We start from the raw sequence: 115,343 nt of genomic DNA on the forward strand, positions 1-115,343 counted from the left end.
TTGCTCGTCCCACTGCCATGCGCTGCCTCCAAAAATCGATTGTTGGTCATCTGGTGCACTACCGTCTGGCTTTGCATCACGCCAGATGTAGTAGTCACGGTACGGATTGTCTTTTGAAGAGCGAGCCTGTTCGAACCAACGATGTTCATCAGACGTGTGGTTAACCACAAGATCCATGACAATCTTAATATCACGTTTCTTCGCTTCATCCATCAAACGCTTCATGTCTTCCATGCTACCGAACTCTTCAGCGATCGCTTGGTAGTCTGAAATGTCATAACCGTTATCATCCATTGGAGATTGATAAACTGGTGATAACCAAATGACATTAATACCAAGTAGTTTCAGGTAATCCAGTTTACTGATGATGCCGTTTAGGTCACCAATACCGTCGTTGTTCGAGTCTAAAAAGCTGCGAGGGTAGATTTGGTAGACTACCGCGTCATGCCACCATTTTTGTTCCATTGTACGATCTCACTTATTCATTTCACTTTCGCCACTATAGAGATTTCGCTCGCCTGTGGGAAATAGTGAGAATAGTGCTCTCTATAGAAAAATCCTATATCATTAACATTTGAGGCGTGATCCAGTCTTAGGGCATTAAAACTGTTGAATTTCTAACCTCGCATTTTGTGATCCGATGCAAATTAAGAGAAGACGATGAACAAACTCTACCGATATTTTTTGATGGTGGCACATACAGGCAGCATTAAAGGCGCTGCGGAAAAGCTTAATATCAGTCAACCGTCACTCACCGCTGCGATCAAGAAACTTGAGAATGATATCGGTGTGCCAATCTTTATTCGAAAGTCAAAAGGGGTCGAGCTTACCGAGTACGGGTTACTTTTCCGTGAACACGCGCAAGAGCAACAAGAGAAGCACCTTTCGTTAATGCACCGCTTTACCGATATGCAGCAGCGCCAACTCGGTAAGTTAAAGTTGGGAACAGGTGAGGCCTGGTGGGAACAGTTTGTTCGAGATGCAGTGGCAACCTACAAAGAGCAAGAGCCATCGGGTTCACTTCATCTTGAGTTCGGCAATAACCTCTCTTTGATGCATCACTTGGTGCAAGGCGATATCGATCTGTTTGTTGGACACGAAATCTATGGTTTGCATGAACGATGCAAGGTGACCTTTTACCCGCTATTTAGAGACAAAGAAGCGATGTTTGTCAGAGCGGGTCATCCGTTGTTGGCGCGCAAGAAGTTGAACTTTGATGCTTTAGAAAAAGAGTCTGAAAACTACCCTATTTTGAGGGTAACCCCAGACCATTCAAGGCATAATTCTGTGTTAAGTGATCATATTAATTCTCAAATCATGACCAAAGAGAGCGAACATTTGGGGCGAGATATTTACGATGTGGACTCTCTATCGGCCAGTATCGATCTGTTGAAAATGACCGATGCGGTTATGCCATACAGCCACACTATGTGCCAGTGGATGGAACAGCAGGGTGTTGAAACTCTGTTGGTGAACAACGAACGTCTTGGTAATGTTGGGTTGTATGCTAAGCAGGGCGTGAAAGATAAAAAGATCGAAGCGTTTATCGAGATTCTACAGCAACACTCTTACTCATGAATCTGAGTTTCAATGAACCTGAGCTTCGAATCCTGTTCTTAAACGAGTAGAAAAAGAAAACGCTGACCTAAGTCAGCGTTTTTTGTTGGTTCTCAGCGAGCGGTTATTTAGCCGCTGCGAGAGTTACCTGTTTAGAGATGATATCGAATGTCACTGTGTAGGTACCTTCATTTGCAGGCGTAAAGGCAAGGTTGCCACCATTGTTAGTAACGGCAAGTGAACCTTCCGCAACCACGATATCGCTGTAGCCGTGTTCACACTGTCCCCAATCGCCACAAGTAAACTTGAACTGAAGCTCTTGGTTTGCAGCCAGCTCTGCAGTGGTGAAGCTCACCATTGTTGCGTCTTGCGCATCCGTGGTCATCTTCTGTGCATCGTCGTGGCCCCAGTTACCTGATAGGGTACCTGGAATGTACCAAGTTTTTCCTTTGTAGCTTTCGGATAGCTTAGCATCAACAATCACTGGTTTTTCTACATCTGAGGCATCTAGTGAAAACTCATACATACCCATATCAGTGAAGTTTGAAGGGCAGTTTTCACCTCCACAACTAATTTGAGAGTCCCAGTCACCATGTGTGAATTTGTAACCAGTATCAGAAGCTAAACCTAACTCGATAGTGTACAAACCACTGTTGGTGTATGGCACTTCAATAGCTGCAGGATCCCAGCTTGCTTGCTCGAAGCCGCCAGCAATGTACACCTTAGTTTTACCAAACGGTGGTAAGTCTGCTTTCTTCTCTGCAACTGGAAGACCTAAGCCACGTTCAGAACCTCGTGGTTGAACGAATACCGCGGTAGACCAAGCTGGTACTGAGAACTTGCCTTCGGTGAATGATGCATTGCCAGCAATACCGTTATCTGCGTGTGCAGCACTCAGTTCAAAGCCTGACAGAACAATTGGTTTACTCTCGTGGTCAACGAAATCACCGACTGTTTGTGTCTCTGGGGTTGCATTGATGATCACGACAATTGCATCCACTGAGCTGTCGATATCGGCGGTTTGGGTACTGCCGTTATCGATGGTCATTGCAATTACACCCGTTGTTTGGCCTTTACCCGTATTGCGGAAGTCAACACGGTTGATGATCTCTTGCGCACTTGGCAGCGTCATTAAATCCGAAGCCGAACGAAGCGTTAACAACTCTTTGTAATTGTTGTACATGCGCTCCATATGCTGAGCTTGAGGCTGAGAGTTTACATCGGCCGTTGCGCGATCGATCTGGTCGTAGTTACCTGCGTCTTTGTCTTTTGCTGGCAGACCTTTGTTCCAGTTACTGTCAGTAAGAGTGAAGTCAACAAGGTTGTACCAATCACCGTAGTCGTACGAGTCACGCTGCATCGATTTCGAACGCAGTAGCTCGCCACCCATATGATTGAATGGCATCGCCTGACCGAGTAGTACAGTTGACATACCAATGGTCTGCATTTGAACACGTACATCTACGCTAGCATCTTCCGATACCTTGTACATGTTGATGTCCCAGAACGTTTGGTTATCGTGTTTTGATACGTAGTTCTGTACTTCCCATGGTTGCTCTGCGTAACCCGCTTCTTGACCGTTATAGTCGATTGAAGAACCCACTTGCGTGTTGCCTTCGAAGTCGACCATCTTGAAGTCTTTCAAGTTACCCGCCATGCCCAAGCGAGTCAGATCGATTTGGTGCAGTGCGCGTTCTAACTCAACATCAGAAACATTGCCTTCATCATCGGCCATCAGCTCATTTGGCAGTGTTGCCGCCCCCGTTGCGAAGCCTTGGGTTTTACGAATCGCGTCACCACCATCGAATGGACTACCACCACGTACTGCATCACGTAGTCGGTCCGAGAACGAGCCAATACCTGTGCCACCAAGGTTAGGTTGTGTCGCTTGAACAAAGCGGCGGTTGTTTTCAACTTCACCAAAGTTCCAACCTTCGCCGTAGAAGTAAACCTCAGGGTTCACCTCACGAGCGGCTGCAAGTGTCTGTTGCATTTGAGACAGTGGGTGGTGGCCCATTAAGTCCCAACGGAATGCATCAATCTTGTATGCTTCAACCCAAGTTTGAATCGAGTCATCGATTAATTTGGCAAACATTGCATGTTCAGGTGCGGTGTTCTCACAACATGTTGATGTTTCGACTAAACCTGAATCTGGAACCAAACGCTGGTAGTAGAGTGGAACGACTTTATCGAGAACGGATTTGTCGTTCATGCCAGAAGCGTTGGTGTGGTTGTATACAACGTCCACTACGACATTCATACCCACATCTTCTTTCACAGATTTCACCATTTCACGGAACTCAAGGATACGTGTGGTGCCTTCTGCATCGGTTGCATACGAGCCTTCAGGAACTGTGTAATGGAATGGGTCGTAGCCCCAGTTGTATGAATCGACAGAACGTACATACTCGTTCAGCCCTTCAATAACTGCATTGTCTTTGGTGTCCGTCGCTTTTAGGTCTTCGAACGCTTCTGCAATTGTTCCACCACTTGTGCAGTAATCACTGTAACGTTTGTCGTTTTTGATCGATTCGTTCAATGAACACAACTTGCTAAATGGTTCGTCGATGTTGGCGACTTGGTCTGGATCTTCGTTGATGGTTGCGATGTCAAACACAGGCATTAAGTGTAGGTGAGTCATGCCCGCATCACTAAGCTCTTTGAGGTGATTCACTGGCGCTGAGTTTTGCTCAGTGAAGGCTAAGTATTTGCCTTTGTTGTCAGTGCTTTTATCGCGAGCTGAGAAGTCACGAACGTGTGATTCGTAGATCACCATATTCGCCAGATCACCGTTATCAGGATCTTGTGAGTGAGGGGTTTCTAAACCATCCCAACCTGCTGGTTTCAGTTCATCGGAATCAAGATCGACGGCTTGGCTGTAGAAAGAGTTCATCGACAAGCTAACAGAGTAAGGGTCTGTTACTTCATAGCTGTAACCTTTCTGCTCTCTTGGTTGGAACACCTTCATCGCGTAGCGGTAGAATTTGTTATCAACCGTGTCTGTTTCGACTTCAACACTCCAACTACCTGACGCTGCGTCTTCTGTCATAGTGTGGCGCGCTGCCTCAGATTTATCGCTGTTGTAAACAACAAGCTCAACTTCAGATGCCGTTGGTGCCCATAAGCGGAATGTTACACCATCATCACCATAGATTGGGCCATAGTCGAGTTCAGTAGCGGATTCAGCAAAAATAGCATCAAGAGCACCTGCATACTGCACGGCGGTAGACGAACGAAGTGCTGCGGCTTCTCCCTCTGCACCATCAGATGATGCGAGTGCGATTAAACTGCCTTTCATAAGAGAGGCTAATGATAGGTCTGTAGGCAGTTGTGGCAGTTCAAATGCTGGGTAGTCAGCTAAGTGAGGGAACTTGGTTTTTTGCTCGTCAGTGAGTGTAGTTGTAGTCAGTTTGATTGATGCACCGCTAACAACACCCTCTTCAGATACTTGATATTCGCCGTTTGAGCTGAACATGATCTGAACTTGGTCAGCGCCTTTACCAGCACTCCACACCAGCGTCTTATCGTCAATTAGAATTGCACCGACACTATCGATAGTGAATTCTGAAGATGGGCCTGCAACCTCAAAGGCTTCGCCTCGTGTCGCGTACGCTTTCGCACTACCCGGCATGTAAGTCACTGCTGGGTTATTTGCTTGGCCAGAAATGTCGATAACTAGGTCAGCACCAATCAATTTATCTTTGTTGGCGTTACGGAAAATGAGATTGAAACATTGGCTAGCGTCATCGGTAACTGGAACGTACCAAACTGGGCCAAATTCATCGGAGTCATCCGGCGTTACGCTAGTGTCTTCCCAATCTTCGTTGAAGTAATCTGGATTACCCGCTGCACATTTTGAATCATTCCAAATGTGTAGGTTTAGGTTACCGTAGCCATTCTTATCTGCACCTTCTTCTTTTTTATCGCCTAGAGGATCATAAAGATGAACAGCGAAATGGTCAGCTGGTGGTGTAGGCAGTTCACCTGGCGGCTTAGCTTCCGGGAGTTTTACGTCGGTGCCTGTTTGGTCAAGCCCGTGGCCTTTAAGCATAGTATCTTGACGTGACCCAGACACTTTGTCGCCTTCGTGGGTGACACCGACAGACTTACCTGCGTCTGCAGCATCTAAGCTGATGCTGGCTTGCTCTGATGTGCCATCCGTGATTTTGCAACTTCCTGTTGCTTCACTTGCAGCAACAAGCCACATAGGACCAAATTTGTCAGACGAGGTTGCGGTGAAAGATTTGTCACCACAAACAAGAGTCCATTGGCTAAAGTCTGCCGTGTTATTGGACATTCTCGCAATGTTCGATGTGGTATCGGCAATATAGCTTAAGGAGATCTGGTCTGCACTTGGAGTCGGTGCTGCGCTTGGTAGGTCGACACTCGGTGCAAGCTCGACTTCACCCGGTACTGACGTTCCCGGTGTTGGTGCAGTGTAGTTACTTTCGTCGTCATCTCCACAAGCACTTAAAGCACCAGCAGCCAGGATTGGCAACATAGCTTTTGCAAGGGTAGAGAGTTTAAAGTTTTTTGTATTCACGTGTGATATCCATATTAGTTTTATTCTCGATGAATATCCTAATGTTGAATATGGTGATCTATTTGTGAGCCTTATAAATAAAGTTATTTAAAATGCGGAAATTAAAAATAATTAGTGTAAGAATCACATTTTGTATTAGGTCAAACGATAATTAATTGGATCGACAACACATAAAACTAGTGATTATTTAAAAAGGGCGTAGAGGGGAGGATGAGTAAATAGGATGAGAACTCAGCCTAATTATTGTGAGATTACCAGCGCTTTATTTGTTACTTAATAATCATTAAAAAAAAAGAGCCGTTTGGCTCTTTTATAATGGGTCATAAATATAAAGTTATTTGAGCTTCAAGACCCAAGCTAATGCGTCCAGTGGCTGCAACTCACAACTGAAATAGCCAATACCATTATCGACGGTGAGAGATTGTGTTTTTAAACCTTCAATTTTCTCTTCCAAAGAGTAAGTCCCATCGGCTAAATTCATCGCTGAGATATGCTCTGCAGGAATGGTCACTTTAATCGACTCACCGCCTTGTGCTGCAAAACGACTGGTCGCGATAATTAGCTCACTCGCGTCATATCTTAAAAAGGCGTGGCTAGCGTCAGAGAGCTCACCGTTGGCAAACAGATCGACGTACTCGCCGGTTAGTGAAGAATGCTCTAATGTGAAGTTCATGACGCGCTTATAGAAATGACGTAATGCGGTTTCGTTCTCATTCAAGAGCCCGCCATCAAATTTGCCGCTGTTCATCCATTTCTGGTGTTGCGGAACGCCGATGTAATCGAAGATCGAAGTGCGTGATGGTTGTCCAAACCCTGCGTTCTCTGCTCCAGCTTCACCGACTTCTTGACCGAAATAAAGCATAGTAGGAGAGCTACTGATTAGAGCACTCACTAACATTGCTGGCCTTGCTTTGTCTGGATTGCCAGCAAACTCGGGAGAGGCGATTCGCTGCTCATCATGGTTGTCCAAGAAGTGCAGCATATGATGCTCAATATCCTGCATCTTGCTTTGGATATCATGGATGATCGTAGTTGAGGCTTTGCCCTGCATGATCGCTTTTAGGCCGTCATAGAGGTCGACTTTGTCGTAGAGATAATCCATTTTTCCGAGGCGAATGTAATCACGATATAGATCCGGTTGGTAGACTTCTGCCATCAGGAATGCATCGGATTTACGCATTTTAATTGACGAGTTCAGGTAGCTCCAAAACTCGACAGGTACCATCTCCGCCATATCGTAGCGAAAGCCGTCAACCCCTTTTGCAATCCAATAAAGTGCGATATCACGGAACTTAACCCAAGAGCTAGGTACATCAAATTGCTGCCAGTAATGATAGTGTTCGATGTAGTCTTTATCTTCGTAGCCTTGCGGAAGTTCAGGGAAGTCTTTGCTACCGTCTGGCTTAATGCCGTAGTTAATTTTTACTGTTTCATACCAGTCGTCGAAGTTCGGTTTAGCCAAGCGCGAACCATTTCCCGTCCATTTAGCAGGCTTTTCTATGAATGGTGTCTCTAGGCTAGGGTGCGCTTCTCCACCGAGTGGCGTGAAGGCTGGGTCGATGTCTGGGAGCTCAAATTGTGAGTCAGGGATATAGTAGAAGTTATTCTCTCGGTGGTATTCAACACTGGTGTCGTCATTGGCACCGAAGTCTTCCACACCTACTGGATTATGACTACCGCGATATTGGCGTGCGACGTGGTTTGGTACGATATCAATGATAACTTGCAACCCATTGTCGTGGCTGCGTTTAATAAGAGCTTCAAACTCTTCGACACGTTTCTCTGGGTCATCAGCCAAGTCTGGGTTGACGGAGTAGTAGTCCTTTACTGCATAAGGAGAGCCCGCTCGACCTTTTACTACGCTTGGGTGATCTGGGGTAATTCCCGCTTCTTGGTAGTCGTTGATCACCGCATGATGCGGAACGCCGGTATACCAAATGTGGGTAATGCCAAGGTCTTTAATTTCAGAGAGTGCTTTATCGGTGAAATCACTGAATTTGCCGACACCGTTCTCTTCGATCGTGCCCCAAGGTTTATTATTGGTGTTTTGGTTGCCAAACAGACGTGTAAAGACTTGATAGATGGTATGTTTTTTATTGTACATGGTTATAATTCCTTAACTTCCATCATGTTATGTAGGGATGAGGCAAGTAGGCTAGCGCAAATAACTGCCCAATTACTCATCCTTTTAATAAGAATTCAGGGCGTAGTTATTAAGCTTCGTGAGCTGCTGCGCAAAAGGGGATAACCTTGTCATCATCATTGAAAATCGTCTTTACTTATCTCTTTGTTGTAAGCCTATCGAGCGCATTTTATTCAAGCTCAAAGCTGATGCTTCTAAGTTATATATTGATGAGCATTATTACTTATTTAACTTACGCAAAAGATAAGCGTGCGGCAATAAAAGGGGAGTGGCGCGTACCGGAAAATACACTACATTTTCTGGAATTATGTGGTGGTTGGTTAGGTGCGTTGATAGCCCAACAGCAGTTTCGACATAAGACTCAAAAACAGCCTTTTAAAACGGTGTTTATCATCTGCAGTGGCCTTAATGTTTTGGGGTTTGTGTGGACATTAACGCCTCACGGACAGTCTATTCTGGGACCGCTTCAAGAGGCGCTATCGAGGTTGTTTTAGGTTAGGTTTGGAATAATTTAGAGAAATCTGCGCTTAGATCATTGGTACGGTCGAAACCAACAGCAACAGAGCCATCGCGTAATTGAAGCCTTTAATGCGCAAAGGGGTCGTTAACCAATGCTGTAGCTGTTTCCCTGCTGCGGTCCAAAATGTCACCGATGGCAGGTTCGCAAGTGTAAAGATGGCAGCGATGATCGCGAGCTCAACCCAAGAGCTTCCAGTGCTATAAACGGAAATCGCCGTTAATGCCATCGACCAACCTTTCGGATTAACCCACTGAAAGCTTGCCGCCGCTAAAAAGGACATCGGTTTGTAGCTCTCTTTCTCTTCTGCTTTGCCGCTGTTTGCAATCTTAATCGCCAAATAAACAAGATAAGCCAAGCTTAGGTATTTCAATACTTGATGAATAACAGGGAAGCTGTGGAACAAACCCATTAAACCAAAGCCGACCAACAATAGCATAATGGCAAAGCCGAGGGCGATACCGAGCATATGGGGAATGGTTTTGGTGAATCCCACGTTTGCCCCCGAAGTCATCAACATGATGTTGTTTGGTCCAGGTGTGAAGGTCGAGACAAACGCAAATAACGCGAGTGCGGTAAGTTGTTCAAAAGGCATGGCGTTGTTCCTAAATAGTGAAAATTACAGTTGTGTCTGACCGGTCACGATTCATACTAAGTGGAAAGTCGGGCAATTATGTGCTTTTATTCGAGTTAAATTCATTAAATGCACAATTAAATTCAGCTATGGATAGATTTGACGAAAGGATATTGCTTGAGCTTAAAGCGGACGGCAGAGTCTCCAATATTGAGCTTTCTGAACGCATCGGTTTGTCTCCGTCTGCGACTCTGCGTCGCGTTCAGGAATTAGAGAAACAAGGTGTCATTCAGGGCTATCGTGCAGTGCTTGATAACACTTTGATGGGCGTTGGCTTTATCGCGTATGTGTCGATTGGATTATCAAGCCACAGTAAAGCAGCGCAGCAAGAGTTTGAAGATCACGTCAGCTTAGAAAAAGAGGTAGTCGAATGCCACAACATTACTGGTGCGAACGAGTACCTTTTGCGGGTGGAAACTCAAGATCTGCCAAGTTATAAGAAGTTTCACGCTGACGTGCTAGGTGAGTGCCCTCAAGTACAGTCCATTACAACCATGGTGGTGATGGATACGCCGAAAGATGAACGATAACCGAATCTATTTTCTAGAGAGAGCCATGTGTTAAATACTAACCAATTACTTCTATTCCTCGATGTCGTTCAGCAAGGATCGTTTACCAAAGCGGCAACGTTGCATGATATGGACAACTCGTCACTGTCGAAGCAGATTAAGCGTTTGGAAGCTGATCTCGGTGTACAGTTGCTCAATCGATCGACACGATCATTTTCTTTAACCTCGGCAGGTGAAGAGATCTTGGCGCAAGCCCGTGTTTTGCAAGATACCTTGAATCAGATTCAGGGGATTGCTGATTCGTATCAGTCAGAACCCAAAGGGGTGCTGCGAATTACCTCACCAATCTATTTCGGGCAGCAGTATTTGCAGCCGATCGTGACTCAGTTTATGCGTCGCTATCCTGATGTTCAGATTGTGCTCTCTTTGGACGATAAGATTGCCAATATCATCGCGGGTAAGATCGATATCGCTTTTCGTTTCAGTAAGTTGGTTGAATCGAACCTTATCGCCAAGAAAATCGCGGACAGTCATTTTATGCTGGTGGCATCTCATGACTTTGTTGCTGAGCATGGTGAACCGCAAACACCTCAGGATCTATTGTCGCTGCCGGCGATTATTTATACCAATGGTGATATGACGCTCGATCAACTGCGCATAAGTGAACAGCCCAATGGTGAAACCTTCCAAGTGCTTTCACTGCAGGGCAATTACAAAGTGAGTGATGTACGTACGATCGTGTCCGGTGTGAGTGACGGTCTAGGCTATGGGCTGTTGGATCAGTCCAATCTGCACGCACCAATGAAAGAGCTTGGACTCGTCCAGTTACTGCCTGAGTATCGGATTTCAACGGAAGAGACCGCCATTTATGCCGTTTATCCACATAGAAAGCAGACAAAGTTGGTCAAGGAGTTCATCAGTAGTGTTCAAGAGTACATAGGCTCACCGACGATCTGGGAAAGAATGCAGAGCGAATAGCCACAATGTTGCTGAAACGATCAATTTGAGCGGTTCGAGGGATAGGCTTCGAGCCGCTTTTTTGATTTGCCGTTTATGAGTGGTTTTGAGGTGTCGATTTACAATGTAAAACTGAGCAAAAATGAGGTGTAATCAGACGAATGAAGACGACGTAGTCAACTGCTGAGTTACAGTGTCACTTATGGGCGTTGGTGCTATCGAATAAAACTAGCAGATTGCCGATAAGCGAAACGATAGCGCAGTAACACTTTCGTGAAGCTAAATAGGGAAAAGTGCCGGGAGTGGGTATGATGGATGAAATCAACCAACGGTAGTGTGGTTATTTTGAGTGGCTTTACCTAGCCAACAATTTACAATGGAATCAATATCACACCATCTAACAGCATTTCATTCTTAAAGAATCGGTTTAGCTTCTTATGGCATAAGAATCTTGAGATACTAAACTCACTATGGCTAATGAATAGATACGTTTTTTTAGTCCGCCAACCTTCATTTATCGGCTAGGATCGAAATTAAAATAAACACTAGTTGAACAACAAACAGTTGAGACGTTATGAGCACAATGGGCATCGCTATCGGTGCAACCGCACTTTCTCTGATTTTGGTCGTCATTTGGCTGATCTCTTTATCTTTGAGAAAGCAGCGACTAGAGCAGGAGCGCAAGGCTAGAGAAGTCGCTTATCGAAAGGCGATAGAGAAGGCGCGCCTGCAAGAGAAGAAAGATCGTCTTTTTAAAGCCGAGACTGGTCATATTCCTTCAATTCTTTATCTCGCTAAAGAGGCAGAACGCACCAATATTAAAGAAGCTCTCTATTGGTATGAGAAAGCGGCTCAGCAAGACAACGTCAACGGTATGTATGGCATCGTAAGACTGAGCATGAAGCGCAAGGAAGACCTGATCTTAAGAGAGCAGGCAAACTTTTGGCAGTTAGCGATAGCTGCGCTAGATAACGATTCCGACGCCAAATTCAATATGGGGCAAGCTCTGATTCACGGCCGTGGCACCACTAAGAATATCCCCAAAGGTTACGCTCTTATTGAGGAGGCAGCCACAAGTGGACATACCGACGCCATGTTGTTCATGGGCGATTGGTGCCTAGACCAAGATAATGCTGATTACTCTCCAGAGAATGCGGTGGAGTGGTTTCGAATGGCCGCGGATAAGCACGATCTCAATGGTAAAATTAAGCTAGGTTTGAGCTATTTGAACGGCTTGGGCGTGGAGAAAAACCACGGGCAAGGCTGCTATTGGTTAGAGAGAGCAGCAGAGAAGAATAATACTGAAGCTATGTTCCATGCTGGTGAAGCTTGGATAGATCATGGAGAGCACGGCAATGCGATCGCTTATATCTGGTTGTTCCTGTCTGCTCACTTTGGCTATGAGCCTGCAAAAGCGTTGCGCGACAAAGTAGGCGCGAACCTTGGTGTTGACTCAATAGTTGGATTGCAGTCGTTAACTAAGCCTATTATGACCAAGTTGTCTCAAGAAGCGGTAACTAAGCATTCGGTGATCAAGGCGCTTAATAAGCTCTATAAACGCAAAGTACCAGTGCCTAAGAAAACCGAAGAGGGCGTTGAGGTTATGCCAGAAGAGGTTATCGAAGAAAGCTCTGCGTCAGAGTCAAAACGAACAACAGATGCGGGGGATTACACGCAAGTTCCGTTTGATGCTTCAACCAGTAAGCCGAGTGATAGCGCTGCTAGCCTTGATTTCAGTCAGTCGACTGTCCAACCCAATTGGAAAAGTTAACTCAAGCATCAAATGACAGGCGACGGAGTCATCAATTAGAAAATCAGCGTTGTGAGTTTGAAAATGAAAGGGGTAGCCATTGGCTACCCCTTTTTGATCTTAACTTAGGAACTTGTGTTTAAACGGATATGAGTACCTGCTTGAAATTCAGATGCACGTCACACCTAGTTAGATAATATGTATCGAAAACTACCATTAATTGACGTGAATTACCTGATTATCCCATGGCAGGCGAGGTCGGTATATCTTGTTTTGGTCTTAATTTACGAGAGTAAGAGCAATGAGTTTAATCAGTATTCCTTATGTAGAGACCACTGCAGATACCGCTTTGCATATAGCAGCGGCTATCGTGCTGATCAGCACCATCGCTGCTGGTCTGTATGGCTTCTGGAAGCTTCATGAGATCCCTATCCAAAAGGCTCACCAGACCGACCACCATCAAATAGGATTGATTACCGCACTAACCTGGATTGGTTTTATTTGGCACTGGGTGTGGGTGCTCGCCATTATCATCGCTTTTGTAGATTTTGAAAAAGCCATTATCCGATTACGTGATTTATGGAACTCTCCGACTCAAGTTAACAAATCAGAGGATGTCTAGATGTTAGAAGGTTTAGCGGTTTGGTGTTTATTCATCTATCTATTAAGGCTTGTTGGTATGCCTTGGAATGCGGGCACTAAAGCATTCGCATATCTAGGAGGTAGTGGTTGGTTGTTGTTTGTTTGGGTCGGGCTCATCAACTATACACCGATGGATTTGTCTGGTGGTTCTGTGGTTCAGTCTCCTCATATTCAGCTCCGCCCAACGTCTACTAATGTGTCGGGCAAGGTTGACCAGATTTATATCACCCCAAATCAACGTATTGAGAAAGGGCAGTTAATCTATGAGATTGAAGACGAGCCTTATCAAATTGCTTATGAGCAAGCGAAGATTTCTCGTAACTCTGCCGGTGTCGCGGTGAGCACTGCGACAGAAGAAGTAAAAATTGCTGAATCGAGCTATCAAGCGGCGTTGCATGATTTCGAAATGACGCAGAGTGAGCTCCTGACGGCACAGTCTAATCGAGACTTACAGAAGAGAACGTTGAAGCGTTATCTTGAACAAAATCGAGTCGTGCGTAACACGATCACGGAAAGTATGATTGATAATCAGCAAACGGTAGTTGATTCTGCGGTACATACTGTGGCCAAGCTTGAATCACAGCTTAGCAAGAAGAAATCTGATGTAGAGAAAGCTAAGCTGCAAATAACCAAAGCGGAACTCTTGGTTGAGTCTCGTCAATCGGACTATAGCGAAGCTCTGCAGAGAGTGAATAAGGCGAAATGGGATCTTGATAGCACCAAGATCTATGCACCGACAGACGGCTTTGTGACTAACTTTATTCTTCGCGAAGGGCAGCTTGTTTCTAAAGTTCCACGTTTGCAGATGTACACCAATGAAAAGTACGTGTTGATGCGTGTGAATCACCAAGCTATTAGAAATGTTAAACCGGGTCAATTGGCTGAATTTACTACTCCAGTTTACCCGGGGAAAGTGTTCACAGCTGAGGTTGAAGGTATTGTTGAAGCAACAGGTGAAGCGCAAAGTAACTTGCTTGGCTTTGACCAGAATGTTCGTTCTACCACAGGTAAGAACCTACAAAACAAACATCACTTTGTTAGGTTGAAAGTCGTTGAGCCAGAAGGCTACGACGTACCAGTTGGTTCGGTTGGTCTAGCTTGGATAAGTGGAGAAAAGCCAACAGAGCTGATGGCGTTTCTTGATGTAATACGTGGAATTATTTTACGCATGAAGTCGCAGCTCTACTACTTCTACTCTTTCTAACAGAGAGTTGGACTCAGAACCTGCGATCTCGTTTAGTGTTACCCAAATTACCGTAATGCAACGCCGACGGCAGCTCTCGCAATCGTGTTGTTAAGATGACGATTAAAGATAACGAAATCAGCTAGGTTAACTTTCACATCCGCAAAGTGGCAACACTCTGCGGATGTTTTATTTTATTCCAATGAATTGAGATATTGTTTCGGTGTCATGCCTCGATGCTTCTTAAACATATGCGTAAAGCTATCGAGATGGTTATACCCTAAACTGCTTGCCACTTCTTCGACGGGTATTGATTGGCTTAGCATTTTGACCGCTTTGTTACTTAAGACAAAACCACACATTTCGGTAAAGTTGTGGCCATACTTATGGAATCTACGTTGAAACTGCTGAATTGATAGGCCTAACAGGCTCGATACTCTTTCGAGTGTCGGTAAACCAAAATGACATGAGTAGTTGATGGCTTCATAAACTAGCTTAGTGTCATCGCTTGGATCGGGCATGTCTAAACATCGGTCCAAATCTTCAAAATTCAGCGAAAAGGTTTGCTTGGTATCTTGATTATCAGCCAAGTTTGCCAAGCGTAAACTGGAATGAAACCAGATCTCTGTTTGATGATGATTCCACGCGACATCACAGCCAAAATAGTCTTGATATAGCTTCTCATCCGCACGCTCTCCTGAAAGCAGTACGCGCATTGGCGCAAAATCTGCTCCTAGGTATTTTTTCAATATTTTTGACATCAAAACAGCAACTCTAATGCTGTCATGAACATCTAAGTGCTTCGCATTGTATTGATTGTTGTAAGTCCATTTGATGATAGAACCTGCAGGCGCGGCAACCCAAAAAGCACCCGATTGAATGCTCCCCATACCGTAGTTTACTTTTCTGATCGTCGACATTAAGTCATGACCAGAGAGCATCCACTGTCCTAATCCACCCAAATCTTCGACCCGAAAATGACGTATAGCCTCGAGCATAAAGTTGGGATTTTTTGTATAGCACTCGAGTTCTTCATAAAGCTTAAAGACCTCAGAAATGGGCAACAGATTCATGGTGTGATTAAACGCGGATCGGGGAATTGCCTGGGGAGAAGTTTGATCTGAATAATATTGACTACATACGTTGTAATACAAGTTCATCAGGCTGTTTACTCTAATAAAGTAAGTCTTGTTGATCGTCATTTTTCATTCAAACCTATGTAGATTAGGTCATAAAAATAGCATAAATGACGTAATTTAACGAGTTGGGACGGCGCTCACTATGTTTGCTAAACGTCTCAATTGGCAAACTTGTGAGTTAATATTGGGTAATAGCAGTGTTTAAAGACAGTGACCATTTGGGGTATCAAGATAGGCATCAAGAATTTCAGGAATGGTGAGATATTGGATAACGATGACGGAGAGCTCGTCAAATGTCTGAGCAAGTATGATTGGAATGGGAGAGAGGGAAAGTTCATACTCAGTAAAAGTACTGGCTAAGCGATTAACCGCTTGGTCTTATTGCGATTGATTTGCCTTCTTCCTTGAAGGCATAGGCTTTCCTATCGTTTAACTGGCTGAGTAGGGCTTAGGGAAACAATCACTTAGACGTCTTCATTCATCTATACGAAGGGTATTGCTGAAACATTTCAGCGATTTCTTCGTGAATCAGTTCGTTACGTTCCTCAGAACTCATTGACTGAGTTAGTTTTCGGCTTGAGTTCGCAGTCCATACAACAATGTTTGTTCTATCATCGATTAGCTCGACAACTAGGTGGCCATAGGTTTGTTTCTGATAACTTTGTGGCGTAGCCATCATCCCATGGAAATTGTTTCGACTATAGCCAATACCAAAGGAAGAGCCAGATGAAATAACTTCCGACTCTTGCAGAAGTTGATAGCGAACATATAGGTCACCGCCGTCTTCGACAAGTTCTACGTCAGTCCGATCCATTTCCTGGACAATCGCATTTTCAATTCTGATTGAGTCGATACTAATTGGCGTTTTGTTCTTTGCTTCATTCGTTATTTTAAGTGAACCAAAATCATAGGTTTTATATTGAGAGAAATCGGTTTGGCTATCAAAGTCGGTATTTATTGTAGAGCAGGCTGCTAGAGGGATCGTCAGTAGTATGGTTGTTAGACGAAGCATTTTCTATCTCCTAAGAAGGTGGTTTGAAATGAATATCTCTTCTTAAGGTGAGTATACTTGTCTGGTATTTGAGGCTTCTTTTTCGCTATATTCAGTCAGTTTTCTTATAAAAGTGACGTGATTCATCGGATTTTATTTTTTGATGTAGAGGAAATGACATTGGACGGGATAGTTCTGCAGTTACCAGAATGGTAGAAAGGTTGTTGTGTTTGAAGTCTTATTGAAAGGTAGCTCGACAGAGGATTCTGTTTCCAATAAAAAAGGGTAGCGCGTGGCTACCCTTTCCTGCATTTGCAAATCAGATTATGCGTCTGATTTTTGCTGTTCAGCTTTACATACAGCGGCAGTGAATACCACGTCTGTAGAGCTGTTAAGCGCTGTCTCAGCTGAATCTTGAATCACACCGATGATAAAGCCTACCGCTACAACTTGCATCGCTACGTCGTTTGAGATGCCAAATAGGCCACATGCTAGTGGAATCAGTAGTAGTGAACCACCCGCAACACCAGAAGCACCACATGCAGATACTGCAGCAACAAGGCTTAGCAGGATTGCAGTAAAGATATCGATTTGGATACCCATAGTGTGCACTGCAGCTAGCGTTAGAACAGTAATCGTGATTGCTGCACCAGCCATGTTGATGGTTGCACCTAGTGGGATAGATACAGAGTAAGTATCTTCGTCTAGGTTAAGCTTCTTACATAGGTTCATGTTTACAGGGATGTTTGCTGCACTTGAACGAGTGAAGAATGCCGTAACACCAGATTCACGTAGACACTGAAGAACAAGCGGGTAAGGGTTCTGCTTAGTCTTAACAAATACGATGATTGGGTTGATAACCAGCGCGATGATCAGCATAGAGCTTAGTAGTACAGCCAGCAGTTGACCGTAGCTTGCTAGCGCTTCGAAACCCGTTGTTGCAAACGTTGCAGATACCAGACCGAAAATACCGAAAGGTGCTAGACGAATAATGAAGCGAACGATGTGTGAAACACTGTGGCTTAGGTCTTCGAATACCGCTTTGGTTGTCGCTGAAGCGTGATGTAGAGCAAGACCCAGACCGATCGCCCATGCAAGGATACCGATGTAGTTTGCGTTCATCAGTGCGTTTACTGGGTTATCAACCAGTTTGAATAGCAGTGTTTGTAGAACTTCTGTGATGCCTTGAGGTGGGTTAGCACCCTCAGCACCGGCAACTAGCGTAAGCGTTGTTGGGAACATAAAGCTCAGAACAACCGCTGTTAGCGCAGCAGAGAAAGTACCAATCAAGTAAAGCACGATGATTGGACGCATATGAGTATGCTGACCTTTCTTTTGGTTAGCGATAGAAGCTGCAACAAGAATGAATACTAAAATTGGGGCTACAGCTTTTAACGCACCTACGAACAGACTACCTAGTAGACCTGCATCTTGAGCCGCCGAAGGCGAGAACATGGCGAGAACGACACCGAATACAATACCTGCAAGGATCTGTAGAACAAGATTTCCACGAGCGATGCGGGCGAACATGTTGTGATTTTGCATAAATTACCTGCAATTGTTAACTTATTATAGTGATATTTCTTTTATAAAATGGAACCATTTCGAACTATACACTAGTCGAATGGGCGGTCATATTAGCTTGATTAATCTCAGTGTCTAGGATTAGTTTCATTTTGGTGTAATTGTTTGCGCTGTGTGGGTGTTTTGGCTCTAATTGTTAAATTAATGTATGCTATATAAGATATAAATCTTTACAAATATTGATATGTAGTTGATGTGTCTGCGCTCGTAATTAGCAAGGAATGGTTATGCAAACTATGTATGCAGAATTGATATCTTGGATGTAAAAATGCTGCCGAATGATCGCTCACCGGCAGCATATATTGCTTAGTCTTGCCTATTGATTTAATGAATAAATATACCTATTAATCATCAAACTGTTTTCGATAACGACCCTCGTTTTGCACACTGCGATACATCTTAGTCAGTTGCTTATAGCTCGCTCGTTTCTCTGCCAACGTCGCGCTATTTCTAGCTTGCTCTCGAAGTAGTTTTTGGTAGTTGTTAAACCGACGCTCAGTTAACTCTCCACTCTTCAATGCGCGTTGGATCTCGCATCCAGGCTCTGATTGATGTTGGCAATCTGAGAAACGACAATTCATGGCAAGCTCTTCGATGTCAGCGAAGGTTTCACTAACGCCTTCAGCGCACTCAGAGAGTTGTATCTCTCGCATTCCCGGAGTGTCGATCAACAAGCCACCATCTTTCAGAAGATGAAGCGAACGTGATGTGGTTGTGTGTCGACCTTTACTGTCGTCTTCACGAATCCCGCCTGTTGCTTGAGCTTGTTCAGCCATTAAAGAGTTGACGATTGTCGACTTGCCTACACCTGAAGAGCCCATTAGAGCGACTGTCGCACCAGAGGTACACCATGGCGCTAGAACTTGAACTGATTCCAAATCAAGGCCGTTGACTGTTTCAATCATGAGTAACGGATCTAGGCTTTGAACTTGGCTCACTTTTGTTTCTGCATCATCACACAAATCTTTTTTGGTTAAGACGACGACAGGTTCAACCTTTGCTTCATTGGCGAGCGCTAGATAACGCTCAATGCGGCTTAGGTTAAAATCGTGATTCAAAGAAACGACGATGAACACAGTTGTCACGTTGGCCGAGATCAATTGCTCTGCGACTCGAGTCCCTGATGCTTTGCGGCTGAATAGTGATTGGCGCTCCAATAGTCGCTCAAACTGTTGATTTGGCTTGAGGATCACCCAGTCGCCAACCGTCATAGCGGGTAGGGCATGGTGAATCGCTAGGTGGATCTCTCCCTGCTCAGAAGCAAGGGTATAGCCACTCCGGTGATGTGCGATCACTCGTGCTGCGAAGTTTTCTTGCTCGTAATCTTCAAGTGTTAGTTGTTGTTGAAAAATAGGTTTCCATCCAAGTTGTGCGATTGAGATTGGATCGGAAAATGCGTTTTTAGAATTCATTGCTATACCTCGACATACAATTCGCGGCTGTTGGCGTTATTGCGATGTCAAAAAATGAGAATATGGGTCGAATTCAATAGATAGGACCCCGGGTATTGTGCTTGTCTGTAGCGCAAACCGGGTAAAAGAAGGTGGTAATAGATTTTTCAGCCTAGTGCGAATGATGTTTACACTGTGCTGGATAACAAGTTACAGGTACAGATGAAGTAACTTATTGGGTCGTAAGGGAAGTAAGTAGTTGTTGCCTTACGAGTAGTACGCTTCTTTTACTACGGGCGCTAGTGGGTTCATTACAATCATCGATGTTCTCCTTGGTGAGTTATTGATTGCCGTGAGTACAACGTTACGTTATACCAATCGACTTTTATTTGCTTGGCGACTTTAACAAAAAACCATGACAACGAGAAGCTGTCATGGTTAATTATTATGCGAAATTGAACTGAAATTCTAATTTAATGATGAGAGTGGTCCATTTTCTTCATGCCATTCATCACTTTTTTGACTGGGACTTCTACGGTTTGAGCCTCGCCATTCGCGTAGTTGAGAGTCAGAGCGATGCTTTGCCCTTCTTCAAGACGAGAAGCTAAATCAAATAACATGATGTGTAAGCTTCCCGGCTTAAGCTCTGTGCTGCCCTGCGCCGGTATTTGAATACTTTTAACCTGACGCATTTTCATGACCTCACCTTCCATGATTACATCATGAAGTTCTACTTTCCCAGCTGCCGGTGTAGAGGCGGAAATCAGCGTGCGAGTTTCATCGCTGTGATTCATCAGAGTAGTAAAAATGGCACTATTTACAGCGGAAGGTGGCATTGCGCGTGCGTAGGCGTCATGAATCATAACGTCACTGGCTTGAGCGACAGAACAAAGCAGAATACCTGCTAATGCGAGGGCTCTTAGTTTCATTATTATTGGTTCCCTAAACAATCTATTTGAATATGGTTAACGGCTATTGCTAGGTGTTATAGCTTTTTGATGGCATCAACAATCGGTGCTGGCGTAAGTGTATGTGGAACCTTGGTTATTAAAGTGCCATCAGGCTTTAAAAAATAGAAGTAAGAGCTGTGATCGAGCGTGTACTCAAGCTCTGAGCCTTCTAATTCTGATTTACGGAAAATCACACCATAGTTGTGAGCCAATGCAGTTGTAATATCAAGTGGACCGCTTAAGCCTTCCATATTCGGATGGAAGTATTGTGCGTATTCATAAGACGCTTCTGCAGCGTCACGCTCTGGGTCTAGAGAGATAAACATCGGACGAACGCTCGAGACTTCTTCTTCGGAAAGTTGATTGAGCGCGCCAGCAAGCATGGCTAATGACGTCGGACAAACATCAGGGCAGCGTGTAAAACCAAAGTACACAATTCGAACTCGAGTATCGCTTTCGTCGAAGATTTCCACAGGTTTGTTATCTTTACCAAACAGGGTGGTCGCTGAGATTTGCTGCTCTTTTTCTAGCTGCATCTGAGCTTTATTTTGTTCATCGAGATAGGTTTTAACTCCGAACCCTAGTACGAACGCCACGACTAGTGCGAGTGACCAGTTTTTACTCATCTTTCCATCCTTATTGCTGGGTGTACCGTATTATTCCCGTCGGTTAATTCACCGAGCCACGTCATTTTATCCATGGTGCATACAGGTAAAATTACGTCACCTTGGAAGGTATTCCCTTCGGTGCGTGTTAATTGAAATCTTGCTGTTCCCATCTCCATTTCTAAACCACTGAGTGACAACTGAAGTTGGTCGGAACTAGTGCCATCCCAAGTGACAGTTAGGGTAGCAGGGACCAGAGGCTGAGCCGTATCGTGCTCAAACACCATGGTGACAGAATCTTGATCGCACTCCTGTGTGCTCAACATGCAGTATTGACTGATGTCACGCTCGGTGTGCGTATCTAAAGTGTGGTTTATTTGTTCGAGTAGTTGTGGGCCAAAGAAGCCGGCAAGCAGTGCTGCGCTTACCATCGCAACCTTTAGTGCTGGGTGCATAGGGGCTCTCATCATTCCATTTTATTGATAAGCGATGGTATCACAAAGCTCAGTACGTGCTTGTATCAAAAAACAATTTTGTGCGGAGGGTAGAAGCTTTGCCTGGCTCGAATTTGCGGCTAGGTGAATGAACTTTGTCTATTTATCGAATACAAAAAAGCGAAGCTGGACACTTCGCTTTTGGTGATTAGGTTACATGCTAACTTAAGCTCTATTAGTGACCGCTGCGCTCTGCAAATTTCTCTAGACCGAGTACTAAAGCAATTGCAGCAAGCATCATAATAACAGCCAGAACAAGCTGTGACGGTTGCGATGTTACCGCTTCGAAATCAAATGGCGACAAGTTTTCTTGAATCAGTGGTACCTGTTCACCTTTAGAGTTGGTGCGCCAACTGATGGTCTCTTTCCAAGGCCAGATCTTAGGTAGCGTGCCAATCATTAAGCCTGTTAGGAACACTAAGGTTACATCTCTGAATGAGCGTAACAGCCAAGAAAGAACATGAGAGAAGCTCAAAAGACCAATCACACATCCAGAAAGAAACAGCAGCAGGATGTCGATTTGGAACCCTTTTACCGCAGCAAGCACAGGTGTGTACATGCCGATGAGTAGCAAAATGAAACTGCCCGAGATGCCAGGTAGGATCATGGCACAGATTGCAATTGCACCGGCTAGCATGACATTAATGCTGGTTGGTTCCATGTGTAGTGGTTTAAGTACAGTGATGCTGTAGGCAAACGCAACACCAAGTAATAGGAATAAACCACGTATTACGTCGCGCTTTTCAACTTGCTTGAGAATATGGAACACAGAGACCAATATCAGACCGAAGAAGAAAGACCAAAGTGGTACAGGGTGAGCGACCAGTAACCAAGAGATGAGTTTCGCTAAGGTTGCAATGCTGGTGAACACACCACCAAATAGAGCGATTAAGAAGAAGCCATTAATATGATTGAATGCAGCTTTAAAGCCATCGCGTTTCCAAATGCCTAAAACGCTCGGGTTGATTCGACGAATGCTTTCTAAAAGCGTGTCATAAATGCCAGTAATAAAGGCAATGGTGCCACCCGATACACCAGGTACAACGTCTGCTGCACCCATCGCCATGCCTTTAAAAAAAGTACTTAAGTAGTTCATTTGTCTCTGAGAGTTAATAATGGTTTGCTGCAGTATACAAACTTTGGTGTAAAAAAAGTATGAATATGCAATCAGGGACGTCACTTTAATTATTTGGTCATTTAACAAAGGTAGGCTGTGTCATCAAATTCATTCTGGGAATCGAATTTATAGGCTTATCCACTGATGTTGAATCGCAATATTACGTAATTAAATGAAATTGATTTCTTATGCGGATTGCGTTGCTTTGCATTATGCAATTGCAATTTGCACATTTAGAATCGTTTATGGTGCTTTTTTTGCGATATCATCCCAAAAAATCGACCTTTTAAAGTTGGCACGCATCCTGCTTAATACTAAGTGACCCTTCTTAAGCCGAGGGTCACCTAGCCAACTGACGTTGTTAGTGAACCTGATTTTTGTTCACACATATATAGAGCCAATCGCGTATATTGCGGTTGGCTATTTTTTTGTCTGTAAGTCAGTATTGTTTGTTTTATAAGCAAAAAAAAAGCTAGCCACCATAGGCGACTAGCTGTTCCTTTCCTTCGAAATCTCGAATCTTCTTTAGTATCCCATTAACTGTAATAAGTTCTCAGCGGTACTGATCGCCTCTTTACGGTTAGCGATATTTAATTTCTGATACAAGTTACGAATGTGGGTCTTGATGGTTGTACCCGCCACATCGAGCTCTTGTGCAATTTGCTCGTTGCTAAAGCCCGAGTAGATAAGCCCGAGTACTTGCCATTCACGCTGTGTGAGTGGGCTGGTGCGTACAAGCTCAGGAATGTTAGGGTGATTGACCAAGTTCTCTACAAAGTCTTCATCGAAGTGTACAGAGCGGCTTCGCTGTGTGGTTGAGATGTCTTTCATGATTTGTTGAGCACGGTGTCGCTCTAGATCGCCTAGACCTGGTTTGTTGCTCAGCTTATCAAGAATATGACCAATCGTTGATCCATCAACAAGGAAGTTACCGACCATACCCGTTTGGTTCGTCATGTGCAGTGCTTCCTCAAGCAGCACACGTGCGCTCTCTTCGTCGTTGGTTTGAATACGAAGTACAGCTTCAACGATTAGGTTACGGTTGGTATCTGTCACCAGGTGAGAGCGTTTTGCTTCGCTCTTCAAGAATACTAATGCTTCTTCCGCCTCTTCAAACTGCTCCAACATAATGTGCGCACGTACTATGTTGCGCCATTGCAGCTGGCAGAAGTGGTTGCTAGCTGATTCAGGACGAACTGCAACGTTTAACCAATCTTGAATCGAATCTTTATCGCCTTTTACCTGCCAGAATAGCAGCAGAGAAAGAGAGGCATTGGCTGTCCAATCTACGTGGTACGTGGATTGACGAAGTAGGTGTTGAATCTGATCGATAAACTTCGCCGCTTTGTCGATTTCACCACGGCTTAATGCAATGCGAGCAAGCATCGAGTAGCTGTGAAGATGCTTACTTGGTGAGTGGTGACCTAGAATATCTAAGCCTTTGTAACAGCACTCTTCAGCTTCGTCTAAACGGTTCCAACACCAACAGATCTGAGCACGGACGCGTAATAGGAATTCGTGTAGTGGTACGTACTGCAGCTGGTGCTCTTCGATAAGCTTGAAGGCACTGTCTTGCAGTTCGAATGCTGCTTGAACATAACCTTGCGCAATCAAGATCTCGCTCTGTTGCAAGATTGCCCAGAGTGCTTGATGGTAAACCTGATACTGGCGCGCCAGTTTTTCGGTTTGCTGCATCATAGGCAATGCACGGCTTAGGTTACCCATTACGTGGTTAACTTCACCAACAACAGAAGTCGCAACAATACGGCTGCGATAGACGGTGGTATTGAGTTGACTCAGTGCTAACTCTGCGAGTTCTAGTGCTTTTTCAGGCTCATTGCTGTTGATCGCTACCTGCGCTCGTAGCGCGTTGTATTGACCTTGCTGTTGAGTGTCGAGCTCAATATTACGTGCTTGATATTGAGACTCCGCTTCTTCTAACAGCGTACCAACTTGATCATAGCGGTGTTGGCTTTGTGCCAACCAAGCTCGTAGCATTGAGAGCTTAGGATCGCTGTAAAGCTGATCCGGTGTCAGTTGTTTGATCGCCATTTCCAATGAAGACAGTTCACCTTGGTTGAACATCTGCCAACCGTGAGTGCCTAGGATCTGTACAATCAGCTCCGCATTATTGGCTCTTTGTGCATGGCGAAGAGCTTGGTGAGGCGTGTTCTGCTTGAGCCAAGCATGAGCTGCGGCGTTGTGCAGTTCAGCCTCTTGTTGTGGTATGCGTGCTTGACGCTCGTGCGCCAAAAACTCACCGAATAGATTGTGGAAGCGATACCAGTTTTTCTCGCCCTCTAGTGGGTAGATAAACAACCCAAATCGGTTGAGTGATTCAATCATACCTAGAGCATCTTCACGCTGCGTGAGCGCACAAACTAACTCGTCATTGAAGTGATCCAGCACCGAGCACTGCATTAAGAAATGGCGAGTCTCTTTGTCTAATAGATCAAATACTTCTTCTACTAAATAGTCCCAAAGGTGAGCATGATTAAAATGAGAAACCGACTCTGCCGATTGGGCGAGGGTGCGTTTTTGATGTTGCGCTTGCAGGGCAATTAGCTGAAGTGCAGAAGGCCAGCCCTCTACATAGGCACAGATACTGCCTGCCGTAGTGTCATCGACACCGTCAGTAACACGTTGATTAAAGAAGCGGGTGGTTTCTTCAGTATCGAAAGCCAATGAATCGTTACCTAATTCAATCATTAGGTCGCGCACACGTAGGTTTGCTGTACCGAGTGGTGGCGTACCGCGGCTTGTCACAACAAGCGTTAGGTTATCTGGCATGTGTTTTAAGAAGAAGCGCATGGCTTCATGCACATCGTCATTATTAACGAGATGATAGTCATCAAGTACAAGGAAGCACTCATGGTGAAAGTTTGCCATCTCTGCGAATACTTCGCTCAATAAGGAGTGAAGCGATGAGAATTGACGCTTTTCCGCTAACTTCTGGGCGTTAGGGCAAGCATTTTGTGTCGCCTTGTTGAGAGACTGAAGCAGGTAGTTGATGAAACGGAAGGCATCATTGTCGCTGTCGTCAATGCTGTACCAACCTACATTGGGTTTATCAACTAGCCACTGAGCCGCCATGGTAGTTTTTCCATAGCCAGCAGGGGAGCGGAATAATACGAGCTTATAGCAGTCGGCATTTTGCAGCAGATCTAATACGCGTGGTCTTAAGATTGCGTTGTGTAATCGCCCTGGGCGAGTCAGTTTAGACGGGATCCACATGTCGAAGGTTACCTATTCCATGGCCCTTGTCTTTATAAGAAGAGTCGATTGCGTCTAACCGACCATCAAAACAAAAGCCGTCATGAATTAATTCTGAAGCTATGTTACGTGAAGAAAAATGGCCCAGACCATGATCAGCCTCAGAAACCTTGCACTGTGGCATATTTTGACCCAACTACGCCCTTTAATTGTGACTTTAATCACTAAATGGGGTGGTTTGTGATCGTGATGTTGCTCGTTTCTACACATGAATTTGTGAAAAAGATGAGAACGTGAAAAATATTTCGTGATCTAAATATCAGAACTCGCAAGAAAGTGAAAATAGGTAAACAAAAAATTCATCATTCAAAGTTAAGTTATGGAACGGGGGCTTGTGATCATAATCACTCCAATTTTTTATTCTGGAGCTGAACATGAGATTTGGATCACTAACCCAACGTCAGTACGCCCCCTACGCCCTTTCATCTACTCCTAGTCATCCGTTAGACCGGGATGATGTTTAGTTAATTGTGACCATGCACGATATGTCACAGATGAATTAGAACAAATAAAAGCGAGATTTCTGAAATGAAAGCAACTCAGCAAAAAACTTTTGATAAAGTGTCGTTCCAAGAAAGTGTTAAGAAACACCTATCTGCAACCTACGCTACTACAGTAGAAACAGCGGATAGCCGCGCATGGTACCTAGCAATGGGTCGTGCTTTAGCAGAACTTACTACATTTGATCTGCTTGCTACTGAAAACGATGAGAAGATTAAGAACGCTAAGAGCGTTAACTACCTATCTCTAGAGTTCCTGATTGGTCGTCTAACAGGTAACAACCTGATTAGCATGGGTCTTTACGAGCAAATCACTCACGCAATGGAAGAGCTAGGTCAAAACCTAACTGACCTTCTAGAAGAAGAGCGTGACCCATCACTAGGTAACGGTGGTCTAGGTCGTCTAGCTGCATGTTTCATGGACTCTTGTGCAGCACAAGAATTCCCAACAGTAGGTTACGGCCTACACTACGAGTACGGTCTATTTAAGCAATCTTTCGAAGATGGCCGTCAAAAAGAAGCACCAGACGCATGGCGTGGTGTTGAAGGCTACCCATGGGAAGTAGCTCGTCCAGAGCTTGCACAACACATCGGTTTCTACGGTCACGTTGAAGTGGAATATGTAGACGGTCGCGAAGTACGTACTTGGGTTCCAGGTATGGAAGTAAAAGCAATGCCTTGGGATCTCCCTATCGTAGGTTACGAGTCAGACACGGTTTACCCACTGCGTCTTTGGGAATGTCAGGCTATTGCACCATTCTCACTAGCAAGCTTCAACAACGGTGACTACTTCGAAGCACAACACGCGCTAATCGATGCTGGTAACATCACTAAGGTTCTATACCCGAACGACAACCACGAAAAAGGTAAGACTCTTCGTCTAATGCAGCAGTACTTCCACTCTGCAGCGTCTGTTCGCGATATCCTACGTCGTCACGAAGCAGCAGGTTTTGCTCTAGCCGATCTACCTAAGCAAGAGACTATCCAGCTTAACGATACGCACCCAACAATCGCTATCCCTGAGCTAATGCGCATTCTTATCGATGAGAAAGGTCTAGATTGGGATACTGCTTGGGACATCAGTGCAAACACGTTCGCATACACGAACCACACACTACTTCCTGAAGCTCTAGAGACTTGGTCTGAGTCGCTAATCCAGCGCCTACTTCCACGTCACATGGAGATCATTTTCGAAATCAACCACCGCTTCCTACAAGAAGTTCGTAAGATGTGGCCTGGTGACGGTGAGAAGCAAGCGAAGCTTTCTATCATCCAAGAAGGTTTCCACCGCATGGTTCGCATGGCAAACCTATGTGTAATCGGCTCTTACAAAGTAAACGGTGTAGCAGCGCTTCACTCACAGCTAGTTAAGAAAGACCTATTCCCTGAGTTCAACGAGATCTTCCCAGGTAAACTGACTAACGTGACAAACGGTATCACGCCACGTCGTTGGTTGAAGTTCTGTAACCCAGGTCTATCTAAGCTTATTACAGACAAGATTGGTTCTGAGTGGCCAGCGAAACTAGAGCAGCTTGAAGGCATCGCTCAGTACGCAACAGACGCGAAATTCCAAAAAGAATTCATGGCTGTTAAGAAAGAAAACAAACAGCGTCTTGCTGATTGGGTTCAAGAGAACATGGGTATCGAGCTAGATACTAACGCTATCTTCGACGTACAGATCAAGCGTCTGCACGAGTACAAGCGTCAGCACCTAGACTTGCTGCACATCCTATCTCTATACCACCGTATCCTGAACGAACCTGGTTTTGAGTGTGAGCCACGTGTATGTTTCTTCGCAGCGAAAGCAGCTCCGGGTTACCACCTAGCGAAAGAAATCATCTTCGCGGTGAACAAGATTGCAGAGAAGATCAACAACGATCCTCGTATCGGTAACAAGCTGAAAGTGGTATTCATCCCTGACTACCGTGTAAGCATGGCGGAAATCATCATCCCAGCAGCAGACGTTTCTCAACAAATCTCGCTAGCGGGTAAAGAAGCTTCTGGTACAGGTAACATGAAGATGGCTCTAAACGGTGCTCTAACTATCGGTACGATGGATGGTGCAAACGTAGAGATTCGTGAAGAAGTTGGCGAAGAAAACATCTACATCTTCGGCCTAGACGTTGATGGTGTTCAAGCGGTGAAAGCGCAAGGTTACAACCCTTACGACTACTACCACGCAGACCCACTACTGAAAGCGTCACTTGACCTACTAACGGGTGAAGAGTTCACTCCAGGTCAACCAGGTCTACTACGTGCAACGTTTGATAGCCTACTAGATGGCGGTGACCCATACCTATGTCTGGCGGACTTCGCATCTTACGTGAAAGCACATGAAGACATGGACAAGCAATACAAAGACCAAGCGGGCTGGGCTAAGAAAGCCATCCTAAACACCGCGTTGGTTGGTAAGTTCACATCAGACCGCTCAATCCGCGACTACGTGAACAACATTTGGAAACTAGAAGCGGTTAAACGTTAATAGAACCCAAAAAAGCCAAGGCAGTTTCTGCCTTGGCTCAATTAGTTGGCTCAAAGCTAAATTGAAATAAATAAACTTAGATAAATAACCCTACAAAATTGAAAGCGTTAGCGCGTTTTCGGAGATAGCGATGAAAGAACAAAGCGTATTAAAACAAGTCGCAGAAATGGCAAACCTTGCCGACAGTTACGTAAGTGCGTGGGGCGATGAAGCACAAGTATCTGACGAAACATTAACTCGTCTATTGGCTTCATTGGGCTACGACATAAGCAGCGACGACGCTCTGCTTAAATCTGCAGAGAAAAAACACAAGAAAGATGTATTAGACCCAGTTCTTGTCTTGCGCGATGGTGAGCCTGTAGAGGTTGCACTAAATCTAGGTGTGAGTGCTCGTGAAAGTGAGTTCAGCTGGCGTTTAGAGACAGAGCAAGGAGAGGTACTTGAAGGCTATCTTCAATCTCAAGTTGTACGAGACGAACGTGCAGAGGGTGGCCCTTTAGTGTTTGCATTGCCAAACGATTTGGCATGGGGTTATCACAAACTAGTCGTTAGCCGTAAGCGTCGTAAAAAGCCTTATGAGATGACGCTTATCATCACACCAAAAGCGTGTTACAAGCAGAATCCAATCGAAGAAGGTAAGAAGCTTTGGGGCCCAAGTGTCCAGCTTTACACACTTCGTACTCAGCACAACTGGGGTATTGGTGACTTCGGTGACTTAAAGCAACTTGTCGCTGATATCGCTTCACGTGGTGGTGACTTCGTAGGTCTTAACCCAATTCACTCTCTGTTCCCTGCAAACCCAGAAGGTGCGAGCCCATACAGCCCATCTTCACGCCGTTGGTTGAACATCCTATACATCGACGTGAGCTCAGTGCCTGAATTCGCGTTGAGCGCAGAAGCACAACAAACGGTAGGCAGCGCAGAGTTCCAACAGCGCCTACAGAAAGCACGCGACGCGCATTGGGTAAACTACACAGAAGTGTCTGAGCTGAAGATGAGCATTCTTCCGCTGCTATTCACTGAATTCAAACATCGTCACCTAGATAAAAACAGCGACCGCGCACAAGCATTCCTAGCGTTCGTTGAAGAGGGCGGTGATAGCCTAATGCATCAAGCAGCATTCGATGCACTGCACGCAGAGCTTCACGCAGAAGACTCAAACATGTGGGGCTGGCCTGTATTCCCAGAGAAATACCGTACATTTGAAAGCCCAGCGACCCAAAAGTTCATCAAAGACAATATTGAGAAAGTACATCTATACATGTACCTGCAATGGCTAGCGGATTGTCAGATCAATGATGCACAATCTTTGGCAGAAGAGAAAGGCATGGCTGTTGGCCTTTACCGTGACCTTGCGGTAGGTGTTGCAGACTCTGGTAGCGAAACGTGGGCGGATGAAGGCAACCTAGTGATGGATGCGAGCATTGGTGCTCCACCAGATATTCTAGGTCCACTTGGTCAAAACTGGGGTCTACCACCACTAAACCCAGAAGTACTTCAAGCAACGGGCTACGATGCATACATCAAACTACTGCGCGCTAACATGAAGCACTGTGGTGCACTGCGTATTGACCACGTATTAGGTCTATTGCGTCTGTGGTGGATTCCAAAAGGTGAAGACGCAACGCAAGGCGCGTACATCTACTACCCTGTGCAAGATATGCTAGCAATTCTAGCGCTTGAATCTCACCGCTATCAGTGTTCTGTGATTGGTGAAGACTTGGGTACTGTGCCTGATGAGATCGTAGACATTCTTGCCGATGCAGGCGTTCACTCATACAAGGTATTCTTCTTCGAAACATCTGAAGAAGATGGTGGCTTCATCTCACCAAAACATTACGCATCACAATCTATGGCGGCACTATGTACGCATGACATGCCGACGCTACGTGGCTTCTGGCACTGTGATGACCTGAAGATGGGACAAGAGATTGGTCTATATCCAAATCAAGAGCAGCTGAATGGCTTGTTTGATGACCGTCTAGAGTGCAAGCAAGGTATCCTAGACTCTGTGGCATGGCATGGTTTCCTACCAGAAGGTGTAGGCCGTGACGCAAGCCAAGTACCAATGGATTCTTACTTAGCTGAGGCACTGCAACTGCACGTTGCGGCAGGCTCTTCAACACTACTGAGTGTTCAGCTTGAAGACTGGCTAGAGATGGATCAGCCTGTAAACATTCCAGGTACGGTTGATGAGTACCCGAACTGGCGTCGTAAGTTGTCGATGAACCTTGATGAGATTTTTGCTCATGATGGTGTTAATCGTATTGCTTCTCGCCTGACTGAAGTTCGTGAGAAAGCGGGTAACTAATATGCTTGAGTGGCCCGAGAATACTGAGATTTTTGCTTGTTGCATAAGAAACTATAATCTTGGTCACTCAAACGTTTTCGTACGTCAGGTACAATAGATCGTCGTTATATTGCCCGCATCCATAGCGGGCATTTTTATTTTATATTTTTTGGATGTTTGGTTAGGGAGAAAGGTTTTGGAAATGAGTTCAATTTCAAAGCAAGAACAAATATATACCCAACTATCACAGGCTTCGTTTGCAGACCCATTCTCATGTTTAGGTCCATATATTCCTTCTGATGAAGGTGCATTGCGTGTATGGATTCCGGGAGCAGATAAAGTTGAGCTGATTGTTGGCGACGAACCTCGCGTTGAATTAGTGCGAGAGGGCGACAGTGGCTTTGTCCTAGAGCTAGAGCGCGATTTGCGTTTCACACACTACAAATTGGCTGTTGATTGGGCTGGCGTAGAACAGATCTTAGATGACCCTTATCAATACCATGAGCTGTATGCGAGCTACGAAGTGCTGCATACACCTAAAGACATGTACCATCATATGGGTGCTCAGTTTATTACGTTAGAGCGTGATGGTGACTCAATCTCTGGTACACGATTCCTAGTTTACGCACCTCACGCTTCAGCGGTTAGCTTGGTGGGTAACTTCAACTCTTGGGATGGCCGACGTCACCCAATGCAGCGTCTTGATTATGGTATTTGGGGTCTATTCATCCCTGAACTAGAAGAGGGCGCACAGTACAAATTCGAGTTGAAAGGTCCAAATGGCGAAGGTCTACCGCATAAAGCAGACCCTTGGGGCTTCTATTCTGAGCAGTACCCATCGTTCTCTTCGGTGACTTACGATCACGCGCGTTATGAGTGGCAAGATGCGAAATGGCAAAGCCGCCCAGTAACCGAAAAACGCAAAGAAGCATTGTCGTTCTACGAACTGCATGCGGGTTCTTGGAAGCGTGATGCGAATGGTGATTTCTTAAACTACCGTGACCTCGCAAAAGAACTGATTCCATACCTAACTGATCTTGGTTACACCCACGTTGAATTGATGCCTGTATCAGAGCACCCGTTCTACGGTTCTTGGGGCTATCAACCAGTGGGTCTATTTGCGCCAACGAGCCGTTTTGGTTCTCCGGATGATTTCAAATACTTTGTTGATCAGTGTCACCAAGCTGGCCTAGGCGTGGTGTTGGATTGGGTTCCTGCCCATTTCCCAAGTGATGATCACGGACTAGCCAACTTCGATGGTACGCCTCTGTTCCACGATCCAGATCCACGCCGTGGCTGGCACCAAGACTGGAACTCTTACATTTACGATCTTGGTCGTGAGCATGTACGTCGTTTCCTAGTTTCTAATGCGCTGTATTGGTTTGAGCAATTCCACATTGACGGTATTCGTGTGGACGCTGTCGCGTCGATGCTTTACTTAGATTACTCACGTAGTCATGACCAATGGGTGCCAAATGTTGACGGTGGCAATGAGAACTACGATGCCATCGCGACATTGAAGTGGATGAACGAAGAGGTGTACAAACACTTCCCGAACGCAATGACGATTGCGGAAGAGTCCACCGCATTCCCAGGTGTATCTGCTCCGACATTCATGGGCGGGTTAGGCTTTGGCTTTAAGTGGAACATGGGTTGGATGCATGACAGCTTGTCTTACATTCAAGAAGATCCAATCAACCGTAAGTATCACCACGATACGATTACTTTCCCACTCGTTTATGCGCACAGCGAAAACTACGTGTTATCACTGTCTCATGATGAAGTCGTTTACGGTAAAGGCTCTATCCACAACAAGATGCCAGGTGATGAATGGCAGCAAACGGCTAACCTGCGCGCTTACATGGGCTACATGTATGCACAACCGGGCAAGAAGCTTAACTTCATGGGTGCTGAGTTTGGTCAGACTGCGGAATGGAATCACGACGACCAACTGCAATGGTTCTTATTGGACTACGAGCGTCACCAAGGCGTTCAACAGCTAACTAAAGACCTTAATCATCTATACCGTGATGAAGCGGCGATGCACGATTTGGACTTTGATCCTCGTGGCTTCGAGTGGCGTCTTCAAGACTCTGCAGAGGCAAGCATTTTAGCTCATGAACGTATCAGTGAATCTGGTGAACGCGTATTGGTGGTTTCAAACTTTACGCCAGTACCGCACGAGCACTTCCGCCTTGGTGTACCTGTTCAGGGTCAATACCGCCTGTTATTGAATACCGATGACGCTAAATACAACGGTAGTGGTTTTGAAGTGAAAGAGGTTGCGGAAATCGAAGCCGTTCAGAGTGAAGGGCTGGATACCTCGATTGAGCTGAGACTTCCACCACTAGCGACGGTTTTCTATAAGTTGAGCTAGTGTCTGAAGATCTCTAACTAAGATTGAAAGCAAAATGGGAGCCTCGAGGCTCCCATTTTTATGTCTACTTAACTCGCTTTAGCTTGGTCTAAAGTTGGTCATTTTCAGTAGAGAACGACCAATTACCGTCTCAATTACTTGTCTTGCATTACTTCCAAAGCTCTCGACTGCTTTCTGGCGTAGTTCTCCGTCCGCTTGTAAGTTGAAACCCTCAGGTTGCTCTGTTTGCGAGGCGTGAAAGAAGATCAGTTTCATGACACTTTGAAATTGTGGTTCTTCTAAGGCTTTATCCCATGACTCGTAAAAGGCATTCTCGCTCGAAAAATTAAGGGGCTGCAAAAGAATAGGCAGAATATGCCCATGCAGAGCTGCTCTAATAGCGCGAGTTGATGGAAAGTAGCCTTGCAGGGTAGTGAGGCTTACACCAATCTCTTTAGCAATACGAGCATATGTGAGAGATTCATGCCCTTCTGCCAAGAATAGCTCTAGAACGATTTTATTGTATTTTTTCTGGTTTTCGAGTTTCTGTTGTTGTGTTATACGTGCCATACGGTATTGGGATACTGTTCTGAATTTAGAGTATGGTAATCTGATAACGCAATTATCGCAATTATGAAACAAATAATTCATATTAATTTTCATAAAAAAATAAGTTTCGAAAATAGTGTAATAAAAAAGCCGCTTGATGAAAGCGGCTTTGCAAATGCGATTTAGAACGGATACCAGAATAATTGGGGTTCCAATATTCGCTTAGTGATGGCGAGAGCAACAATCAATACGATGACAACCAGCGTAATGAAGTCCACTCTTTTTAGCGGTGCTGAGCTATACCAAGTACGTGACTTATGGCGTCCGAAGCCACGTAGAGTCATCGCGTTAGAAATCTCATCAGCACGGTCCAAACTTGAGAAGATAAGCGGCCCTAAGATCTTAGCAACGTTTTTAATACGAGCGACAAGTGGCGCTTTCTTTGACAATTCAACGCCTCGTGCTTGTTGTGCGTGCATGATATTAACGAAGTCTTTTTTCACTTCTGGTAAATAACGAAGTGTAAGACTGACTGCGTAAGCAATCTTGTATGGCACCCCAATTCGGTTGAGACTTGCTGCAAACTCGGTAGGGTGAGTTGTAAATACAAAGATCAACGCAATCGGAAACATACTCATATATTTCAGAGTGACTGTGATGAGATAAAACAGTGTCTCTTGGCTTAGAGAGTAGTTACCTGGCAAAGTAAGCAGAATATGCTCACTGCCGATTAGCTCGGTACCTTGCTGAGGTGCAAGCAAGTACATGAACAGCGCATTCAAACTCAACACACTGACAGTACCAATCAACAGTGGCTTATAAACGCTCACAGGTACGCGCGTCATTTTAAGCAGCAGTAAACCGGTTGTAATCAGCGCTACGATTAAGCGCAGATCAAACGTTGTCAATACAACGGTTACCCATGCTAAAAACAGAGCAAACTTGGTGATGCCATTCAGTGCGTGCAGCGGTGATTTGGTATCAATGTAGTTAATACCAAATTTTATCTTCGAGGCATTCATAGTGCGCTTCTCTCGTAGTCGATGAAGTACTGCATAAATGCGTTGGTGTCTTCGATTTTCATCATTGTTGCGAGTTCGTAAATGCTGGTGGTACACAAGTTAGCACGGTCTAATAACGAAGGCTGGCTAAAGACTTCAGTCATAGGTGCATTGGCAATAAGCTTGCTATCCGCAATAACAATAGAGCGAGTGGTGTACTCAAGCACAAGATGCATATCGTGAGATATGATCACCACGGTAATACCTAGCTCTTTGTTTAACTTTTGGATAAACGCCAACATAGAAGTGTAGTTACGATAATCTTGGCCAGCTGTTGGCTCATCAAGAATCAACAATTCTGGCTCCAGCACAAGAATGGCAGCGATAGTGACACGCTTTTTCTGACCGTAGCTCAGGGCTTCGATTGGCCAATGGCGGAACTTACTCAGCCCGCAAAGCTCAAGTACTGATTCAACTTTCTCTTTTATGGTTGCTTCATCAATACCACGATTACGCAGGCCAAAAGCGACTTCATCGAAAATCATATGATGTGAAATCATATGATTTGGGTTTTGCATTACGACGCCGACTTTCTGGCTACGCTCGAAAATAGAGAGCGTACTCAGGTCTTCGCCATTAAGGTAGGCAGAACCAGAATCAGCCTCAATCACACCCATGATCAACTTGGTAATGGTCGACTTACCAGAGCCGTTCTTACCTAAGATCGAAACAAACTCGCCTTGACCGATTTTAAAGCTTACATCCTCAAGCGCGTTTTTTTCGCCATCGTATGAGTACGTTAGGCCATGCACTTCAAGTAACGGTGTGTATTGTTTTTCAGCTTGTGCTGGTGGACGCTGGTTAAACCAACCCTGCACGGTTGGTCTAAACGCTTTGTAATTCAAAGATTTTAAGTTCGAAAGCGTGTCTTTGGCTGAAAGCGGTACTTGAGCAGCTTTTAGCGCTGAAAGATACAGCGGCTCACGAATGCCGTGCTTTTCAAGCAGACCGGATGCAAGCAGCTCATCAGGTGTTGAGTCAGAAATGATCTCACCTTGGTCCATTAAGATGACGCGATCAACATGGCGATGCAGCACATCTTCAAGACGATGCTCGATAATTATGACGGTTTTGTTCGTTTCACGATGCAGTTGGTCGATGATCTCAATAGTCGCTTTACCCGTTTTAGGGTCTAGGCTCGCTAGAGGTTCATCAAAAAGCAGCGTGTCGACTTCATCAATTAAAATTCCAGCCAATGAAACACGTTGTTTCTGACCACCAGACAAATCATGAGGTGAGCGAGCAAGCATGTCCGCTAGATCAACCATCTTAGCGGTTGATTTCACTAACGGGTACATGTCGATGCTCGACATCAGTTGGTTCTCTAATGCAAAGGCAATGTCTTCACCAATGCTTAGGCCAACGAACTGGCTGTCTGTATCTTGAAGTACTGTACCAACTTGTTCGGTAAAGTCGTGCATGGAAAAGCTCGCACTGTCTTGGCCAGCGATCTCTAGTTTACCGGTGGTTTCGCCTTTAATTGCGTGTGGGATTAAGCCATTTAAACATTGACCAAGGGTAGATTTGCCACTACCACTTGGTCCAATAATGACGATTTTCTCTCCTTTCTCTATCCTTAGATTGATATTCTTTAGCGTCGGCTTATCCAGCGACTCATATCTAAAAGAGAAGTTCGAAAATTCGATAGTCATTAAACGCTTATGCCTCTGTTAGGTTACGGCTTTGCTTATTGCGCTTTGCAACAGATTTTAGAATTAGGAAGCCTACAACAGCGATAAGTACAGTGTTACCTGCTGCAATGATAGAGAGTTGCGTAAAGACTTTAGTGAACGGTTCTGCGTAAAGAATCGTGTCTAAGAATGCTGAACAGCCGTAGCCTACAACGTTACCGGCTAAGGCTAAAATGACGAAAAGAGCGAAATCTTTCATTGGAAGTTCGCCTTGCGCAAGGCGGTTTTTAGTCATTGCTGGGAACAGGCCAATGACCATCCCCACGATACCTGAGCCCAATACCCAAGTCAGCCAAACGCCCCAACCAGCGAAAAGGTCAGTAACCCAGTGACCGATAAAGCCGACAAGGAAGCCTACGATAGGGCCAAATAGAACAGAGAACAGCGCAAGCACTGCCATTGCTGGCTTTAGAGTGGTGTTTGCAAAGACAGGCACACCAAACATAGGTAGACCACCAATACCATATAGGGCAGCGCCGATGGCAATGACGACGACAGTTTTCGCTGAAAAGTTCATAGATAACCTCAAATGAAAAAATTTGCTTTATAAAGAGCGTGTATTCGCCATTGAATTATAAGTTGTCTTAGAGACGATTTTTTAGGCAAATATAAAAAATAAGGCGCGCATTATACAGTAGAAATACTCTATAAGGAAAGATAAGTGTCTGGATGTCTAAACAAGTTAAGCAGCTTGGTTAAAGAGTGATTAATATGCGCTGAATTTAGACCCAATACGAAAAAAGCCAGACAGTGTCTGGCTTTTGCATTCGCGATGATTGGATGTGGGAACTACCGCTTAGATTAATGATCTAGGTAGAGGTAGTTCTGCCAGCTCTTCATTCGAATGAGCACCTTACGCATCACCGAAACATGAGTGAAACTGTCGGAATACACCGCAACTTCAACCGCCGTACCCATTGGAAGGTGGTACTCCGACAGATCGTCGGTAATCGTCATTTTGGCAAACACACGTCCAGAGGTTCTTACTGCATTTGTACCCAGTAATGTGCCTCGAGCTTGTATTTGGCTTTCTCCTATTGCAGGAATAACTTCATCAATACGTCCTTTAAATATCTTCCCTGGTAGCGCTCTGAATAAGAACTCAGCCTCAAACCCCGGATGCAGTCGTTGCAAAGAGTTTTGGCGAAATGCAGCTATGTAATATTTGTCTTCGGTATGAATAAACGTCATCACTGGTGATAGAGGTAGTGGAACGGCCATAACACCTGGACGCAGCGCAACTTGAGTAACATAACCGTCTGTTGGTGCTCTTACTACGGTCTGTTCTAAGTCAAATTGAGCCTTACGTAAATCGGCCAATAGCCCCGCAACAGCCGTATTCTCACCACCAATCTCTGAATTTAGTGCGATTTGAGCTTGCTGCTGGTTGGCTTCAGCAACTTTTAGGGTCGCCTCAGCTGCTTTGTAAGCCTGACGTTTAGTATCCAATTGTTGCTCAGTAAAGGCACCGCTTTTATAGCCTCTTTCGTAACGAGAAAACTCTCGTTGGGCTTTGTCTCTTTCAGCGATGGCTTTGATTTTTGCCGCTTCAGATTCTGCGAGTTGGGATTCAAGCCCTAAAGCGCCTTGGCTCGCTTCTTTTACTTTCGCTTCTAGCTTAGCAACTTCAGCTTCAAATGGGACAGGGTCTATCTTGAAAAGAATATCGCCTTGTTTAAGAGGAGTGTTAGGTTTTACTGGAACCTCAATCACTTTTCCTCGTACACCAGACACAATAGGTGTTGTTGAATAAACCTGATTACCGAGCTGTGTGAAAGGGTGGTTGTAGTTCATTAATAGAATCAATGTACCTACGATGACAACACCACCAAGAACAGCCGTGGGTACCGTCCATTTGTTTAGAGGGATATTGAACACTTTGAAAATCGTGATACAAAGTGCTGCATAGGTCATTATCAGTAGTAAATCCATTACTTAACCTCCTGAACTTGAGACTTATCTTGGTTTGAAACTTCAGGTGATGCTTGCGTGCCAACGGCTTCTTTTAGTGCAGTGACTTCTTTTTGAAGAGCGGCGACTTGATCGATTAACGTATCGACGCGGTGGTGAGTATCGTGCTGTTCTTCTTCTAATTTAGCGAAGCCCCAACCACGGTCTGTGCGCCACAAGGTTGCCCAAATCCAAAGAAATGGCCAAATGGTGTGAAGTGTGAATAGACTAACCCAACCGGAAACGTGAATGGCATCTTGATGAGGGTGATTACGCTCTTTAGCGATTTCATAAGGGATATCATGAATCACAATGATTCCGTAAAAAATGACTAGTGCAACAAAAATTAATAAGCCGAGTGCGAAATAGTCTAAAAACATAACAGGTCCTTGTAATGTTATTAATGAGTTATCAGTATAGTACGCTATCGCACAAGTAATTGTTATAAAAATGATTTGTTTGTATATGATTTTTAGAACGGACACCGATAAAACATAGATTCTCACTATCAATTTCACTTGTTAGTGTTTACTTACTTTCTGGAGGCGAAGAAGAGCCAATGAGCTATATAGGTGAAGTAGCTGCGATTGGAGCGGCCATTGTTTGGGCTGGCGCGACGTGGATTTATAGTCAATTCAGTCACCGTTTTTCAGCGATGCAGCTCAACATAGTCAAAGGTGTACTCGCTTCGGTGATGATGATGCTTGTTATCCCTTTAATGCCTATGCCCGAACTTAACATAGAGACGAATCATATATTGGTGTTAGCGATATCAGGGGTTATTGGTATCGCGATAGGCGACAGCGCTTATTTTGCTGCACTTAAGAGAATAGGGGCGAATAAGACGTTACTGCTAGAGTCGCTCGCACCTCCCCTGTCTGGCGTATTGGCTTTAATGTTACTCGGTGCTGCGCTATCAATGCAGAGCTGGCTCGGAGTGATTATCACCACGCTGGCCGTGGCCTTTGTTGTGTTTCAACCTAGCCGACAAGAAGAGCAGGTTGATTGGAGTGGCGTTGGCTACGGTTTATTGGCAAGTGTTTGTCAGGCGTCTGGCGTGGTTATTTCACACTATGCGTTAGTCGCTGGTGATATTCCGCCGTTAGTTGGGGCGTTGATCCGATTAGCGGTTGGGGTTTTTGCGGTGATAGTAATGATTCGATTTTTCGAACCCAAACCATTTTCTAGTATGCTCAAGCATTTGAAAAAGATGGCCAAGAAAGACAAAGCTTGGTTATTGGGAGCGATTTTTGTGGGGACGTTTCTTGCGCTTTGGCTTCAACAAGTCGCGCTTAAACATGCCAATCCAGCGATTGCTCAAACGTTGATTGCGACCAGTCCAGTATTTATTCTGGTGATCTACGCCTTTAAAGGGGAATCAATATCCAAGCAGAGTTTGGTTGGAACATTGGCTGCTGTGGGGGGCATATCTCTGTTCTTTCTCTAGGGTTGAGACAAAAATAGAGAGGCAGCGACCTCTCTATTTTTATGACAATAACGGCAAAGCGAGCGTGTTGAAAAAGGCTATTCAGTACAGACTTGGTTTCGTCCATTTGCTTTTGCTCTGTAGAGCGCCTTATCCGCACGATAGAAGGTACGTTGCGTGTTTTCACCATCACGATGCAAGGTAATACCTACGCTGACGGTTAAACCGCGTTCACCCAGTATTTCATGCCAGCCAAATTGGAAGATACGCTCTCGATAATTCTCTGCGTGCATCGCAGCTTGTGCCTGAGTGGCGTTTTCCAGAATAACTAAGAATTCTTCGCCGCCAAATCGAACACAAGACGCGCCACGGAATTTAAAGTAGCCAGCTAATTCCTGAGCCACGCTGACGATCGCTTTATCGCCAACTAGGTGACTCAGCTCGTCGTTGATCGATTTAAAGTGGTCGATATCGACAACCAAGAGAGCAAACGACGTATTGTGGATAAGCAGGTCTTTAAGTTTTACATCCAACCAACGGCGGTTGTGTAAACCTGTGAGTGGATCGGTAAACACGTCTTGTTGTAGTTGAGCTACGGTATTTTTATGTTGCTCAGTCGTTTCTTTAAGCTCTTTATTCTCTTGCTCAGACAAGATGAGTTTGAGTTGCAGTTCAAAGCGCGATAAACGACGAAGTTGGCTTGCACCGAGTTCACTGATTGGGATCTGTTTCATCAAATCTGTTTCGATGCGATAGCCTTTCTTTTCATGTTCTAGTGCTTCTTTGTAGTGCCCTTGACGCATACAAACTTCACTCATTGAATCATAAAAGCGTTTAGCGAGTACAGGCGATGAGTAGCTTTTCACTCTTTTGCTTGTGCTTTCAAGAATCATACTCGCGTAGTCTTGCTTATTGATGATGGTTAAGCAGTGTGCAAGCTCCAAGCGGATCATGGTGGCTAACCAACTTGCTTGGGTATTAGTTGCAGTGTGTTGTACAGAAGAAATACAGCGCAGGGCTTCGTGGTATTTTTTCTGAGCTCGATAGACTTTGGCTTGATAGAGCGAAATTTGTGCCGTCAGCAGTTTATTGCTCACCAGTATGCTGAGCTCTTCACATTCGCGAAGGAGATCACTGGCTGCTGTGATTCGGTTGAGATGAAGAAAACTTGCAACCATGTGAAGCTTAAACTTTAGGCGGAGTAGGCGACTGCTAATGGCATGATCTATACTGCTGATCTTTTGGTAGTAACGAAGCGCACGGTTATGATCTCCATAGGCATCACATAGATTACCCATGCCTAAAATTGCCATGACATATTCGTCGATGTGCCCATGTTCAACGGCAATGTTAGAAGAGCTAATAAACTCATTCAGCGCCGCAGTGTAATCTCCGGTTTCGACCAAGCGATTACTGAGACTGGTTTTGACTGTTAGTATGTCTTCAACATCATTGGGCAAGGTTAGCAAGTTAAGCGCTTCGCGCAGCTCATCAATACTGATTTGATTCTGTTGCAGCTCTGCACGGTATTCAGAGCTAATAATGTAGCAGTGTGCTTGTTCTTGTTGTGTAGTCGCGATGTGCTGGCGAATGTGGTTCCAGAAAATGATCGCCTCTTCACCAGAAACTGAAGAGGGGTCCAAGCCTGCGTCCGTGATCTTATTTAATAACGTTTCCATCAGTCTCTTTCTCAGCTTCGTCTTCTTCTAACTGTTCTAAGGTGAACGGGAAGGTCAAGATGTCATGAAGTGTGACAACAGGAGGAGCGCCTTTCAGTCCCTTTCTGTGCCAAGGGTAGATGTTGAGCATGGTCGTGATCTTGTCAAAGATCGCTTGTGCTGCACTCCCTTTTTCGGCCAGCATCAGCGCAACTCGTTCACCGCTCAAACGCGAGATAAAATCTTCTTGGTTACAGAAGGTATGAGCAAGCTCGGTACACACTTCGAGATAGTTAGGGTCATCATGCTGGAACATAATGATGCTATGGTTCGAGCGTTTAAGCTCAGTCTTAAATAACACCAATTGTTCCCACCAAAAAGTCTCTGAAACAACGTGAGAAAACTGTTTCTCAGGGTCGTATTCGTATTGACCGCGAATTCGGTTAATCAGTTTACGAGCTCGTTGCTCTAATTGGCGTTTTGAACTGCGCGCTTTGTCTAAGCCAACTCGGGTGGTTTGCTCGCGAAGCATATTGGTCGAATATTGGCGATATTTTTTAAAGGCAATCAGTGCTGCTTGATAATCTTGATTCTCTTCTGCGACCAGAGATTGTTGGTAGCAGATTTGGCTTAGCAGCTCACCGTTATCGAATTCGTTGGCCGACTGTTCTGCGTGAGTTAACAATTCAGACGCTTGGTGTGGTCTCTTTCTTAATAACTCTAAACGGGCACGGCTAATGAAAGAGTGTGCTTTCATCCAAACTAGGTTGTGCTCAACCGCGAGCTTGTGAGCCTTAGCGGTTGCTTGTTCCGCATCATCGAGACGCTCAAGTCCAAGTAAGGCTAATCCTCTAAAATCCCATACCTCGGCATGCCAGGTGTTATCTGGATGATCTTTCAGTGCTTCTTCTGCACCGTCGAGCACTGAGAGCATCTCAACATAATTGTTGAGTAGGTAGTAATCCCAAGCAAGTAAGATCCTCGCCTTGCCTTCAAGCCAGCCAATTCGGCTATTATTTGCCACCTTAACTGCAAGCTGGTGGGTAGAACGTGCGAGCTTGTACTCATGCGTGATACGCCAGATATTACCAAGTCCAATCAGACATTCGATTTGAATTTCGAGTTCATCGACCAACGCAGACTGTTCGAGTGCGTTAATCCAGTATTGTTGAGCAGAGTAGTATTTGGCTTGCCCCCAGAATTGGAGCGCATGAAGATGGAGAATTTCAGGAAGAAAGAGATCAGTATCGAGTCGATTTTGGCGCTTATAAGCCTCTTTTATGTACTTTAGGCCTTTGCGGTAATCCATAAGATTCCAGCAGCAGCGAGACATCAGCATCAGTGACTGAATCGCCCCTTCTTCAAACAAAACCTGTTCAGCTCTCACCAGGCATTGCTCAGCCACCTCAAAGACGACGGCGGGTTCTGAGTCTATACGCTTTTTGAGTTTTTCAAGCTCTGTTTCAATTAGATACTGGTTTTTGTCCAAGGCATAAGTCCATTATTATCGAACATACTGATAACACCATCATTATAAGTGTGTGATTTAGGATAAGCACTAATTATCTAACGAAGAGGTGATACCAAGTAATGATCTTTTCGATTAATGAGTACTACCTCATGTTATTACTTGGTATTCAACTACTTCTAGCATATTCAGCTAGATGACTATCTTCGCCTTACGACAGTAGCTGCTTCAAGGTGAGAGGTTGTTCAGCGACGCCTAAGCGTTGTGCCGCGGTTAGCCCCTCTTTATCTTGATAGCACAAATTATGCCAAGCTCTGAAAATATCGAGCAGAGGAAGGATACCACCGGGACGCAGTTTACGTCTTGGTTCATTAATGAAACCGTCAAACAGGACTTGGAATCGCTGTTGGTAAAATTTGGTTTGCTTAAGAGATGCGTGCTCAAACCAATGTTCTGGTTGAGTTTGGTTACCAGCCAAATAACAGATCCCTTTTTGCTTGTCACCTTGACTGGCGATCGCCCAACGGTCTCGCCACCAACTCATGTGAACAATGTCGATCTTCTCAAATCCTAAACTATCGTCCCATGCTGCATCTTCCTCAACATACATCAAGTCGACGTTGTTGTTTTGGATTCGTGGCAAGCAGACGCTCAATGCCGCTGATCGTAATAGCGGATCTTGAGGTAGGTAAATAGATACACGTTTGCTCTCATCACACATGTCTAATACGTGAAGGAAATGAGCATAAGAGGTATAAGGTGGGCGAACTAAAGCCCCTTTAGACGGATAGCTAAAAGAGGTGAGGTTACCCATTGGATCTTCGACGTTACCACGAGCAAGAATCACTTGGTATTGCTGCTCAATGCGTTTTTTTAGATCGTCAGACGAGGTTGGTAACTCTAAGTTAGCCTCAGACGAGTGTTCTTTGGAAACGAATCGAGCGACGGAGTCGTAAGGGTTATGATCAATATTGCCAACAGGCTCTTCATTTTGAGAGTAGTTGACGTGTTGACAAAGAATATAGCCGGAATGCGCTTCGCCCGTAGCAATCCACACCACGCCATTATTACTGTGTGGCTGTAGTCGCTGATAATGGGAAGCAAATTGGTAATCCTTTGCATGATTAACCCAACGCGCGTCGATCATTGCAAGCTTGCGACGGCAGCGGCTAGCAATATGATCCACGTGATCGTAGAAAGTTTTTGGGTTGATCTCTAGTTTTCTACAGATTTCACGTACGGAATAGCCCATGAACAATAAGCCCATGAGGTTTTCTTGAAACTGGAGTTTTTTGTTGGATCCTGACCACTTATCAACAAACGTCGATTGGCAATCTTTACAGCGATAGCGTTGTCTATCTCCGCTGTAACCAAAAGCGTGATACAGATGTTTATGAGTGTGAACAGAAAGCCCAAAGTTGTCGCAGTCATCATTGCGACACGCAGGAAGGCCGTCACTATGGAGGTGACGAAGCCGATGAAGTTCATTCAAAACTTCATGGTTATTAAGTAAGGGGGGGAAAGCTCCACATTCACGACAAACCATCGCTGGACGCTTTGGGTTTGCATGTTGCAAAACATATCGTTTTGCATCGCTCAAGCCAAAGTTGTCACACGCCAATGTTTTACAAAAGTTGAGTTGTAAACCGTCCGCGTCTTTTGGCAGCTCGTCGTTGGACACGATCGCCCCCTCGGGATTATTTGGGCAGCCAAGCGAACCTGGCTGCGGGGTATTGCTTTTCAATGTATCGTTTATCAAGGATTAGATGTTGATAGCTGTCTCTAGAGCTACTTTCATCATATCGTTGAACGATTTTTGACGCTCTTCAGAGCTTAGTTTTTCACCACGGATAATGTGGTCAGAAACTGTTAGGATAGTCAGTGCTTTTGCGCCTAGGTCAGCAGCAACGCCGTAGATACCAGCAGCTTCCATATCAACACCTAGGATGCCTAGTTTTTCCATCTTCTCAAAGATGTCAGCTTCAGGAGTGTAGAATAGGTCTGCAGAGAATACGTTACCTACTTTTACTGGTACTTCTTGAGCACGCGCTTGGTTTACAGCTTCTTCTAGAAGACCGAAATCAGCGATTGCTGCGAAGTCGTGGTCGTTAAAACGAATGCGGTTAACTTTAGAGTCAGTTGATGCACCCATACCGATAACAACGTCCATTAGTTTAACGTCGTCGCGTACTGCGCCACAGCTACCAACACGGATAACATTTTTTACACCGTACTCAGCAATAAGTTCGTGAACGTAGATGCAGCATGAAGGGATACCCATACCGTGGCCCATTACAGAAACTTTCTTACCTTTGTAAGTGCCTGTGTAGCCGAACATGTTACGAACATCACAAACTTGCTTCACGTCATCAAGGAATGTTTCAGCGATGTATTTTGCGCGAAGTGGGTCACCCGGCATCAGTACAGTTTCAGCGAAATCACCAGCTTGTGCGTTAATATGAGGTGTAGCCATTGTCGTTCTCCAAATTTATAGCGGTAATTATAGGAACAGAATTTTTAATTACCGTTTCTGTTGAATTGAATTCGTTTCGATGAGGCAATATTAGCGAGTTAAAATGGGATTCCTTGAGAGGCGGGTCACAAAAAGAGGCGTTTACAACAATTGTTCGATCATTGATAACTAAATTTGTTGAAACCGCAAAGGCAATCGATTTTGCCAAGCTGATATCTGTTGAATTAAAGAGGGAAGCATCAACTATGGTGCGATTCGTACGCGAAACAGAGTTTAAGAGCATTGTCGAGACAAGGATTCAGCATTAATCTAAAATGATAATAATAAAAAATAGGGTTATTTATGTTGTACCGCTCAAGCTCAACGCTTCTTAACGTAGTAAAAAAACGAATAATTAAAAAACGCATTGCCGTTGCTTCGTTGCTGGCGACTAGCCTTTATTCTGCCTTTAGTTTTGGCGCAACGTTTGAATTGCCGCCGAGTGACAGCCGTGTTGTTGGTCGGATTCAACATCATGAAGTGGTGGCAGGAGAAACATTAGCTCTGATTGCTAAGCAGTATGATATTGGCTTTTTGTCCCTGATGGCGGCAAATAAAGGGGTCGATCCATTTCTGCCAGCAGAAGGCTATGTGCTGAGCATTCCGAGTCGCTTTATTCTCCCTGACACTCCACGCCAAGGGGTTGTTATCAATTTAGCCGAATTAAGACTTTACTATTTTGAGCCCGAGAAGAACCTTGTTCATGTGTTCCCCGTTGGCATTGGGCGAGTAGGACGAGACACGCCAGAAATGGTCACAACGATTAGCCAAAAACGACCAAACCCGACGTGGACGCCACCTAAATCTATTCGTGAAGAATACTTGAGCAAAGGCATTGAGCTGCCACCTGTCGTACCAGCAGGGCCAGAGAACCCTTTAGGTGATTACGCTTTGAGGCTGGCTTATGGCGCTGGAGATTACCTTATCCATGGCACTAATAAAGACTTTGGGATTGGCCTTCGTGTCAGCTCGGGTTGTATTCGAATGGAGCCGAAAGACATTGAATGGTTGTTTGATAAGGTGAATAAAGGTGAGAAGGTCACCATCATCAACGAACCTATTAAGGTGGCATTAGAGCCAGATAGGAGTGTGTTTGTAGAAGCGCATGAGCCTTTGACACGCAGTGATGGTTCTAAAAAGCCGTTAACGATTCCCATTGAACTAAAGTGGTGGCTAGACGAAGCCGATGTATCTAATTCGAAAGCTAAATCTGTAATTTTCGCTCAGAATGGTGTGCCTGTAGAGATAGCCCCTCCCACCCAGCAGTGGTAGCGCTAGGCACTGTTATCTGAATTTGAATGAACACATTTAGTTTGTTTGCTGCAATATGTTCGACACAAACAAAAGCGCCACTGCAAAAGCAGTGGCGCACAACTCATTGGTACATAAATTATTTAGTGTACGAGCTTGCGATATTGTCGATACGCTCATTAGCACGCATCGCTTCTTCTTTCGCTGCCATCGCCGCGTCGTTAGCTTCTTGAGCTTTCATTTCTGCGTCTGATTTTTCATTCTTAAGTGCTTCAACTTCACTGCTTAGTTGAGCTACTTGGTTTGATAGCTGTTCCATCTCCGACATTGCCGCCTCTTCTGGATCTGAAGAACAACCTGCCAATACGAACACAGAGGCTGCAGCTGCGATTAACACCTTATTCATAAGAACTCCTTGCTTATTGATCATCAAAAGATGCGCTATACATTCTTAATCATATAGTCGCTTCAACATTGATTGTAGCGACTAATTACTTAAGCGCAAAAGTGATCCTACGAAAAATTGCCAAATTATTGAGGTAATTAGCAAGGTGTCACACTGATTCTCAAAAGTGAGAACGATAAAACCCTCGAAGATAAGAGGTTGATATCTGTATGATGCTTCACACTAATTTACCGCATGTATACTCGAAGACTCAGTAAAAAGCCGGATAAATTTTATGTGATCTCTATCCTTGTAAAGGGGTTTCGCGGTATCATGTCGCGTTAAAATATTTTTATTCAATACCATCAAGACTGGAGAGTCCTTTGCACTTTAAAGATTTAGGCTTAGATAACCGCTTACTGAAGAACTTAAAACATTACGACTTTAAGAAAGCGACAGAGATCCAATCAAAAGCGATCCCTGTTGCTATTGCCGGTAAGGATCTATTGGCTTCATCAAAAACGGGATCAGGTAAAACATTGGCATTTGTACTGCCGATGATTCACAAGGCATTAAAAACAAAAGCGTTTTCTGCTCGTGATCCTCGTGGTGTAATCTTGGCTCCTACTCGTGAACTTGCTAAGCAGGTGTATGGCGAATTACGCAGTATGCTTGGTGGTTTATCTTACGAGGCGACACTGATCTTAGGTGGTGAAAACTTTAACGACCAAGTTAAAGCACTTCGTAAATACCCTCGCTTTATTGTTGCGACTCCTGGCCGTTTAGCAGACCACCTAGAACACCGCTCGTTGTTCCTAGATGGTGTTGAAACGCTGATCCTTGATGAAGCTGACCGTATGCTTGATTTAGGTTTCGCTCCAGAATTGCGCCGTATCGCTAATGCAGCGAAACACCGCCGTCGTCAAACCTTGATGTTCTCTGCAACACTTGATCACGCCGAAGTGAACGACATTGCAAATGAGATGCTAGACGCACCTAAGCGTATTGCGATCGGTGTTTCAAATGAGCAGCATCTTGATATCACACAGAAGTTCTACCTATGTGACCACCTAGACCATAAAGAGGCGATTCTAGATCGCGTTTTGGAAGAGGCTGAATACCGTCAGGTTATGATCTTCACGGCAACTCGTGCTGATACTGATCGTCTAACAGAAAAGCTAAACGAGAAGAAACTAAAAGCTGTCGCATTGAGTGGTAATCTAAACCAAACTCAACGTAATGCCATCATGAGCCAGTTCGAGCGTGCGGTTTACAAGATTCTGGTCACTACAGATGTGGCTTCTCGTGGTATTGATATTCCAAACGTGAGCCACGTAATTAACTTTGATATGCCTAAGCACACGGAAGAGTATGTTCACCGTGTTGGTCGTACCGGCCGTGCAGGTAATAAAGGTGATGCGATCTCTTTGGTTGGTCCAAAAGATTGGGACAGCTTCAAGCGTGTTGAGCTTTATCTACAGCAAGATCTTAACTTCTCAGTTCTTGAAGGACTAAAAGGTAAGTTCAAAGGCATCAAGCCTCGCAAACCTGCTTTCAAGAAGGGCGGTCCTGCTAAAAAAACGGGTAAACCTCAAGCGAAGAAGACAGCGAAGAAACCAGTTAAACGCGATAAGAGCTTCCACCAGAATGTGGCTGTGGGTGATTCAGTCTTCATCCCTAAAAAGAAAGTCGCACCTAAAGTCGACGACGAATAAATATGAAAACCGCCGGAATGGCGGTTTTCTTTTATTTGCACTGTCGGATATCTTTAAAAGTCGAAGGTCGACATTGAATTCATCAGTATATGCGTTGCGATGTATTTATGAGTTGCTGTGGTTGGGTGTGTCACGCCCCAAAATACATAGCTATCAGAACCATAAGTTGCACAGTCGTTGGTTAGACTATGGCTGTATAGGTAGTCTTGAGATGCACTACGATTAATATCTAGGCAGGCATCTTTTGCGTTTCTGAATCCGTGTTTTTGTGGGTTGCTGGTGATGCTAGAGAATAGAGCGTGCGCATCAAATAGGATCACGTTGTCACCTTTGCTTTGATAGTACTCTGCTTGTTCTTTGATGAACTGGTTGAACGCCAGAATCTTGCCGCGAACGGTCTCGATTTCTTGGGCCGTTGAGTACTTAAACTGAGGGGCTTTGGTCGCATCTGGTAGGGTGAACAACAGAATGTTTTTTGCGCCAGCGTCGGTCAGGCGAATCAGTGCGCTACTAAAGTCAGCTTTTACATCAGCCACTTCACGTCCGTAATTCATAAAGTCATTCAATCCAAACTCTAATGTGAATAGCGTGTTCTCTGGGCGATAATTTTTCGCCATCTTCATGTAAGTCAGGTACGAAGTGACCTGATCATAGACACCAGTTAGAGCGACATATTGGTTGGTTCCTGCTGCGCCACCCACAGCCCAGTTATAGAGTGGAACGCCCTTATCGTTAGCCAAGTATTCAGTCCAAACAAAGCCGTTAGAGAAGTGACCCAAGAACCAAGAATTAGGGTTAGGGAAAATCCATTGTGACCCATTAAATAGGTTGCCCGTGTCTGAAAGACTATCGCCAAAAGCAACAACTCGGTTGATTTGATTCGCTTGAAAGCCGTGATCGTTAGTCCAGATAGAATGGTTGTAAGAGAAGCGGTTGTCAGCGGCAAAGTAGGTGATGTCGGCTTTGTCGTGCTGAACATCCAAGGTGTCTACACAACGCTGCTTGATCTCTTGTTGCGGAGTCTCGCTATAGAACATATTTTTAAAGGAGATCGATGACCACCAGTAACCGTCAATGGTGTAATAGTCTCCGTTTTCCTTTCTAGCCCACTCCCAGTCGGTCGCTGGTGAATCATGGCTTGCATCCGTTCGATACCAACACCTAACGTAGGTATAGGTGGAGGCTGATTGTGTTTGTGCGACTTGAGCTGATGTGATTGCTTCTGGAGTCATACTATTGTCTTGTGCGGAGGCGGCACCAAATGGCATCAATAGAGCCAAAACTAACGTTGTCTTTTTCATATATAGGTTCTTTCAATCGATTGTAAGAAGTTGAATAGACCAGTTATCAGTATCAGTTATTGAAAACTGGTCAGACCTATATCTCTTAGTGATGTGTTTTGGTCAATCCATTTGATTTTATAATTTTCTTTATCTGGTACTAAGATCCATTTTTCAACGTAAAACCGCTCAAAATTTGTCCTTTGTTTGTTCTCGAAAACTTCATCTCAATCACTCAAGTTTTTCCATACTTCGCCTAAATCAATTAAAAACAACAAGTTAAATGGGTGGCGTTTATTAAGCTAAGACAGCAGATAGAGATTTGATCATAACGATTTGTGGCTGTGTGAATGTATTGTTGATGTTTAATTTAGATGTTGAATGGTGGCTATTGCTCACGATTTCTAATTTATAAATTTCTACTTTTTGAATTCCTCTCCTAGCTTTTCAACTCATCCGAGGTCTAATTAGTTAAGGAGAAAGACGTTGAAAAAGATGATGCTGATGGCAGCTCTGTGCATGGGAAGTGCCACTGTGAACGCTGGAACGAGTACCGCACCACTGGAACATTCAGGGTACACACAAACTCAGTACCCAATTGTGTTGGTGCATGGGTTATTTGGTTTCGATACCTTGGCCGGTGTGGACTACTTTTACGGTATTCCTGAATCGCTAGCCAAAGATGGAGCTAACGTTTACGTCGCACAGGTGTCTGCGACAAACAGTTCTGAAGTGAGAGGCGAGCAGCTTCTTGCTCAAGTAGAAACCATTATCGCGGTTACTGGCGCAGAGAAGGTTAATTTGGTTGGTCATAGCCATGGCGGCCCGACTGCAAGGTATGTTGGCTCCGTGAGGCCAGATCTCGTGGCGTCAGTGACCAGTGTCGGTGGGGTTCATAAAGGCTCTAAAGTCGCTGATTTGGTGAGAGGGAATGTTGCCGAGGGATCGATAACCGAGTCGATTGCCGTCAAATTGGCTGGTGGCCTTACAACATTGATTAACTTACTGTCAGGCGGGAGCGATCTTGAGCAAGATGGGCTCGCTTCATTAGAAGCTCTGACCACAGAAGGTTCTCTAGCATTTAACCAGCATTATCCAGAGGGTGTCCCTACATCAGCGTGTGGAGACGGAGAGTGGCAAGCTAGCAATGGTGTCTATTACTACTCTTGGACTGGATCGTCGACCTTCACCAATCTACTTGACCCAACCGATGGGGCGATGACGATTTTAGGCTTGGCGTTTGATGGCCCTAGTGATGGTTTGGTTGGGACTTGCAGTGCGCATTTAGGTCGAGTGATTGGTGACAATTACAAAATGAATCACTTGGATGAAATCAATGGGACGCTAGGGATCCACCACCTTTTTGAAACAGACCCTGTCACTCTCTATCGTCAACACGCCAATCGTCTCAAGCTTGCCGGCTTATAAAGCCAGTTAGTATTAAAGGAGTTACTCAATGAAAAAGACCACACTGTTACTGATATCAATGATCGCTGTAGGAAGTTTCAGTGCGGTCTTTTACCAAGACCAGTCGCGAGCGCAAGTCGTATCGGCAAAGCAACTCAAGAGTGAGTCTCAAAGTGATACCGAAATCGACCAAAGTTCCGCCAAAGATACGATGGACTATTTCATGGCGGCAATGGTTGATGTTGACCTCAACCAAGTCATAGAAAATGTCTCAGATTTCAATAATATCGAACCTAATAGCGTGATAGATGACCAATTATTCGAAAAATATTTGGAGTATAAATCGGCGCTAGAGAAGATAGATTTTTCGAATAATTATTCTAATTTAAGCATTGAAGATCTCACCGAGTTACACGAGTTGTTGATGGAGCAGCAAGCTTATTACTTCACAGCGAGTGAACAAGAGTTACTGTTTGCACATGAAAATAGAATGCGTGAACTCGCTATTGAAAAGCTGAAATTGCGACAGGAATATACTGACCCTATTGAATTTGAAAAGCAGTGGCTAGAGGCGCTGAGTCTTCAACCTGAGTATGTTCAACAAACGCAGAAAAACACCCTAATCTTAACTCAGCTCACGCATACAAATGGTTTGGATAATCAGCAAAAATACCTTAATCGAGTCGAGATTGTCGGCGAAACTGCCGCACAGCGGTTAACTGCGTTAGACGCTGAGCGTGCGCAATTTGATAACGACTTTAAACAGTTTATCAATCAAAGAGAGACGATACTTGATAATCCCAATTTGAGTGCTGATCAGCAGGCACAGGAAGTTGCTTTGTTGAGAAACGACCTATTTACTGAACAACAGATAAAACGCGTGGAAGCGCTAGAGCGAATTCATGACAGTGGAAAAAACTGAGATGGTCGTCTAAGTCTCTGAAAATGAATAGTTAGACAGTACAATAAACCAATAAGTCACTCGCTATGAGAATAATAATTGAGACCAATATCACTAAACCATGAAAATGATAATTGATCTCATTATCGTTTGAGTGCAGTATACGCGAAATTTATTAAATTGGCGTATGGATTTGTTGGGTTTATGAAAAGGTGTTGCCTGCTTGTTTTAGCAACTTTAATTTCAGGAAGTGTGATTGCTGAGGATCGGTTCTCTTGGTTGAGAGACGATTCTAGAAGCAATGAGCGCGTCTTAGATTATCTCGAGAAACAGAACGAGACGACTGACGCGTTTCAGAAGACCCTACAACATGAAATCGACTCGCTACAATCTATGTGGCGTGAAAACCGTCCGCAACGCTCCGAGAAGCCTTGGCGGGAAATCCATGGTGTCGAGTATGTGTGGAATGATTACACACTGTTGTCGCGAGCTCAGGGTAGTGTTAATTCTACGCCTATTTTTGATGCCACAGTCCATGCAGCACAATATGAGTTTTATCAAATTGGTGGCTGGAAACTAAGCCCTGACAATACCTTACTCGCTATTGCAGAAGATCTTGATGGTTCTGAACAGTATCAGATCAGCATTGTTGAGTTAGCGACTAATAAAATCACGCCTCTTGTTACTGGTGTTGAGCCATCTATCGCTTGGTCGAACGATGGGGAATCTTTGTATTTGGTAAAACAAGAACCAAATACACAGCGGCCGCATGTATTGTTCAACAAGTCGTTGAAAGGTGGAACTGAGAAGCTGCTGTTCCAAGAGCATGAAAGTGCATGGCTGCTTTCAACGTATCTTGCAAGTGATCCAAGCTTCGCCATTGTTCAAAGCAACAGTGAAAATAGCAGCGAACAACGTTTTCTCGATCTCAATACGGGTGAGTTATCTCAACCAATTCAAACGCGCCAAGAGGGCATTGAGTACTATGCCGACCGTTTTGCCGATCGCGTGTATATCAATAGCAATCATCAACGCAAAAATTTCCAGATCTATCGAGTGATTAGCTCTGATTTTATGAATATTGAGGCTTGGCATGATTTTGGTGATTTTAAAGCGGATGAATCTATCAACAACTTTCATTTATTCCGTTCAGGTGTCGTGGTTCAAACCAATCTGCAAGGTAAGCAAAAACTGCATGTTTTTGATGAAAGCGACAAGCTGATAAAGATTGAAAACGTGGCTCGTGAAGGTGGCGTCGCTTGGGTTAGCCAAGTTGGAGACTATCAGAGTAATCAGTTACATATTCGCAGCATGTCTATGGTCCAACCTGGACTTTGGGAACGCTTCAATACGCTAACGGCAACTCGTGAATCGATAGGACAAGATATCTATCCAAACTATCAAGCAGACATGTATGTTACCCAAACTCTGAATATTGAGAATGACGGACATGCTGTCCCAGTGACGCTCGCTTACCGAAAAGATCTTCTGAATAAGCAGAATCCGGTAGTCCTATACGGGTATGGCGCTTATGGGGTCACAATGAAACCCTACTTTATGCCACAGATAATCAGTTTACTTGATCGTGGTGTTATCTACGCTATCGCTCATGTAAGAGGTGGTGGTTTTAAAGGTGAGCATTGGTATCAAGATGGCAAAGGTATCAACAAGCCCACGAGTATTGCTGATTTTGTAGCTGCCGCTCGAACCCTTCAACATTTTCAACAAGGTGAGCGAGCAATATTAGCCATGGGATCCAGTGCTGGAGGCACTTTAGTAGCTGGAGCTTTAAATGAAGCTCCCGAAGTATTTGCTGGCGCCTCTCTTAAGGTCCCATTTGTGGATGTGATCAGCAGTATGTCGGATGAAACATTACCGTTAACTGCTCAGCAGTATGCTGAGTGGGGTGACCCTCATAAAGAGTCTGAACTTTCAGCCATGAAAGCCTATGACCCTTATCTCAATCTTTCCAAAGCCGATTATCCACCTGTTTTGATCAGTGTTGGCCTCAATGATCGACGGGTTCCTTATTGGGAAGGCGCTAAGTATCACGCCAAGTTGCAATCTTTGACGACAGGAAATGGCCCTTATTTGCTGTCGACCAACTTTAGCCAAGGTCATTCGAGTGACAGGCGGCAGTCTTTATCACAACAAGCGTTTGAATACGCATTTCTATTATCACTTACGCATAAAAATACTAAAGCGGAGCAGTAAATGAAGCTTTCCCCCCTATCAGCGGCAGTACTGAGTGTACTTGCTGCCAACGTCGTGCACGCCGAATCTGAGGTTTTTCAGTTTGAAGAGGTGGTCGTCACCGCAAATAAAATCGAACAACCCCTATCTGAAGTGGCTGGTTCAGTGGCTGTTATCGATGGCGAACAGATCGAAAAAGCGGGCGCGACCGAGCTTTACGACGCAATCAGAAATGAGCCGGGTGTCAGCGTGAGTGGTGGGGCAGGCCGACCTCAGAACATTACTATCCGTGGTATGTCAGGCAACCGTATTGCGATTGTGAAAGATGGCATTAGAGCGTCAGACGGCTTTGGTGCGAATGCCCTAAACGACAAGGTAGGGCGTAACTCATTTGATATGTCTGATCTCGATAGCATTGAAATTGTTAAAGGCGCGAGCTCATCTATTTATGGTTCTGGTGCGATCGGTGGTGTGGTTGTGTTCAAGACCAAGCAACCAGGCGATTACCTAAAAGACAAAGACTTTTATAGCGATGTGTCAGGTACTTATACCGGTATAAGCAATAAATATCGAGGTGCAACGAAACTTGCTTTTCGCTCGGGAAATGTTGAGAGCTTAGTTAGCCTAGCCTATTGGGAAGGTGAAGAAACACGTAATTTCGATCAAGACTTAAATAACCGTGAAATCGACGGAGTAAGCGGTGCTTACACACTGAACTACTGGGTGGAAGATGACTTAATGCTGAAAGGTCGAGTCGAGTACTACAAAGATAATCAGAGCAGGTTGGAAGGACTCGCTAAGATTCAAAAAGATGGTAGTTGGGTTACTCAGAGCTTCAACCAGCAGACATATACCGAAACGGTAACTGCGTATGTGGGGGCTGAGTATTTGCCTTTGAATTCTTGGTTTGAAGAGCTTGATACTAAGTTGTACTGGCGCGAGATGGTGGCCGATGAAGCCTTAAATGTGCTGATCTCGCAAGATCAGAACAACGTGCCTGTGCAACGCAGATTGATTGATGATCGCCATTTCACAGACCAATTAATTGGTTTAAATGCGGACTTTATCTCTTCATTTCAACAAGGGAATGCAAGCCACAGCTTAGCGTATGGCGCGAGTTTAGAAAGTACACTCTATGAACGCCCTAGCTCAAGTTCGACAATCGATTGGAATGGCTTGAAAGTCGAAAACAAGAAGCCTTTTTCACCTGCTCGTACTTACAATTTTGCGGCACATGTTCGAGATGTTATGGAGATAGACAAATGGACACTGACGACCGGCGTACGATTTGACTTAGAGCAGATAACCCCTGAATCGGAAAATCAGATTCAAGGTTATGAAGTGAAAGATAGAACTAGCAGCGCTGTATCACCAAGTCTATCTGTGGCTTATCAATTGACGGATTCATTGAACACGTACTTGTCATACAACCGTGGTTTCAGAGCGCCTAGCTATGACAAGATTTACGGTTTTCAAAATCATGACTTTGTGCCAATCACGCCCTTCGTAATCATACCTAACGAAGATCTTGAAGCTGAGACGAGTGATTCATTCGAGCTAGGCAGTAAGTTTGACAATGGAAGCACTCTTTTATACGCGTCTGTTTTTTATCAGAAGTTTAAGAACTTCATTGATGTCAAACAGATCTCGTTCGCTCCTGATCCAAGCAACAATGGAAACTACTACAAGCAATATCAGAATGTGAGCGGTGTTGAAACATACGGTTTTGAAGCATCGGTAGGACAGCGTTTAAGCGAGTTTTGGAGTGTAACTGCGCAGGTTGGCTTTGTTGATGGTGAAGACAATAACGGTGAAAAAGTGCGTACGTTAACCCCTTGGGAGGGTAGCGCTCAGCTACGTTACGACAACCAAGCGTTATCCGCTTATACCATGTTGAATTGGGCACAAGCGATGGATAAGGTGCCGGAGTGCGAAACAGATATTGGCCTTGCAACGGATTGTGCGACAACAGCAGGTTGGGCGACCGTAGATATGGGGGTGAGCTATTCGTGGAACTTTGGCTTAGACCTTTCTGCTAATGTCATCAACTTATTCGATAAGGAATACATCCGTTACCAAGATGTCGCAGGCATTATGGACGAAAACAAGCACTACTCTACAGAGCCAGGGCGTTACTTCACTGTAAATGCTCGATACGAGTTTTAAGGCGGATTTATGAAAAAGAGATCGCTTTACCTCGCAATGTTACTGGCATCTACTCCGAGCTTAGCTGCGGAGTGGGACTACCCTGTAGGTAACGTTTCAGTTTCTAATTCTCAAGAAGCACTGGCGTACTTGGAGCAAGCATACCCAGAGGCTGGCTCGTTAAGATTTAGGTACCAAAAACAGTCTAAGCTTGGTCATCACTACAATTTTGATGTCCTGGTTATGGGGGAGTACAAACAGCAGCGTACGATAGTACTGTCCACTAACAGTGACGATCAGGTTTCTAGAATATTCAGAAGCTTGGAAGATACGGTGCTACTTAGTGGTCAACCGACGACGGCCGCTGAACTTGAAGCTCCACGACAGTTAAAAGCAGAACGTGCGCCAGAACTGAGCAGCGGCCAACTTGTGCCAGCTAAGGTCAAGGTATTTAGCCCAGATTTAAGAACGATGGATCGCAGCGCGCCTCCCGAAACACTGCTTACTGATATCACTCAGTATCAGAATGCGCCGCAATACGTTGAAGCTAACGTTGAGGTTCTCGACCACGCTGATGGCATCTATTTAAGTAACTCTCGTGTATCTCAGGTCGATGCAATCGCTTTAGTGGCTTATGGCCCTGGCTCGGGTGAGGTCGTGTCACGTGACACATCGGGCTTTCTTACACCTGAAGGTATTACAAGATTCGATAAAATCGAAGATCTTCAGCATGTAGGATGGCAAGACAATCGTTTCCCACAGTTGATGGCGTTTACTCACCTCGACCAATCACTTCGCTACATCGAAGGGCTTGGCTTTTCTGTATTTGAACAACCACTAGAGTTCGATGGGCGTGGGTTATCCGCTGATAACTCTACTTATTACTACGGTCCAAAAGCCACTCTGTTTGGGATTGCGGGCGGTTCACCAGATGCCCTTGATGCAGATGTGATTTTGCATGAGCTTGGTCATGGAATCCATTATCAGATTGTTCGCGACTGGGCTTATGGTCATACCGGAGCAATTGGTGAAGGATTTGGTGACTACTGGGCGGGGTCGTTTAGCTTCAGAGCGCAGTATGAAGATGCCCAAACTCAAGGACAAGAGTTTGAAATCGATACTGTCTTCAATTGGGATGGTTACTTTGGTGTAAGAAAGACGACGCGTAGCCTTTGGAATCAAAGAGCGCGCTACTTTAGACAAGCTGAGTATCGTGCGCACGAAAGTGTCGCAGGTGAATTGGGCGATGAACTGTGGTCAACACCCTTGTTTCAGGCTCTAAAAGTCGGTGTAGAGCGTTACGGGCACGCTGCGTTTCAAGAGTTCGATTCTATCGTTCTTGAATCAATGTACGGTGTTGGTCGTGGCGTCAAGATGCATGACCTAGCAGAGAGCATGTTGTTTGTTGCTGAAGCGCTTTATCCAGCGCGTGACTATGCGCAAATTTTGAAAGAAAAATTTGATGTGCATAACTTGATCATTGAGCCATTCTCGGTCGAGACGAAGGGCCGATACGCTCACCCAGAGCAATCCTTAGATATCGAGCTACATCCAACATTGCGTCAGCCTCAATGGAGTGGACATATTGATATCGACGGTCTGAGTCAGCCTTTTGATAGTGCCACAACTGCAAGTCTCGCCATTCAAGCAACGTTGCCTACAGGTAAAGTGTGCGGAACTGCTATTCCTTTAAATACAACCATCGACTACCAGTACTCAGCTTCGCTGAAACAGCAGAATTGGCAGCATGATATGACGATCGTTTATGGCTTGCCTTCTTTCTCCACGCCAATTAAAGAGGTGAATGGTTACTTACCGGACAGCCGTCAGAGTTCGAACAATCAGCCTATTGTTGGTTTCAAAACTTTTAACTTCACGGTAGAAGGCTCTGGGCAAACCGTTGGTGAGAATTTTGGCCTGTATCTGGATATTGACCACTCAAGGTTGAGTGACTTGGTAATTAGTCTTGTCTCTCCACGAGGAACAAAGGTCGATTTAATCAATCACCAATCAACAACGTTCGACGGTTTTGATGGGTATTTCACGTTTAAACACGACTCGGTCTTAGGTGAGTTTAAAAATGAACCCATGAATGGTACGTGGCGACTTGAAGTGGGTGATTACGTTGAAAGTGAAACAGGGCAACTTAATCGCTGGGTAATCGGCAATATCTCTCATTACGAATGTGGTGACGCTGCAGCTAAGGAACAAGGTTCATCCAGCAGTTCTGGTGGCTCGATATCACCATTCATTCTCTTATTTGCAGCTCTGCTCTCGTTCGGCAGGGCTGTGAACATGCGTACTTTGTCTCTTCTGACAATGCTCTTTAAAAACAAAACAAGAAGATAACTCTATGAAACCACAATTGACTATTTTGGCCATCTCTTTGGCTCTTGCGGGCTGTGGTGGCTCAAGTGGCGATACCTCTGCGCCAACCTATACAACAGCAGGAAAGATCACGGCACAGAATGTGAACCTTGAAAGTAAGGTTTGTTCTGACTTAAACCAAAGCTTTACTTGTGATGCTGGTGAGCCGACTGTTACGGCTGATAGTAACGGCGAATTTAGTTTGACGAGTACGCAGAAATCCATTCTTTCTTTACCCCTTTTGGTTGAAGTCGATACCGGTGTCGCAGCAACAAGGTCGGATGGTAGCTCATCATCAGTGGCCTATATCGCCGCACCTGGTATTCAAAAAGCGTCAGGCAATGAAATTAATGGTATCAGCTCCTTGATTGCGGGCTATATGGGCGATGGTTTCACGTTGGATCAAGCTAATGCGAAATTGAAAGCTCAACTAGCGACAAAAGGGATAACCATTAATGGGGCACTTGAAGACCAACTGTCGGCGACGGAGCTTGCTAGTTTGGAACAAAATGTTGTCTCAACTTTAAAGCTGTTCGATAGCAGTAATCGCGCGTACATGTTAGCTCAGTTTAGCGCTAGCTTTGACGATGCTTCCGCTGATTATGTGGCGGGTGTATTAGATGCAAATACAGTGTCTACTTTTGTACAAAATCTTGAAGATGAAGTGAAAGCAGGTACAACACTGAATGATACGGGCGCAACCCTTTATTTTTCAGATACTGATAACATACAAGATGTTCAAGATAGACCTGACTCCTTTCCTGGACAAGATGCTGAGTACGGCTTTGATAAGACCGAAGTAAATACGAATACAGGTAACGGCTTTAAATTCGTAAAGCTTGATTTAAAAGGTGTGGCACTTGCAGATGATGCGACTGAATGGTCATGTGTACTCGATGAGCGCAGCGGCTTGATTTGGGAATCTAAGACAGAAGATGCCAAATCCCTACAATTTAAAGACCGACAACTGGCACTGGAAATTCCAGGGGTAGTGACGCCTTACGAATTGGATATCGCTGAAGCAACCTGTCAAACCCAGGGTGACAGCATATGTACCACGCAGGATTATGTTGAGCACATCAACTCAATCAGCCTCTGTGGTAAAACAGATTGGCGTTTACCGACGTTTCACGAGTTCTATAACTTACTGGACTTTGGCGAGACAGAGAAAAATGAAAAGGGCGCGGTGTATGGCCTGACTTACAAGTATTTCCCACATCAAACATCTGGTGGTAACTACACATCCATAGGTGCGGTATGGAATCAATCCATCGTTTACAACCAATACAGCCCTAGTGCTGTTGAAGGTGGTTTTTACTACAACGAGATCGGAACATTAGGAGGGGAGCGTGGCTACATCAGTGCGTTAGAGATCTACTCTGGAGATGTTGATTCTTCTGAAAATTCTGATTCTTACTTATTCCCTGCTCGTCTCGTTTCAGTTCAAGGTAAATAGCGATGAAAAAACTAATCACAACTGCCCTAATTGGTCTATTTTCAGCGGGTGCGTTCGCACAGGAGTGTAGCCTCGATATCACTAAGACAGCTGCTAACAGTCGTTATGTCACCAACAGTAACGGCACTTTTACTGATCAGCTTACAGGCTTGACGTGGATGCGTTGCCAAGTAGGTAAAACTTGGAATAGTTCTTCTAGCTCTTGTACTGGCACTGCAGAAAGGTATTTCTGGCAAAGTGCATTAACAATGGTTGAGTCAGTCAATGACGTAAACGGAAACCATGCACTGCATAAGTTTGCGGGTCAAGATAAATGGCGCATGCCAAACATTAAAGAGTTAGTGTCGCTTAAAGAGGTAGCGTGTCACTCGCCAGCAGTTAGCACTAAGGTTTTTGGAGACTCTATGAGTTATGAAGTCGGTGACTTGGCAGCATATATCTGGAGCGCGACTTCTGCTGGAAATGGGGAGAGCATCATGGCGTTTGAAACCTTCAATGGAGAAGTCTTACCATACAATGCAGCTCAGTTTGAATATAGTGTTCTTCTAGTTGCAGAATAGTTGACAGCTAGACACCTTCGCCAATAGAAACGAAGAGGCCGTGGTAGATACCACGGCCTCTTTTTAGATTTTGTCAGCGATCTTTAACGTATTGATTAGGAAGTTCACTGACTTCTCAAATCTATAAAGTATCTACACCTTAAAGTAGTTCAACGCTTGCTTCTGCCTCTCTGACAGCCCAGACAGCTCATGAGCTGCGGCAGCTGATTGAGTAATACCGGTTACATTTTGGCTTACCAATTCGTAAATGGTGCTCAAGTTGGTGTTGATATCGGCCGTTACTTGTTTTTGCTCTTCAGATGCCGTCGCAACTTGCGTATTGATGCTGTTTAGATCAGCAATCGCGTTGCTGATGTCGCTTAGAGAGCCGCTCACCTTAGTGGCAAGCGCTTGGTTATCTTCAAGCATAGCTAGGCTGGAGTGCATGCTCTCATTCGCTTGACCCGATTGAGTCTGCAGTTCTTCAATAATCACTTGGATCTCTTTGGTCGACTCTTGAGTACGAGCGGCAAGCATACGAACCTCATCTGCAACTACTGCAAAGCCACGCCCACTTTCACCGGCACGTGCTGCTTCGATGGCTGCGTTGAGTGCCAATAGATTAGTTTGCTCAGAGATGCTTTCGATTACTTCGATCACTTTACCAATCTGCTCTGATTGATCCTTCAAAGAAGTAACAACGTCGGCCGCTTTGTTTAATTGGTCTGCCATCTTTTCGCTTGCACGCGTGCTCTCTTCAAACATGCTCAAGCTTTGGCTTGTTAGCTGGCTAGCTTGGCTTGAAGCACTGTCGGCATCTTGCGCGTTGCTCGATACCTCTGCCGCTGTTGATTCTAATTGGTTAACCGCAGAAGCGACCTGTTCGACTTCTTGCTTCTCTTGATCTGAGTTAACGCTCGATTGTGTCATTACGGCAGCAAGCTCGGTCGATGCTGAAGCGACCTCGATACTGATTCGAGATAACGAACCTACTGTTTCACGAAGTTGATCTACAGTTTGGTTAACATCTTGAGCTAGGTGAGTGATTTCATTATTGCCCTCAGCCTTTGCTTTCACTAACAGGTTGCCTTTAGCCACTTCACGCATGGTTTCTTGTAGCTCGCGAATTGGTTTCACAATCACACCAGCTAGAGTCCAGCTAATGATAAGTGCAATTGAGAGAATGACAATAAGGCCGATTTTCGCTGAAGTTAGGGTGGTGTCGTGTTTTGCACCATTGTTCTCGACTTCTTGCAAAGCGATGTGGTTCAGCTTTTTAGATAGGGCATTAATGGCTTTTACCATTTCATTGCCAGCGTGGCGATATTGATCAGTCGCTACCTGATACTGAGTATCAAAGTCGGCTGGTGGGAAGCCATTACTGTGTTTAAGTTGCAGAAGCGGCAGCATTGTTGTTCGTGAAAAGTCGACATAGTGGCCCATGGCCTTACGCATTGCCGCAACTTCATCTTGTAGGCCTGGCACGGTATTAAGAGAGTTAAGCAATTGCGTATTATCGTCACGTTTTTGATTCAATGTATCGATAAGAGTACGTACATCGTCAGGGTTAAACAGGCTGTAAATCGCTTTGATACGCATACCGTAACTATTGTCGACGATGTCACTAAGTTCTTCTTTATGAACAATCAGATTGTCTGTGGCTTTTGATACGTCCTGGAAAGCTTCCTCAAGCTTTTCTCCACCAATAATGACACCGGCAAGTAGTAGAACGACGGAGAAAAGTACGGGTAGTAGAACTTGCATTTTAATGGATAAGCCACTGAGTAACTGGCGCATGAATAGGTCCTCTTGGTAATGCGTAATTGAGAATTGTTCTTATTTGTTATTGTTGAGATTGAATTCTAACTAATGAGACTGATACTTCAATCAATAAAAGATTACATTTTGTTATGTGCGAGCCATGTTGAATTACATTTGGTAATTAATGTGCTGATTATTCACTCACTTATGGTGTGGTTTTTTGTGAGCTGTGCGACATGTTACAGAAGAGCTTTCAAGAATTGTAGGTTTAATTGATCGAGTTGTTAATAAAGTAATGTTTTTAGAACAATGAGTTAGAAGAGAGGAGGGGAAGATTAAGGATAAGAAAAATCAGAAAATTGCAGTTGTCATATAGGCTTCAATTTACTGAAACACAACTGTCATATTCGAAACTTAAAGTGAGCACCGTTCAAGTAAAACACAACGGCAATAACGCCACTTAAGGAAATTGTGATGAAAAAGACAGTTATCGGTGCAATGGCACTACTAGGCGCACTAACAGTGAATACGGCTTCAGCTAAAGAAACTATCTCTGTAGTTGGCTCTAACAGTGCTTCTCCACTGGTTGAAGTTTTTGCAGAAACATACATGAATAAAGGTGAAGAAGTCTTCATCGAAATTCAAGCTCCTGGTTCATCTGCAGGCATCAAAGCAGCAAAAAATGGAAGTGCTGACCTAGGTATCTCTTCTCGTGACCTAAAAGCTGAAGAAAAAACAGCAGACCTAAAAGAGCTAGTTATTGCTCGTGACGGTATCGCGGTTGTAGTTAACCCAAGCAACGAAGTATCTGCACTAACTGCAGACCAAATTACAGCAATCTACAAAGGCGAAATCTCTAACTGGAAAGACGTTGGCGGTGCTGACAAGCCTATCGTAGCAATCACTCGTGATACAGCTTCTGGTACACGTGGTGCATTTGAAGACATCCTAAAACTTAAGAAGAAGATTGGTGACAAGAAAGTATCAGCAATCTCTCAACGTGCTCAAGTTGCTAACGGTAACGGTGCTCTTAAAGTATCTGTAGCAAGCAACCCATACGCAATCGGCTACATCTCTCTAGGTACAGTAGACAACTCTGTTCAAGCTCTAACTATCGACGGCGCAGCAGCAACTGTTGATAACGTTAAGAACGGTTCTTACAAAGTAGCTCGTCCTTTCCTAGTGCTTTACAAAGATGGTGCTCCATCTGCTGAAACTCAGAAGTTCCTAGACTGGATGGTAGCTGACGAAGCTCAAGCTATCTCAGCTAAGAAAGGTTACATCACTGTAAACTAATCTGAATTTAATCAAGACTTTAATTATTGCTCAGCCTGCCTTTAGGCTGAGCCTTTTCTTTCAGCTTTGTTGTCCACAGAGCATGAGATTTTAAATATGACCATCGCACATAGTGAAAAGCTTATGAATACTGAAGCTACACAAGTTAATAAGCCGAGCCTACGTACTAAAAAGCGTATCGACTGGAAAGAACGTATCTTCCACGGTTTATTCTTAACGAGTGCTGTAATCGGCATCGTTTCACTGGCAGTAATCGCTTATTTTATCGTTGCAGAGAGTATTCCTGCATTCCAAGAGGCAGGCGTCTCTGGCATCGTTCTCGGTGTAGATTGGCTACCACCAGCGCTATTCGGTGTTGCAACCATGATTGTTGCTTCTATCGTTTCAACATTAGGCGCGGTAGTGGTTGGTGTACCAGTCGGTGTTTTGACCGCTATCTTTATCGCTGAAATCGCACCAAAACGCTTGGCTGATATTATCCGTCCAGCGGTTGAGCTTTTAGCAGGTATTCCTTCAGTGGTATACGGCTTTTTTGGCCTTGTCATTATCGTTCCAATGATTCAGAACATCTTCTCAGTACCAGCGGGTAACACTATCCTAGCGGGTATCATTGTTCTGGGTATCATGATTCTACCAACCGTTATCACAGTATCGGAGACGTCAATTCGCGCGGTACCTCGTACCTACAAAGAAGGCTCTCTTGCGCTTGGTGCTTCTAAGATCTTTACCATCTTCAAACTTCTCGTTCCTGCCGCTCGCTCGGGCATCATGACGGGTGTGATTCTGGGTATCGGTCGTGCACTTGGTGAAACCATGGCGATCATCATGGTTATGGGTAACGCCCCAGCGATGCCAGAAGGCATTTTAGACTCTGCTCGTACACTAACAGCAAACATCGCGATTGAAATGTCATACGCAAGTGGTGTTCATGCTAATGCTCTGTACGCAACGGGTGTGGTACTTCTAGTGTTCATCATGATGCTAAATGGTGCTCTACTTTATCTAAACCGCGAAAAAGCTAAGTAAGCGGAAGGTGGAAAAAATGGATCGTGTAAAATTAAAACAGTCTCGCCAGAATAAAGACAACATCTTAAATGCCTTTATTTGGGGAGCGGCGGCTGTCACAGTCGGTTTCCTATTTTGGATCATTTGGTACATCCTTTCTAACGGCCTACAGCACGTAGATTGGAACTTCATCACGGATAACTACACACGTACAGGTACTGAACACGGTATCTTCCCAATGATCGTTGCAACTATTTATATGGTTATCGCATCGATTGCGGTGGCAGCGCCACTGGGCATCATGACGGCAATCTATCTGACAGAATATGCGAAAGTGGGTAGCCGTTTAGTGAAAGTTATTCGATTCTGTACAGAGTCACTAGCGGGTATTCCATCGATCATCTTTGGTCTATTTGGTATGACTTTCTTCGTATCGATTCTTGGTCTTGGCTTCTCGATTCTATCAGGTGCTCTGACACTAAGTATCCTGATTCTTCCTGTAATCATCCGTACTACAGAAGAAGCATTGATGGCGGTACCACAAACATACCGCGAAGGCTCATACGGCCTTGGCGCTTCGAAAATCTACACTATCTGGCGCTTAATCTTGCCTAGCGCGATGCCAGGTATCTTAACTTCGGTCATTCTTAGTATTGGTCGTGTAATCGGTGAATCTGCACCTGTTTTCTTAACAGCTGGTATGGTGGCACGTATTCCAGAATCTCTAATGGATTCAGGTCGTACCCTAACGGTTCACTTATATAAGCTAACTACCGAGCTGTTCACTATTGATGAGTGGAACCAAGCTTACGGTACAGCGACAGTCCTGATTGTGCTTGTTCTTCTGATCAACATGGTCACAAAACTAATTGCAAGACGCTTTAACACAGCAACGTACTAACGATTCCGGGCATTGAGCAAAGAGACGCCCTAGTACAGGGCTCCAAGGTGAGCCCATTGATAAAGCATCAAGTTAGACACGAATTTAAGAATTTAGAGATTAAGAACATGAACAAATTTGATATTGAAAACCTAGATCTGTTTTACGGTGAAAACCAAGCACTTAAATCTATCAACCTGCCAATCCCAACGCGCCAAGTAACAGCTCTGATTGGTCCATCGGGTTGTGGTAAATCAACACTGCTACGCTGCCTGAATCGCATGAATGACCTTATCGAAGGCGTGACGATTAAGGGTAAGTTGGATATGGATGGTACGAACATCTATGGTGACATCGACGTTGCAGACCTACGTATCCGTGTTGGTATGGTTTTCCAAAAGCCGAACCCATTCCCAATGAGCATCTACGAGAACGTGGCATACGGCCTACGCGCTCAAGGTATTAAAGATAAGAAGCACATTGATGAAGTAGTAGAGCGTTCACTGCGTGGTGCAGCACTTTGGGATGAAGTGAAAGATCGTTTGAAGTCTCACGCATTTGGTCTGTCTGGTGGTCAGCAACAACGTCTATGTATTGCTCGTACTATCGCAATGGAACCTGATGTGATTCTTATGGACGAACCAACGTCAGCACTTGATCCAATTGCCACACACAAGATCGAAGAGTTGATGGAAGATCTGAAGAAGAACTACACCATTGTTATCGTAACGCACTCGATGCAACAAGCTCGTCGTATCTCTGACCGCACCGCATTCTTCCTTATGGGTGAACTGGTTGAACACGATGACACTCAAGTTATTTTCAGTGACCCGAAAGACGATCGTACTAAGGGTTATGTAAATGGTGACTTCGGTTAATTGTAACCATTGCCATCACCGCGCTTAATTTACTGGCATATCACTACAATAATAAGCGATGGACTTTTGCCCCACATTTGTGGGGCTTTTTTGTATTACGAAGAAAGTGAATTTGTCGATGAATTTTTGGGCACAAAATCCCATTTTTGTAGCGCTTCTCAAGCTTGTGATAAAGGAAAATAGGAAATTGCGAGCCGCTTAACATCTCATTTTCACTTGCATTGATTGCATATTAAGGCTTAGGTATTTTTGCTACACTCTTACAACCATTGGATGGAAAGTCGTGCCAGTAAAAGCCTTTGCAAAACAAATATCTTCCACTCGCGACCACCGTCTTTTGGCTGACTCTTTGTTCGAATATCTGTCTCATTTATTAGACCCTCAAGGCATTGGGATTTTTGTCGAACCTGCATCCACCTCTACTCGCACACCTATGTACCAGTGCGGTGATCTTTCTTGCCTAAATAGCTACCCCACAACTTTTTGGTCTTGGGTTTCTCAGTTCGATACTGCTGACGGAGTACTTCCGATGGCCATCAACACCTGTAATTGGGACCACTTCGATGTGCTGGGCGGCGAATCCTTCATACTTATGCTAGACAACTGTCCGAGTTGTCGAACGTATCTGATCATTCAAAACTGTGCCGCTGAAAAGGTTAATCAAACCTTCAGCGATGGCTTCGATGTGTTGCAACTGGCTGCGGCAAGGTGGCAGTGCATACGTGCGGAAAAGAATGCCACCATAGAGATTAAGAACCGAGACACGCGTGAAGCGCAATATCTCGACGAAATTAAGTTAAGAGAGCAGTTCGTAGAAAACATGAAGTTGGTGCATCAAGTTGCACTAGACCTCTCTAACCCAGACTCATTAGATGCTCTTTATAAGGCGTCTGTGGAAGCGGTGAGAGATCGTTTGGGCTTTGACCGAGCAATCTTCATGTTGTTAGATATGAAAAAGCGCTGCTTTAGTGGCACTTATGGTACCGATGAGAACGGCAAAACCAACAGTGAGCACCATACTCAGTACGACCTTCATCAACTAGAAAGCGAATACATTGAAGCGCTTTCTGACGACCACACCAACCTAGTGATCATCGAGCAGGCACCGCTTTATACCGCAGGACAAGTGGTTGGACAGGGGTGGAATGGCATGTTGATCCTCAGAGAAGGGGACAAACCTGTCGGCTGGATTGCTATGGATAACTATATCAATCGTGCGCCGATAACGGGTTATCAAAAGCAGATGCTGGAATCTTTTGGCTCGTTACTTTCACAGATTTACATTCGTAAACGCCAAGAGCAGAATATTCGCATGTTGCACTCGAGCATGGTGGAACTCTCTCGTTGCGACAACGTTAGTGCCGTCTGTAAATCTGCGGTGAGCTTCGCTATCAAGCATCTTGGCATTGACCGTTTAGCTGTTTTCTTGACCGACAAAGAGTGCTCCTACATGCAGGGCACCTGGGGTACCGATATTCAGGGTAACATTGTCGACGAATCTTACTATCACTCTGATCTTGTTGAGCGTGACATTGTCGCGGCAGCACGTTCACGCCCTAATGAAGTTGCTTTTGAAGAGTCTGTACCTATCTACCATGACTACAATATCGTTGGAGTAGGTTGGACGGCGATGACACTGCTAACCAGCAATACTGGTGTACCAATTGCCTTTATTGCAGCCGACAACTTGTTAACGCGTAGTTCATTGACCTCTCAGCTTCGAGAAGTGATTCGTATCTTTGCGTCTAGTTTAGCGGAAGTGCTGCAACGAACCATGGCGCAGGAAGAGTTGAAAGAGCTGAATGAGCGGCTAGAGGAAGAGGTGAAAAAGCGCACCTTAGAGTTGCAGTTGGCTAATGAGCAGTTAGATGTCATATCTAAATTGGATCCATTAACACGCTTAGGCAATCGTCGTATGCTGGCGCAGGTATTAGACAACTTAAACTCAACTCACTTTGAACCAAGCAGACCAAACGAGAAGGTGGTGTTTGGATTGATTCTACTCGACCTAGATCATTTCGGTTTATACAACAGTGTTTATGGCCATACAGAAGGGGATTCAGCGCTGCGCTCGGTCGGAAAGATTTTAAGTGACCATATACTGCACGAGAACGACACTTTCTGTCGTATCGGTGGCGAAGAGTTCATGTTGTTGATGGTTGATACCAGTGACAGTGAAACCAAGCAGCGTGCCGACAGTATCAGACGCTGTATTGAGGAGGCGCAGATCCCTCATAGTGAAAGTTCAACCAGTGATTTCCTGACCGCCTCAGTGGGGTTCGCCTCTTTGAGTGCCAGCTTGGATTGTCTTGACTTCGACTTACTCTATGACATGGCTGATAAGGCGCTGTATCAAGCCAAAGACCGAGGGCGAAACCGTGTGGTATCGGCATTTGAGAACAGCCAGATTGAGGCGACATTTTATTAACCAAGCACCGTGTCTCTGTAGACTGTGATTCTAAACAAAAGCCCCTGAGTTCCTTTCGAACTCAGGGGCTTCGTCTTGTCAGGGCTCCGTTGTATAGAGTCTGAGTTTAAGCTTGGGACAAGGGCTTACAGTGGTGCAAGTTGTTCACTCGCCTTTTTAACTCGGCTCTGATTAGCAGCGTTGATGGCCTCAATGGCACCCTTTGACGACCAACCAGTTCCCCCATCTGCTTGTGGACCAAAGAGGTGTTGGTTGAGCTGGTCGATTTCTTTTCTCACAGTATTAAGGTGCTGCTGCGGAAGATCGGGATTCTCTTTGTGCCATTGGCTTAGCTTGGCATTTGCCATTAGCGCATCCTTTCTCTGAATCGCGTCGATTAGCTCAGCTTGCGTATCTTCTTTGTTGATGACCTTTGGTGTTACTGTCTTCGTCGTATCTCGTTTGCGCCACAAAGTCAGAGCAATCACAGAGGTGATTAGCCATAAAGCGGCAAAAAACGCCGTTAGGTAAGGCCAGATACCCGGTTCTTGAGTCGTTGTAACTTCGAGGTTATTTGGCTTATCTGTTGATACTGGAGCTTGTGCTGGCGCAACGTTGTTACCAGTGACGTTTAAGGTTAACCCGTTAATCTGGCTGGTAGCTTTCTCTTTGGTTTCGGTATTAAACCAAGTTTGTTCTAATCCTGGAAGCTCGACTGTTCCTGAGGATTTTGGAATCAATACTTGTTTGTAGACAACAAGATTGTCTCCTGCGTCTGTTTTACCAAACTGAGGTTTTTCTTCATAAACGCGGACACTGTTTGGGTATTCGATATTCACGCTCGGTAACTGGTGAGCTTTGATGCCTTTAGCGCTGACAGTAATGGTGCGAGTTAGTGCATCGCCCGCTTCAAGCTCTAGCTGTTCAGGAGAGCGCGTAAGCCTGGTATCGTTGATGCTCCAAACTTGGTTGATACTTAAATCAGCTGTTGGTAGCCAATTCCCTTGAGCATCACCCGGAATCGATAGTACCTCTACCGGTAGCGTTTGAACGGGAGTATCGAGTTGGAATAAACGCGTTTTGTTCGAGTTATTGGCTGAGTAAACTACGGCACCTGTTAGTTTTGGCCCGCGCAGCTCAAATGTGCCCGCTGTATCGGACGATATCTCAAAGCTCTGCTGAACAACCGTTACTTCTTTGCCGTGGTAGACATCTTGGTACTGCTTTGACTCACCAATAGGTTCAACTTTTAGGCTCGAAGAGCTTGGTGGATCAATTCGCGGATCCTGTAAGCGTCTCGGGTCGGCCTTGATGATCAATTTTACGTCCAAAATTGCCACTTCACCGACATAGAGAGAGTCTCTATTTAGGTCGAGCTTGAACTCAGCCATCTGATCTTGTGTCGGTGCGGCTTTGTTCTGCGCAACATTGATCTGAATCGGTTGAGTCTGTGCCCCTTCGATATCAAAGGCTGGAATGGTGAGCTTGCCCAATCGCAATGGTGCCAATGTGATGGTCCACTCACTTGAAACGGTGCGACTGCCGTTAATGATGCGAATCGAAGAGCCAAAGTTAGGTCTGCCGATGTAAAAATCGCTTTCGAGGGCGCTTAAGTCTAGAGCGTCTGAACTGACTTTTTCATTGGTTGAAACTCTTAATAGAAATACTTCGTCTCTGGTGACTTGATTCTCGCTAACACTTGCAACCGCTGTTGCTGCGTAGGCGGTATGGCTACTGACAATACTGATGAGTAGGGTGAACAGTAGCGTCAAAAATGGTGTATGAATACGTTGCATGGTTACCACTTTTTCGATGGGTTATTCGGAGCGCCTTGTTCTTGCGCTTGTAACATCATTTGAGCTCGAAGCAGACGACTTGGGTCGCGAACGCTCTCCACTTGTTCTAGCTTCCTACGGTCTGGATCTTGTGAAGCATCTGACGGCTGAGCTTGTGCCATTTGAGGCGAGCCTTCGGAGTCTGAATCTTGCTGCTGGGCAGACGTTGGTGTTGTTGGCGTGCCTGATCCTTGTTCTTCATCCCCTTCACCTGCTTTAGGTTGGCTAGCATGGTTATTGCTCGGTTGAGCTGATGCCTGTTCAGATGGTGAAGGTGTTTGGCTGTCACCAGTATTTTTAGGTGCTTGCTCATTTTGGCCAGATGATTGCTGAGATTGTTCACGAGTAGAATCAGATTGTTGCTCTGATTGACCTGATGAGCTTGACGAGTTCTCGCTATTCTGGCCACTTTGACCTTGCTGACCTTGCTGACCTTGCTGACCTTGCTGACCTTGCTGACCTTGCTGACCTTGCTGACCTTGCTGACCTTGCTGACCTTGCTGACCTTGCTGACCTTGCTGACCTTGCTGATTTGCTTGATCTTGTGATTGGTCCTGAGCATCATCTTGCTGTTGCTGTTGCTGTTGCTGTTGCTGTTGCTGTTGCTGTTGCTGTTGCTGTTGCTGTTGCTGTTGCTGTTGCTGTTGCTGTTGCTGTTGCTCCAGAAGTTCAAGATTACTCTTCGCAAAGGCGTGGTCAGGGTTCTGTTCAAGAATGCGCTTGTATTCTTCGATTGCGGGTTCGAATTTACCTTGTTGCGCTAGAGCATTGGCGTGGTTGTAGCGCGCACGCTCTGTATCTAAAGTAGATAGCGTGTTTTCCGCATCTTGGTACTGTCCCGCTTGATATTGAGCGACACCTTTCCATTCAGGATCAATAAACAGCTCTGCTGCTTGCTCAAAGTCGCCCTGTTCATAGTATTGGTGGGCTATCTGATCATCTGTACGCCAAGGGTTAGCGAATGCTGGATTTGGTTGAGTAGCCAATAACGCAAAGCCTATTACGCTCCAAATTACGCCCGGTCGGAACAGACCTAAAGCAGGGAATAAAATCAACGGTAGTAGCCAAAACCCTTGATTGACTCTGCTTGTCACCCCTTGCGTCGTCTTCTCAACTTCAGCGGCTAGACTATGAGATTCAATAAACTGAGTGATTGTCTCTATGTCTGAGTTGTCAGCTTGCACCAAAGCAAACGCACCTTGGTTAGATTGGCTGATTGAACGCATGTTGCCGATGTCGCTTTTCGCGATTACGGTTTGACCCGAATCTTGAGTGAGCATGGAACCATTGCTCATCGTAATCGGTGAACCTGCTTGGCTACCAACGGCTAAAACCGACAAACGCCAAGGCGTATCAGAGAGAAGTTCATTAATCGCACGTTTATCATTGTTATCAATGTCGTCAGCGATCAAGATCAGGTCACCCTGAGAGACGTTGGCACGTTGCAGCATCTCAATACTTCGCTCGATCGCCTTGGCGGCATCAGCGCCTTGATAAGGCATAATATCTGGAGATAGGTTAGGAACCAGGTTTGCGATGGTCGCGCTGTCGGTGGTGAGAGGGCTAACTGTATAAGCGTCACCCGCGTATGCTATCATGCCGGTCACACCTTCACGCCATTGTGAAAGCATATCCAACGCCTTGTAACGCGCTTGGGTTAAGCGGTTAGGTTTCACGTCGGTGGCGTACATAGACATCGACATATCCATGATCAAAATTCGCGCTTGAGTCTTCTCAAAACTAGGGCGCTCACTAGTACTGAAGCTTGGTCCAGCAAGTGCGATGATGGTAATCATCCACCAGACAGAGAAAAGCGACAATTTACTGCGTGAGTTAACGGATTTCGCTGGGTCGAGGTACTGCGCGATATGTGGCGCGAGCAATCCCTGTTTTTGATTGCGACGCACTAGGAATACAATCACGGGCAGCGCAAACAAAGCAAATAACCAAGCGGGATAGATGAAGGTAAAGTTAGACATTGTTTCTCCTAATGACTAACAAAAGCAGGGATAAAGTGACGGCAATGGAAAGGGGCCAATGGAACCATTCCTGCTGTGGTCGCCAAACTTTAGTCGCCCCTGATATCGGCTCTAGACTATTAATGGTATCGTAAATGGTCGCGAGATCTTGGCTGTCACGGGCGCGGAAATACTGTCCTCCGGTGCGCTCGGCAATTGCCATTAACGTTTTCTCATCAAGGTCTTCTGCGGTGTTTACTTTACGCGACATAAAGAACTCTTTAACAACCATCTCACCGGCACCTACGCCGACAGTGTAAATCGTGGTGTCGAATTTTTTCGCAATATCAGCGGCTTCAAGAGGGGCAAGAACCCCTGCTGTATTGCTGCCATCACTCAACAGAATCATCACTCGTTGTGGCGCATCACTATCGACAAATGTTTTAGTGGCAAGTCCGATGCCATCACCAATCGCCGTTTGGGTGCCAATCAACCTTAAAACTGCTTGATTAAGCTGTTGGCTGAGTGTGCTTCTGTCGAGTGTGAGAGGTGTTTGCAAGTAGGCGTGATCAGCAAACAGCACTAGCCCAACACGATCTCCTTTGCGTTTATCAATGAAGTCACTCAGTACATGTTTTACGGCCGATAAACGATCGATGTACTCGCCATTAAACGCCATATCTTCTTTACTCATTGAGTAAGAGAGGTCGACAACCAGCATCAAGTCGCGGTGCTTAGGCTGAAACTCTACCGGTTCACCGAACCAAACCGGCCTTGCGCTCGCCGTGATTAAGAGAACCCATATAAGTGTGGCTAGAATCTTAGGTAGCCGAGTACTCGGTGCTTTACCGCTCGTGTCACTGGGTAAAAAAGGCAGAGTCAGTGTGTCTGTCGGCTTAGCGGCAGGCGCCAAACGATGAACAATCAGCGGTATCGGCAGCAGCAAAAACATCCACCACCACACAAATTCAATATTCAATAAACCACTCATAATTGAACTCTCTTCGGTGGCAATGCATGGCGAACCCAATAGGCGCAGTCATCGACTAGAGCCTTACGAGTAGACGGGTCAATGGCTGTGCTTTCACTCTGGTACAGAGATTGTTGCCAAGCATCGCTATGGTCGATAAAGCGTGGCGATTTTAATTGCGAATCGAGAAACTGATACCACTGCTCACCTTGCATAGAAGCGACCGTCTCTCTTGGAAAGTAGCTGATGGCTGCTTGGCGAACCGTTGCAAGTGCTTCAGCTGGCGAAATATCCGGATTGTTAGTCAATTTCGCGAGTGCAATTTTCTGAATCACTCGATCTTGCTGATGTTTCTGGTAGAGCTTTACAGCGACGATAAGGATCGCAATAACAACCACGATAAGGCACCACCAGCCCCATGCGAGCGGCCACCAATGTGGAGCGTCAGGTGTAATAACAGGGCTGAGTTCTAATTTAGGCGTCATTCTTACCCCCTGAAATTTGACTCATTAAGGGCTCAGAGCTGGTGATAGAACTGCGAGGGATTGCAAGGCGTAAGCAAAGATCTTTGATCTGCTGCTGGTGCTCCTCAAAAGCGCTTTTTAGTTTGTTCTTCTCTGCTTTGGAAGAGAAGTTAAACCATTGAGTTCGCTGTCCATCACTCACATGTTTCATGCCTTTAAATAGGGTATCCCCTTGCTCTAAAGGGTCGTAGAAATGAACGAAGCGTATCCGGTTATGCTGACGCATTTGATTCAATAGTGAGTAGTCACTATCTTTGTATCGACTGAAATCACTTAAGAAAATGATGTCGCTGCCTTTAGGGCTGAGCCTGTTCAATGATTTGAGCGCCATTGAAAAATCGGTCTGACAAGCAGATTTGGACGATTGTACAGATTGGTTATTGGTGGCAATCAGCTGTTGCAAGATACGCAGTGGGGCATGATGGCTAGAGCTCGGCTTTATTTCTGTCAGTTTCTGACCATCATCGATAACTGCACCTATACGGTCTTTACTGGCAATAGTAAGCCAGCAGAGTTGACTCGCTAAGTGTGCAAGTTGCACCGATTTCAAGAGCAGCGTAGAACCAAACATCATGCTATTCGACATATCCAAATAGAGAATTACTGGTTGCTCGCGCTCTTCTGAGAAAATCTTGGTGTGCGTTTTACCCGTACGAGCCGTGACTCGCCAATCAATGCTACGAATGTCATCACCCGCTTGGTATTGACGGACCTCTGAAAAGTTCATACCTCGGCCTTTGCTGCGACTTTCATGTTGTCCATTGAGCTGTGACCAAAGGCTCTTTGCGGGAGGTAGCCAGCGAACCGTTTGAGCTTTGTATTGCAAAAGCTCATCTAGGTTGAGTAACACACCGTTACTGTGCTGAGGGAGTTGCTGATTCATGTTAAAACTACGCGCTACCAACAAGAGAGATAAGGTGGGTAATCACCTGATTTGGTGTGATGCCTTCAGCTTGCGCATGGTAACTGCGCAATAGGCGATGGCGAAGTACTGGGAAAGCCATCGTCTGCACATCTTCTGGTGTTACGTAGTCACGACCTGATAACCAAGCATGAGCTCGCGCGCAGCGGTCGAGTGCAATAGTCGCTCGAGGGCTGACACCCATTTCTAGCCACTGGGCTAACTGTGGGCTGTACTTCTCTGGTTGGCGTGTTGCCATCACCAGTCGCACAATATATTGCTCAATGCTTTCAGCCATGTGTACATTGAGTACTTCTTGTCGTGCTTCGAACACCGATTGTTGCGGTAAAGGTTCTGGCTGAACGGGGGCTTGCCCCTGCGCTTCTCCGCGATTCAATCGAAGGATCGCCAGCTCACTCTCCATATCTGGATACTCTACATCCAAATGCAGTAAGAATCGGTCTAGCTGCGCTTCAGGAAGTGGATAAGTTCCCTCTTGTTCAATCGGGTTCTGTGTTGCCATCACCAAAAAAAGCTCTGGCAATGGGTAGGTTTTACGCCCCGCTGTGACCTGTTTTTCCGCCATTGCTTCAAGCATTGCGGCTTGCACTTTGGCGGGAGCACGGTTGATCTCATCGGCAAGAATCAGTGAATTGAAGATCGGCCCAGCTTGGAACGTAAAGTCGCCAGTCTCTGGACGAAAAATATCCGTTCCCGTTAAATCAGCAGGTAACAGGTCTGGGGTGAATTGAATTCGGTGGAAATCGCCTTCAACGCAGTCGGCCAGTGACTTCACCGCGCGAGTCTTTGCTAGTCCTGGGGGGCCTTCAACCAATATATGACCGTCCGCGAGTAGGGCGACCATGAGCTGCTTAACCAGCTCTTGCTGGCCTATGATCTGAGACTCTAAATATGTTTTAAGGGTAGTGAAGGCATTTGAGTGCATGACGTTGTCTCGAGGTATCTTCTAAAAGTTGAAATTTTCTGTTCAGTGACAGTGTATTAGCTACTTGGTTCGGAAATCTAGCCAAAAGTTCCGTTGAATTTTTAGATCTAAGTTTGATGGTATTTAATTGTCTATTTTGCGTGCAGTTTTGTTCGGCGATTGAAGGCGGTTATTTGAGTCGGTGCAAAAAATTAGAAATTTATTATTAAATGAGTAATTAATTTTACTGCTTATATCGAGGCATTTGACGGCTTTTTTAAAGATTTTTGTGCTTTTTTATCAAAGAGAATCGTTTGCGGTCATACTATTCGTCGTATCAATAGTGGCCTTAGCAATGGTTAAAGTATTTGATACTGTGGTCGATATAGAAGCGTTACAGTTTTCCGGCCAATTTAGGGGCACAAACATGTTCAAATTAAATTCAATGAGTATTAAGCAAAAAGTGGTTGCAGGGATCACCTTTGCAGTACTAGCGTCAACCGTGATTGTTGGAGCAATGGCACAGCGCCAAGCTAGAGATGTATTAAGTCATCGATTGATTGATATCGAACTACCGGGCTTGCTCGAGCGTATCAATGGCGAAGTTGACCGAGAAGTGTCGCAGCTTTTATTGGCGGCGGAGCAGGTAGCATCTAATGAATTCATTGCCGACGCGATTGCAACAACCGATCGCGACCCAAGCATTGAAGCAAAACTCGTTAAACAACTGAATAACGTTCGTAATCAATATCAATTAAACGACGCGTCTGTCGCCAACCGAGATACAGCTTACTACTGGAACCAGAACGGATTCCTGCGTCAGCTAAACCAACAACAAGACGGTTGGTTCTTTGGCTTTACTCAATCGGGTCAGCCGACCATGGTGAGCATGTTCCAAGAAGCGAATGGTGAAGTGAAGATGTTCGCCAACTATCAGCAGCCTAATGGCACAGCAATGTCTGGTTTGTCGAAATCCATGGATGACATGGTGAGCTTGTTGAACAGCTTCAAAATTGAAAACACCGGTTTTGTCTTTTTAACTGACAGCCAGGGTGATGTACAAATTCACCGTGACAGAGCGCGCAGCGATTCATCTTTACAGCAGTTATATGGTGCACAAGCGAGCCAACTGTTGAATAAGTCTGGCTTTAACTTGATTACTACAGAATACCAAGGTCAAGAACTGTTTGTGGCGAGTCTTTATGTTTCGTCAATGGATTGGTTCGTTATTGGTGTGGTGCCAACGTCAGAAGTGTTTGCTGAGCTTGATGCAACGGCACAGAAGATGCTGATCATGACAGTCGTTGTCGCTCTAGCATTTATCTTTATGGGCTTCTTGCTAGCCAATAGCATCACCAAACCAATCAAGCTTCTTTCTGAGCGTTTCACTGATCTGGGTAAGGGCGATGGTGACCTATCACAACGTATTGAAGTGAAAGGTAACGACGAGATTGCACAACTGTCGGCAGGTTTTAATGGTTTCATTGAGAAGATTCACTTGTCGATGAAAGAGGTGTGTGAAACCAGTCAAGCGCTTCAAGTTGCGGCTGAAAGCGTATCAAGTAAAGCGCACATCACACATGACAACAGCCAAGAGCAGCGTGACCAAACCATTCAAGTGGTAGCAGCCATCAACCAGATGGGTATGACCATCAGTGAGATCGCTTCTAACGCAGCAACAGCAGCAGAAACAGCAACACACGCGTCTGATAACACTGAAGTTGGTCGTGAAGTGGTTAACAAAGCGAAAGATGCGATCAGCCGATTGGCACAAGACATCGAGAGCACTGGTCAAGTGATTGAACAGCTAGCGTCAACCACACAAGATATCGGTTCTATTCTGGGTGTGATTCGTGACATCTCTGAGCAGACTAACCTACTGGCACTTAATGCAGCGATTGAAGCGGCGCGTGCTGGTGAACAAGGTCGTGGTTTTGCGGTAGTAGCGGACGAGGTTCGTAACCTAGCAAGCCGTACTGCAGATTCAACGGAAGAGATTCAAAAGATGATCAACCAACTGCAGAGCGATGCTAAAGATGCGGTGACTGCAATGAGCGCTGGTAAGATCATTACGATGGAAGGCGTGACAGCTTCTGATGAAGCGGTTGAAGTGCTAGGCGGTATCTCAGATCGAATCTTAGACATCACAGACCGCAATACTCAGGTAGCTACCGCGACTGAAGAGCAGTCAACCGTGGTTCACACCATCAACCAGAATATTGAAGAGATTAACGCGATCAACGAAGTGACGACTGGAACGGCAGAGCAACTGGCTGATGCTAGCCAAGAATTGCGTTCGCTCTCTTCTCGTCTCGATAAGATGGTTGGCTCATTTAAGCTTTAAGCTTTTAGTTTTAAAATAACTATTTGCGTATCGGCCTTGCCTTGGTTTTCCAGGGCAGGGCCAAAGCACCTAGCATCATTGCCTAGAAATGAGTAAAATTGTCTGAGTATTAATGTTTAGGTAAGAAAAAATCATGAGCGATTTTGAAAAAGAACTTGAGCTAATGTCTCAAGAGATGGGCGACGAGCCAGAAGTGAAACTACCGTCATTAGAAGAGCAAAAGGCTGTTGTTGCGGAGCTTAAGCGTCTAGAAGCGGAAGGTAAACTAACACCAGAAGTACTAGAAGAGCACTTCGGTAAGTTCAACCAAAAGAACACACCAATCCACTAATCTGGTCGGTGCCGGGGCAACTCCTATAAGAATGACAAAGGTCTAGCGAATGCTGGGCCTTTTTTGTATGCGCTGACAGGGCTTTTAGATGGTTTGGAGAAGGGGAGTAGAAGCGCCTTGTAGGTGACTCATTTTGGCCATCTCGCTGGTTTCAATTTAGGCTTGCCTTTAAGACAGAAAAAATCCCTCACGAGGAGGGATTTTGACAGGGCAATTTATTCTTAGAAACAGAGCTCGAATCTATAGTCGAGGCTTACTCTGTACCTTTCTCTACGTACAGACGACGACATGCTTTACCGTCGCTGTGGAATAGGTGACAACGGTGCGCTGGGATACCGATAGCAAGCTTGTCGCCTACTTCAACGTCTAATGTATCTGGTTGACGGAAGATAACGTCAGCATCAGCACTCTCTAGGTTTAGGTAAACTTGAGTTTCGTTACCTAGCTTCTCAACAATCATCACTTCGCCTTCGATGGTTGCATCGCCGTTCTCAGCAGACAGCAAGTGCTCAGGGCGAACACCCAGTGACATACGGTCGCCAACATTGACCGTTGTGCCATCTACAGGAACCCAGAAAGTCATGCCGTTTGAAAGTTGAACCATCACACGCTCAGACTCTACAGCTTCAATGTGTACAGACATGAAGTTCATCTTAGGTGAACCGATGAAGCCTGCAACGAAGCGGTTTTGAGGGTAGTGGTATAGGTCAAGAGGCTTACCTACTTGAGATACGTAACCGCCATCAAGAACAACGATTTTGTCTGCCATCGTCATTGCTTCTACTTGGTCGTGCGTTACGTAAATCATGGTACAACCAAGCTGACGTTGTAGCTTCGTGATTTGAGAACGCATTTGAACACGTAGCGCCGCATCTAGGTTAGATAGAGGCTCATCCAGTAGGAATACGTTTGGTTGAGAAACCAGAGTACGACCGATAGCAACACGCTGACGTTGACCACCAGAAAGCGCTTTTGGTTGACGCTCTAGTAGGTGACCTAGCTGAAGGATTTCAGCGGCATGCTCAACACGTTTGTCGATCTCAGCCTTGTCTGCTTTCGCTAGCTTAAGACCAAAAGACATGTTGTCGTATAGGTTAAGGTGAGGATATAGAGCGTATGATTGGAATACCATGCCCACGCCGCGCTTAGATGGCTCAACGTCGTTCATACGTTCGTCGCCAATGTATAAATCACCTGAAGTGATATCTTCTAGACCTGCGATACAGCGTAATAGTGTCGATTTACCACAACCTGATGGTCCAACGAATACTACAAACTCACCTTCGTTGATCTCTAAGTTTACGTCCTTAGAAATCTGTACATCACCATATGATTTATAAACGTTTTTTAACGTGACACTCGCCATCTAGCTCGTCCTCGATCGATCAAATTTTAAAATTTACTGCTTATCATTATAAGAGATTATTGGGTCAGCAGTAACTGTAGGAATTGGTAAGTATTGAGTGTGTAAGAAAAAACGGGTGTGTTTGGTGGCTTCAACAAATTGTCAATCCAACCAAACACACCCTCATAGCCAAGCAGATGTCTCTTTCCCCCACATCCAGCTAAACCTCCCCCGTGATTCCATCACTGGTTTAGCTTGATGCTTAATTTAAGACAAAAGCGGGCAATGCAAGCCAACAAGTATGTTCGGTCTTTATAAGAGCAACAAACAATTGCCGGTAAAGGGTTCTTACTATCCACTCTTGGATGACTGCAGTTTCGGTGAATCCAAGAAAGAGTACATCCTCCTAATGCAAAATTAACTAGGGGGAGTAGGAGGGGAGGAGTAGATATAAAGGGTGAAAGGGAATAAGCGATCCACTTCAAATAAATTCATTGGATAACGGTGATATTGATCACGGTGCTTACGCGTTTTGTGATTTTGCTCTCTAATCCGACCCGATGGCGATCACGAATTTAAGCCATAATAGCTGGGGCGTAGTGGCTAGGATGATGAGCTTAAGACGGTTTTTTCAGATCATATCTATCGAAAACTGGCTCGTCTTAAATGAATGCGCCCTACGTATAAATATAAAAAGGATATTAACATGAAAAACGCTCTAAGCGCTGTAGCTCTAGGTACAATAGTTGCTCTGGGTTCTTTCGGTGCAAACGCTGCTATCGAAGAAGGTCAACTAACTATCTGGGTAGGTGGTGATAAAGCTTACGAAGGCATGGCAGAAGTAGGTAAACGCTTTGAAGAAGATACAGGCGTAAAAGTTACTGTTGCTTTCCCTGACAAACTAGAAGAGAAGTTCTCTCAAGTTGCAGCTGCAGGTGACGGCCCAGACATGATTTTCTACGCACACGACCGTTTCGGTGGTTTTGCAGAAGCAGGTCTTCTTGTGGATATCAAACCTTCTAAAGAAACAAAAGAAGGCATCGTAGACTTCGCATGGGACGCAGTGTCTTACGAAGGTAAAACAATTGCATACCCAGTAGCGGTTGAGTCAGTTTCTCTAATATACAACAAAGCACTTATCAAAACGCCACCTAAGTCTTGGGAAGAGATCCCAGCACTTAACGCTGAGCTACAAAAAGACGGCAAGAAAGCGATCATGTGGCCTCTACGTGGCGGCGCATACTTCACATGGCCTCTACTTGCTGCTGACGGCGGTTACGCATTCAAGCAAGGCGCTGAAGGCTACGACATCAAAGACGCTGGTGTAGCAACAAAAGGCGTTCAAAAGTCTCTTGGCTTCATCGAGAAGATGGTTAAAGACAAAGTGATCTCTGCTGACATGGACTACTCTGTAGCAGAATCTGAGTTCGTTGCAGGTAACGTTGCAATGACAATCAACGGTCCTTGGGGCTGGGCAAACATCGAGAAATCTGGCGTAGATTACGGTGTTGCAACTCTACCTAAGTTCAACGGTAAAGCATCTAAACCTTTCGTTGGTGTATGGGCTGGTGGTATCAGCACTGCGTCTCCAAACCGTGACCTAGCGGTTGAGTTCATGGAGAACTACCTACTGACTGACGAAGGTCTTAAGAGCCTAAACGACGACAAACCACTAGGTGCTGTAGCGCTTAACTCTTTCCAACGTCAACTAGACAGCGACACTCGTATCGCAGCGACAATGGACAACGCGATGAACGGCGAAATCATGCCTAACATCCCTCAGTTCACAACGTTCTGGTACAGCATGGAAGAGGCAATTGGTAACGTAGTTGACGGTCGTCAAACGGTAGACCAAGCTCTTAAAGCTGCTGAAACACGCATGACTAAATAATATCGACGAAACACCCTTTTAAGGAGGGGGCAACCCCTCCTTACTTTTCTATTTTTATATATCGCTAGCAGGTTCCTCTATGCAGTCAGTTCAAGGTACAGATGCTATTCCAGCACCAACAAGCCTTCCAGGAAGTAAAAGCGTCTTCATTAAGTGGGGATTGCTTGGTAGCGTCGGCTTAATCAATGGCTACGCTACAATCCTAATGTATTCTCGCGGTGAGCTCGCATTCGCGTTGCTTACAGTGATCCTAACGGCTTTAGCTCTTTACGTTTTCGGTAGCAAGAAAACTTACGCACACCGTTACATCTACCCTGGTATTGCCGGAATGATTCTTTTCATTCTCTTCCCTTTGGCATATACCGTCGGTCTTGCGTTCACTAACTACAGTGCAAAAAACCAACTTTCGCTTGAGCGTACTCAAACCGTCCTAATGGACCGTACGTTCCAAAGCGGTGACAGCTTCCCATTCACTCTGTACAAAACAGATAACGGCCACCAAATCGTGGTTAAAGATGGTGAGCAACTTCTCGCGACTGAAGAGTTCTCGTTAGACGGCCTGAACGTCAGCGATATGGATCTGAAAGCGATCGACTCTGCTCAAGGCGAAAAAGAGAAGATCAAAACCATCATCCAAAATCGTACTGCAATCAGTGCTGTAGATTTCCACCTACCATCAGGTGAAGACATCCGCATGAGCGGCCTACGTAAGTTTGCTGCTGTGGTTCCGCTATACACAATGCAAGACGATGGTGAAACGCTATACAACAACGAAACGGGTGAAACTCTAAAGCCAAATATGGAAGTGGGTTTCTACCAGCCAGTTGATGAAAACGGTGCATTCGTTGGTAACACCATCTCTCCGGGCTTCGTAGTTGAAATCGGTACGGCTAACTTTGAGCGTGTTTGGAAAGACGAAGGCATCAAAGAACCGTTTATCAGTATCTTTATTTGGACGGTTGTATTCTCGATTTGTACTGTAGCCTTCACTCTGGCGATTGGTTTGATTCTTGCGAACATCGTACAGTGGGAAGAGCTGAAAGGCCGTGCAGTTTACCGTGTTCTACTGATTCTGCCTTACGCAGTACCAGCGTTTATCTCAATCCTTATCTTTAAAGGTTTGTTCAACCAGAGCTTTGGTGAAATCAACATGGTGCTAGAGAGCATCTTCGGTCTGAAGCCGAACTGGTTCTCTGATCCAATCCTAGCGAAGACGATGGTGCTTATCGTAAACACATGGCTAGGTTTCCCTTACATGATGATCCTATGTATGGGTCTATTGAAGGCGATTCCTGATGACCTATACGAAGCGTCTGCGATTGATGGTGCGAACTTCATCGATAACTTCAAGCGCATTACCTTCCCGTTGATGATTAAGCCACTAACACCGCTACTGATTGCAGCATTCGCATTTAACTTCAACAACTTCGTAATGATTCAGCTGTTGACGAACGGTGGTCCAAACATGATTGGTACTTCTGAACCAGCGGGTTACACAGACTTGCTTGTAAGCTACACGTACCGAATCGCGTTTGAAGGCGGCGGCGGTCAAGACTTCGGTCTAGCAAGTGCAATCGCAACGCTTATCTTCCTACTAGTAGGTGCCCTAGCGTTACTAAACCTTCGTTTCACTAAACTGTCTCAAGATTAAGGAGCACGACAATGGCTATGGTACAAGGTAAAAGCCTAAAATACCGAGTGTGGGCAACGCATATTGCGCTGTGGTGCTTCCTAGCACTGATTATCTTCCCACTATTGATGATCATCGCGATCTCATTCCGTGAAGGTAACTTTGCAACAGGTAGCTTGATTCCAGAGAACCCATCACTGGAACACTGGAAACTGGCACTGGGTATCCCAGTAACGAATGCCGATGGTTCGGTAACACCGCCTCCATTCCCAGTACTAACTTGGTTATGGAATTCAGTAAAAGTTGCTGGTATCACATCAATCTTGATTGTGGCACTGTCTACAACATCGGCTTACGCATTTGCTCGTATGCGCTTTAAAGGCAAAGAGACAATTCTAAAAGCGATGATGATTTTCCAGATGTTCCCAGCAGTATTGGCACTGGTTGCAATCTACGCGCTATTCGACAAACTGGGTCAGTACATTCCTTTCCTAGGCTTGAATACGCACGGCGGTCTTATCTTCTCTTACCTAGGGGGTATCGCACTGCACGTTTGGACAATCAAAGGTTACTTTGAAACGATTGATAACTCTCTAGAGGAAGCGGCAGCACTAGACGGTGCAACGCCATGGCAAGCATTCCGATTGGTACTACTACCACTGTCTGTGCCAATTCTAGCGGTAGTATTTATCCTATCGTTCATCGGGGTTGTTGGTGAGGTTCCGGTTGCGTCTATCCTGCTTTCAGATGTGAACTCTTATACACTAGCGGTTGGCATGCAGCAGTACCTATACCCACAAAACTACCTATGGGGTGACTTTGCGGCAGCAGCAGTACTATCAGCTCTTCCAATTACAATTGTCTTCCTACTAGCACAACGTTGGTTAGTTGGTGGTTTGACGGCAGGTGGTGTAAAAGGATAAGCTAGAGCTTATAAGAAAGACAAAGAGCGACCGCAAGGTCGCTCTATATTGGCATTTTTATTACATCATTTGGTTTGGCCGCCGATCAGTAATAAAAATAACCCTCAGGTTACGCATAGCTGGCTACTAATCAGGTTCCTTACGCTATTCAATGATTAGTGGTTTTTGTAACTCTAACCCAAGTATTTACTTGGGTTTTTTTATACCTGTTAGAAATCACATCTCTAATGACTAGTCACATCCTCTGTAGCGAGTCACAGAGTCAGTATAAGTAGGGAAAAGGGAATTGATACTTTGGTCAAAGCCTGCTGCGTGAGACTTCAATGAAAGTAATGCAACAATGATTCGTGTTGCATAAAAACTGTATGGCAAGGCAGTTTGGAGATACAGCGAGCTAGAGGAATAGGCGCTTATCAATAGTTCGCTATTTATAACTTGCTGAAATGTATTGGGTTATAGTTCTCTATTGGAAGGAGCGCAACCTAGGTGTTGTAGTAATACGTAGATACTCTCTTGGTCTAATGCGACGCGTCTGAAGAGGTCTGCGAAGGTGTTATCACCGCCAAAACACGCTTGGATATAATGGTTGATCTCTTCGTTGTTATAGCCTTCTACATACAGGGTCCTGACCCATTGATACTCAACCGCTTTTAGGTTGTTAAGGGTTGATTCACTCAAAGTAGTGCGCGTGACGCTCAAGAGTTGCTCCAGAAATACGTTGGTGTCCATGTAAGATGGCAGTATTTAAGCAGAGCTAAATGACGACTTTATTACAGTTATAATATTTTACAGCTTGGCTAGTTATGGAAGATGTAAGTTGAGGAAGGGGAGTCACGCACTTAAGAGTAAAGTGCGTAACCTTAAGAATTACTTCAAGTATTTAACGTGCGCTTCCATCTCTTCACCGATTTCTTTGCGCATGTTCATTAAGCGAACAGCAGAGTCTCGCAGTTCGATGTCTTCTTGAGTCTCTGGTACCCATTCTGGCACTTTGGTTGGTAAGCCATTCTCATCAACTGCAACCATGATAACAATACAGTGAGTCGTGAGACGGTTGTTGAGTTCTTTAGGATCACTTGCTTGAACATCAATAGCGATATGCATTGATGAAGACCCCGTATAGATGACTTTTGCGCTAACTTCGACCAAGTTACCCACGTGAATTGGCGCTACAAATCGGATACCACCTGCGTAAGCAGTGATACAGTATTTGCCACTCCAACCTGCTGAACACGCATAGGCCGCTAAGTCGATCCATTTCATCACGGCACCACCGTGAACTTTACCACCAAAATTGACATCTCCGGGCTCAGCTAAAAAGCGCAAAGTTACGTCGCGTTTTCCATTTTGACTACTGCTCATCTCTAGTCCTTTTAATTATTATCTTGGGCTGCAACAACTATGTTACTAACCAATAACATATACTTTAGTCGTAGGAATTAAAAGTAGAGTTTGCGGGTTGAGCGGGGAAATATTGGGGAGATAGGTATTGTTAGAATTAACTGATACAGATATGAAAAAACACCGAGTTTTGAGCTCGGTGTTTTTCATATTGGGGCTAATATCCTAGCCTCTCGTTTTATATGCCAACTGACCGTTGAGTATTTGGTCAATTAAAGCCTATATTATATCGAATGGTGTGTTATTACTAGCCATCTATTGGTTATTTTTCGACAAAATATAGGTCTTTCGCGTAGATGTTTCCTTTAGGATTATTAACCGGTAGACCTTTCAAAGAGTTACGTACCAAACGAGTGTGGTTGTAGTGATAAAGAGGAATGACTACAGCTGAATCGTTGAGTAACTCCTCAGCTTGTTGGTATACCTTGAAACGCTCATCTTGCTGGGTAATCTGGCTCGCTTGCTGCATCAGTTTATCGAATTCTGGGTTACAGAATCCGCTTTCATTAGAGGTGTGACCGCAAGTAAAGCCTTCAAGCAACGCAGAGGGCTCTGGATAATCACCAAACGCCCATGAGCGTGCTAATTGGTAGTCACCAGAACTTTTTGCCGCTACATAGGCTTTCCATTCCATGTTTTCTAGTTCGACCTTCACCCCTAAAGGCTTCCACATTGAGGCGATAGCAAGCGCGATCTTCTTGTGGTTCTCGCTAGTGTTGTAAGTCAACGTAAACTCAAGTGGATTATCTTCGGTATATCCGGCTTCTTGTAGAAGTTGTTTGGCTTTGCTCAACCTTTGGTTTGCGTCTAACTGCTTAAAATCTGCTTTTGGTGCTTGGTAGTTTGGAATGTTGCTTGGTGTCACGCTGTACGCTTCTGGCTCACCTTGCCCTGTGATCTTATCAACTAAGATCTCGCGGTTCACCGCCATGCTTAATGCTTGACGAACTTTTACATTATCGAAAGGAGCTTGGCGCGTGTTAAACGAATACACATAGGAGCCGAGCAGAGCTTGGGCCTTGATTTGCTCTGGACTCTCTTTAATCAGCTTCTGGTAATACTCAAGCTGGACACGGTTGGTCATATCAATTTCGCCGGATTGATAACGAATTAACTCTGCATTTTGAGACGATAAACCAAGATAAGTTACGCCGTTGATCACGGTCGAACTGTTGTCCCAGTACTTAGGATTACGCTCGACTTTAACATACTCGTTTGGTACCCATTCTGAGAGCGTATAGGCCCCATTCGTTGCGATATTTTCTGCACGTGTCCAACGATCACCTTTCTCTTTAACCAGTTCACTTGGAACGGGGAAGAAGGTTTTAATACTCATTAAGCTCATGAAGTAGGGAGTAGGTTTACTTAAGCTGATTTCGACAGTCAGTGGGCTGAGAGCTTTAATTCCCAGTTCTGAAGGGGCTTTGTCGCCAGCGATGATCTCCTCTGCATTAACCACATTAGCTGTCTTGAACACAAAGCTAGTGTTATTGCCTGTTTTTGGGTTGACTGCACGTTGCCACGCAAATACGAAGTCATTCGCTGTAACGGGTGAACCGTTTGACCACTGAAGTCCTTTTTTCAGAGTAAAGGTGACGGTTTTACCATCATTGCTGAAATGCCAATCTTGAGCTTGTCCTGGGATAATTTGTCCGTCGCGATTCTCAATCACGAAGCCTTCGAACATGTCATTGACGATAATATCCCCTGGCATGCCTGAGTTAACAAACGTTGGATCTAATGTGTTGGGCTCTGCACCATTACCGCGAACAAAATATTGCTCATCGGCTAGTAAGGCTTCTGATGGAACCTGTGCAGCGATAGCAGAAGTAGAACCTAAAGCTAATAGAGTAGGGAGGACGATAGATAAGGGTGATTTAGTCATTGTAATTCCTTTACGACTTAAACAGAACTTTATGCATTAAAAAGGAATAATTACAATATTGCAACAAATAGTAGGGTTATTAATCATTGATAACAGTATGGAGTTCTTGGCTAAATCAGAGAGAAAAAGCGAAACAAACGCTGCGGTTCATTTCGCTTCTGAAGGTAAGTATATTGGAGCTACATTTACCTCAACTTGAAGCCTGAGTGTTGAATGCTAACCCTGCTGAGGAATAGCCGCTTTGACCACTTGCTTCCTTTTGATTTGCGCCATGATCACCCCAGAGATAACCATGATGCCGCCCATGAAGTGGTAGTCATGTACTGTCTCGCCAAGCCAAGTTGCTGCGAGAACGACGGCAACAACTGGTAGTAGGTTCATAAACATAGCACTAGAGTCGGCTCCAATTGCGTCGATAGCTTTTACCCACATCCAAGGTGCCAATACCGACGCAGCGATTGCGGCATAAGCGATGAGTGGCAGTGACGCTTGAGAAGGCATCAGTTGCTCACTGGTCAACCATAATGGTGTTAACATCGCGACTGCAAATAGGCCCTGCATGTAGATCACTACCCAGTTGCTTACAGGCATCTTCCAACGTTTAAGTAGTACGCAGTAAGAGGCGTAGACGCAGGCTGCAATCAACATATAGCCATCACCTTGGGTAAGTTCTTGGTGCAAGAAAAACAGTGGGTCGCCTTTACCTAGCATGAAGGCTAAGCCAGACAACGACAGCACACCACCGACAATACTCAGCCCTGAAATCGACTTGTGTAGCAGTGGAACACTTAAAAATACGCTGATCAACGGTACCAATGAGGTGATCAATGCCATGTTTGACGCGCTGGTGGTGAGGCCAGCGTAGTAACCGAGAGATTGGTTCAACACCATTCCCAATAAAGCCAGAAAGGCTAGCTTAGCGAGGTTAGGCTTAATCGCCGGCCACTGTTTAATGGCGCTCGGCAGACAAAAAGGTGTAAGAAGGAGCATGGCGACAAACCAACGGAAAAAACTCATTGCACTAGGTTCGATAACACTCGCCGCCATCTTATTCACAATGGCATTGGCACCCCAAATACAAACAGTAAAAAATGGCAGAAGATATGACATGTGAATTCCATCGCAAAATGAGTTGATGTGCATAGTTTGACAGGTCGTTACACTAACAGATATCTTTAAAAAGACATCGAACGCGATAGGAAGACAAGTTTGAAAAAACACACAAGAAACCTTCATCCGTCCTTATCAATTGATAAGGCACCATCCAACGTATTTATGAATTTCGAAGCGTTTCTCTCTAATACTGAAACCCGAGTCCATAGCCACCCTTGGGGACAGGTACAGCTAATCAGTGGCGGAATTCTGGAAATGGAAGCCGAAGGAACACGTTTCTTAGCGCCACCTCACCTCGCCATTTGGGTGCCTGCTGGCGTAATGCACTGCAGTTACAATCGCAAACCATTAGATTACTGCTCACTGAATATCGCACCAGAGCTAACACAACATCTGCCAGAAAAGACCAGCCTGATAAAGATCACGCCGATCGTGTCGTCGATCATTGATGATTTTCGCGAGAGAAGTATCAATGTGGCTGAGAGCGAACCAGACAAACGGCTAGTTCAAGTATTGCTTGATCAACTAGCAGAGCGACAAGTCGAACATCACTTCTTGCCGTCCACTGATAACAAATACCTAGCTCCAATCCTAGCGGCGATTGAGGAGAATCCAACCGATGAGATTTCTCTCAAAGATTGGGCGGAGCGCGTCCACACTACAGAGCGTACTTTGTCACGCCATTGCCAAAGTGAGCTGGGGATGAGTTTCACCGAATGGCGATTGCGGGTTCGTTATCTCTATTCGATGGACTTGCTCCGTAATGGCCAATCAGTGAAAGAGGTCGCTCTGACTTTAGGTTATAACCAAGCTAGTCCTTTCATTTCTATGTTTAAGAAGTACTCAGGACAAACACCAGAGCAGTATAAGAATCGACTGCTGTAGGTAACTAATTAAACCAAGCTTCGCACAATAAATGTCAGCTCGTATAGCGTGATCTAGCCCCGATTTTTATTACTTTGGCAGCGCTTAGGACATATGTCCTATTTGCTCTATCAATGACTTTTTATCATTGGCTCCAGATTAAATAGGAGTCGATGTATGAGCGCAGTCACAGGGTGCCACGTAATGGCAAAGCCAAGCAGTTCAAAGTGCAATATTGATTGCACGTACTGCTTCTATTTAGAAAAACAGCACCTATACCCTGATCAGGGCAAAACGGCTTATATGAGTGACGAGACACTGTCGCGTTATATGCAGCAGCAGATTGAAGCGCAACCTACAGAGCAAGTCGTCTTCGCTTGGCAGGGAGGCGAGCCCACTCTGCTAGGGCTATCTTTTTTTGAGAGAGCAATAGAGCTACAGCGTCTCTATGGCGCGGGGAAAAAGATAGTCAACACACTCCAAACCAATGGCTTATTGCTTGATGAGCAATGGTGTCAGTTTTTTCATAAGCATCAATTCTTAATCGGAATCTCGATTGATGGCCCTCAAGCAATCCATGATAGATATCGACGCACCCGTAGTGATAAGCCAACCCATCACTTGGTTGAAAAAGCGGTTGCTCTACTAAAGCAGCACCAAGTTGAATTTAATACTCTGACCGTAGTGAACCACGAGAGTGTCGAGCATCCCGAAGTTATTTATGACTACCTGAAAAGCTTAGGCAGTCAGCACATGCAATTTATTCCTCTTGTCGAGCGCAAAGCCACAGAAACAACCAGCGACGGCCTCACCCTCTTGCACCCCGGAAGAGCGGAGTCGAGTCAAGTGACCGATTGGAGTGTTGATGGTGAAAAGTTTGGGCTGTTTATGTCGACCATCTTTCATCACTGGGTAAGAAAAGATATTGGCACGATTTGGATACAGTGGTTTGAAAATACATTTGCGCTAACAGCCGGTCAGGAATCTCAAACCTGCATATTTGCACCCACCTGTGGTAACGCCTTTGCTCTAGAAGCCAACGGTGATATTTACGCTTGCGATCATTACGTCTATCCAGAATTTAAGCTCGGCAATATCCACTCAACCTCGATTAGCACCATCAACCAATCTATCGAGAGTCATGAATTTGGACAGAGCAAACAAACAAGCCTGTCGAACGATTGCCTGAATTGCCCCTATTTGAGTTTATGTAATGGTGGCTGCCCTAAACACCGTTTTGGCCTATCGTCAGCGGCAAAACCCGAGCAGAACTACCTTTGTCGCGGATACAAAACCTTCTATCGCTATAGCCAACCTTATTTTCAATTAATGAAAAAACTGCATGAGTCGGGTTACCCAACCACAGCGCTCATGGACATCATAAAAAGAAAAGAGCAACCTCTCGGAGTGAAACAATGAAGTTTAAATTTAACCCCCTCACCAGTGCCTTTGCTTTAGGAGCAATGACATTGGCAAATGTGGCTGTCGCTAACCAAGAGCCTGAACAGCCCAATATTCTCGTGATCATGGCGGACGACCTAGGGCAATGGGCAACAGGGCTACAAAACAAAGAGTACATCGACACCCCAAACCTTGATTATCTTGCTGAAACAGGGGTTAGATTTGAAAATGGGATGACACCTGCGCCGGTGAGTAGTGCTGCACGGGCATCATTTCATACCGGTAAAATGCCATCTCAACATGGTGTTTATGACTTCTTAGCGGAGAATCCAGAGTTTGATGCCAATTGGCTCGATGGTGAGAAATTGCTGTCAGAGCGCATGCAAGATCTTGGCTATAGAACCGCACTCATCGGTAAATGGCATGCCACGACAGACAGTAAAGATCCGATTCGTGGTTTTGATCGCTGGTTGAGCTATGACGCGCTCAAAGCTGGTTGGAAAAACCAATACCTTCACAGCGGTACCGTGCTGTTTTCAAGTGATGGTAAAAATGTTGAACATACTGGGGTTCAAGCTCAATACCTAACAAAAGAGACGGTGAAATTCATCGATCAGCCGAGCGATAAACCGTTCTTCGTTAGTCTAAACTATGTGGAACCACACTTTCCGTTCGAAGATCTGCCAGAACGTTTAGTTGAGAAATATCGTCCAATCGCCCATAAAGTGGTGGCATTTGGTGGTAACTCTGCTCTGGATAATATGAGTGATTACACGCTTACTCCCGGCAACCACGAAGAAACCCTAGCCCAGTATTTAGCTGCTGTCTCTCTGCTGGATGATCAAGTCGGTCAGCTTCTTGATAGCCTTGAAGGTAGAGGGTTACTGGATAACACCATGATCGCGTTTGTTTCTGACCACGGCTTATTGATGGGCCAATATGGTTTATACGGCAAGGTGAATGCGAGCTTCCCATATAATTACTATGAAGAGACGGTTAGGATCCCATTTATCATTAAAGGTCCTAAGTCTATGGTTCGCACTAAACAAGTTCGTGGCGAGTTTGTTGACCTTCTAGATCTACATGCAACGATTCTAGACGCAGCAAGTGCTGGCAAACCTTATGACTATAGCTACGGTCCAGGGCAATCCTTGCTTGCAATGATGAAAGGTGAACGTGTAAGAGATTGGAAAGAGTACCAAATTGCAGAACGTGGTAACTCACGGATGATCACAAATGGGCGTTGGAAATTGGTTCGTTACTACGCGAAAGATGGCTCACCACAAGACAATTGGTATGACTTGGCAAACCCGATGGGAGAGCGTTACTTATCTGAGCCACCTCAAGCGGCACTTCAAAACAAAATGAGCGATGAACTAGAAACATTTTTCGATAAGTATTCAACCGAAGAACATGATGGTTTGAATGTTTGGAAGATGGCTTACCCTAACTTCACGTCTGAGAACATCCTCAAGCATCAGCGCTGGAACTAAACGATTTATATAGATCTCGCGCGAGACTCTAGTGCGAATAGAGCGACCTTAATGGTGTCGCTCTATTTTTCTACTTCTTCTAATCGAACTTGCTCAAGTATCGAAACACTTAACACTTCCAAGTAGCTGCGATGAACACGAATTGCGCCACGTTCAGACAGTTGTTTTAAAATACGATTGTAAACTCTTAGGCTAGTACCAAGCCTTTCACACTCAAGGTTCTTATTCGCGGTATAAGGCTGACCAGATGATTGCGCCTCATGTTCGAGTAAGTCATCGACAACGCAGTAGGTGATTGAGTGTAGTATATTACGAGTCATTCTCTCGACGGATAGATACCATTTCGATGTGAGGTGTTTGAATGTGCTGGCGGCAAGCTCTGGCGTTTCGCACACCAGTTGCTGAAAAGCACTGCCATTAACAATATAAGCTTGGGCTTCAGATTCTAAAACAACGGAGTAGAAGCATGTTTTGCCAGAAAATAGTTCCATGAGTCCAAGAAAACCATTGTGTTTGTAGCAGCCCAACTGATAGCGCCGTCCTCCTTCAGAAGTTCGATACAGTGACACTTCTCCTTGGCATATAAACAAGATGTCTTCTATCTCGTCACCTTGATGCAAGATGGTTTTACCACTAGGAAGTATCGTAGAGCGCAGGTTCAACTTGTTCTCATTGCTTTGCAATAATTGCAGTAGCTCATCTGAATGATAGATATCCTGCTGGGTAACTAGCATCTATAACCTCAAACCGTTTACGAATTCAGATGATGTTAACGTGCGGTCGTTCGGGATACTAGTGACAAGACTCTCATTGGCTTAATTTTGACTGCGGCAGCCTTGGTGAAAATTCTTTGAGCAATTCAATATACGTCTCATAGTGGGTGTATCGATGCAACACAGTTTCGCAAATACAAGCTTCAAACGTTTTCACATGATTCTAAGAAAAAATTCGAAATAATTTGCGTCTTTTTCCATGTTGTAGCGTCTTATAGGTAGAAAACTAGAAACTAACAGAGAGAAACGATGTTTAAAGCCATTCCAGATAACCAAAACGCCCTTGATAAATTCATCAAGCACGACAGCAAAATGCTCAAACAAGTCTATGGTTCGGATGACGTTACCCCTTATTGGATTGCCGATATGGCTTTTCCTATCGCGACACCAATTACGCAAGCGATACAGGGCTTGGTAAGTCGCGAAACTTACTCCTATGAGTTTGATTCTGAAACAATTTTTAAAGAGATTGCGCTTTGGAACCAGAAACGTCACGGCTTGGAGTTAGATCCAGCCAAGTTTGTGCAAGTGCCAGGTGTATTAAGTGCCATTGCTCTATTGGTTCGCGAATTTACGGAAAAAGGTGAGGGTGTCCTTATCCAAACTCCTGTCTATCACCAGTTCCGCCGCTTGATCGAGTCGGCAGGTAGAACCGCGGTCAACAATACGCTTAAGATTGAACAAGATCGTTATGTCATGGATTTTGATGCGTTTGAGGAACAACTTCGTGACGGTAACGTGAAGATGGTTCTATTGTGTAACCCTCACAATCCTGTTGGTCGAGTATGGACACAGCAAGAGCTGGCTCGAATGGTTGAGATTGCAGAGAAATACCAGACCTTGATCGTGAGTGATGAAGTGCATGCAGATATCATTTTTGATGGCGCGAAGTTTACCAGCCTGGCTGAGTTCGATTATGAGAAGAGCGTGACCATCATTGGCTCTCCCGCTAAAAACTTCGGCCTGAATAGCATCTCCAATGGTTACATTTACGCGGCTAATAACGACCTGAAAGAGCAAATCAACGCGACAGTCGAATCCATGGCGCTGAGTCACGGCAACGCTTTTACAACGTATGCGACGATCGCGGCTTACCAACAAGGCGAAGAATGGTTTGAACTGTTTCTTCAATACACACAAGCGAGTCGCGACTGGATCATTGAGTTCATGGCAGAACACCTACCGCAAGTTAAGGTATTCAAGCCACAAGGCACTAACCAGATTTGGTTTGATTTTACTGGATTGCGTCTAGAGGCCGAGCAACTTAAGTCACTGCTTGTGAACGACGCGAAACTGGCATTGACTCCCGGTACTTGGTTTGGTGAACCCGATCAGAACTTTTATCGCATGAACTTTGCTGCACCATTAGAGCAAATAAAAGCCTCGCTACAATCATTGCGGGAGGCTGTGAACAGGGTCTAGTGTGCAGGAAAAGGTTCCAGTTAGAGTTAGTTTGTCATTAAGCTTCTGAGTGTCTCTTTGAGCCAAACAAGCTTAGGGTTATAAGCATTACGCTTATGCCACATCATGGTGAATGGGATCGTCAGTTTCTCTAACTGTTCACCTGCTAGCGGTAGCGGCAGTGCGACTAAATTGGGATGAAGTTGCTTGATATAATCTTCACAATAGCCGGGAGAGGTTGTCAGCATTTGATGCTCCGGTTGCGCTGCCATATAAAGAGCTTGCTCAAAGCTAGATAGGGTCAACCCAACATTTCGGGTTCTCCCTATCTCTTTCAGGACTTCATCAAGAGCCCATGTTTCGCTTTTCTCCCACACGATGTTGATGTGGGTGTACTTGAGGAAGGTATCGAGCGCCCACTCTTCTTTTAGAGCAGGATGATCGTCTCGCAGAAACACCTTAGGTTCGTCGTTGAACAACACTTCAAAGTCGATAGAGTAGGGCATCAAATCCAGAGACTCTTTTGACCTCGGGTGAGTTTCTCGCCCCGTGAACGCAATATCAGCCTCACCACGAATTAGAGCATCTATTGAATCGTAGTCCCAATTGCTGGTCTTAATGCTCGCATTGGGATAACTCTGATCAATTTTGAGTAGTAGGTCGTTCAAAAACGTGAGCAGTAAGGGAGACTCGATATGGAGATCGAAGTGCACCTTATTGTTTGCCGCTTCACTGCGTTTATCCATGAGCTGATGGCTTTTCTGCAACCAGTCTGACAGGTCTTGTTCCATACTCTCAACTAGAGGCGTAGGTGCTAACCCTTTTGGTGTTTTTACAAACAGCGGATCATCAAACCAATCCCTTAGTTTATTTAAAGACTTACTCACGGTAGACGGCGTAACGTTGAGTTTTTTCGCCGTCATAGACACGCTGCGCTCTTGCACAAGCAATTGCAGCGTGAAAAGTAAGTTGAGATCAAGACGGTTGAGAGCTTTCTTCATAGTGACGATTCGTTGTTTGTACTCGTTCTAATAGTAATAGACCGCAACTGGTGATACTACCTAAGACTAGGATAAAGATTAGAATATTCAATGCATTAATCCCTAACGCTCCCATTAGCCAGATATACGCCGCAGAGAAAGAGACATGGCTAATACCAAGTAGTGAGCTAGCGACCCCTGCACGTTGGCTAAATGGCGCTAAGGCCTGACTCATTGTTACCCCAAAGCCCAAAGAGAAGCCAATACATAAGGCGACGAACGATCCGAGGTAATAAGGTGTAGCAAGGTGCAGTTGAGAAGAGAACAACAACCCAGTTGCCGCAGTCGCAAACAGAAGTTGTGCGCTAACGATAAGGGTTTTCTGATTCACGTGGTTCAAGATAAATGGCGTACAAAAGGAGGTGAGCATACCCGCCAATGCGGTGTATGCCATGACAGATGAGTAACCGCCACGATCCATTTCTAGCGTCCCCATGATCACCATCGGTGATACGTTCACATAACTAAGTATTGTGGCAACGCCTAATGTCGTAATAACCAGTCTTCTTAAGAAGTAGCCATTGATAAAAGACTCTGAGCTCTGTTCGAGAGTGGCGTTAGATCGCTCTTTAGTTAAGGTCTCACGCAGAACAAAGGTGGCGAGAACGCATACCACTACACCAATCGCTGCCATTACTGTAAATAGGGTTTGCCACGGAGAGTAGAGCATGATCATGTGGCCAACCACTGGCGCAATCACTGGGATAATACAGGTGATGCCATTGAGCATAGAGAGCACTTTTGCTCGGGCTTGATCATCCAGTACATCTCGAAGAATTGCAAAGGCGACCACATAACAAGCCCCAGCCCCAACCCCTTGGAAGAAGCGACCAGTTAAAAATACTGAGATTTGTTGGGTACTGCCCGCAAACACAGACGCCGCAATAAAGATCAAAGCCCCAATAATGATGACAGGCTTTCTTCCCAGTTGGTCCGCCACTTTGCCTGCCAATAACATGGTGCTAGCCATACCTGCTAAATAAATCGAAAACGCGGTATGCAGCTGTGATTCGGTCGCATTCAGATCCGCCGCGATTTGCGGTAACCCAACTAAATACAGATCAATGGCAGTTGGGTAGAGCAGTACAAAGCTAAAACTACACAGTAAGAAACGGATCATAACAACCTCTAAACTCGAAAAGATGGCGTGAGTTTAAAGAGTGCAGCAGGCAACAAGCGAGTGAACAACACGACAACAGGTATGTCGTGATTGGACATTGGTGATTGGGTCTTGCCAACGGGGCGGACAGCGGCATTTTTTGCGTAGAGGTTGAACACTGAAATAATCAGGTCTGTTACGGCACGACGGCAAGTCCTTGAAGAGTATTCACTCATTCTGATTGAGGCTGAGGCTTTTTGTCAGGGAGCATCTTGTTGATAATGAGCATCGCAGCGAAAATGTAGGCCATTGCGAAAGCTATTTGCGTCAACCTTACAAAAATCTTTCCTTCTGCATCATCCATAATCGGCCCCAGTGAAACACCGCATACAACAGTGAAGGCGGTCATTGCGGTCGGAGCGAATACATTTCCCTTTAACAGTTGTTGAGCTAGTAATGCATAGCCAAGCAACAGAACAAGAGCAAGCAATGGGAGAAATGGCGCGATGACAATCACCTCATAAGCAAAAACAGCCATCAAACCACCAGCGATATTGCCAATCATCGCTCCTTTTATCATATCGAAATTGTTGCTGGTGGCGGCAAACTGAGTAACTTGTACTGCAAGGTAAGTAAGCGTGAATGCACTGACGCTGCTCGTAATGAATGAGAAAGCAACAAACGGCAAAAACGCTATACTTAACCTTAACCAGCGTCTGTTTTCGCAATAGTTTTCATCAGATTTTTGAGGTGAGTTTACCGAATCGTCTGCAGGTAGTAGATGGAACGCGAGGCTACTGGCTAACCATGCAATTAAGAGGTTATGAGGCAGCCAAATTGCAAGGTCCCACGCTATAGTAGGGTTCGATTTCATCTGTAATGGAATCAGTAACGCACCAAGTAATGCCATTACTACCGTAAGTATGTCTTTTTTAACAACCAGAAGCTTGTAAGACAATAAGACCCCAACAAAAACGAGCATTAACGTTGCCCCTGGATAAAAGCGCGTAGCCGCAGAGAGATACCATGCTCCAATCATGTATACGTAAGCCACTATGATCAGCTTAATAGCATACTGAGCAGGCACCTGTTTTGGAGATAGGATAAATAAGCTTGTGAGTACAGCTCCGACAAAAGAGAGTTTCCAGCCTATACCTAAGCCCAAGACAAAAACAATCCAAGGCGTGAGGGCGACGCGGAGCCCATATCTGAGCATAGAATCTGATAAAAACATCGGCATAACGGCTAGTATAGGTAGCTTAACAGAGACATAGTTCTTATATAGGCTGACGCTAAAAGGTTCATTAACGTGTTATCGCCAGTGTAGATGATGACGTCTGCTTGGCCATTGAGAAACAGCTTCACGTCATCGTCGCTATTGGCGCTTCTGTAATCCGTTAGTACGATTCTTATAGGGAATCTTTGTGGCTCTCTCAGCCAGTTGTTGTTAGTGGATGGGTTTGGCAGACCGTCAGCCCCAAGGTTGTCATGAAAAGCCGCAGAAACAATACTTTCAACTTCTCCTTTAAATACTCGTCCAGGATGTGTATCCAACACAACGCTCACGCTGTCGCCTGCATCGATTTTGCCGACATTGTTCTCGGTCATGTAGGCTTCGATCCAGATATCTCTACCATCAATGAATGTCATTATTGGTTGACCTGCTTGTGCATGAGCTCCAGCAGCAACTGATAAATTGACCACGCCGCCATCAGATGGTGCTCTTAATTCAGTATAAGTGAGCTCTAACTCTGCTTGTGCAAGGTTCACCAAAGCAGAGCGGACTTTAGGGTTATCTTGACCATCACTGCCTAGCCTCGATGCCGCACTTTGATATTCTGCGCGAGCCACTTCTACGGCGCTTTCAGCATCAGATAAACTAGCCCTCGCTTCATCTGCTTTTGCTTTAGGAATTAATCTTTTTCTTTCTAACTCAAGCCATCTCGCTGTCTGAACTTTTACACTTTCCAGGTTGGCTTGTTGTCGAGTCAACTGTGCTTGTGCTCGTTCAACTTCAGATGACGAGGCCCCAACATCTTGAGTTGTCGTTTCTAGTTCCGCTTTTCTTCTTTCAAGAACAAGCTCAAATGGACGAGGGTCGATACGAGCGAGCAGAGCGCCAGCCTTTACAGCTTCCGTATTCACGGCCTGTATATCGATGACAGTCCCGCTTACCATTGGAATGATAGGCGTCACGACAGCTTTCACTCTAGCGTTGGAAGTAAACGGTGTAATCCTGTCTGCGGCCACATACCAAAGAAATATAACGGCTGCTAGGCACGCGACAACCTTTACGAATCTATCCATTATTCTATTTCACTGTAATTAAAGATTGGTTGAGGATGAGGAAAGAGCGGTAAGCATGGCTACCGCCCATTTTATTGTTTTAGCTGTTTGTACTCTTTTCCGGTTGTTCAAGCACAGCTTGCGTCGCGCTATCGCTTTCCGCTGCCACCCACGCCATAAAGACTTGGTAACCCGCTGCTAAGAAGGCAGCACCAATGAACATGCCAAGAATTCCGCCTGACATCATGCCTCCGATTGCACCAATTAGGACGACTGGCATCGGAACCTCCAAGCCTCTACCGAGTACCATTGGTTTTAGGAAGTTGTCCGTTAAGCTCGCTGCAATCATCAACACCGTAAAGATGGTGTTGTGTAAGGTTGAAGTGTCGTTTCCTGACCAAAGTAGAGCCGAAGCAACAATAGCGACCAAAGTTACGGGTATCTGACAGATAGCAAATACCAGGGCGACAATAGTCAGTAATGGGGCAGCAGGAACTGATGCGAAATTTACAGTAAGACCGAATACCAAAGCAGTTAAGAAGGCGATGCCGATAATACCGATCGCCACTTGACGAATGGTTGCGGTTGTCAGCTTATGTAGCTCTGTGCCTCGTTGTTCGTTGGAGAAGCTAATAAAGATTTTTTTGATTGAAAGAGTGGCTGGTTGCGCCCAAGCGAGCATAATGCCAGCGATGATGATTGCTCCAATCAGAAGAAATACACTTTTTGCAGCGCCACTTGCTGTTTCAACAAACCAGTTCAACACCTCTTTGATTTGAGGTTGACGATCTTCTACAAAGCCAGTGAGATCAAGGGATGCTTCCTTCCAAATTTCATAAAGGTTGGTGCCAATAAGTGGCCAGTCTTTTACATTTTCGGTGGGTGCTGGTAACACAAGAGTTCCGGCTTCATAGGCATCAAACGCCAGTAAGATGTTTGTTGCGAATGCATTACCAACTAAAGCTGTCGGGATTCCCAGTATTAAGACCCCTATGAAAGCAATCAAAGTTGAGCTTCTTGCTGGTGTCCATTTGGTCTTCTTTTCAATGAATAGGCGAACAGGGTAGAGTGCGATCGCCAGCACAAGAGCCCATAGCAAAATCGGCAAGAAAGGAAGAAACGCCCATGAACAAACTATGATGATGAATGCTAGTGTGGAAAATCGGATCAAAGATTTGGTGAATGCGTTTGATATCACAACTTCTAAATCTTCGTTATTTCTCATGAGTAGTTCCCATATAAAAGTGACAATTTTTGGTGGTGGTGCTAACGGTGTTTATACTTTATTTTCACCCATTACATTTGTTGCAATCAGGCATACGATTTAATGGTGCTAATAGAAAATTAGTTTACTTTTGTAGTAAATTCAAAAAATTAATGAAGTAATGGATCGCAGTTTTTTTAAATTCTAAACGTTTTGTTTATATGAATTTGTCATTTTGCGCCAAACCACCAGATTTTAGTGGTTGTCACTTTAAGAACAGAGCGTAAGGGTAGGAATGAAAGAACGGAACGCAAACAAGATGGTTTCTCTTATCAAGTGTGGATACGCGCAATATTTGGTGGCTGGCTACATAAAATTGGGGCTTGATCCGCACCCGTTGATTGCCGAGTCTGGTCTGCCCTCACAACTTATGGATCTCGATGAAGCATTTATCCCGCACGATTCAGTTAAGAAGTTGGTTTCCTTGTTGGCGAGTGAACTTGAGGTCGAGCAGTTTAAACAGCTAGTTAAGACTGCGTTGCAACGAAACTCTGTCCAGCGATTAGTCGGCGAGTTTCGACATTGTAAAACCGTAAGGGACGCTTTGCGCGAAACCAGCAATATTTATCTGCATGATTCCACAAATGTAGATGTTGGGTTGGATGTTACTTACGGAGAGAGCTGGTACTGGTGTAAACGAAAAACAGAAGACAGCTCAGAATTTGTTTGGTCGGAAGTTTACGCGATAGCTTATATCGTTGAACTCATTCGAACATTGTCTCGCACAGATTGGCAGCCTTCAAAGATTAAGGTTCAGTCACCAAATGTTGAATATCATCGAGGTGTTATTTCAAAGACGTGCCAATATTATGTCAATGATTCAAAAATCGAAATTTACGTTGAAGATGTGATCTTAGATACCGAGTTGCACTTGCCGGGAAGAGTTTTAGATAGACCATTACTCGAGCAAGACTGGCATTCAAGTTATACCGAGAAAGTATTTACGGCTTTATACCCTTACGCCAAGGATCTCGACTTGACCATCGCGCGATCCGCTGATCTTTTAAAAACATCGCCCAGAACCTTACAACGTAGATTGGGCGAAGAGGGCACGACGTTTAGAGCACTAAAAGACAGTTTAATGTTCACTTGCGCGGTCGAGTTGATGACAGAGGGCTACCCGTTAACTCATATCGCCACTCAACTCTCTTTTTCCGATTTGCCGCAATTCTCTCGTTCATTTAAAAGGGTGAGTGGCTTGAGCCCACAAAAATATCAAATGACGATTTTAGACGCCGGTAGTATAAGCTGAGCCTTACGTTGGTTTAGCTTGTTGTGTTCGCAATATAAATGCCTAACTTGAAAAGTCTATTCAATACCCCGTCAGTTCCATATACCCACTTCCAGTGTGGGAACCTTGGATGATGACAGGGCCTTCCCAGTATGGGACGGACAGCGGCATTTTTGCGTTGGGATTGAGTGCCGAAACGGTAAGTTCAATTTCGTGGTTTGGAATCGAGATTGTCCACTCTGTTGGGTAGTCTCGGTTATCGATTTCTGTATATTTCTGCACACGCATTGCAATCTCATCTCGAGCAATAGCAGTACCTGAACCGTCTTGATTCATTAAGCGTGCGTTGGAGTAACTTGCGCTCCCCGTTTCAGAGTCGCGCAGTTGGAATACCACTAGGCTGGTTTCATCATTAAGTCTTAAAGCAAACCAATCCCATCCCTGTTGTGAATCAAGCAAGAATTGTGAACTCCACTCCCTATCTATCCAACCTTTTCCGAAGACTTGATGCGTATTGCCATCAATGACGACTTGACCAGAAACATCAATAAACGGCTGGCTGTAGTAGTAGGAAGCCACTTGTCCATCTGCACTTTTTTCGCTGTATCCCTGCTTACCTTGCTTTTGATAAGGCGCGCTACTGGTGAGAATAAGCGAGTAGCCGAACTGTTCGGAGCTCGCATTCAACGTGGCAGGGAAAAGATCATCGGTCGACGATGTCCATTGCCAATCATCAAGATAAACCCGAAATGGTGAAACATCGACACCTGCCAAGGCTGCGTGGTCACGAGACCATTTTTCATCTGCGTAGTGTTTTTTCTGAGTAGTAACAGCACTGTGCGCCATGTAGATCTGGCTGCTTTGCCATTGTGTTTTCTTAGCTTCATTTGAATTGGATGGCGGAGCAGCGGCAAAGCGAAATTGGGTCCACTGCACTCCGAGTGCTTGGCCATCTTCATCGGTTAAATTGGCAGTTAAGTACCACCATTCATGGCGAAAGTCGGGATGGGCTTGGTGGTCTGCGGGGAAGTTGATTTCAACTCCTTCTGTAACGGGAGTGAACTGGTCATCTTGTGATTGGTTGCTTTCAGCACTTCCTAATAGTGTCCCCATGGTTTGAGGTTGCTGCTCTTCGCAACCAAGGAGTGCCAGAGTGAGTAGAGTAAAAGTGGTGAGTTTGATGGTTTGAATCATTATAGAACCTCACTCTGCAAGCTGGAGACGACAGGTTTACTGACTAAACGCCAAAGCGGAATCAGGGTGGCAATTACGGCGACCACAATCGTAACGCCAGCTATGTTCAGTGCATCACTCCAATCCCATAGATAGTTTAGGCTCCAACCAAAAGCGCGCAATGTAACAATATCGGTGAGTACATAACCGACCAAAGCCCCTAATGGTAAGGCGATAACAAGAGTAAAGCTGACTAGCGCGACAATCTGCCCGATCACCATCGCCATCAGCTTTTTACGATTCACACCAAGTGCATACAACCTTGCAATCGCGGCTTTGCGCGCATCGAGCAACATAAAACAGGCGGTGAACAGGCCGATTACAGCGACCATCAATGTAACGCCATTTAACGCTCGTGTGATGGCAAAAGTTTGGGAGAATATATCCAAGGCGATAGATTTGATCTGCGCTTGATCGTAGAGCTGACTTGGGTGCAGGTTCAGTTCTTTACGTAACTGTTCATAAACCAACTCTGGATTGCCAGACACTTTAATACCAAGGCTGGTGGGCAAGTCGGTAAAACCGCTTTCTCGCCACAGTTGCGGCGCTAAGAGTACCTCTCCATTTGGGGAACCGTAATCATGGAAAACAGCGCCGACGATCAGTTCTTTGTTTGGAATCGCGTCGAGCTTAAATTCACTTGCAAGTGACAACCTAAGTTTAACTGCAGTTGGTTCGCTGATGGCAACGACTTCACCTTGATAAAAGCGCGGCCAAAAGTCATCAAGCCGAGATTGAAAAACCATGGTCTGCTCTAGAGTGTCTTTGTCTTTTGTGCCGAGCAAAATAGGTAAGCCATACAGGTTGTCGTCGACGTAATACTGCTTATAAACGGTTTGGACGTTCTCAAATTGCTCTAGAGCTTGCTCAACATTGGCGATCTCTCCCTGAGATGGGCTGACATAGATGTCGGCATGAAGCCGCTGTTCAAGCCATTGTTTGAGTGTTGATTCAAAGCTGCCGACTAGGGTATTCATCCCCATATTGGCGGTAACGGCAAGCAGCAGTGCCATCATCGCCAGAGAAAGAGGAGAAATAAGCTCTCGCAGTTCGGCAAACAGGTACTGCATCAACCCGGAATGTGTGCGCTGTTCACACCAAACCGCCAATATCATCAGTGTTTTTGGAAGGTATAAAGGAATCGACACGACTAAAAGCCCCAACCATGCCATGGTGAAACGATGATGTTCGCTAAGCCAAAGCCCCGCTAATGCCAAAATGGTGAGTAGTACGCCAGCAATGAACAGTTGGTTTTCATTGGATGAATCTGGCGCTTGGTAATAGCCACCATGAGAAGAGAGCGGTTGCTGCACTCGTTGTTTAAAGTGCTGCCAGCATGCAAGCAGTGTCGCAGCCAAGGTGAGTAGTAGAGCTTGAGCCCACCACTGCCATTGCCACGTTCCTGGGAGTAACGTCGCGCCATAGAGTTGTTCCAAGGTAAGCGCAACCGTTGGGTGTAGCCAATGGCTAAGCTGCATACCCAAAACAAAGCCGATTGAGGCACCAATGGTCACTAAGATGGTGAGCTCGATGAGCAAGGCTGAGAATACCAGAGTGGGTGCTATTCCCGCTTGCTGAATTTGCACGAGCAGTCGATTACGTTTGAGTAAGCTATACTTCACGCCGTTATAGGCGATGAACAGTCCGACCAGAAATGCGAGCAAACTCATTGCCGTTAGATTGAGATGAAAGCTGTCGGTCAGAGAGCCCAAATCGGTGCTTTGGTTATTGGTGATCCATTGCCCTTGGTCGCCAACGTACTCTTGCCAATTGGTTTGAGTGTCGTTCCCTAAATCGAAAACAGCGATGTAACTGAGTTGGCCTTGTTTATTGAGCAACTGCTGCGCAAATCCAATGTCCATCAACATTCGGCTGCCGAGTTGCCATTCATCGGGTAAAACCACCACCTGAGTTTTAATGTCGTCCAAAATCAGCGTATCGAGTTCGCCGATATTTTGGTATTGCGACTGACTCATCATCACGATGGGTTCGTTGGCCAAGAGTGCTGGTAGCGGCAGCAAGCTATCGAATAGAGAGACGTTCTGATCATTGCCCGATGCGTAGCGAGAGCGGGATGTGATCGCGGTGATCAGTTCACTGCCTTGTATCGACCAACGGCGCCCTTGTTCGTCTCTCACCCGTCCTTCAATTATGGGCAATGCCGCGCTCAACCCTTGTTGTCTGAGAGTGAAGTAGACTAACTCCGGTAAGTAGTTTTGCCCTGCTGGTGGAATAATCAGATTCTGCGCTTGCGCACTGAGTTGTTCAGTGGATTCGGCATAACTGCGCTTGGCGTTGAGGTTGATGGCTTGTACTGCAACAAATAGTGTTACTGCCAATACAATGCCGATCAAAATCGCTGCAGCTTGAAGTGGCGCTTGCCGATAGTGGGCAGCGAACAAGTTCAGCGTAAGCTTGGTATGGTTGAATTTGAAAGAGTTGATCCTAGCGTGCTTCATGTGACACGTCGCTTAGGTTTTGTGGACGTACTATCCGATCATTGTACAACTCACTATTTTCAAGTCGTAATCGCGTCTGCATAAATTCGGCGCAGTCATTGCTGTGGGTGACCAACAGAACCGCAGTGTTACCTTGTATCGTGATTTCACTTAATAGTTTCATCACTTCGGTACCGGCTTTTTGGTCGAGGTTGCCGGTTGGCTCATCGGCCAATAGCAGCTTGGGTTGATGTGCCAGTGCGCGCGCGATCGCCACTCGTTGCTGTTGCCCGCCGGACAGCGCAGATACATGCCGTTCGAGCAGTTGGTTGATGCCAAGTGTCTCGACCAAATAGTTACACCAGTCATTCCATTGTTGCTGATTCAAATGCAGCGGAAAGGCGATGTTCTGTTTCACATTCAGGGGCGTTAATAGGTTGAACTGTTGGAAGATCACGCCGAGTTTTTGATGACGAAATTGGCTCCAATGTGGATCTTTCCAATGGTTGGTGTTGTCGCCATCTAGCCATAGCTCACCAGAGGATAGCGGCTCAAACCCAGCAATCATGTTCAGTAGCGTGCTTTTTCCGCTACCACTGGCTCCTGTTAAAGCGACACTGGAACCTGTCTGTAGCGTAAAGTTGACGTTGTCTAATACCTGATGATTCTCTTTGCCATCAATAAAGCTTTTACTGACACATTTGAGTGCGACGAGTGGGCTTTCCATTACCTCTCCCTAGGGGCTTGTTTTAGCTGTAACGCTCACAAATTGGGTTACTTAAAATCTTAGCTTACAAACAGAGAGAAGGACGCGATTTCGTTCGAATTATTAATAACTTGCTATTAGAAATAGGCTCAGAAAGGAATAGAAAAACGCCCAAAGCAGATGAGCATTGGGCGTTAAACCTGTTGTGGATGGGTTATTTAGAGGCTCGCCCTTGTTATTCCACCTTAACTAGGGTGCTTGAGTCAGTGTGAGCGAACACATTGTCATAGATCTCCAAGCCAGTGGTTTGAGAGTAGGTGATTTGCTCATCTGAAATTACGATATTCATAGTGAAATCGGTGGTCTTTGCGTTATCGGTCATATATTCAGATTCTGCGATACCGCGCTTCGAAGATACCAGCGTCATGTTGTCACCTGCAGGCCCTTCTGCTGTTACACAAGTGGTTCTTGGTACGCAAAAAGAGTTGTAGACGATTTGATTCTTCTGGTCGTAAATGAAGTAACCACGCTGATCATGGAACTTTGAGTCGTCCGCTTTTCTGAATACCTCTTGCTTGTAGTACAGCGCAACAAGGTACTGATCACTGGCGTTGGTGGCATCTGCCGCAACTTCAAACGTCATTACTTCATAAAACGGTGTCACTGCTGGCCCACCTGCGCCAACTTCTGTGCCTTTCTGACCAGGTGAAACATCAACGCCAGCGGCATCGATGGATTTCCATGTACCGACCAGTTTCGCAAGTGGGCCAAAGTCCATACCGTTGATGGTTGAATGGTCAGCGAATACAGGTGTTGAGACTGCGGTAGCTATAGCAAGAGCTAAAACTTTTTTCATGACTGCTTCCTTATATTTTTATTATTAAACCTTTATAAAAATAAGGTTATTTAGAAGCTGGTTTATTAACTCAGATCAGTATTGCTGGCTGTTATTAAAGCAAGTTGTAACCTTATGTATCAGTTAGTTAGCATCAGTGAATTAGTCATACCATTGAGTGCTTTTTGCTCTAGTAATTTGTGGAAGTGTCTAAAAATCTTGAACTAACGTTGGTGTTTGAGAGCGAAAGAGTTTGGTGAACAGAGATTTGTATCGCCAACCGATTGATAATAGATGCTGCGCCAATCTTTTGTTCTCGATGATTGCGACTTCAATGCCTCGGTAGTGGTAGGGCGAGCGCTTTACATAGTCGATGAACGCGGTAAGCACGCCTTGACTGCGGACAGAAGGGGAGAAGTAGACCGCCACAATGCTGAATCGTTGGCTTCCTACGGGGCAGCGAACAAAGCAATGACCAAACTCGGTCTGAATGGTTTCAGAAAACTCAGGAAATGGTCGAGATTGGCACATCTGAGAAAGACTATCGTATTCAGTGCAAAGCTGGCTCAGAAGGTGTTTAGCGTCATCATTCATACAGGCTACTCCGAATTTGGTTTCGCTGTTTTTCTGATGATTATTTTACCGCTGATTACTGGCGCAAATGCGGTATAAAGCGTCGCCTATTTTGTTCCGAGTTTTGGCTTTGTGTATCGAGAAGAGGCCATGAAGCAGATGGAATTTATGTGGCTTTGGAATTAAATGACCCCTTGTTTACTGTAGTGAGAGCGCTCGTTGGAGGTCTTTTGAATGCTACCTTTCTAAGGAAGATGTTCAACTTTAGCGGATCAAGTTTTCGCTTACCTTTCTGGTTTTTACACTCGGTGTAAAGAATTTAGCTTTTCGTAACTTAATAAATTCGGCTTTGTTTAGAGCATATACTGCGATTAATGTTAAAATTTAACGCATTGCCAACATGTCTTCAGTGCCATAAACGATTGAATCGCATAATGAAGAGGCGCTGATGCGTAGGCTAGATTGGCTAGGAATATCAACGAGCAAGGAGATTTCATGCTTAATTCTGTAACGGCGAAAGCGGTGATCGATCACGCTCTCTTTTTAGGGGCGGATTTCGCGGAGCTATTCGTTGAACACCACCAAACCAGCAACGTGCAAATTGCGTCTGGTGAAGTGGACAAGGTTAACTCGGGCATCGATTTTGGTATCGGTATCCGTCTATTCTTCGGTCATAAAGTCCTTTACGGTTACACCAATAGCACCGATGAGAATGAACTTAAACGCGTAACATCACTGCTTGCGGCAAAAGATAAACGTGAGCAAATCGCTTCTTCAGGTGCTCTGAATCTGAACCGTTACCCAGTGCAGCATGGTTGTCGTATGCCACTGAGCAAAGACGTGAATCTCGATTCAAAAATTGCTTTTTTACTTCAAGCGGACAAAGCCGCTCGTGCTGAAAGTGAGTACATCAGCCAGTTTATCGGCAGTGCGCTTCAACGCGAACAGCGAGTTTCTATCTTCAACTCTGAAGGCCTTCACGTAGATGATACTCGTCACTACATTCGCGTATCGGGAAATACCGTTGCACAAAAAGGCACAGAGCAATCATCGGGCATGGAAGGGCCGGGAGCACTAGCAGGCTGGGAGTTTAGTGAGCAGTTAGATGCTAAAGAGCTTGGTCAAAGCATTGCACAGCAAGCCCTAATTAAACTGGGTGCGGATGTTTGTCCGTCTGGTGAAATGCCCGTAGTGATTGGTAATGGTTTTGGTGGGGTAATCTTCCACGAAGCGTGTGGCCACTTACTAGAGACGACTTCTGTGGCTAAGAAGGCGTCGGTATTCCATGACCAAATGGGTGAAATGATTGCGCATACTGCGGTAAATGCAGTGGATGATGGCACCATGACCAATGAGTGGGGCTCTATTCATGTTGATGACGAAGGCATGCCGACACAACGCACTCAATTGATCAAAGACGGTAAGCTGACGAGCTTTATGGTCGACAAAATGGGTGGCATGAAAACTGGCTATGAGCCAACAGGCTCGGGCCGTCGTCAAAACTACAAGTTCGCACCTACGTCTCGTATGCGTAATACCTTCATTGAAGAGGGTGAACATACTCTTGATGAGATGTTCGCAGGCATTGAACGCGGTATCTACGCGAAAAAGCTCGGCGGTGGTTCGGTTCAGCCGGGCACGGGTGAGTTTAACTTTGCGGTCCGCGAAGCTTACTTGATTGAGAATGGTAAAGTCACTAAACCGTTGAAGACGGCGACTTTGATTAGTACTGGTCCTAAAGTGCTAAAAGAGATCAGCATGGTCGGGCAAGATATGGCGTTAGCACCGGGTATGTGTGGTTCGGTGAGTGGTTCGGTACCGACTACGGTTGGTCAACCTACGTTGAAGGTCGATAACATTCTAGTAGGAGGCGGGAACTAATGAGCCAAGAACAACAACTTCTTAATGCCGTTGAATACGTACTTTCCGAAGCAAAACGCCAAGGTGCCGAAGCGGACGTTATCGTTAACAGCAGCAATAGCTTTTCGCTTAAAGCCAACCAAGGTCAGCTTGATGAGTACAAAGTGAGTTCTAGCCAAGTACTGGGTGTACGCGTGGTGAAAGACGCTCGTGTGGCGACCAGTTACTCCGAGTCTCTAGAACAACCAAGTCTAGATCTACTGCTGACGAACGCATTGCAAAGTGCTCGTTTTTCTAAGCAGGATGAACATCAAACCATCAGTTGTGTTAACAGCACCATTACCACGGATGTGGCTGAAATTGCTCAGCAAGATACGGCTTCGGTTGATGAAAAAATCGAACTCTCATTGGCGCTTGAACAGGGTGTGATTAGTCAGCCTCACGCGAAGAGCTCTCCTTACAATGGTTACAGCGATGGTGAATCTCAATTAATCATCGCTAACACTCAAGGTTCGCTGTGTAAGCATTTCGAGCGTTCATTTAACTGTTATGCGTACACATTGTTTGAGAAAGATGGCAAGCAGTCGATGGCGGGTAAAATGTCAGTCGGTCGTCGCTTCAATGAGCTGAAACCTGAGTACTGTATTGAACAAGGTTACAATTTAGCGCGTGATCTACTTGATGGTGCGCCTGTCGCGACAGGAAACTACTCAGCGATCTTCCACATTAATGCGCTTAGTAGTTTGTTTGGCGCATTTGGCTCTGCATTCTCTGGCGTGAGCGCGATGAAAGGTATTACGCCACTTGGTGACAAGCTTGGTCAAGGTATTGCAAGCGAACTGCTGTCATTCACTGATAAAGCGTATATGCCGAATGGCATGGCGATTGCGAGCTTTGATAGTGAAGGTTTTGCAACTCAAGATAATGCGATTATTGTTGATGGTCAGCTAAATACGCTACTTCACAACAGCCAAACGGCAAGTTACTTAGGTGCAACATCGACCGCGAGTGCAGCGCGTGGTGCGAAGTCTAGCTTGGATGTATCTGCTAACCACCGCGTGATTGCAACGGGACAAAGCAGCGCAGCAGAAGTGAAAGCGGGCGAGTACCTGGAGCTGGTGGAATTGCAGGGCGTTCACTCTGGAGCGGATGCGGTAAGCGGCGACTTCTCATTTGGTGCGAGTGGTTTCTTGTGTCGAGATGGTGAACGAGTCCAGCCTGTGCGTGGTATTACGGTGGCAGGTAACTTCTACAAGATGCTTCAAGAGATTGATGCGGTCGGTAATAGCCAACTAAGCAATGACAGCCGAACCTTCTTTGCACCCGATGTTCGTTTTGCGCGCCTAAGCATTGGTGGTAAATAGCATCGGCGGCTGATTGCAATTGAGCTAAATGGTTTAGCAAACATTAAATGGTAAAGAGGACTCAATGAGTCCTCTTTTAAATTTGTTACTAGTCAAAGCTACCCGAGAAATCAGTCAGCCATTTCTGGTTCAAGCACTTCGTTGATACATGCGCGGCTGATGTCTTCATCGATATACGCCATACCGAGTTTGTTTAGGTAGTCCATTCTGTCTGCTGAGCGAAGATCGATATCTGGTCCTTCAATGCCGCACTCTTGATATACCTGAGCCAAGTGCGCCATAAAGTTCTCGCCAATGCTCATCATCAACAGGCTCATGGCGCCCACGTCCGGTCTTACTTTGACTCGTTGTTTTTCTGATAGGTTGACCGCCAGTACGATAGGTTGTTCATCACCTTCAAAACGCACGCTGCGTTCACGCACCGTTTGTTGCGCCCAGTAGTACGCCAGTTCTTTACTTTGAGTCAGGAACACAGGCTCAGTTGATTCTGTGTAGTTATTACCAATCGTGGCCATGGTTTTCTGTGCAGCTTCATTGAGTGCTTTATCTCCAGAGCGTTTAAGCCCTTGCCCTTTAATGGAAGCAAGCAAGGCTGACGAGGTTCCGTGATACCAAATATCACCGGTTGCAAAGCCATCGTCAGTTAGCAGTTCTTTTGCATCTTGTAAGTAGGTAGGTACAGAATTCATAGGCACTCTCAACAACATGAATGGTATTAGTTTAGCCAGAAAAGCGAGATGAAGCAGTGGTGTATCACGCAGTTCTGGCTTTTGAAAATATCGCAATTTGTTTGTTACCAAGCTTTCGGGGGATAAAAGCTTAGTAAGATGAGCCTCCCCTCTCACCAGGAGAAGAAGAGAGGAAGCTCGTTAAGCGATTAGTCAAATTGGTGCGAAGTATTCAACTCACCTGCAGCTTTCAGCGCGTTCTCACCCGCGAAGTACTCTTTGTGGTCATCACCCATATCTGAACCAGACATGTTTTGGTGTTTAACACATGCGATGCCTTGGCGAATCTCTTTACGCTGAACGTTAGCAACGTAGCCCAGCATACCTTGGTCACCGAAGTACTCTTTCGCTAGGTTATCTGTTGATAGCGCAGCCGTGTGGTACGTTGGTAGCGTGATTAGGTGGTGGAAAATACCGGCTTCACGAGACGCATCTGCTTGGAATGTACGGATTTTGTCATCAGCACGCTTAGACAGCTCAGTTTCGTCGTATTCAGCGCTCATTAGGCTTGCGCGGTCGTATGCAGAAACGTCTTCACCTGCTTCAACCATTGCATCGTATGCTTGCTGACGGAAGTTTAGTGTCCAGTTGAACGATGGAGAGTTGTTGTAAACCAGTTTTGCATTCGGGTGTACTGCACGAACGCCATCCATCATCTCTTTGATTTGACCAATGTGTGGTTTCTCAGTCTCAATCCAAAGTAGGTCAGCACCAGCGTTGATTGCTTCAATACAGTCAAATACACAGCGATCTTCACCAGTACCTTGACGGAATTGGTATAAGCCTGAAGGTAGACGCTTAGGACGAACAAGCTTGCCGTCACGGTTGAAGCAAACGTCGCCTTGCTTCATATCTGCTACTTCGATCTCTTCTACATCTAGGTAAGAGTTGTAGATATCGCCTTGGTCACCTGGCTCTTTCACTACTGCGATCTCTTTTGTTAGACCTGCACCTTGTGAGTCAGTACGTGCAACGATGATGCCGTTGTCGATACCTAGCTCTAGGAAAGCGTAACGAAGTGCGCGTAGTTTTGCGTGGAAGTCCGCGTGAGGTACGGTTACTTTACCATCTTGGTGACCACATTGCTTCTCATCTGCTACTTGGTTTTCGATCTGTAGACAACAAGCGCCCGCTTCAATCATTTGCTTAGCCATTAGGTAAGTCGCTTCTGCGTTACCGAAACCTGCATCGATATCCGCGATGATTGGCACAACGTGTGTTACATGGTTGTCGATTTTATCTTGAATAGAATCTTGTAGATCAACGTCACCTGCTTCACGCGCTGCGTCTAGTTCACGGAACAGACCACCTAGTTCACGAGCATCTGCTTGGCGTAGGAAGGTGTATAGCTCTTCAACTAGACCTGCAACTGTTGTTTTCTCGTGCATTGATTGGTCTGGAAGAGGACCGAATTCTGAACGTAGTGCCGCAACCATCCAACCAGAAAGGTATAGGTAACGACGATCGGTTTTACCGCCAAAGTGCTTTTTAATTGAAATCAGTTTCTGTTGACCGATAAAACCATGCCAGCAACCCAATGATTGAGTGTATTGAGAGCTGTCTTTGTCATAAGCCTCCATATCTGCACGCATAATGTCTGCCGTGTATTGCGCAATGTCTAGACCGGTTTTGAATTTATTTTGAGCACGCATACGAGCAGCAGATTCAGGGTTGATAGCATCCCATGGAGCACCAGCAGCACGTTTTGCAACTTCGATCATTTCGATATCTTGTGTGATTTGCGACATAACTATTCCTTAGTTTCACGTGGGGTATGTTTGCCAAATTTGGCTTGGATTAAAACTTTGCTATGGACAAAGAATAATCACACATGTGATAATTTTGTTAATTTATAGTTATTATATTCGGTATTTTTTATATGAATATTGCTCGTATAGACCTTAATCTACTTGTGTATTTAGACATGTTATTGCGAGAGCGAAATGTAACTCGCGCAGCCAAACAATTGGGTATTACTCAGCCAGCAATGAGTAATGGACTTCGTCGATTACGCGATCTTTTAGAGGACCCATTATTGGTGAGAACCAGTGAAGGGATGATACCCACAGAGCGCGCTCAAAAGCTTCAGCCATTGATTCGAAATATTCTGGCTAATGTAGAGAAGACATTGCAGCCAACCACCGAATTTCGGGCGGAGGACAGCGAACGCGTGTTTCGAATCATGGCGAGCGACTACGCAGAATCGACCATTATTCAGCCATTATTAAGAAGGCTGAGTGAGATCGCGCCGAAGATTCGTCTTGATATTATGACGCCCAGTGACGTGAGTTATCAGGACGTAGAGCAGGGCACCGTTGATATTATTATCAACCGTTTTGACAACATTCCTCAGTCGTTCCATCAGATGAGCCTTTGGCACGACGGGTTCTCCTGTTTGTTCAGTTGTGACAACCCAATTGCCGATGACTTTAGCCTTTTGTCGTATTTAAAAGCTCAGCATATTTGGGTAAGCAAGACAGGAATGGGTACCGGGGTCGGGATCAACCCAAGTGAAGCACAGAAATTAGGGTGGATAGATGAGGCACTGATGCGCATTGGTAAAACGAGAAACATTACCGTGTTTACGCGACATTATTTATCCGCGATTCTCTTCGCCCAACAAAAAAATCTGATTCTGACGATTCCAACAAAGGCAGCTCAGCTACAAAGAAACAACCCCAATTTGCTGATCAAGCCTGCGCCATTTGCTATCGAACCTTTCGAAGTGAAGATGGCATGGAGTCCATTATTACAGAGTAATCCCGACCATCAGTGGATGCGTCGTTTGATTAAAAGTGTCGCGAGTGAGATAGAGAGCGGCGTAACAGGATAGCCCGTTATATGGGTATTTTTTCTATGAATATTCACTATAAATGGCATAAATTAGCTAAATTTTGGTCAGTTACGTAGTTTATTAAGTAGTCATCGGTTAATTTGAGAGAGATTTTATGAGCAGTCGTATTCAACAGGGAAGCTTGAACATTGATAGC

89 protein-coding genes (2 of these 89 only partly in view) are annotated in these 115,343 nt (G+C 45.1%); 39 read left to right on the top strand and 50 right to left on the bottom strand.

All coding sequences use genetic code 11. The features are described from left to right. Nucleotides 1-465, bottom strand: the beginning of a protein-coding gene (locus OCV50_RS17185) for a glycoside hydrolase family 13 protein (protein WP_261905053.1). 1,167 nt of this gene lie to the left of the window's left edge; only the first 465 of its 1,632 coding nucleotides appear in the window; its start codon is at nt 463-465; the stop codon falls past the left edge of the window. A 195-nt stretch (nt 466-660) separates the two neighbouring features. On the opposite strand from OCV50_RS17185, the gene OCV50_RS17190 reads away from it, so the two are divergent. Beyond that, complete coding sequence (locus OCV50_RS17190) at nt 661-1,578, top strand: LysR family transcriptional regulator (protein ID WP_261905054.1); 918 nt, start codon at nt 661-663, stop codon at nt 1,576-1,578. A 103-nt stretch (nt 1,579-1,681) separates the two neighbouring features. Here the strand turns inward: OCV50_RS17190 and pulA are convergent, their stop codons facing one another. Together pulA and OCV50_RS17200 are read right to left on the bottom strand one after the other, a co-directional pair. After that, the gene (pulA, locus tag OCV50_RS17195) at nt 1,682-6,100 is read right to left on the bottom strand and encodes a pullulanase-type alpha-1,6-glucosidase (protein ID WP_261905055.1); all 4,419 of its coding nucleotides are present in this window, start codon (nt 6,098-6,100) and stop codon (nt 1,682-1,684) included. 334 nt (nt 6,101-6,434) lie between these two features. After that, a complete protein-coding gene (locus OCV50_RS17200; protein WP_261905056.1) occupies nt 6,435-8,204 on the bottom strand; it encodes an alpha-amylase family protein in 1,770 nt (589 codons plus the stop codon). A gap of 146 nt (nt 8,205-8,350) precedes the next feature. Here OCV50_RS17200 and OCV50_RS17205 point away from each other — a divergent pair, with 146 nt between their 5' ends. Then, a complete protein-coding gene (locus OCV50_RS17205) occupies nt 8,351-8,737 on the top strand; it encodes a DUF1294 domain-containing protein (protein ID WP_239839577.1) in 387 nt (128 codons plus the stop codon). 33 nt (nt 8,738-8,770) lie between these two features. Here OCV50_RS17205 and OCV50_RS17210 read toward each other — a convergent pair whose 3' ends face one another. Beyond that, the gene (locus OCV50_RS17210; protein WP_239839578.1) at nt 8,771-9,355 is read right to left on the bottom strand and encodes a LysE family translocator; all 585 of its coding nucleotides are present in this window, start codon (nt 9,353-9,355) and stop codon (nt 8,771-8,773) included. Nucleotides 9,356-9,483: 128 nt separating this feature from the next. Here OCV50_RS17210 and OCV50_RS17215 point away from each other — a divergent pair, with 128 nt between their 5' ends. From OCV50_RS17215 to OCV50_RS17235, 5 genes are all read left to right on the top strand, one after another. Then, nucleotides 9,484-9,924 carry an Lrp/AsnC family transcriptional regulator gene (locus tag OCV50_RS17215; RefSeq protein ID WP_032550543.1) on the top strand — a complete coding sequence of 147 codons (441 nt, stop codon included), beginning with the start codon at nt 9,484-9,486 and terminating at the stop codon, nt 9,922-9,924. Between the two features lie 27 nt (nt 9,925-9,951). Further along, nucleotides 9,952-10,881, top strand: a complete 930-nt coding sequence (locus tag OCV50_RS17220) for a LysR family transcriptional regulator (protein ID WP_261905057.1) — start codon at nt 9,952-9,954, stop codon at nt 10,879-10,881. 562 nt (nt 10,882-11,443) lie between these two features. After that, nucleotides 11,444-12,631, top strand: a complete 1,188-nt coding sequence (locus OCV50_RS17225; protein WP_261905223.1) for a tetratricopeptide repeat protein — start codon at nt 11,444-11,446, stop codon at nt 12,629-12,631. Between the two features lie 280 nt (nt 12,632-12,911). Then, complete coding sequence (locus tag OCV50_RS17230) at nt 12,912-13,232, top strand: MFS transporter (protein WP_239839580.1); 321 nt, start codon at nt 12,912-12,914, stop codon at nt 13,230-13,232. Then, nucleotides 13,233-14,456, top strand: a complete 1,224-nt coding sequence (locus OCV50_RS17235; RefSeq protein ID WP_239839581.1) for an HlyD family secretion protein — start codon at nt 13,233-13,235, stop codon at nt 14,454-14,456. Nucleotides 14,457-14,629: 173 nt separating this feature from the next. Here the strand turns inward: OCV50_RS17235 and OCV50_RS17240 are convergent, their stop codons facing one another. The 9 genes from OCV50_RS17240 to malT form a co-directional block, all read right to left on the bottom strand. Further along, a complete protein-coding gene (locus OCV50_RS17240) occupies nt 14,630-15,637 on the bottom strand; it encodes an AraC family transcriptional regulator (RefSeq protein WP_315974659.1) in 1,008 nt (335 codons plus the stop codon). Nucleotides 15,638-16,052: 415 nt separating this feature from the next. Further along, nucleotides 16,053-16,586, bottom strand: a complete 534-nt coding sequence (locus OCV50_RS17245) for a DUF4136 domain-containing protein (RefSeq protein ID WP_261905058.1) — start codon at nt 16,584-16,586, stop codon at nt 16,053-16,055. A gap of 303 nt (nt 16,587-16,889) precedes the next feature. Beyond that, nucleotides 16,890-18,110 (bottom strand): serine/threonine transporter SstT, encoded by a 1,221-nt coding sequence (gene sstT / locus OCV50_RS17250; RefSeq protein WP_032550540.1) that lies wholly within the window; start codon nt 18,108-18,110, stop codon nt 16,890-16,892. Nucleotides 18,111-18,493: 383 nt separating this feature from the next. Next, the gene (gene rsgA / locus OCV50_RS17255) at nt 18,494-19,561 is read right to left on the bottom strand and encodes a ribosome small subunit-dependent GTPase A (protein ID WP_261905059.1); all 1,068 of its coding nucleotides are present in this window, start codon (nt 19,559-19,561) and stop codon (nt 18,494-18,496) included. A gap of 452 nt (nt 19,562-20,013) precedes the next feature. Beyond that, nucleotides 20,014-20,469, bottom strand: a complete 456-nt coding sequence (locus OCV50_RS17260; RefSeq protein ID WP_261905060.1) for a copper chaperone PCu(A)C — start codon at nt 20,467-20,469, stop codon at nt 20,014-20,016. Between the two features lie 56 nt (nt 20,470-20,525). Then, the gene (locus tag OCV50_RS17265) at nt 20,526-21,116 is read right to left on the bottom strand and encodes an SCO family protein (protein ID WP_261905061.1); all 591 of its coding nucleotides are present in this window, start codon (nt 21,114-21,116) and stop codon (nt 20,526-20,528) included. After that, nucleotides 21,113-21,550 (bottom strand): hypothetical protein, encoded by a 438-nt coding sequence (locus tag OCV50_RS17270; protein WP_261905062.1) that lies wholly within the window; start codon nt 21,548-21,550, stop codon nt 21,113-21,115. Before OCV50_RS17270 ends, OCV50_RS17265 begins: the two co-directional genes overlap by 4 nt. A 214-nt stretch (nt 21,551-21,764) precedes the next feature. Continuing rightward, nucleotides 21,765-22,685, bottom strand: coding sequence for a DUF368 domain-containing protein (locus OCV50_RS17275; RefSeq protein WP_261905063.1), 921 nt, complete (start codon nt 22,683-22,685; stop codon nt 21,765-21,767). Nucleotides 22,686-23,231: 546 nt separating this feature from the next. Beyond that, nucleotides 23,232-25,940, bottom strand: coding sequence for an HTH-type transcriptional regulator MalT (malT, locus tag OCV50_RS17280; protein WP_239839588.1), 2,709 nt, complete (start codon nt 25,938-25,940; stop codon nt 23,232-23,234). A 567-nt stretch (nt 25,941-26,507) separates the two neighbouring features. Here malT and OCV50_RS17285 point away from each other — a divergent pair. The 3 genes from OCV50_RS17285 (at nt 26,508) to glgB (ending at nt 33,628) form a co-directional block, all read left to right on the top strand. Then, nucleotides 26,508-28,961, top strand: a complete 2,454-nt coding sequence (locus OCV50_RS17285) for a glycogen/starch/alpha-glucan phosphorylase (RefSeq protein ID WP_239839589.1) — start codon at nt 26,508-26,510, stop codon at nt 28,959-28,961. Between the two features lie 130 nt (nt 28,962-29,091). After that, nucleotides 29,092-31,272, top strand: a complete 2,181-nt coding sequence (gene malQ / locus OCV50_RS17290) for a 4-alpha-glucanotransferase (RefSeq protein ID WP_239839590.1) — start codon at nt 29,092-29,094, stop codon at nt 31,270-31,272. Nucleotides 31,273-31,447: 175 nt separating this feature from the next. After that, a complete protein-coding gene (glgB, locus tag OCV50_RS17295) occupies nt 31,448-33,628 on the top strand; it encodes a 1,4-alpha-glucan branching protein GlgB (RefSeq protein WP_261905064.1) in 2,181 nt (726 codons plus the stop codon). A 78-nt stretch (nt 33,629-33,706) separates the two neighbouring features. Here glgB and OCV50_RS17300 read toward each other — a convergent pair whose 3' ends face one another. The 6 genes from OCV50_RS17300 to OCV50_RS17325 all read right to left on the bottom strand — a co-directional run bounded on the left by OCV50_RS17300 (nt 33,707) and on the right by OCV50_RS17325 (nt 39,238). Next, nucleotides 33,707-34,177, bottom strand: a complete 471-nt coding sequence (locus tag OCV50_RS17300; protein WP_239839592.1) for a TetR family transcriptional regulator — start codon at nt 34,175-34,177, stop codon at nt 33,707-33,709. A 161-nt stretch (nt 34,178-34,338) separates the two neighbouring features. Then, nucleotides 34,339-35,178 carry an energy-coupling factor transporter transmembrane component T family protein gene (locus OCV50_RS17305; RefSeq protein ID WP_261905065.1) on the bottom strand — a complete coding sequence of 280 codons (840 nt, stop codon included), beginning with the start codon at nt 35,176-35,178 and terminating at the stop codon, nt 34,339-34,341. Further along, nucleotides 35,175-36,869 (bottom strand): ABC transporter ATP-binding protein, encoded by a 1,695-nt coding sequence (locus OCV50_RS17310; RefSeq protein WP_261905066.1) that lies wholly within the window; start codon nt 36,867-36,869, stop codon nt 35,175-35,177. The genes OCV50_RS17305 and OCV50_RS17310 overlap by 4 nt, the downstream gene beginning before the upstream one ends. Nucleotides 36,870-36,876: 7 nt before the next feature. Then, complete coding sequence (locus OCV50_RS17315) at nt 36,877-37,425, bottom strand: ECF-type riboflavin transporter substrate-binding protein (protein WP_239839595.1); 549 nt, start codon at nt 37,423-37,425, stop codon at nt 36,877-36,879. Between the two features lie 284 nt (nt 37,426-37,709). After that, nucleotides 37,710-38,840 (bottom strand): HlyD family secretion protein, encoded by a 1,131-nt coding sequence (locus OCV50_RS17320; RefSeq protein WP_239839596.1) that lies wholly within the window; start codon nt 38,838-38,840, stop codon nt 37,710-37,712. Beyond that, on the bottom strand, nt 38,840-39,238 hold the full coding sequence (locus tag OCV50_RS17325) for a DUF3302 domain-containing protein (RefSeq protein WP_239839597.1): 399 nt from the start codon (nt 39,236-39,238) through the stop codon (nt 38,840-38,842). Before OCV50_RS17325 ends, OCV50_RS17320 begins: the two co-directional genes overlap by 1 nt. 179 nt (nt 39,239-39,417) lie before the next feature. On the opposite strand from OCV50_RS17325, the gene OCV50_RS17330 reads away from it, so the two are divergent. Next, on the top strand, nt 39,418-40,305 hold the full coding sequence (locus OCV50_RS17330; protein ID WP_261905067.1) for a DMT family transporter: 888 nt from the start codon (nt 39,418-39,420) through the stop codon (nt 40,303-40,305). A gap of 77 nt (nt 40,306-40,382) precedes the next feature. On the opposite strand, the gene OCV50_RS17335 is transcribed toward OCV50_RS17330, so the two are convergent. The 4 genes from OCV50_RS17335 to deoD all read right to left on the bottom strand — a co-directional run bounded on the left by OCV50_RS17335 (nt 40,383) and on the right by deoD (nt 45,883). Beyond that, nucleotides 40,383-41,963 (bottom strand): GGDEF domain-containing protein, encoded by a 1,581-nt coding sequence (locus OCV50_RS17335; RefSeq protein WP_261905068.1) that lies wholly within the window; start codon nt 41,961-41,963, stop codon nt 40,383-40,385. Continuing rightward, on the bottom strand, nt 41,944-43,431 hold the full coding sequence (locus OCV50_RS17340; RefSeq protein ID WP_261905069.1) for a tetratricopeptide repeat protein: 1,488 nt from the start codon (nt 43,429-43,431) through the stop codon (nt 41,944-41,946). The genes OCV50_RS17335 and OCV50_RS17340 overlap by 20 nt, the downstream gene beginning before the upstream one ends. 190 nt (nt 43,432-43,621) lie before the next feature. Further along, nucleotides 43,622-45,091 (bottom strand): lactate dehydrogenase, encoded by a 1,470-nt coding sequence (locus OCV50_RS17345; RefSeq protein WP_261905070.1) that lies wholly within the window; start codon nt 45,089-45,091, stop codon nt 43,622-43,624. Nucleotides 45,092-45,172: 81 nt separating this feature from the next. Next, nucleotides 45,173-45,883 (bottom strand): purine-nucleoside phosphorylase, encoded by a 711-nt coding sequence (deoD, locus tag OCV50_RS17350; RefSeq protein WP_032550517.1) that lies wholly within the window; start codon nt 45,881-45,883, stop codon nt 45,173-45,175. Between the two features lie 342 nt (nt 45,884-46,225). Between deoD and OCV50_RS17355 the strand changes: the two genes are divergently transcribed. Beyond that, nucleotides 46,226-47,194, top strand: coding sequence for a L,D-transpeptidase family protein (locus OCV50_RS17355; RefSeq protein WP_261905071.1), 969 nt, complete (start codon nt 46,226-46,228; stop codon nt 47,192-47,194). A gap of 118 nt (nt 47,195-47,312) precedes the next feature. Here OCV50_RS17355 and OCV50_RS17360 read toward each other — a convergent pair whose 3' ends face one another. Then, complete coding sequence (locus OCV50_RS17360; RefSeq protein WP_239839603.1) at nt 47,313-47,579, bottom strand: Lpp/OprI family alanine-zipper lipoprotein; 267 nt, start codon at nt 47,577-47,579, stop codon at nt 47,313-47,315. Nucleotides 47,580-47,941: 362 nt separating this feature from the next. Here OCV50_RS17360 and OCV50_RS17365 point away from each other — a divergent pair, with 362 nt between their 5' ends. Then, nucleotides 47,942-49,273 (top strand): DEAD/DEAH box helicase, encoded by a 1,332-nt coding sequence (locus OCV50_RS17365; RefSeq protein ID WP_261905072.1) that lies wholly within the window; start codon nt 47,942-47,944, stop codon nt 49,271-49,273. Between the two features lie 53 nt (nt 49,274-49,326). On the opposite strand, the gene OCV50_RS17370 is transcribed toward OCV50_RS17365, so the two are convergent. Then, nucleotides 49,327-50,574, bottom strand: coding sequence for an SGNH/GDSL hydrolase family protein (locus OCV50_RS17370; protein ID WP_261905073.1), 1,248 nt, complete (start codon nt 50,572-50,574; stop codon nt 49,327-49,329). Between the two features lie 474 nt (nt 50,575-51,048). Between OCV50_RS17370 and OCV50_RS17375 the strand changes: the two genes are divergently transcribed. The 7 genes from OCV50_RS17375 (at nt 51,049) to OCV50_RS17405 (ending at nt 61,582) form a co-directional block, all read left to right on the top strand. After that, entirely contained in the window at nt 51,049-51,981 is a 933-nt protein-coding gene (locus OCV50_RS17375) for an esterase/lipase family protein (protein ID WP_449369361.1), read from the top strand. Between the two features lie 28 nt (nt 51,982-52,009). Beyond that, nucleotides 52,010-52,882, top strand: a complete 873-nt coding sequence (locus OCV50_RS17380; RefSeq protein ID WP_261905075.1) for a lipase secretion chaperone — start codon at nt 52,010-52,012, stop codon at nt 52,880-52,882. Nucleotides 52,883-53,065: 183 nt separating this feature from the next. Continuing rightward, entirely contained in the window at nt 53,066-55,075 is a 2,010-nt protein-coding gene (locus OCV50_RS17385) for a prolyl oligopeptidase family serine peptidase (RefSeq protein WP_261905076.1), read from the top strand. Then, on the top strand, nt 55,076-57,220 hold the full coding sequence (locus tag OCV50_RS17390) for a TonB-dependent hemoglobin/transferrin/lactoferrin family receptor (RefSeq protein WP_261905077.1): 2,145 nt from the start codon (nt 55,076-55,078) through the stop codon (nt 57,218-57,220). A gap of 9 nt (nt 57,221-57,229) precedes the next feature. Continuing rightward, nucleotides 57,230-59,548, top strand: coding sequence for a proprotein convertase P-domain-containing protein (locus OCV50_RS17395; protein WP_261905078.1), 2,319 nt, complete (start codon nt 57,230-57,232; stop codon nt 59,546-59,548). A 4-nt stretch (nt 59,549-59,552) separates the two neighbouring features. Continuing rightward, the gene (locus OCV50_RS17400; RefSeq protein ID WP_261905079.1) at nt 59,553-61,022 is read left to right on the top strand and encodes a DUF1566 domain-containing protein; all 1,470 of its coding nucleotides are present in this window, start codon (nt 59,553-59,555) and stop codon (nt 61,020-61,022) included. 2 nt (nt 61,023-61,024) lie between these two features. Next, nucleotides 61,025-61,582 carry an Lcl C-terminal domain-containing protein gene (locus OCV50_RS17405; protein ID WP_239839612.1) on the top strand — a complete coding sequence of 186 codons (558 nt, stop codon included), beginning with the start codon at nt 61,025-61,027 and terminating at the stop codon, nt 61,580-61,582. 132 nt (nt 61,583-61,714) lie between these two features. Here the strand turns inward: OCV50_RS17405 and OCV50_RS17410 are convergent, their stop codons facing one another. Next, nucleotides 61,715-63,358, bottom strand: a complete 1,644-nt coding sequence (locus OCV50_RS17410) for a methyl-accepting chemotaxis protein (RefSeq protein WP_261905080.1) — start codon at nt 63,356-63,358, stop codon at nt 61,715-61,717. 438 nt (nt 63,359-63,796) lie between these two features. Here OCV50_RS17410 and OCV50_RS17415 point away from each other — a divergent pair, with 438 nt between their 5' ends. From OCV50_RS17415 to OCV50_RS17435, 5 genes are all read left to right on the top strand, one after another. Continuing rightward, nucleotides 63,797-64,618: a phosphate ABC transporter substrate-binding protein gene (locus tag OCV50_RS17415; RefSeq protein ID WP_239839614.1), complete on the top strand. Its 822-nt coding sequence runs from the start codon at nt 63,797-63,799 to the stop codon at nt 64,616-64,618. A gap of 96 nt (nt 64,619-64,714) precedes the next feature. Then, nucleotides 64,715-65,644, top strand: a complete 930-nt coding sequence (gene pstC, locus OCV50_RS17420; RefSeq protein ID WP_239839615.1) for a phosphate ABC transporter permease subunit PstC — start codon at nt 64,715-64,717, stop codon at nt 65,642-65,644. A gap of 16 nt (nt 65,645-65,660) precedes the next feature. Continuing rightward, nucleotides 65,661-66,524 carry a phosphate ABC transporter permease PstA gene (pstA, locus tag OCV50_RS17425; RefSeq protein ID WP_239839616.1) on the top strand — a complete coding sequence of 288 codons (864 nt, stop codon included), beginning with the start codon at nt 65,661-65,663 and terminating at the stop codon, nt 66,522-66,524. 107 nt (nt 66,525-66,631) lie between these two features. Next, the gene (pstB, locus tag OCV50_RS17430) at nt 66,632-67,381 is read left to right on the top strand and encodes a phosphate ABC transporter ATP-binding protein PstB (protein WP_032550501.1); all 750 of its coding nucleotides are present in this window, start codon (nt 66,632-66,634) and stop codon (nt 67,379-67,381) included. A 283-nt stretch (nt 67,382-67,664) separates the two neighbouring features. Further along, the gene (locus OCV50_RS17435; protein ID WP_261905081.1) at nt 67,665-69,809 is read left to right on the top strand and encodes a sensor domain-containing diguanylate cyclase; all 2,145 of its coding nucleotides are present in this window, start codon (nt 67,665-67,667) and stop codon (nt 69,807-69,809) included. A gap of 125 nt (nt 69,810-69,934) precedes the next feature. Here the strand turns inward: OCV50_RS17435 and OCV50_RS17440 are convergent, their stop codons facing one another. The 6 genes from OCV50_RS17440 to OCV50_RS17465 are packed head-to-tail and all read right to left on the bottom strand — an operon-like array spanning nt 69,935 to nt 76,922. Further along, nucleotides 69,935-71,584 (bottom strand): BatD family protein, encoded by a 1,650-nt coding sequence (locus OCV50_RS17440; RefSeq protein ID WP_261905082.1) that lies wholly within the window; start codon nt 71,582-71,584, stop codon nt 69,935-69,937. A 2-nt stretch (nt 71,585-71,586) separates the two neighbouring features. After that, nucleotides 71,587-73,602 (bottom strand): VWA domain-containing protein, encoded by a 2,016-nt coding sequence (locus tag OCV50_RS17445; RefSeq protein ID WP_261905083.1) that lies wholly within the window; start codon nt 73,600-73,602, stop codon nt 71,587-71,589. Next, nucleotides 73,595-74,572 (bottom strand): vWA domain-containing protein, encoded by a 978-nt coding sequence (locus OCV50_RS17450; RefSeq protein ID WP_261905084.1) that lies wholly within the window; start codon nt 74,570-74,572, stop codon nt 73,595-73,597. Before OCV50_RS17450 ends, OCV50_RS17445 begins: the two co-directional genes overlap by 8 nt. Next, nucleotides 74,569-75,036: a DUF4381 domain-containing protein gene (locus tag OCV50_RS17455; protein WP_261905085.1), complete on the bottom strand. Its 468-nt coding sequence runs from the start codon at nt 75,034-75,036 to the stop codon at nt 74,569-74,571. The genes OCV50_RS17450 and OCV50_RS17455 overlap by 4 nt, the downstream gene beginning before the upstream one ends. Next, nucleotides 75,026-75,958 (bottom strand): DUF58 domain-containing protein, encoded by a 933-nt coding sequence (locus OCV50_RS17460; protein WP_261905086.1) that lies wholly within the window; start codon nt 75,956-75,958, stop codon nt 75,026-75,028. The genes OCV50_RS17455 and OCV50_RS17460 overlap by 11 nt, the downstream gene beginning before the upstream one ends. Before the next feature lie 7 nt (nt 75,959-75,965). After that, nucleotides 75,966-76,922 (bottom strand): AAA family ATPase, encoded by a 957-nt coding sequence (locus OCV50_RS17465; protein WP_261905087.1) that lies wholly within the window; start codon nt 76,920-76,922, stop codon nt 75,966-75,968. Between the two features lie 406 nt (nt 76,923-77,328). Here OCV50_RS17465 and OCV50_RS17470 point away from each other — a divergent pair, with 406 nt between their 5' ends. Next, nucleotides 77,329-79,245, top strand: coding sequence for a methyl-accepting chemotaxis protein (locus tag OCV50_RS17470; protein WP_261905088.1), 1,917 nt, complete (start codon nt 77,329-77,331; stop codon nt 79,243-79,245). 133 nt (nt 79,246-79,378) lie between these two features. After that, nucleotides 79,379-79,576, top strand: a complete 198-nt coding sequence (locus OCV50_RS17475) for a restriction endonuclease subunit S domain-containing protein (protein WP_032550492.1) — start codon at nt 79,379-79,381, stop codon at nt 79,574-79,576. Nucleotides 79,577-79,829: 253 nt separating this feature from the next. Here the strand turns inward: OCV50_RS17475 and malK are convergent, their stop codons facing one another. After that, nucleotides 79,830-80,942 carry a maltose/maltodextrin ABC transporter ATP-binding protein MalK gene (malK, locus tag OCV50_RS17480; protein ID WP_032550491.1) on the bottom strand — a complete coding sequence of 371 codons (1,113 nt, stop codon included), beginning with the start codon at nt 80,940-80,942 and terminating at the stop codon, nt 79,830-79,832. Nucleotides 80,943-81,627: 685 nt separating this feature from the next. On the opposite strand from malK, the gene malE reads away from it, so the two are divergent. The 3 genes from malE (at nt 81,628) to malG (ending at nt 85,365) form a co-directional block, all read left to right on the top strand. Beyond that, nucleotides 81,628-82,812 (top strand): maltose/maltodextrin ABC transporter substrate-binding protein MalE, encoded by a 1,185-nt coding sequence (gene malE / locus OCV50_RS17485; protein ID WP_239839626.1) that lies wholly within the window; start codon nt 81,628-81,630, stop codon nt 82,810-82,812. 79 nt (nt 82,813-82,891) lie between these two features. After that, nucleotides 82,892-84,463, top strand: a complete 1,572-nt coding sequence (gene malF, locus OCV50_RS17490) for a maltose ABC transporter permease MalF (protein WP_239839627.1) — start codon at nt 82,892-82,894, stop codon at nt 84,461-84,463. Nucleotides 84,464-84,474: 11 nt separating this feature from the next. Continuing rightward, the gene (gene malG / locus OCV50_RS17495; protein ID WP_239839628.1) at nt 84,475-85,365 is read left to right on the top strand and encodes a maltose ABC transporter permease MalG; all 891 of its coding nucleotides are present in this window, start codon (nt 84,475-84,477) and stop codon (nt 85,363-85,365) included. 453 nt (nt 85,366-85,818) lie between these two features. Here malG and OCV50_RS17500 read toward each other — a convergent pair whose 3' ends face one another. The 4 genes from OCV50_RS17500 to OCV50_RS17515 all read right to left on the bottom strand — a co-directional run bounded on the left by OCV50_RS17500 (nt 85,819) and on the right by OCV50_RS17515 (nt 89,761). Continuing rightward, on the bottom strand, nt 85,819-86,064 hold the full coding sequence (locus tag OCV50_RS17500; RefSeq protein WP_239839630.1) for a hypothetical protein: 246 nt from the start codon (nt 86,062-86,064) through the stop codon (nt 85,819-85,821). A gap of 168 nt (nt 86,065-86,232) precedes the next feature. After that, nucleotides 86,233-86,727 (bottom strand): acyl-CoA thioesterase, encoded by a 495-nt coding sequence (locus OCV50_RS17505; protein WP_032550487.1) that lies wholly within the window; start codon nt 86,725-86,727, stop codon nt 86,233-86,235. 301 nt (nt 86,728-87,028) lie between these two features. Beyond that, nucleotides 87,029-88,651 (bottom strand): peptide ABC transporter substrate-binding protein, encoded by a 1,623-nt coding sequence (locus OCV50_RS17510; RefSeq protein ID WP_261905089.1) that lies wholly within the window; start codon nt 88,649-88,651, stop codon nt 87,029-87,031. 216 nt (nt 88,652-88,867) lie between these two features. Next, entirely contained in the window at nt 88,868-89,761 is an 894-nt protein-coding gene (locus tag OCV50_RS17515) for a DMT family transporter (protein WP_261905090.1), read from the bottom strand. Nucleotides 89,762-89,860: 99 nt separating this feature from the next. Between OCV50_RS17515 and OCV50_RS17520 the strand changes: the two genes are divergently transcribed. The 3 genes from OCV50_RS17520 to OCV50_RS17530 all read left to right on the top strand — a co-directional run bounded on the left by OCV50_RS17520 (nt 89,861) and on the right by OCV50_RS17530 (nt 93,522). After that, nucleotides 89,861-90,649 carry an AraC family transcriptional regulator gene (locus OCV50_RS17520; RefSeq protein WP_261905091.1) on the top strand — a complete coding sequence of 263 codons (789 nt, stop codon included), beginning with the start codon at nt 89,861-89,863 and terminating at the stop codon, nt 90,647-90,649. Nucleotides 90,650-90,805: 156 nt separating this feature from the next. Then, on the top strand, nt 90,806-92,047 hold the full coding sequence (locus OCV50_RS17525) for an anaerobic sulfatase maturase (protein ID WP_261905092.1): 1,242 nt from the start codon (nt 90,806-90,808) through the stop codon (nt 92,045-92,047). After that, entirely contained in the window at nt 92,044-93,522 is a 1,479-nt protein-coding gene (locus tag OCV50_RS17530; protein ID WP_261905093.1) for a sulfatase family protein, read from the top strand. Before OCV50_RS17525 ends, OCV50_RS17530 begins: the two co-directional genes overlap by 4 nt. A 62-nt stretch (nt 93,523-93,584) precedes the next feature. Here OCV50_RS17530 and OCV50_RS17535 read toward each other — a convergent pair whose 3' ends face one another. Then, nucleotides 93,585-94,256 carry a Crp/Fnr family transcriptional regulator gene (locus tag OCV50_RS17535; RefSeq protein ID WP_261905094.1) on the bottom strand — a complete coding sequence of 224 codons (672 nt, stop codon included), beginning with the start codon at nt 94,254-94,256 and terminating at the stop codon, nt 93,585-93,587. Nucleotides 94,257-94,544: 288 nt separating this feature from the next. Here OCV50_RS17535 and OCV50_RS17540 point away from each other — a divergent pair, with 288 nt between their 5' ends. Continuing rightward, nucleotides 94,545-95,717 carry a MalY/PatB family protein gene (locus OCV50_RS17540; protein WP_261905095.1) on the top strand — a complete coding sequence of 391 codons (1,173 nt, stop codon included), beginning with the start codon at nt 94,545-94,547 and terminating at the stop codon, nt 95,715-95,717. A 26-nt stretch (nt 95,718-95,743) separates the two neighbouring features. On the opposite strand, the gene yidZ is transcribed toward OCV50_RS17540, so the two are convergent. From yidZ to OCV50_RS17565, 5 genes are all read right to left on the bottom strand, one after another. Continuing rightward, entirely contained in the window at nt 95,744-96,697 is a 954-nt protein-coding gene (gene yidZ, locus OCV50_RS17545; protein WP_261905096.1) for an HTH-type transcriptional regulator YidZ, read from the bottom strand. Further along, nucleotides 96,672-97,856, bottom strand: a complete 1,185-nt coding sequence (locus OCV50_RS17550; protein WP_261905097.1) for an MFS transporter — start codon at nt 97,854-97,856, stop codon at nt 96,672-96,674. Before OCV50_RS17550 ends, yidZ begins: the two co-directional genes overlap by 26 nt. Nucleotides 97,857-98,067: 211 nt before the next feature. Beyond that, nucleotides 98,068-99,075 carry a DUF2955 domain-containing protein gene (locus tag OCV50_RS17555; protein WP_261905098.1) on the bottom strand — a complete coding sequence of 336 codons (1,008 nt, stop codon included), beginning with the start codon at nt 99,073-99,075 and terminating at the stop codon, nt 98,068-98,070. Between the two features lie 5 nt (nt 99,076-99,080). Then, nucleotides 99,081-100,142 (bottom strand): HlyD family secretion protein, encoded by a 1,062-nt coding sequence (locus OCV50_RS17560; RefSeq protein ID WP_261905099.1) that lies wholly within the window; start codon nt 100,140-100,142, stop codon nt 99,081-99,083. A gap of 79 nt (nt 100,143-100,221) precedes the next feature. Further along, nucleotides 100,222-101,346 carry an AI-2E family transporter gene (locus OCV50_RS17565; protein WP_261905100.1) on the bottom strand — a complete coding sequence of 375 codons (1,125 nt, stop codon included), beginning with the start codon at nt 101,344-101,346 and terminating at the stop codon, nt 100,222-100,224. A 298-nt stretch (nt 101,347-101,644) separates the two neighbouring features. Between OCV50_RS17565 and OCV50_RS17570 the strand changes: the two genes are divergently transcribed. After that, nucleotides 101,645-102,637, top strand: a complete 993-nt coding sequence (locus OCV50_RS17570; protein ID WP_261905101.1) for an AraC family transcriptional regulator — start codon at nt 101,645-101,647, stop codon at nt 102,635-102,637. A gap of 60 nt (nt 102,638-102,697) precedes the next feature. Here OCV50_RS17570 and OCV50_RS17575 read toward each other — a convergent pair whose 3' ends face one another. The 5 genes from OCV50_RS17575 to OCV50_RS17595 form a co-directional block, all read right to left on the bottom strand. Then, nucleotides 102,698-103,810 (bottom strand): lipocalin-like domain-containing protein, encoded by a 1,113-nt coding sequence (locus OCV50_RS17575; protein ID WP_261905102.1) that lies wholly within the window; start codon nt 103,808-103,810, stop codon nt 102,698-102,700. Beyond that, a complete protein-coding gene (locus OCV50_RS17580; RefSeq protein ID WP_261905103.1) occupies nt 103,810-106,308 on the bottom strand; it encodes an ABC transporter permease in 2,499 nt (832 codons plus the stop codon). The genes OCV50_RS17575 and OCV50_RS17580 overlap by 1 nt, the downstream gene beginning before the upstream one ends. Next, the gene (locus OCV50_RS17585) at nt 106,295-107,014 is read right to left on the bottom strand and encodes an ABC transporter ATP-binding protein (protein WP_261905104.1); all 720 of its coding nucleotides are present in this window, start codon (nt 107,012-107,014) and stop codon (nt 106,295-106,297) included. The genes OCV50_RS17580 and OCV50_RS17585 overlap by 14 nt, the downstream gene beginning before the upstream one ends. A 214-nt stretch (nt 107,015-107,228) precedes the next feature. Continuing rightward, a complete protein-coding gene (locus OCV50_RS17590) occupies nt 107,229-107,849 on the bottom strand; it encodes a heme-binding beta-barrel domain-containing protein (RefSeq protein ID WP_239839644.1) in 621 nt (206 codons plus the stop codon). A gap of 189 nt (nt 107,850-108,038) precedes the next feature. Continuing rightward, nucleotides 108,039-108,422: a hypothetical protein gene (locus tag OCV50_RS17595; protein WP_261905105.1), complete on the bottom strand. Its 384-nt coding sequence runs from the start codon at nt 108,420-108,422 to the stop codon at nt 108,039-108,041. 474 nt (nt 108,423-108,896) lie between these two features. On the opposite strand from OCV50_RS17595, the gene OCV50_RS17600 reads away from it, so the two are divergent. Then, entirely contained in the window at nt 108,897-110,282 is a 1,386-nt protein-coding gene (locus OCV50_RS17600; RefSeq protein ID WP_261905106.1) for a TldD/PmbA family protein, read from the top strand. Continuing rightward, the gene (locus OCV50_RS17605) at nt 110,282-111,625 is read left to right on the top strand and encodes a TldD/PmbA family protein (RefSeq protein ID WP_261905107.1); all 1,344 of its coding nucleotides are present in this window, start codon (nt 110,282-110,284) and stop codon (nt 111,623-111,625) included. The genes OCV50_RS17600 and OCV50_RS17605 overlap by 1 nt, the downstream gene beginning before the upstream one ends. A 110-nt stretch (nt 111,626-111,735) precedes the next feature. Here the strand turns inward: OCV50_RS17605 and OCV50_RS17610 are convergent, their stop codons facing one another. Further along, nucleotides 111,736-112,314, bottom strand: coding sequence for a hypothetical protein (locus OCV50_RS17610; RefSeq protein ID WP_261905108.1), 579 nt, complete (start codon nt 112,312-112,314; stop codon nt 111,736-111,738). Between the two features lie 188 nt (nt 112,315-112,502). Continuing rightward, nucleotides 112,503-114,101, bottom strand: coding sequence for an isocitrate lyase (locus tag OCV50_RS17615; RefSeq protein WP_239839651.1), 1,599 nt, complete (start codon nt 114,099-114,101; stop codon nt 112,503-112,505). Between the two features lie 131 nt (nt 114,102-114,232). Here OCV50_RS17615 and OCV50_RS17620 point away from each other — a divergent pair, with 131 nt between their 5' ends. Both OCV50_RS17620 and OCV50_RS17625 read left to right on the top strand, forming a co-directional pair. Continuing rightward, the gene (locus OCV50_RS17620; RefSeq protein ID WP_239839652.1) at nt 114,233-115,186 is read left to right on the top strand and encodes a LysR family transcriptional regulator; all 954 of its coding nucleotides are present in this window, start codon (nt 114,233-114,235) and stop codon (nt 115,184-115,186) included. 115 nt (nt 115,187-115,301) lie between these two features. Continuing rightward, nucleotides 115,302-115,343, top strand: the start of a protein-coding gene (locus OCV50_RS17625; RefSeq protein ID WP_261905109.1) for a malate synthase G. Its footprint extends 2,145 nt past the window's final position; only the first 42 of its 2,187 coding nucleotides appear in the window; its start codon is at nt 115,302-115,304; its stop codon lies beyond the right edge, outside the window.

It is taken from the genome of Vibrio fortis (assembly GCF_024347475.1).
Taxonomy (GTDB): domain Bacteria; phylum Pseudomonadota; class Gammaproteobacteria; order Enterobacterales; family Vibrionaceae; genus Vibrio; species Vibrio fortis.

Excerpts from the sequence above, each read along its gene's own strand:
- OCV50_RS17200 (WP_261905056.1), bottom strand. The coding sequence starts at position 8,204 with ATGTACAATAAAAAACATACCATCTATCAAGTCTTTACACGTCTGTTT.
- malK (WP_032550491.1), bottom strand. The coding sequence starts at position 80,942 with ATGGCGAGTGTCACGTTAAAAAACGTTTATAAATCATATGGTGATGTA.
- OCV50_RS17445 (WP_261905083.1), bottom strand. The coding sequence starts at position 73,602 with ATGTCTAACTTTACCTTCATCTATCCCGCTTGGTTATTTGCTTTGTTT.
- OCV50_RS17360 (WP_239839603.1), bottom strand. The coding sequence starts at position 47,579 with ATGAATAAGGTGTTAATCGCAGCTGCAGCCTCTGTGTTCGTATTGGCA.
- OCV50_RS17415 (WP_239839614.1), top strand. The coding sequence starts at position 63,797 with ATGAAAAAGACAGTTATCGGTGCAATGGCACTACTAGGCGCACTAACA.
- OCV50_RS17580 (WP_261905103.1), bottom strand. The coding sequence starts at position 106,308 with ATGAAGCACGCTAGGATCAACTCTTTCAAATTCAACCATACCAAGCTT.
- OCV50_RS17510 (WP_261905089.1), bottom strand. The coding sequence starts at position 88,651 with ATGACTAAATCACCCTTATCTATCGTCCTCCCTACTCTATTAGCTTTA.
- OCV50_RS17325 (WP_239839597.1), bottom strand. The coding sequence starts at position 39,238 with ATGTTTTTAGACTATTTCGCACTCGGCTTATTAATTTTTGTTGCACTA.
- sstT (WP_032550540.1), bottom strand. The coding sequence starts at position 18,110 with ATGCAAAATCACAACATGTTCGCCCGCATCGCTCGTGGAAATCTTGTT.
- OCV50_RS17245 (WP_261905058.1), bottom strand. The coding sequence starts at position 16,586 with ATGCTTCGTCTAACAACCATACTACTGACGATCCCTCTAGCAGCCTGC.
- OCV50_RS17595 (WP_261905105.1), bottom strand. The coding sequence starts at position 108,422 with ATGAATGATGACGCTAAACACCTTCTGAGCCAGCTTTGCACTGAATAC.
- OCV50_RS17535 (WP_261905094.1), bottom strand. The coding sequence starts at position 94,256 with ATGCTAGTTACCCAGCAGGATATCTATCATTCAGATGAGCTACTGCAA.
- OCV50_RS17400 (WP_261905079.1), top strand. The coding sequence starts at position 59,553 with ATGAAACCACAATTGACTATTTTGGCCATCTCTTTGGCTCTTGCGGGC.
- OCV50_RS17315 (WP_239839595.1), bottom strand. The coding sequence starts at position 37,425 with ATGAACTTTTCAGCGAAAACTGTCGTCGTCATTGCCATCGGCGCTGCC.
- OCV50_RS17395 (WP_261905078.1), top strand. The coding sequence starts at position 57,230 with ATGAAAAAGAGATCGCTTTACCTCGCAATGTTACTGGCATCTACTCCG.
- OCV50_RS17470 (WP_261905088.1), top strand. The coding sequence starts at position 77,329 with ATGTTCAAATTAAATTCAATGAGTATTAAGCAAAAAGTGGTTGCAGGG.
- OCV50_RS17560 (WP_261905099.1), bottom strand. The coding sequence starts at position 100,142 with ATGGATAGATTCGTAAAGGTTGTCGCGTGCCTAGCAGCCGTTATATTT.
- OCV50_RS17605 (WP_261905107.1), top strand. The coding sequence starts at position 110,282 with ATGAGCCAAGAACAACAACTTCTTAATGCCGTTGAATACGTACTTTCC.
- OCV50_RS17225 (WP_261905223.1), top strand. The coding sequence starts at position 11,444 with ATGGGCATCGCTATCGGTGCAACCGCACTTTCTCTGATTTTGGTCGTC.
- OCV50_RS17265 (WP_261905061.1), bottom strand. The coding sequence starts at position 21,116 with ATGAGTAAAAACTGGTCACTCGCACTAGTCGTGGCGTTCGTACTAGGG.
- OCV50_RS17390 (WP_261905077.1), top strand. The coding sequence starts at position 55,076 with ATGAAGCTTTCCCCCCTATCAGCGGCAGTACTGAGTGTACTTGCTGCC.
- pstC (WP_239839615.1), top strand. The coding sequence starts at position 64,715 with ATGACCATCGCACATAGTGAAAAGCTTATGAATACTGAAGCTACACAA.
- OCV50_RS17570 (WP_261905101.1), top strand. The coding sequence starts at position 101,645 with ATGGTTTCTCTTATCAAGTGTGGATACGCGCAATATTTGGTGGCTGGC.
- OCV50_RS17230 (WP_239839580.1), top strand. The coding sequence starts at position 12,912 with ATGAGTTTAATCAGTATTCCTTATGTAGAGACCACTGCAGATACCGCT.
- OCV50_RS17440 (WP_261905082.1), bottom strand. The coding sequence starts at position 71,584 with ATGCAACGTATTCATACACCATTTTTGACGCTACTGTTCACCCTACTC.
- OCV50_RS17610 (WP_261905108.1), bottom strand. The coding sequence starts at position 112,314 with ATGAATTCTGTACCTACCTACTTACAAGATGCAAAAGAACTGCTAACT.
- malE (WP_239839626.1), top strand. The coding sequence starts at position 81,628 with ATGAAAAACGCTCTAAGCGCTGTAGCTCTAGGTACAATAGTTGCTCTG.
- OCV50_RS17355 (WP_261905071.1), top strand. The coding sequence starts at position 46,226 with ATGTTGTACCGCTCAAGCTCAACGCTTCTTAACGTAGTAAAAAAACGA.
- OCV50_RS17455 (WP_261905085.1), bottom strand. The coding sequence starts at position 75,036 with ATGACGCCTAAATTAGAACTCAGCCCTGTTATTACACCTGACGCTCCA.
- OCV50_RS17330 (WP_261905067.1), top strand. The coding sequence starts at position 39,418 with ATGAGCTATATAGGTGAAGTAGCTGCGATTGGAGCGGCCATTGTTTGG.
- OCV50_RS17210 (WP_239839578.1), bottom strand. The coding sequence starts at position 9,355 with ATGCCTTTTGAACAACTTACCGCACTCGCGTTATTTGCGTTTGTCTCG.
- malT (WP_239839588.1), bottom strand. The coding sequence starts at position 25,940 with ATGTGGATCCCGTCTAAACTGACTCGCCCAGGGCGATTACACAACGCA.
- OCV50_RS17530 (WP_261905093.1), top strand. The coding sequence starts at position 92,044 with ATGAAGTTTAAATTTAACCCCCTCACCAGTGCCTTTGCTTTAGGAGCA.
- OCV50_RS17615 (WP_239839651.1), bottom strand. The coding sequence starts at position 114,101 with ATGTCGCAAATCACACAAGATATCGAAATGATCGAAGTTGCAAAACGT.
- OCV50_RS17260 (WP_261905060.1), bottom strand. The coding sequence starts at position 20,469 with ATGAAACTAAGAGCCCTCGCATTAGCAGGTATTCTGCTTTGTTCTGTC.
- OCV50_RS17275 (WP_261905063.1), bottom strand. The coding sequence starts at position 22,685 with ATGAACTACTTAAGTACTTTTTTTAAAGGCATGGCGATGGGTGCAGCA.
- pstA (WP_239839616.1), top strand. The coding sequence starts at position 65,661 with ATGGATCGTGTAAAATTAAAACAGTCTCGCCAGAATAAAGACAACATC.
- OCV50_RS17320 (WP_239839596.1), bottom strand. The coding sequence starts at position 38,840 with ATGGATTTACTACTGATAATGACCTATGCAGCACTTTGTATCACGATT.
- OCV50_RS17215 (WP_032550543.1), top strand. The coding sequence starts at position 9,484 with ATGGATAGATTTGACGAAAGGATATTGCTTGAGCTTAAAGCGGACGGC.
- malF (WP_239839627.1), top strand. The coding sequence starts at position 82,892 with ATGCAGTCAGTTCAAGGTACAGATGCTATTCCAGCACCAACAAGCCTT.
- OCV50_RS17460 (WP_261905086.1), bottom strand. The coding sequence starts at position 75,958 with ATGAATCAGCAACTCCCTCAGCACAGTAACGGTGTGTTACTCAACCTA.
- OCV50_RS17540 (WP_261905095.1), top strand. The coding sequence starts at position 94,545 with ATGTTTAAAGCCATTCCAGATAACCAAAACGCCCTTGATAAATTCATC.
- yidZ (WP_261905096.1), bottom strand. The coding sequence starts at position 96,697 with ATGAAGAAAGCTCTCAACCGTCTTGATCTCAACTTACTTTTCACGCTG.
- OCV50_RS17270 (WP_261905062.1), bottom strand. The coding sequence starts at position 21,550 with ATGCACCCAGCACTAAAGGTTGCGATGGTAAGCGCAGCACTGCTTGCC.
- OCV50_RS17505 (WP_032550487.1), bottom strand. The coding sequence starts at position 86,727 with ATGAGCAGTAGTCAAAATGGAAAACGCGACGTAACTTTGCGCTTTTTA.
- OCV50_RS17525 (WP_261905092.1), top strand. The coding sequence starts at position 90,806 with ATGAGCGCAGTCACAGGGTGCCACGTAATGGCAAAGCCAAGCAGTTCA.
- OCV50_RS17240 (WP_315974659.1), bottom strand. The coding sequence starts at position 15,637 with ATGACGATCAACAAGACTTACTTTATTAGAGTAAACAGCCTGATGAAC.
- OCV50_RS17305 (WP_261905065.1), bottom strand. The coding sequence starts at position 35,178 with ATGAATGCCTCGAAGATAAAATTTGGTATTAACTACATTGATACCAAA.
- OCV50_RS17235 (WP_239839581.1), top strand. The coding sequence starts at position 13,233 with ATGTTAGAAGGTTTAGCGGTTTGGTGTTTATTCATCTATCTATTAAGG.
- OCV50_RS17590 (WP_239839644.1), bottom strand. The coding sequence starts at position 107,849 with ATGAAAAAAGTTTTAGCTCTTGCTATAGCTACCGCAGTCTCAACACCT.
- OCV50_RS17335 (WP_261905068.1), bottom strand. The coding sequence starts at position 41,963 with ATGGAAACGTTATTAAATAAGATCACGGACGCAGGCTTGGACCCCTCT.
- OCV50_RS17600 (WP_261905106.1), top strand. The coding sequence starts at position 108,897 with ATGCTTAATTCTGTAACGGCGAAAGCGGTGATCGATCACGCTCTCTTT.
- OCV50_RS17515 (WP_261905090.1), bottom strand. The coding sequence starts at position 89,761 with ATGTCATATCTTCTGCCATTTTTTACTGTTTGTATTTGGGGTGCCAAT.
- OCV50_RS17575 (WP_261905102.1), bottom strand. The coding sequence starts at position 103,810 with ATGATTCAAACCATCAAACTCACCACTTTTACTCTACTCACTCTGGCA.
- OCV50_RS17585 (WP_261905104.1), bottom strand. The coding sequence starts at position 107,014 with ATGGAAAGCCCACTCGTCGCACTCAAATGTGTCAGTAAAAGCTTTATT.
- OCV50_RS17405 (WP_239839612.1), top strand. The coding sequence starts at position 61,025 with ATGAAAAAACTAATCACAACTGCCCTAATTGGTCTATTTTCAGCGGGT.
- OCV50_RS17555 (WP_261905098.1), bottom strand. The coding sequence starts at position 99,075 with ATGCCGATGTTTTTATCAGATTCTATGCTCAGATATGGGCTCCGCGTC.
- malG (WP_239839628.1), top strand. The coding sequence starts at position 84,475 with ATGGCTATGGTACAAGGTAAAAGCCTAAAATACCGAGTGTGGGCAACG.
- OCV50_RS17620 (WP_239839652.1), top strand. The coding sequence starts at position 114,233 with ATGAATATTGCTCGTATAGACCTTAATCTACTTGTGTATTTAGACATG.
- OCV50_RS17565 (WP_261905100.1), bottom strand. The coding sequence starts at position 101,346 with ATGAGAAATAACGAAGATTTAGAAGTTGTGATATCAAACGCATTCACC.
- deoD (WP_032550517.1), bottom strand. The coding sequence starts at position 45,883 with ATGGCTACACCTCATATTAACGCACAAGCTGGTGATTTCGCTGAAACT.
- OCV50_RS17550 (WP_261905097.1), bottom strand. The coding sequence starts at position 97,856 with ATGATCCGTTTCTTACTGTGTAGTTTTAGCTTTGTACTGCTCTACCCA.
- OCV50_RS17465 (WP_261905087.1), bottom strand. The coding sequence starts at position 76,922 with ATGCACTCAAATGCCTTCACTACCCTTAAAACATATTTAGAGTCTCAG.
- OCV50_RS17410 (WP_261905080.1), bottom strand. The coding sequence starts at position 63,358 with ATGCGCCAGTTACTCAGTGGCTTATCCATTAAAATGCAAGTTCTACTA.
- OCV50_RS17285 (WP_239839589.1), top strand. The coding sequence starts at position 26,508 with ATGAAAGCAACTCAGCAAAAAACTTTTGATAAAGTGTCGTTCCAAGAA.
- OCV50_RS17475 (WP_032550492.1), top strand. The coding sequence starts at position 79,379 with ATGAGCGATTTTGAAAAAGAACTTGAGCTAATGTCTCAAGAGATGGGC.
- OCV50_RS17375 (WP_449369361.1), top strand. The coding sequence starts at position 51,049 with ATGATGCTGATGGCAGCTCTGTGCATGGGAAGTGCCACTGTGAACGCT.
- malQ (WP_239839590.1), top strand. The coding sequence starts at position 29,092 with ATGAAAGAACAAAGCGTATTAAAACAAGTCGCAGAAATGGCAAACCTT.
- OCV50_RS17370 (WP_261905073.1), bottom strand. The coding sequence starts at position 50,574 with ATGAAAAAGACAACGTTAGTTTTGGCTCTATTGATGCCATTTGGTGCC.
- OCV50_RS17450 (WP_261905084.1), bottom strand. The coding sequence starts at position 74,572 with ATGAGTGGTTTATTGAATATTGAATTTGTGTGGTGGTGGATGTTTTTG.
- rsgA (WP_261905059.1), bottom strand. The coding sequence starts at position 19,561 with ATGAATTCTAAAAACGCATTTTCCGATCCAATCTCAATCGCACAACTT.
- OCV50_RS17385 (WP_261905076.1), top strand. The coding sequence starts at position 53,066 with ATGAAAAGGTGTTGCCTGCTTGTTTTAGCAACTTTAATTTCAGGAAGT.
- OCV50_RS17310 (WP_261905066.1), bottom strand. The coding sequence starts at position 36,869 with ATGACTATCGAATTTTCGAACTTCTCTTTTAGATATGAGTCGCTGGAT.
- OCV50_RS17190 (WP_261905054.1), top strand. The coding sequence starts at position 661 with ATGAACAAACTCTACCGATATTTTTTGATGGTGGCACATACAGGCAGC.
- pstB (WP_032550501.1), top strand. The coding sequence starts at position 66,632 with ATGAACAAATTTGATATTGAAAACCTAGATCTGTTTTACGGTGAAAAC.
- OCV50_RS17300 (WP_239839592.1), bottom strand. The coding sequence starts at position 34,177 with ATGGCACGTATAACACAACAACAGAAACTCGAAAACCAGAAAAAATAC.
- OCV50_RS17380 (WP_261905075.1), top strand. The coding sequence starts at position 52,010 with ATGAAAAAGACCACACTGTTACTGATATCAATGATCGCTGTAGGAAGT.